The 115,343-nt window shown below is 45.5% G+C and carries 98 protein-coding genes and 1 pseudogene (2 of these 99 cut by a window edge); 37 read left to right on the top strand and 62 right to left on the bottom strand.

Features of this window, described 5'->3' with window-relative positions:
- Nucleotides 1-1,122, top strand: the 3' portion of a protein-coding gene (pgi, locus tag ACBP46_RS01315; RefSeq protein WP_371014931.1) for a glucose-6-phosphate isomerase. The gene continues 435 nt to the left of window position 1, outside the view; only the last 1,122 of its 1,557 coding nucleotides appear in the window; the start codon falls outside the window, past its left edge; its stop codon occupies nucleotides 1,120-1,122.
- A gap of 72 nt (nucleotides 1,123-1,194) precedes the next feature.
- Here pgi and acnA read toward each other — a convergent pair whose 3' ends face one another.
- The 10 genes from acnA to ACBP46_RS01265 form a co-directional block, all read right to left on the bottom strand.
- Nucleotides 1,195-3,951, bottom strand: a complete 2,757-nt coding sequence (gene acnA, locus ACBP46_RS01310) for an aconitate hydratase AcnA (protein WP_371014930.1) — start codon at nucleotides 3,949-3,951, stop codon at nucleotides 1,195-1,197.
- Nucleotides 3,952-4,121: 170 nt separating this feature from the next.
- Complete coding sequence (locus tag ACBP46_RS01305; protein ID WP_371014929.1) at nucleotides 4,122-5,030, bottom strand: ornithine cyclodeaminase family protein; 909 nt, start codon at nucleotides 5,028-5,030, stop codon at nucleotides 4,122-4,124.
- 47 nt (nucleotides 5,031-5,077) lie between these two features.
- A complete protein-coding gene (gene kdgD / locus ACBP46_RS01300; protein ID WP_371015403.1) occupies nucleotides 5,078-5,992 on the bottom strand; it encodes a 5-dehydro-4-deoxyglucarate dehydratase in 915 nt (304 codons plus the stop codon).
- Nucleotides 5,993-6,146: 154 nt separating this feature from the next.
- Nucleotides 6,147-7,805 (bottom strand): hydantoinase B/oxoprolinase family protein, encoded by a 1,659-nt coding sequence (locus ACBP46_RS01295; protein ID WP_371014928.1) that lies wholly within the window; start codon nucleotides 7,803-7,805, stop codon nucleotides 6,147-6,149.
- Nucleotides 7,806-7,814: 9 nt separating this feature from the next.
- Nucleotides 7,815-9,908, bottom strand: a complete 2,094-nt coding sequence (locus tag ACBP46_RS01290; RefSeq protein WP_371014927.1) for a hydantoinase/oxoprolinase family protein — start codon at nucleotides 9,906-9,908, stop codon at nucleotides 7,815-7,817.
- Between the two features lie 34 nt (nucleotides 9,909-9,942).
- A complete protein-coding gene (locus ACBP46_RS01285) occupies nucleotides 9,943-10,755 on the bottom strand; it encodes a 3-ketoacyl-ACP reductase (protein WP_371014926.1) in 813 nt (270 codons plus the stop codon).
- A gap of 14 nt (nucleotides 10,756-10,769) precedes the next feature.
- The gene (locus tag ACBP46_RS01280; RefSeq protein WP_371014925.1) at nucleotides 10,770-12,050 is read right to left on the bottom strand and encodes a TRAP transporter large permease; all 1,281 of its coding nucleotides are present in this window, start codon (nucleotides 12,048-12,050) and stop codon (nucleotides 10,770-10,772) included.
- On the bottom strand, nucleotides 12,038-12,577 hold the full coding sequence (locus ACBP46_RS01275; RefSeq protein WP_371014924.1) for a TRAP transporter small permease: 540 nt from the start codon (nucleotides 12,575-12,577) through the stop codon (nucleotides 12,038-12,040). Before ACBP46_RS01275 ends, ACBP46_RS01280 begins: the two co-directional genes overlap by 13 nt.
- A 60-nt stretch (nucleotides 12,578-12,637) precedes the next feature.
- Entirely contained in the window at nucleotides 12,638-13,654 is a 1,017-nt protein-coding gene (locus tag ACBP46_RS01270) for a TRAP transporter substrate-binding protein (protein WP_371014923.1), read from the bottom strand.
- Between the two features lie 53 nt (nucleotides 13,655-13,707).
- Nucleotides 13,708-15,138 (bottom strand): aldehyde dehydrogenase family protein, encoded by a 1,431-nt coding sequence (locus tag ACBP46_RS01265; protein WP_371014922.1) that lies wholly within the window; start codon nucleotides 15,136-15,138, stop codon nucleotides 13,708-13,710.
- 187 nt (nucleotides 15,139-15,325) lie between these two features.
- Here ACBP46_RS01265 and ACBP46_RS01260 point away from each other — a divergent pair, with 187 nt between their 5' ends.
- From ACBP46_RS01260 to ACBP46_RS01250, 3 genes are read left to right on the top strand one after another with little or no spacing between them, the layout of a single operon-like run.
- Nucleotides 15,326-17,053: an SMP-30/gluconolactonase/LRE family protein gene (locus ACBP46_RS01260; RefSeq protein WP_371014921.1), complete on the top strand. Its 1,728-nt coding sequence runs from the start codon at nucleotides 15,326-15,328 to the stop codon at nucleotides 17,051-17,053.
- Nucleotides 17,054-17,102: 49 nt separating this feature from the next.
- Nucleotides 17,103-17,999, top strand: coding sequence for an EamA family transporter (locus ACBP46_RS01255; RefSeq protein WP_371014920.1), 897 nt, complete (start codon nucleotides 17,103-17,105; stop codon nucleotides 17,997-17,999).
- Nucleotides 18,000-18,037: 38 nt separating this feature from the next.
- On the top strand, nucleotides 18,038-18,772 hold the full coding sequence (locus ACBP46_RS01250) for a FadR/GntR family transcriptional regulator (RefSeq protein WP_371014919.1): 735 nt from the start codon (nucleotides 18,038-18,040) through the stop codon (nucleotides 18,770-18,772).
- Between the two features lie 40 nt (nucleotides 18,773-18,812).
- Here ACBP46_RS01250 and ACBP46_RS01245 read toward each other — a convergent pair whose 3' ends face one another.
- From ACBP46_RS01245 to ACBP46_RS01210, 8 genes are read right to left on the bottom strand one after another with little or no spacing between them, the layout of a single operon-like run.
- Nucleotides 18,813-19,286: a MarR family winged helix-turn-helix transcriptional regulator gene (locus tag ACBP46_RS01245; protein ID WP_371014918.1), complete on the bottom strand. Its 474-nt coding sequence runs from the start codon at nucleotides 19,284-19,286 to the stop codon at nucleotides 18,813-18,815.
- 40 nt (nucleotides 19,287-19,326) lie between these two features.
- On the bottom strand, nucleotides 19,327-21,120 hold the full coding sequence (locus ACBP46_RS01240; protein WP_371014917.1) for an acyl-CoA dehydrogenase: 1,794 nt from the start codon (nucleotides 21,118-21,120) through the stop codon (nucleotides 19,327-19,329).
- Nucleotides 21,121-21,133: 13 nt separating this feature from the next.
- Nucleotides 21,134-22,276: an ABC transporter substrate-binding protein gene (locus tag ACBP46_RS01235; protein WP_371014916.1), complete on the bottom strand. Its 1,143-nt coding sequence runs from the start codon at nucleotides 22,274-22,276 to the stop codon at nucleotides 21,134-21,136.
- 37 nt (nucleotides 22,277-22,313) lie between these two features.
- Nucleotides 22,314-23,045, bottom strand: coding sequence for an ABC transporter ATP-binding protein (locus tag ACBP46_RS01230; RefSeq protein WP_371014915.1), 732 nt, complete (start codon nucleotides 23,043-23,045; stop codon nucleotides 22,314-22,316).
- Nucleotides 23,042-24,808: a branched-chain amino acid ABC transporter ATP-binding protein/permease gene (locus ACBP46_RS01225; protein WP_371014914.1), complete on the bottom strand. Its 1,767-nt coding sequence runs from the start codon at nucleotides 24,806-24,808 to the stop codon at nucleotides 23,042-23,044. The genes ACBP46_RS01230 and ACBP46_RS01225 overlap by 4 nt, the downstream gene beginning before the upstream one ends.
- A 4-nt stretch (nucleotides 24,809-24,812) precedes the next feature.
- A complete protein-coding gene (locus tag ACBP46_RS01220) occupies nucleotides 24,813-25,850 on the bottom strand; it encodes a branched-chain amino acid ABC transporter permease (RefSeq protein WP_371014913.1) in 1,038 nt (345 codons plus the stop codon).
- Nucleotides 25,847-27,739, bottom strand: coding sequence for a feruloyl-CoA synthase (locus ACBP46_RS01215; RefSeq protein WP_371014912.1), 1,893 nt, complete (start codon nucleotides 27,737-27,739; stop codon nucleotides 25,847-25,849). The genes ACBP46_RS01220 and ACBP46_RS01215 overlap by 4 nt, the downstream gene beginning before the upstream one ends.
- A 44-nt stretch (nucleotides 27,740-27,783) precedes the next feature.
- Nucleotides 27,784-28,617, bottom strand: coding sequence for a p-hydroxycinnamoyl CoA hydratase/lyase (locus ACBP46_RS01210; RefSeq protein WP_371014911.1), 834 nt, complete (start codon nucleotides 28,615-28,617; stop codon nucleotides 27,784-27,786).
- Nucleotides 28,618-28,822: 205 nt separating this feature from the next.
- Here ACBP46_RS01210 and ACBP46_RS01205 point away from each other — a divergent pair, with 205 nt between their 5' ends.
- Together ACBP46_RS01205 and ACBP46_RS01200 are read left to right on the top strand one after the other, a co-directional pair.
- Nucleotides 28,823-29,404, top strand: a complete 582-nt coding sequence (locus ACBP46_RS01205) for a TetR/AcrR family transcriptional regulator (RefSeq protein WP_371014910.1) — start codon at nucleotides 28,823-28,825, stop codon at nucleotides 29,402-29,404.
- Nucleotides 29,404-30,318 (top strand): DMT family transporter, encoded by a 915-nt coding sequence (locus ACBP46_RS01200; protein WP_371014909.1) that lies wholly within the window; start codon nucleotides 29,404-29,406, stop codon nucleotides 30,316-30,318. The genes ACBP46_RS01205 and ACBP46_RS01200 overlap by 1 nt, the downstream gene beginning before the upstream one ends.
- On the opposite strand, the gene ACBP46_RS01195 is transcribed toward ACBP46_RS01200, so the two are convergent.
- Nucleotides 30,315-30,776 (bottom strand): Rrf2 family transcriptional regulator, encoded by a 462-nt coding sequence (locus ACBP46_RS01195; protein WP_371014908.1) that lies wholly within the window; start codon nucleotides 30,774-30,776, stop codon nucleotides 30,315-30,317. The genes ACBP46_RS01200 and ACBP46_RS01195 overlap by 4 nt on opposite strands.
- Nucleotides 30,777-30,871: 95 nt before the next feature.
- Between ACBP46_RS01195 and hmpA the strand changes: the two genes are divergently transcribed.
- Together hmpA and ACBP46_RS01185 are read left to right on the top strand one after the other, a co-directional pair.
- The gene (hmpA, locus tag ACBP46_RS01190) at nucleotides 30,872-32,044 is read left to right on the top strand and encodes an NO-inducible flavohemoprotein (RefSeq protein ID WP_371014907.1); all 1,173 of its coding nucleotides are present in this window, start codon (nucleotides 30,872-30,874) and stop codon (nucleotides 32,042-32,044) included.
- A gap of 35 nt (nucleotides 32,045-32,079) precedes the next feature.
- Nucleotides 32,080-33,285, top strand: coding sequence for an NnrS family protein (locus tag ACBP46_RS01185; protein WP_371014906.1), 1,206 nt, complete (start codon nucleotides 32,080-32,082; stop codon nucleotides 33,283-33,285).
- Here ACBP46_RS01185 and ACBP46_RS01180 read toward each other — a convergent pair.
- A complete protein-coding gene (locus ACBP46_RS01180; protein ID WP_371014905.1) occupies nucleotides 33,229-34,851 on the bottom strand; it encodes a sensor domain-containing diguanylate cyclase in 1,623 nt (540 codons plus the stop codon). The two genes, ACBP46_RS01185 and ACBP46_RS01180, sit on opposite strands and share 57 nt — an antisense overlap.
- Nucleotides 34,852-35,150: 299 nt before the next feature.
- Here ACBP46_RS01180 and ubiM point away from each other — a divergent pair, with 299 nt between their 5' ends.
- Nucleotides 35,151-36,317, top strand: a complete 1,167-nt coding sequence (gene ubiM / locus ACBP46_RS01175; protein ID WP_371014904.1) for a 5-demethoxyubiquinol-8 5-hydroxylase UbiM — start codon at nucleotides 35,151-35,153, stop codon at nucleotides 36,315-36,317.
- Here ubiM and ACBP46_RS01170 read toward each other — a convergent pair.
- From ACBP46_RS01170 to cysG, 3 genes are all read right to left on the bottom strand, one after another.
- Nucleotides 36,314-38,659 (bottom strand): mechanosensitive ion channel domain-containing protein, encoded by a 2,346-nt coding sequence (locus ACBP46_RS01170; RefSeq protein WP_371014903.1) that lies wholly within the window; start codon nucleotides 38,657-38,659, stop codon nucleotides 36,314-36,316. The two genes, ubiM and ACBP46_RS01170, sit on opposite strands and share 4 nt — an antisense overlap.
- A 134-nt stretch (nucleotides 38,660-38,793) precedes the next feature.
- Complete coding sequence (locus ACBP46_RS01165) at nucleotides 38,794-39,114, bottom strand: BON domain-containing protein (protein WP_371014902.1); 321 nt, start codon at nucleotides 39,112-39,114, stop codon at nucleotides 38,794-38,796.
- A 143-nt stretch (nucleotides 39,115-39,257) separates the two neighbouring features.
- Nucleotides 39,258-40,631 carry a siroheme synthase CysG gene (gene cysG / locus ACBP46_RS01160; protein WP_371014901.1) on the bottom strand — a complete coding sequence of 458 codons (1,374 nt, stop codon included), beginning with the start codon at nucleotides 40,629-40,631 and terminating at the stop codon, nucleotides 39,258-39,260.
- A 230-nt stretch (nucleotides 40,632-40,861) separates the two neighbouring features.
- On the opposite strand from cysG, the gene ACBP46_RS01155 reads away from it, so the two are divergent.
- Genes ACBP46_RS01155 through cysI form a run of 5 tightly spaced genes read left to right on the top strand, consistent with a single transcriptional unit; the run spans nucleotide 40,862 to nucleotide 47,443 of the window.
- Nucleotides 40,862-41,602 (top strand): phosphoadenylyl-sulfate reductase, encoded by a 741-nt coding sequence (locus ACBP46_RS01155; RefSeq protein WP_371014900.1) that lies wholly within the window; start codon nucleotides 40,862-40,864, stop codon nucleotides 41,600-41,602.
- A gap of 43 nt (nucleotides 41,603-41,645) precedes the next feature.
- Nucleotides 41,646-42,563, top strand: coding sequence for a sulfate adenylyltransferase subunit CysD (gene cysD / locus ACBP46_RS01150; protein ID WP_371014899.1), 918 nt, complete (start codon nucleotides 41,646-41,648; stop codon nucleotides 42,561-42,563).
- A gap of 24 nt (nucleotides 42,564-42,587) precedes the next feature.
- Nucleotides 42,588-43,895 (top strand): sulfate adenylyltransferase subunit 1, encoded by a 1,308-nt coding sequence (locus ACBP46_RS01145; RefSeq protein ID WP_371014898.1) that lies wholly within the window; start codon nucleotides 42,588-42,590, stop codon nucleotides 43,893-43,895.
- The gene (locus tag ACBP46_RS01140; RefSeq protein ID WP_371014897.1) at nucleotides 43,892-45,691 is read left to right on the top strand and encodes an assimilatory sulfite reductase (NADPH) flavoprotein subunit; all 1,800 of its coding nucleotides are present in this window, start codon (nucleotides 43,892-43,894) and stop codon (nucleotides 45,689-45,691) included. Before ACBP46_RS01145 ends, ACBP46_RS01140 begins: the two co-directional genes overlap by 4 nt.
- Nucleotides 45,692-45,703: 12 nt before the next feature.
- Entirely contained in the window at nucleotides 45,704-47,443 is a 1,740-nt protein-coding gene (gene cysI / locus ACBP46_RS01135) for an assimilatory sulfite reductase (NADPH) hemoprotein subunit (RefSeq protein ID WP_371014896.1), read from the top strand.
- 40 nt (nucleotides 47,444-47,483) lie between these two features.
- Here the strand turns inward: cysI and ACBP46_RS01130 are convergent, their stop codons facing one another.
- Together ACBP46_RS01130 and ACBP46_RS01125 are read right to left on the bottom strand one after the other, a co-directional pair.
- The gene (locus ACBP46_RS01130) at nucleotides 47,484-47,702 is read right to left on the bottom strand and encodes a YgdI/YgdR family lipoprotein (protein WP_167661220.1); all 219 of its coding nucleotides are present in this window, start codon (nucleotides 47,700-47,702) and stop codon (nucleotides 47,484-47,486) included.
- A gap of 84 nt (nucleotides 47,703-47,786) precedes the next feature.
- Nucleotides 47,787-48,836: a mechanosensitive ion channel family protein gene (locus ACBP46_RS01125; protein ID WP_167661221.1), complete on the bottom strand. Its 1,050-nt coding sequence runs from the start codon at nucleotides 48,834-48,836 to the stop codon at nucleotides 47,787-47,789.
- A 185-nt stretch (nucleotides 48,837-49,021) separates the two neighbouring features.
- Between ACBP46_RS01125 and ACBP46_RS01120 the strand changes: the two genes are divergently transcribed.
- Nucleotides 49,022-51,481: a heavy metal translocating P-type ATPase gene (locus tag ACBP46_RS01120; protein ID WP_209279765.1), complete on the top strand. Its 2,460-nt coding sequence runs from the start codon at nucleotides 49,022-49,024 to the stop codon at nucleotides 51,479-51,481.
- On the opposite strand, the gene phnP is transcribed toward ACBP46_RS01120, so the two are convergent.
- Nucleotides 51,470-52,231: a phosphonate metabolism protein PhnP gene (phnP, locus tag ACBP46_RS01115; RefSeq protein WP_371014895.1), complete on the bottom strand. Its 762-nt coding sequence runs from the start codon at nucleotides 52,229-52,231 to the stop codon at nucleotides 51,470-51,472. The two genes, ACBP46_RS01120 and phnP, sit on opposite strands and share 12 nt — an antisense overlap.
- 312 nt (nucleotides 52,232-52,543) lie before the next feature.
- Here phnP and ACBP46_RS01110 point away from each other — a divergent pair, with 312 nt between their 5' ends.
- From ACBP46_RS01110 to hutG, 4 genes are read left to right on the top strand one after another with little or no spacing between them, the layout of a single operon-like run.
- The gene (locus ACBP46_RS01110) at nucleotides 52,544-53,137 is read left to right on the top strand and encodes a HutD/Ves family protein (protein ID WP_371014894.1); all 594 of its coding nucleotides are present in this window, start codon (nucleotides 52,544-52,546) and stop codon (nucleotides 53,135-53,137) included.
- A gap of 15 nt (nucleotides 53,138-53,152) precedes the next feature.
- Entirely contained in the window at nucleotides 53,153-54,376 is a 1,224-nt protein-coding gene (gene hutI, locus ACBP46_RS01105) for an imidazolonepropionase (RefSeq protein ID WP_371014893.1), read from the top strand.
- The gene (locus ACBP46_RS01100; RefSeq protein ID WP_371014892.1) at nucleotides 54,373-55,770 is read left to right on the top strand and encodes a formimidoylglutamate deiminase; all 1,398 of its coding nucleotides are present in this window, start codon (nucleotides 54,373-54,375) and stop codon (nucleotides 55,768-55,770) included. Before hutI ends, ACBP46_RS01100 begins: the two co-directional genes overlap by 4 nt.
- An 11-nt stretch (nucleotides 55,771-55,781) precedes the next feature.
- Nucleotides 55,782-56,591, top strand: a complete 810-nt coding sequence (hutG, locus tag ACBP46_RS01095; RefSeq protein WP_371014891.1) for an N-formylglutamate deformylase — start codon at nucleotides 55,782-55,784, stop codon at nucleotides 56,589-56,591.
- A 141-nt stretch (nucleotides 56,592-56,732) separates the two neighbouring features.
- Here hutG and tnpA read toward each other — a convergent pair whose 3' ends face one another.
- On the bottom strand, nucleotides 56,733-57,149 hold the full coding sequence (gene tnpA / locus ACBP46_RS01090; RefSeq protein WP_371014890.1) for an IS200/IS605 family transposase: 417 nt from the start codon (nucleotides 57,147-57,149) through the stop codon (nucleotides 56,733-56,735).
- 40 nt (nucleotides 57,150-57,189) lie between these two features.
- On the opposite strand from tnpA, the gene ACBP46_RS01085 reads away from it, so the two are divergent.
- A complete protein-coding gene (locus tag ACBP46_RS01085; protein ID WP_371015402.1) occupies nucleotides 57,190-57,549 on the top strand; it encodes a zinc ribbon domain-containing protein in 360 nt (119 codons plus the stop codon).
- 43 nt (nucleotides 57,550-57,592) lie between these two features.
- Here ACBP46_RS01085 and hutH read toward each other — a convergent pair whose 3' ends face one another.
- Together hutH and hutU are read right to left on the bottom strand one after the other, a co-directional pair.
- Nucleotides 57,593-59,131 (bottom strand): histidine ammonia-lyase, encoded by a 1,539-nt coding sequence (gene hutH / locus ACBP46_RS01080; RefSeq protein ID WP_371014889.1) that lies wholly within the window; start codon nucleotides 59,129-59,131, stop codon nucleotides 57,593-57,595.
- 12 nt (nucleotides 59,132-59,143) lie between these two features.
- Nucleotides 59,144-60,859 (bottom strand): urocanate hydratase, encoded by a 1,716-nt coding sequence (gene hutU, locus ACBP46_RS01075; RefSeq protein ID WP_371014888.1) that lies wholly within the window; start codon nucleotides 60,857-60,859, stop codon nucleotides 59,144-59,146.
- A 206-nt stretch (nucleotides 60,860-61,065) separates the two neighbouring features.
- Between hutU and hutC the strand changes: the two genes are divergently transcribed.
- Nucleotides 61,066-61,794 (top strand): histidine utilization repressor, encoded by a 729-nt coding sequence (gene hutC / locus ACBP46_RS01070; RefSeq protein ID WP_371014887.1) that lies wholly within the window; start codon nucleotides 61,066-61,068, stop codon nucleotides 61,792-61,794.
- A 68-nt stretch (nucleotides 61,795-61,862) separates the two neighbouring features.
- Here hutC and ACBP46_RS01065 read toward each other — a convergent pair whose 3' ends face one another.
- The 7 genes from ACBP46_RS01065 to ACBP46_RS01035 form a co-directional block, all read right to left on the bottom strand.
- A complete protein-coding gene (locus ACBP46_RS01065) occupies nucleotides 61,863-63,041 on the bottom strand; it encodes an FAD-binding oxidoreductase (RefSeq protein ID WP_371014886.1) in 1,179 nt (392 codons plus the stop codon).
- Nucleotides 63,042-63,053: 12 nt separating this feature from the next.
- Nucleotides 63,054-64,091, bottom strand: a complete 1,038-nt coding sequence (locus ACBP46_RS01060) for an aromatic ring-hydroxylating dioxygenase subunit alpha (RefSeq protein WP_371014885.1) — start codon at nucleotides 64,089-64,091, stop codon at nucleotides 63,054-63,056.
- Between the two features lie 308 nt (nucleotides 64,092-64,399).
- A complete protein-coding gene (locus ACBP46_RS01055; RefSeq protein ID WP_371014884.1) occupies nucleotides 64,400-65,608 on the bottom strand; it encodes an amino acid aminotransferase in 1,209 nt (402 codons plus the stop codon).
- A gap of 27 nt (nucleotides 65,609-65,635) precedes the next feature.
- Nucleotides 65,636-66,493 carry an amino acid ABC transporter ATP-binding protein gene (locus tag ACBP46_RS01050; protein ID WP_371014883.1) on the bottom strand — a complete coding sequence of 286 codons (858 nt, stop codon included), beginning with the start codon at nucleotides 66,491-66,493 and terminating at the stop codon, nucleotides 65,636-65,638.
- Nucleotides 66,494-66,519: 26 nt separating this feature from the next.
- A complete protein-coding gene (locus ACBP46_RS01045) occupies nucleotides 66,520-67,185 on the bottom strand; it encodes an amino acid ABC transporter permease (protein WP_371015401.1) in 666 nt (221 codons plus the stop codon).
- Complete coding sequence (locus ACBP46_RS01040) at nucleotides 67,182-67,835, bottom strand: amino acid ABC transporter permease (protein WP_371014882.1); 654 nt, start codon at nucleotides 67,833-67,835, stop codon at nucleotides 67,182-67,184. The genes ACBP46_RS01045 and ACBP46_RS01040 overlap by 4 nt, the downstream gene beginning before the upstream one ends.
- A 95-nt stretch (nucleotides 67,836-67,930) precedes the next feature.
- Complete coding sequence (locus tag ACBP46_RS01035) at nucleotides 67,931-68,758, bottom strand: transporter substrate-binding domain-containing protein (protein WP_371014881.1); 828 nt, start codon at nucleotides 68,756-68,758, stop codon at nucleotides 67,931-67,933.
- 48 nt (nucleotides 68,759-68,806) lie between these two features.
- On the opposite strand from ACBP46_RS01035, the gene ACBP46_RS01030 reads away from it, so the two are divergent.
- Nucleotides 68,807-68,941, top strand: a complete 135-nt coding sequence (locus ACBP46_RS01030; protein WP_371014880.1) for a hypothetical protein — start codon at nucleotides 68,807-68,809, stop codon at nucleotides 68,939-68,941.
- Nucleotides 68,942-69,162: 221 nt separating this feature from the next.
- On the opposite strand, the gene ACBP46_RS01025 is transcribed toward ACBP46_RS01030, so the two are convergent.
- Nucleotides 69,163-69,630 (bottom strand): SufE family protein, encoded by a 468-nt coding sequence (locus ACBP46_RS01025; RefSeq protein ID WP_371014879.1) that lies wholly within the window; start codon nucleotides 69,628-69,630, stop codon nucleotides 69,163-69,165.
- 218 nt (nucleotides 69,631-69,848) lie between these two features.
- On the opposite strand from ACBP46_RS01025, the gene ACBP46_RS01020 reads away from it, so the two are divergent.
- From ACBP46_RS01020 to ACBP46_RS01005, 4 genes are all read left to right on the top strand, one after another.
- Complete coding sequence (locus tag ACBP46_RS01020) at nucleotides 69,849-70,754, top strand: pirin family protein (RefSeq protein WP_371014878.1); 906 nt, start codon at nucleotides 69,849-69,851, stop codon at nucleotides 70,752-70,754.
- Between the two features lie 304 nt (nucleotides 70,755-71,058).
- Nucleotides 71,059-72,504: a hypothetical protein gene (locus ACBP46_RS01015; protein ID WP_371014877.1), complete on the top strand. Its 1,446-nt coding sequence runs from the start codon at nucleotides 71,059-71,061 to the stop codon at nucleotides 72,502-72,504.
- 276 nt (nucleotides 72,505-72,780) lie between these two features.
- Nucleotides 72,781-73,692, top strand: a complete 912-nt coding sequence (locus ACBP46_RS01010; protein WP_371014876.1) for an SPFH domain-containing protein — start codon at nucleotides 72,781-72,783, stop codon at nucleotides 73,690-73,692.
- A gap of 3 nt (nucleotides 73,693-73,695) precedes the next feature.
- The gene (locus tag ACBP46_RS01005) at nucleotides 73,696-74,172 is read left to right on the top strand and encodes an NfeD family protein (protein ID WP_371014875.1); all 477 of its coding nucleotides are present in this window, start codon (nucleotides 73,696-73,698) and stop codon (nucleotides 74,170-74,172) included.
- 34 nt (nucleotides 74,173-74,206) lie between these two features.
- Here ACBP46_RS01005 and ACBP46_RS01000 read toward each other — a convergent pair whose 3' ends face one another.
- The 6 genes from ACBP46_RS01000 to araD are packed head-to-tail and all read right to left on the bottom strand — an operon-like array spanning nucleotide 74,207 to nucleotide 81,065.
- Nucleotides 74,207-75,679, bottom strand: a complete 1,473-nt coding sequence (locus ACBP46_RS01000; protein WP_371014874.1) for a tripartite tricarboxylate transporter permease — start codon at nucleotides 75,677-75,679, stop codon at nucleotides 74,207-74,209.
- Between the two features lie 9 nt (nucleotides 75,680-75,688).
- The gene (locus tag ACBP46_RS00995; protein WP_371014873.1) at nucleotides 75,689-76,177 is read right to left on the bottom strand and encodes a tripartite tricarboxylate transporter TctB family protein; all 489 of its coding nucleotides are present in this window, start codon (nucleotides 76,175-76,177) and stop codon (nucleotides 75,689-75,691) included.
- 19 nt (nucleotides 76,178-76,196) lie between these two features.
- Complete coding sequence (locus ACBP46_RS00990; protein WP_371014872.1) at nucleotides 76,197-77,144, bottom strand: tripartite tricarboxylate transporter substrate binding protein; 948 nt, start codon at nucleotides 77,142-77,144, stop codon at nucleotides 76,197-76,199.
- 22 nt (nucleotides 77,145-77,166) lie between these two features.
- A complete protein-coding gene (locus tag ACBP46_RS00985) occupies nucleotides 77,167-78,603 on the bottom strand; it encodes an aldehyde dehydrogenase family protein (protein ID WP_371014871.1) in 1,437 nt (478 codons plus the stop codon).
- The gene (locus ACBP46_RS00980; RefSeq protein WP_371014870.1) at nucleotides 78,600-79,325 is read right to left on the bottom strand and encodes a ribonuclease activity regulator RraA; all 726 of its coding nucleotides are present in this window, start codon (nucleotides 79,323-79,325) and stop codon (nucleotides 78,600-78,602) included. Before ACBP46_RS00980 ends, ACBP46_RS00985 begins: the two co-directional genes overlap by 4 nt.
- 9 nt (nucleotides 79,326-79,334) lie before the next feature.
- On the bottom strand, nucleotides 79,335-81,065 hold the full coding sequence (gene araD / locus ACBP46_RS00975) for an L-arabinonate dehydratase (RefSeq protein ID WP_371014869.1): 1,731 nt from the start codon (nucleotides 81,063-81,065) through the stop codon (nucleotides 79,335-79,337).
- Nucleotides 81,066-81,179: 114 nt separating this feature from the next.
- On the opposite strand from araD, the gene ACBP46_RS00970 reads away from it, so the two are divergent.
- From ACBP46_RS00970 to ACBP46_RS00960, 3 genes are all read left to right on the top strand, one after another.
- Complete coding sequence (locus ACBP46_RS00970; protein ID WP_371014868.1) at nucleotides 81,180-81,893, top strand: GntR family transcriptional regulator; 714 nt, start codon at nucleotides 81,180-81,182, stop codon at nucleotides 81,891-81,893.
- A gap of 422 nt (nucleotides 81,894-82,315) precedes the next feature.
- Nucleotides 82,316-83,440, top strand: a complete 1,125-nt coding sequence (locus tag ACBP46_RS00965) for a cobalamin-independent methionine synthase II family protein (protein ID WP_371014867.1) — start codon at nucleotides 82,316-82,318, stop codon at nucleotides 83,438-83,440.
- Between the two features lie 107 nt (nucleotides 83,441-83,547).
- Entirely contained in the window at nucleotides 83,548-84,879 is a 1,332-nt protein-coding gene (locus ACBP46_RS00960) for an MFS transporter (protein ID WP_371014866.1), read from the top strand.
- Nucleotides 84,880-85,029: 150 nt separating this feature from the next.
- Here ACBP46_RS00960 and ACBP46_RS00955 read toward each other — a convergent pair whose 3' ends face one another.
- A complete protein-coding gene (locus tag ACBP46_RS00955; RefSeq protein ID WP_371014865.1) occupies nucleotides 85,030-85,344 on the bottom strand; it encodes a hypothetical protein in 315 nt (104 codons plus the stop codon).
- A gap of 362 nt (nucleotides 85,345-85,706) precedes the next feature.
- Here ACBP46_RS00955 and ACBP46_RS00950 point away from each other — a divergent pair.
- Nucleotides 85,707-86,618 (top strand): annotated as a pseudogene (locus ACBP46_RS00950) (dihydrodipicolinate synthase family protein).
- 28 nt (nucleotides 86,619-86,646) lie between these two features.
- On the opposite strand, the gene ACBP46_RS00945 reads toward ACBP46_RS00950, so the two are convergent.
- Both ACBP46_RS00945 and ACBP46_RS00940 read right to left on the bottom strand, forming a co-directional pair.
- The gene (locus ACBP46_RS00945) at nucleotides 86,647-87,069 is read right to left on the bottom strand and encodes an ACT domain-containing protein (protein WP_371014864.1); all 423 of its coding nucleotides are present in this window, start codon (nucleotides 87,067-87,069) and stop codon (nucleotides 86,647-86,649) included.
- Between the two features lie 138 nt (nucleotides 87,070-87,207).
- Nucleotides 87,208-88,143, bottom strand: coding sequence for an AraC family transcriptional regulator (locus tag ACBP46_RS00940; RefSeq protein ID WP_371014863.1), 936 nt, complete (start codon nucleotides 88,141-88,143; stop codon nucleotides 87,208-87,210).
- A gap of 263 nt (nucleotides 88,144-88,406) precedes the next feature.
- Here ACBP46_RS00940 and ACBP46_RS00935 point away from each other — a divergent pair, with 263 nt between their 5' ends.
- Genes ACBP46_RS00935 through ACBP46_RS00920 form a run of 4 tightly spaced genes read left to right on the top strand, consistent with a single transcriptional unit; the run spans nucleotide 88,407 to nucleotide 92,110 of the window.
- Nucleotides 88,407-89,669, top strand: coding sequence for an MFS transporter (locus ACBP46_RS00935; protein WP_371014862.1), 1,263 nt, complete (start codon nucleotides 88,407-88,409; stop codon nucleotides 89,667-89,669).
- 49 nt (nucleotides 89,670-89,718) lie between these two features.
- Nucleotides 89,719-90,267 carry a 2,4'-dihydroxyacetophenone dioxygenase family protein gene (locus tag ACBP46_RS00930; RefSeq protein ID WP_167661289.1) on the top strand — a complete coding sequence of 183 codons (549 nt, stop codon included), beginning with the start codon at nucleotides 89,719-89,721 and terminating at the stop codon, nucleotides 90,265-90,267.
- An 8-nt stretch (nucleotides 90,268-90,275) separates the two neighbouring features.
- On the top strand, nucleotides 90,276-91,100 hold the full coding sequence (locus ACBP46_RS00925) for an SDR family NAD(P)-dependent oxidoreductase (RefSeq protein WP_371014861.1): 825 nt from the start codon (nucleotides 90,276-90,278) through the stop codon (nucleotides 91,098-91,100).
- Nucleotides 91,097-92,110: a zinc-dependent alcohol dehydrogenase gene (locus ACBP46_RS00920; RefSeq protein ID WP_371014860.1), complete on the top strand. Its 1,014-nt coding sequence runs from the start codon at nucleotides 91,097-91,099 to the stop codon at nucleotides 92,108-92,110. Before ACBP46_RS00925 ends, ACBP46_RS00920 begins: the two co-directional genes overlap by 4 nt.
- A gap of 163 nt (nucleotides 92,111-92,273) precedes the next feature.
- Here the strand turns inward: ACBP46_RS00920 and ACBP46_RS00915 are convergent, their stop codons facing one another.
- The 4 genes from ACBP46_RS00915 to ACBP46_RS00900 all read right to left on the bottom strand — a co-directional run bounded on the left by ACBP46_RS00915 (nucleotide 92,274) and on the right by ACBP46_RS00900 (nucleotide 98,754).
- Nucleotides 92,274-94,712: a DUF2357 domain-containing protein gene (locus tag ACBP46_RS00915; RefSeq protein ID WP_371014859.1), complete on the bottom strand. Its 2,439-nt coding sequence runs from the start codon at nucleotides 94,710-94,712 to the stop codon at nucleotides 92,274-92,276.
- Between the two features lie 45 nt (nucleotides 94,713-94,757).
- Nucleotides 94,758-95,867 (bottom strand): hypothetical protein, encoded by a 1,110-nt coding sequence (locus ACBP46_RS00910; protein ID WP_371014858.1) that lies wholly within the window; start codon nucleotides 95,865-95,867, stop codon nucleotides 94,758-94,760.
- Nucleotides 95,868-96,493: 626 nt separating this feature from the next.
- On the bottom strand, nucleotides 96,494-97,693 hold the full coding sequence (locus ACBP46_RS00905; protein WP_371014857.1) for a DNA cytosine methyltransferase: 1,200 nt from the start codon (nucleotides 97,691-97,693) through the stop codon (nucleotides 96,494-96,496).
- 2 nt (nucleotides 97,694-97,695) lie between these two features.
- Entirely contained in the window at nucleotides 97,696-98,754 is a 1,059-nt protein-coding gene (locus ACBP46_RS00900) for a DNA cytosine methyltransferase (RefSeq protein ID WP_371014856.1), read from the bottom strand.
- Nucleotides 98,755-99,926: 1,172 nt separating this feature from the next.
- On the opposite strand from ACBP46_RS00900, the gene ACBP46_RS00895 reads away from it, so the two are divergent.
- Together ACBP46_RS00895 and ACBP46_RS00890 are read left to right on the top strand one after the other, a co-directional pair.
- Complete coding sequence (locus ACBP46_RS00895; RefSeq protein WP_268235111.1) at nucleotides 99,927-100,049, top strand: YdhR family protein; 123 nt, start codon at nucleotides 99,927-99,929, stop codon at nucleotides 100,047-100,049.
- Nucleotides 100,050-100,068: 19 nt separating this feature from the next.
- Nucleotides 100,069-100,200 carry a YdhR family protein gene (locus ACBP46_RS00890; protein ID WP_371014855.1) on the top strand — a complete coding sequence of 44 codons (132 nt, stop codon included), beginning with the start codon at nucleotides 100,069-100,071 and terminating at the stop codon, nucleotides 100,198-100,200.
- A 356-nt stretch (nucleotides 100,201-100,556) separates the two neighbouring features.
- Here ACBP46_RS00890 and ACBP46_RS00885 read toward each other — a convergent pair whose 3' ends face one another.
- The 5 genes from ACBP46_RS00885 to ACBP46_RS00865 form a co-directional block, all read right to left on the bottom strand.
- Nucleotides 100,557-100,868, bottom strand: coding sequence for an ArsR/SmtB family transcription factor (locus tag ACBP46_RS00885; protein ID WP_167661293.1), 312 nt, complete (start codon nucleotides 100,866-100,868; stop codon nucleotides 100,557-100,559).
- A gap of 52 nt (nucleotides 100,869-100,920) precedes the next feature.
- Nucleotides 100,921-101,655, bottom strand: a complete 735-nt coding sequence (gene arsH, locus ACBP46_RS00880; RefSeq protein WP_371014854.1) for an arsenical resistance protein ArsH — start codon at nucleotides 101,653-101,655, stop codon at nucleotides 100,921-100,923.
- Between the two features lie 23 nt (nucleotides 101,656-101,678).
- Nucleotides 101,679-102,968 (bottom strand): arsenic transporter, encoded by a 1,290-nt coding sequence (locus ACBP46_RS00875; RefSeq protein ID WP_371014853.1) that lies wholly within the window; start codon nucleotides 102,966-102,968, stop codon nucleotides 101,679-101,681.
- A gap of 60 nt (nucleotides 102,969-103,028) precedes the next feature.
- Nucleotides 103,029-103,538, bottom strand: coding sequence for an arsenate reductase ArsC (locus ACBP46_RS00870; RefSeq protein ID WP_371014852.1), 510 nt, complete (start codon nucleotides 103,536-103,538; stop codon nucleotides 103,029-103,031).
- A 127-nt stretch (nucleotides 103,539-103,665) separates the two neighbouring features.
- Entirely contained in the window at nucleotides 103,666-105,132 is a 1,467-nt protein-coding gene (locus ACBP46_RS00865) for a SulP family inorganic anion transporter (protein WP_371014851.1), read from the bottom strand.
- Here ACBP46_RS00865 and ACBP46_RS00860 point away from each other — a divergent pair.
- Complete coding sequence (locus ACBP46_RS00860) at nucleotides 105,131-105,253, top strand: hypothetical protein (RefSeq protein ID WP_371014850.1); 123 nt, start codon at nucleotides 105,131-105,133, stop codon at nucleotides 105,251-105,253. The two genes, ACBP46_RS00865 and ACBP46_RS00860, sit on opposite strands and share 2 nt — an antisense overlap.
- A gap of 43 nt (nucleotides 105,254-105,296) precedes the next feature.
- Here ACBP46_RS00860 and ACBP46_RS00855 read toward each other — a convergent pair whose 3' ends face one another.
- From ACBP46_RS00855 to ACBP46_RS00825, 7 genes are all read right to left on the bottom strand, one after another.
- Nucleotides 105,297-106,904, bottom strand: a complete 1,608-nt coding sequence (locus ACBP46_RS00855) for a Tn7-like element transposition protein TnsE (RefSeq protein ID WP_124787064.1) — start codon at nucleotides 106,902-106,904, stop codon at nucleotides 105,297-105,299.
- Entirely contained in the window at nucleotides 106,905-108,434 is a 1,530-nt protein-coding gene (locus ACBP46_RS00850) for a TnsD family Tn7-like transposition protein (RefSeq protein ID WP_434060785.1), read from the bottom strand.
- A complete protein-coding gene (locus ACBP46_RS00845; RefSeq protein WP_371014849.1) occupies nucleotides 108,434-110,101 on the bottom strand; it encodes an AAA family ATPase in 1,668 nt (555 codons plus the stop codon). Before ACBP46_RS00845 ends, ACBP46_RS00850 begins: the two co-directional genes overlap by 1 nt.
- Complete coding sequence (locus ACBP46_RS00840) at nucleotides 110,098-112,185, bottom strand: hypothetical protein (protein ID WP_442512685.1); 2,088 nt, start codon at nucleotides 112,183-112,185, stop codon at nucleotides 110,098-110,100. The genes ACBP46_RS00845 and ACBP46_RS00840 overlap by 4 nt, the downstream gene beginning before the upstream one ends.
- A 4-nt stretch (nucleotides 112,186-112,189) precedes the next feature.
- Nucleotides 112,190-113,014, bottom strand: coding sequence for a TnsA endonuclease N-terminal domain-containing protein (locus tag ACBP46_RS00835; RefSeq protein ID WP_371014847.1), 825 nt, complete (start codon nucleotides 113,012-113,014; stop codon nucleotides 112,190-112,192).
- Between the two features lie 158 nt (nucleotides 113,015-113,172).
- Nucleotides 113,173-114,996 carry a glutamine--fructose-6-phosphate transaminase (isomerizing) gene (gene glmS / locus ACBP46_RS00830; RefSeq protein ID WP_371014846.1) on the bottom strand — a complete coding sequence of 608 codons (1,824 nt, stop codon included), beginning with the start codon at nucleotides 114,994-114,996 and terminating at the stop codon, nucleotides 113,173-113,175.
- A 255-nt stretch (nucleotides 114,997-115,251) separates the two neighbouring features.
- On the bottom strand, nucleotides 115,252-115,343 hold the final stretch of the coding sequence (locus ACBP46_RS00825; protein ID WP_371014845.1) for a glycosyltransferase family 4 protein. 1,138 nt of this gene lie beyond the right edge of the window; 92 of the gene's 1,230 nt are visible here — the last part of the coding sequence; the start codon falls outside the window, past its right edge; it ends in the stop codon at nucleotides 115,252-115,254.

The raw sequence follows: 115,343 nt of genomic DNA, 5'->3' as shown, positions 1-115,343 counted from the left end.
TGGCGCTCAGTTCGTTTTATTGCCAATATTGATGGGCACGCTGTAAAAGCGGGTCTTGCCGATTTAAATCCGCACGACACCTTAATCGTGGTGGCCTCTAAATCCTTCACTACTGCAGAAACCCTAAAAAACGCCTCGCGCGCAATTGAATGGCTAACAGCAGCCAACGTACGCAACCCGCTAGAGCAAGTGGTAGCTATTACAGCGCGCCCAGAACAAGCCAAAAAATGGGGTATTCCAGATAAACAAATCTTTAAATTTTGGGATTGGGTTGGTGGACGCTTTTCCTTATGGTCCAGTGTTAGCTTAACCACCGCTTTAAGCGTCAGCTCTGATGTTGTCGCTGGCATGCTTTCAGGCGCTGCCGCCATGGATAAACACTTTGAAACGGCACCCATAGCCCATAATGCACCGGTACAAATGGCCTTGCACGGCCTAGTTAACCGTAGCGTACTAGGTATTAGCTCATTAAATTTAGCGCCTTACGATTCCCGTTTAATGCATTTAGTACCTTATTTGCAGCAACTCGAGATGGAGTCCCTAGGTAAATCGGTAGATGTCTGTGGCGAAGCCGTTCCCGTACCGACTGGGCCTGTTGTTTGGGGTATGCCTGGTACTGATGCACAACATACGTTTTTTCAGTGGCTGCACCAAAGCAGTGACGGCGCTGCGGTGGATTTTATTGTGTGTCAGGAAGCCGAGCACCAGTGGCCCAGCCATCATCAAAGCCTACTGGCTAATTGCTTAGCACAGCGTGAGGCCATGTTACGCGGAAAAACAGAGGCCCAAGCCTACGAGGAATGCCTAGCTCAAGGTCATGAGCCCGAGCAAGCCCGTTGGCTAGCCAAACACCGTATTCACCAAGGCGGTCGCGCTAATAGCCTAATTGTGCTGCCCCGCTTGTCGCCCTACCATTTGGGTGCTTTGATTGCACTTTACGAGCACAAAGTATTTGTCCAAGCAGTATTGTGGGGCATTAACCCTTTTGATCAGTGGGGTGTAGAGTACGGCAAAATTTTAGCCACTGACATCACTAACGAGTTGCAAAATCAACCCTGCGTCAAAACCCATGACCCTTCCACTACGTATTGGATTGAACAGTTTAAAACACGTGGTCTGTAACGAAGACACAGCCCCAAAAAATGCGGCCATTTAGGCCGCATTTTAAATTAACGCATCTAGTTTTAAAGTCGGTTACGCGTTTTTCAAACCCCGCAACACATACTGCATGATGCCACCATGGCGGTAGTAATCGGCTTCAGATGGCGTATCAATACGCACAATGGCCTCAAACTCAACATCGCCAGCTTTTACATGCACAGTCTTAGGGATTTGACCTTGATTCAATACGCTAACCCCGGTGATTTCAAATACCTCGTCCCCTAACAAGCCAAGACTTTGAGCTGTGCTCCCTTTGGGGAACTGCAGTGGTAGCACACCCATACCAAGCAAGTTAGAACGGTGAATACGTTCGTATGACTCGGCTATAACCGCTCGTACCCCTAACAGCACAGTACCTTTGGCAGCCCAGTCTCGGGATGAGCCGGAACCGTACTCTTTACCCGCTAAAATCACTAATGGGGTATTAGCCGCTAGGTAATGACGTGACGCATCGTAAATAGTAGCTATAGGAGCCTCGGGTTGAGTGAAATCACGTGTATAGCCCCCTTCAGTACCTGGGGCCAATTGGTTGCGTAAACGTACATTAGCAAACGTACCGCGAATCATCACCTCGTGGTTACCACGTCGTGAACCATATGAGTTAAAGTCTTTGGGTTCGATACCATGGTCTTTTAAATACATCGCCGCCGGTGTCATATCTACAATTGCCCCCGCTGGGCTGATGTGATCCGTGGTGACTGAGTCGCCTAATTTTGCTAAAACCCGTGCACCATGAATATCTGTTACTGGTGCAGGTTGCGCTGGCATGTTCTCAAAATAAGGCGGGTGGCGTACATAGGTGGACTGTGAGTCCCAAGCAAACTGCTGACTGCTTGGCGTAGATAAGGCCTGCCAGCGTGCATCGCCGGCAAATACGTCTTCGTAGCCTTTGCTGTACATGTCTTTGGCGATGACTTGATCCATAACCGCTTGAACCTCAGCAGCGCTAGGCCATAAATCCTTTAAGTACACATCTTGGCCGTTGGTGTCTTGGCCTAGTACAGCCTTTTGTAAATCAATATTCATGGTGCCCGCAATGGCATAGGCCACCACCAAAGGGGGAGACATTAAGTAGTTCATCTTCACCTGTGGGTGAATGCGCCCTTCGAAGTTGCGGTTACCTGACAACACCGACACCACCGTTAGATCGTTAGCATCCACGGCCTGAGCTACCTCGGGAATTAGGGGACCGGAATTACCAATACATGTGGTGCAACCGTATCCAACTAAGTTAAAGCCTAACGCATCTAAATAAGGAGTAAGACCAGCTCGCTCGTAATAATCGGTGACCACGCGTGAGCCTGGTGCCAAACTAGTTTTAACCCATGGCTTGCGAGTTAAGCCTTTTTCATGCGCTTTTTTAGCTACCAGTGCAGCCGCAATCATAACGCTAGGGTTTGACGTATTCGTGCATGATGTAATGGCCGCAATCACCACAGCCCCATCATTTAATTCATAATGGGTGCCATCACTTTGTGACACCACCACACAGCTCGCCGCTTTTTTAGGTTGCTCTAAAGAAGGCGCATCAGAGGCAGGGAAAGACTCCTTGGACGCCTCATCGACCTCGCTGCCATCCCTATTTCCCTTTAATACTGCTAATTCTTTTCTAAAGGCGGATTGAGCCGAAGTCAAAGGCACACGGTCTTGGGGACGCTTGGGCCCAGCAATGGAAGGCACAATAGTCGATAAATTAAGCTCTAGATACTCTGAATACACCGGCTCATGGGCAGGGTCGTGCCACAGCCCTTGAGCTTTAGCATAGGCCTCAACTAAAGCCACCTGTTGTTCGCTACGCCCAGTTAAATGCATGTAGCTTAACGTTTCCTCATCAATAGGAAACATCGAAACAGTAGAACCATATTCTGGGCTCATGTTGCCGATAGTGGCACGATTAGCCAATGGCACCGCGCTAACACCCGGCCCATAAAACTCAACAAACTTCCCTACTACGCCGTGCTTGCGCAACATTTCTGTAATAGTTAATACCAAATCGGTGGCCGTCACCCCATCAGGCAAGCTACCCGTTAACTTAAAGCCCACCACACGCGGAATCAACATAGATATGGGTTGACCTAACATAGCCGCCTCGGCTTCAATGCCACCCACCCCCCATGCCACTACGCCTAAACCATTCACCATCGGTGTATGTGAGTCTGTGCCTACACAGGTGTCTGGGTAAGCCTGTAACACGCCGTCTTTCTCATCGGTGAACACCACTCGGGATAAATGCTCTAAGTTAACCTGATGCACAATCCCTGTTCCGGGGGGGACCACTTTGAAATTATCAAAAGCATCTTGCCCCCAGCGTAAAAACTGATAACGCTCTACGTTACGCTGATATTCAATTTCTACGTTGCGTTGGAAGGATTGGTTATGAGCAAAATCATCCACGATGACAGAGTGGTCAATTACGAGCTCCACAGGCACCAAAGGATTAATGCGCTGCGGATCACCACCCAGACTTGCCATGGCTTCGCGCATAGCAGCCAAATCCACCACTGCCGGCACCCCAGTGAAATCCTGCAAGACCACACGAGCAGGACTAAATGCAATCTCGTAGTCGGGCTCAGCCTGAGGATCCCAGCTGGCTAAAAAGCGGATGTGATTTGCTGTGACGTTTACACCGTCCTCAGTACGAAGTAAGTTTTCTAAAAGGATTTTTAAACCGTACGGCAAACGCTGAACATCTAAGCCTTGGTCTTGGAGTGCAGAAAGCTGGAAAATTTGGTAGTTCTGAGTGCCTACCGATAACGATTGACGGGCTTTAAAGCTATTGGGATGTGACATTAGAAGCCTCCTTAAGCAAAAACAGACACTGGCCTCGGCCTACATGCCCACAACGCTAGCACTTGGAGAGGCTACAGCTAATTGAGTCGTTCTCTTTATCATACACGGATTAAAAAAAGCGACCACAACAGTGCATGACTTCCTATGTTTTTAACCACTGAATACAAAAGCTAAGATTTATACTGCTCATACACTAGACTTGCTGCTGCAATATCGGCAAGAGCAATACCTACAGCCTTATAGATCACTATGTTCCTTGAGTCATAAGCTGAGTCATTTTCTTGTAGTGTTTTTGTCATGGCCTCTATCTTATTTAGAAGAGCTTTTTGATCTGCATACAAATACAAGTCGCCTGTATCTTTTAAAGTCTGCTCGGGCCACTCAACCACAATTTTTTGCGCTCTATCTATCAGATGTGGATCTAGCTCTTGAGCATGAGCTAAACAAGATCCTATAGCAGCTACAAATGTGCCTTCTTGCACCCATGAGCTTTGTAAAACGGGAGTAGTGCTACGAGTAGCCGTCACTATAATTTGACTTGAACGTGCCAATTTTTCTGCATTTACCTGATGCACCTCTATGCCCTTTGCCGTTAACTCCGCATCTATATAGGCACTAGACACTTTAGGGTCACAAACCAAAACCTGGGAAATGGGAAAAACCTCTATAAACTGACGTATATGTTCTATACCTAATGGCCCTAATCCTATAACGCCTAGACAGTGCGAGTTTGGCTGAGCATAGCGACGAGCGACTAAAAGGCTACTCGCTGCAGTACGCATCGGCGTCAAAGCATCTGAGTCCAACAATGCCAAAGCCTGACCTGTACTAGTACTAAATAATAATATTTTAAAACACAGCTTATTTTTATAAGAGCTGTATATTTTACATCCTGCATAGCCAATGTCTTTAAGTACAGCTCCCATAGACACCAATCTAAAACCATCGACCTCCGTCCGAAATCGAGGCTGTATCGCTACTTTGTCAGGAAGCCAAGATAAGTACGCTTGCTTTAATACTTGCTCCAAACGGGGTATGCCTGTGACCCGACGCACATCATCATTAGTGATTACCAACATATGACACCTCAAAAAGCCCACCTAATTAGGTGGGCTTACATAGATTTTTATTGAGCACCTTGCTTTTGGATTAACTCAAGCAACATTTCCTCCTCCTCTCCTGTTAACTCACTAAGAGGAGGACGCACTGGCCCAGCACTGTGGCCTACCAAACGAGCGCCTGCTTTAACAATGCTTACTCCATAGCCTTCTCCACGATTACGAATTTTCACGTAAGGAAGAAAAAAGTCATCCAGCAGACGATTTTGTGTTGCTACATCTCCACTTGCAATGGCGTTATAAAACTCCATTGCTGTGCGCGGAACAAAGTTAAACGCGGCAGATGAATACACAGGCACCCCTAAAGCGCGATATGCGGCGGCATAAATCTCAGCCGTAGGAAGACCGCCTAAATAGGTAAGGCGGTCGCCCATTCGACGACGCACACTTGCCATTAACTCAATTTTCCCTATGCCATCTTTAAAACCAATTAAGTTAGGGTTACGCTCTGCCAAATACTCCATGTGATCAGCGTTTAGCTCACAAACATTACGGTTATAGACGACGACTCCAATTGAAAGTGCCTTACACACATGGTCTACATGATGCATAACACCCTCTTGACTGGCCTCAGTAAGGTAATGAGGCATTAACATAACGCCTGCCGCACCACACTCTTGCGCGATCTTACCCATCTGAATGGCTTGGCGTGTATTACCGCCAATTCCTGCCAAAATAGGTACCTTACCTTTACATGTTTCCACAGCTGTACGGACTACATCGGCATATTCATCTAAAGAAAGAGAAAAGCCCTCACCTGTACCCCCAGCAGCAAATAAAGCACTGGCACCATAGGGTGCTAACCACTCTAAACGCTGTATATAAGAGTTACGATTAAACTCTAGATTCTCATCAAAATCCGTAATGGGAAACGACAATAAGCCAGAAGATAAAACGGTTTTTAACTCTTGAGGACTCATAATTAACTCCTAAATATAAATAAAAGAAGCTGCGCATCAACTCATATGTCATCCTATGACTATAACTAAGGAGTTAGATAAAAATTCCTGTTATGAGTTGCTCTGCTAACTAATCAATCTGCTTGAAAGCCATTAAAATGACTTTCAAGTTCGAAACTTACACATCTACACCGTATATATCTTTAGCTGTAGCTGTGGAAATATATCCATTACGTACATCATCGCGAACTTTTTGTGGATCACGATCTTTAACAGAACCATAACCGCCACCACCAGGTAAAGTTAAAATCACACGCTGTCCTGTTGGTACGCATACTCGCGAACCTTTACCTTTAAGTGGCGTGCCATCGCTTAGCTGTACCCCCCCTGCTAGACCTGCTTGCCCTTCTTCACGTCCCAAGGCTGGATTCAAAATACGATCAAACATGGCATTAAACGACATCGAGTAACCATCAGCAGCCGCTATTTCAACTATTTGACCTAACCCTCCGCGACATTGACCTGCACCACCAGAGTCTGGACGTAGTTCTTTACGCCAAACAACGATAGGCCCTACCTGCTCAGTAGCCTCAACGGGCATAGTATGGATACCACTAGGAAACGCAGTCGCGTGCAAACCATCGTATTGAGGACGAGCACCACCGCCGCCACTATTAAACATCAGAATTTGTGTGGATTCTTTTTGGTCTAAGCCCTCTTGAGCGGCATCTACCCCTATTTGAATATTCCAAGTAGTGCCCGCACCTTCGGCGGGGATACGATCAGGTAAAAACTTATGTAAGGCCCCCAACACCACATCTGGGATGAAATGCCCGAGCACATGACGTACAGCGACTGGGCTAGGATGCTGAGCATTCAAAATGCAATTTTTTGGAGCAATCGCATCAAAAGGTGCTAAAGAAGCGGCATTATTGGGAATTTCAGGGGCAATGGCGCACTTTAGGCCATAGCATGAATACGCTTTGGTATAAATCATAGGCACATTAATGCCGTACTCACTAACACCTGTAGTGCCATCATAATCTGCTACTACCATGTCATCACTAATCGTTAATTTCACACGCATAGTGATTTCTTTTTCGTAACCATCAACTCGCATTTCATTGCTAAAGCTACCTTTAGGTAAAGCTGCAATTTTTGCCAGAGTTGCTATACGACTATTTTCTAAGATGTACTCACCTAAAGAGCTCAGATCATCTAGATGAAACTCATTCATCATCTCTTGAAGACGGCGATCTCCAATCTCATTACACGCAGCCAAAGCATAGATGTCTCCTACCACCTGATCCGCTTCACGCACATTATTGCGCACGATATTTACTAAGTCTCGATTGACTTCTCCACGTGTAGCAAAGCGCATAATTGGTATAAATAGCCCCTCTTCATACACTTCACGGCCATCAGGACCAAAACCACGACCGCCAATATCTACAACGTGTGCAGTGCAAGCAAAAAATCCGATTAAGGTTTTGTTGCGAAAAACGGGCGAAACCACGGTGATGTCATGTAAATGCCCTGTACCTTTCCACGGATCATTAGTGATATACACATCTCCTTCAGCCATCGTGTCCACACCTAAAGCACGCATAAAATGCCCTACCGCTTCAGACATAGCGTTTACATGCCCAGGTGTACCGGTTACGGCTTGCGCAAGCATACGTCCCTGCTCATCAAACACACCAGCTGACAGGTCGCCTGCCTCACGCACACTTGTACTAAAAGCAGTACGGATTAAAGTAAGAGCCTGTTCTTCAACCACCGAAATAAGGCGGTTCCACATAACTTGACTATGGATATGATTCATATTGACTGACATGGGCAACACCTATTTTGCTTGCTTATCGATTTCTACGAACAAGCACAAATCGGCTTGTACCGTGGCCACAAATTGAGATGGCACAATAGTTGCCGTCTCACGCTCTACAATGACTGCAGGCCCTATTACCTGATCACCAACATTAAGCAGGTCACGATTGTAAATGCCTGACTCAACGAACTTCTCTAATTTGGACTCAAAAACTAAACGTTGACTTTGCGGTTTAGCTACCTGAGTTTTCTTTACTTTATCGAGGCGCTCTACTGCTGCGGGTGAACTTGAGGCCCGTACAGACCAGCTAACAATTTCTACATCCAACCCGTCGATTGCTCGTCCAAAAAAGCGGATATACACTTTTTCAAACTCGTCTTTTAGGTATTGTTGATCAGCAGCCGTAAAATCACGTACCGGCACTGTTACAGGAATCTCCCAGCCCTGGCCGGCATAACGCATATATGCCACACGCTCTAAAACCGGATCTACATCTTTTAACCCTTGGCGAGCAAAAGTAGTGGCTTCTTCTTGCATGGAAACTAATAATTGGTTCACACGTTCGGCATCAAAGACATTGAGTTTCATAAAACCACTACGCGCTGACTCAAACCCAAAAGGTGCCCGTAAGAAACCCAAAGCAGAACCTACCCCCGCACCATACGGTACCAGAAAGCCATCAATTGCCATTTTTTCGCATAAGCGCGCAGCGTGTACAGGACCTGCCCCACCAAAAGTAATCATGGTAAAGCCCGCTAGGTCATAACCGCTTTCAACGGCATGGACACGGCCCGCATTCGCCATATTTTCGTCAACAACTTCCAAAATGCCATAAGCAGCATTCTCTGTCGTTAAATTAAGGGGTGTTGCGATATCGTTATGAATGGCAGCCTTAGCTAAGTCCATGCTGAGTTGCATAGCACCGCCTGCAAAATAGTCAGGATCAAGTTTACCTAGCACTAGATTTGCGTCTGTTACTGTCGGGCTTTCACCGCCTCTTTGGTAACACGCTGGACCCGGCTCTGATCCTGCACTGCGAGGACCGACTCGAATTTGGTTCATACCATCAACAGAAGCAATGGAACCACCACCCGCTCCGATTTCAACCATTTCAACCACAGGAATAGAAATAGGCATTCCACTCCCTTTTTTGAAACGATACGTACGAGCTACTTCAAAAATTTTTGCTGTTTTTGGTGTGTAGTTCTCAATCAAACATACTTTGGCTGTAGTACCGCCCATATCAAAAGATAATACAGAGTCTAGACCAAAGCGCTCGGCGATATGAGCAGCGAAAATTGCACCACCAGCTGGACCAGACTCAACTAGCCGTACTGGAAACTCAGCTGCTGTTTCCACTGAAATAATACCGCCTCCAGAATGCATCATAAAAACATCGCACAACGCACCTTGATTTTTTAACTCATCCACTAAACGCGCTAAATAGGACTTGATAAGCGGTTTAACATAAGCGTTAGCACATACGGTATTAAAACGCTCGTATTCTCGAATTTGTGGCGAAACCTCAGAAGAGATAGACACGCTTAGAGTAGGTAAACGTTTTAATAGCGCGTCGCGTACTTGTTTTTCATGCTTACCATTGGCGTAACTATGTAAAAAACCAATTGCTACGCTCTCGTATCCTTTTGCTTCAATCTCATCGATTAAGGCCTCAACTTGACCCATATCAGGCTCAACTAAAGTTCGGCCTTGAGCGTCCATGCGCTCAGAAATCACATACCGGTGCTCTCGCTCTATTAACGCAGGGGGCAAAACAATATTTAAATCGTATTGCTCAAAGCGATTCTCGGTACGCATTTCAATTACATCTCTAAAACCTTCAGTTGTAATTAAAGCGGTACTTACCCCACGACGCTCAATCAACGCATTCGTTGCTAACGTTGTGCCATGAATAATGACATCAATATCAGCAAAATCACATTTTGCCTGATCTAAAATTTGCCCTAATCCTTTCAATATAGCGCGCTCTGGCGCGGTGTAGTCAGTTAAGACCTTGGTAGTAAATAACTCTTTACCCACTTCTAATGCCACGTCAGTAAACGTGCCACCAATATCTACACCTACACGCACTGACTGATTATTTAAACTCATCTACTATCTCCACCATGTCAAAAAACAGCATTTTTTATAAGCTTGGTATGGTCAGACCGCCATCGGCCTGAATTACTGTTCCTGTTGCAAACGCAAAATTTCCGCTAGCCAAAGACAAAGCAATATTTGCCATGTCCTCACCCTCTCCCCATCTACCAATAGGCACTAGTCCTTCTGCTATCAACTTGTCATAACGTGCTTCGACTGGTTTTGTCATCCCGCTATGTGTAATGCCAGGACGTAGATCAAACGCTGGAATATTTGCTGCAGCTAAACGTAATGCCACTAATTTAGTCAGCATGCCTAAAGCCGACTTCGACATGCAGTACTCAACCCGCTCTACTGATGCAACGTCTACACTTATTGATGAAACGGTAATGATGGCCCTGGGATGGGAGACTTCTTGCTGCGTTAGCATATGAGCCATTACTTTTTGAGTAAGGAAAAAAGTGCCCTTTAAATTCACATTCATCACAACATCAAATGCTTCTGGAGTTAGCTCAAGCATATCTGCTCGACGTAACGCTCCCATGCCGGCGTTATTTATTAAGCAATGAATCGGACCCATTTCTTGTACGATTTTTTGTACCCACTCTGCATGACGTTCTGTGTTAGATAAGTCACCTTGAATACTTATTACGTGAGATGCGCCTTGGGCTTTTAACTCGGCTTCCAATGCCTGCAACTGGTTAAGCTCAACTTTATCCATTAAGGCAAGTTTCGCCCCTTGTTGTGCAAATCGACGTGCGATGGCACTCCCAATCGTCCCAGCCGCACCCGTTATAAATACAACTTGCCCTGAGTGAGGATTAAGGTTTTGAGGGATTTCTGTGTTGGTATGTTTCATAAATCATCCAATAATTAACGAAATAAGGCAGGCAGCCAGAGTGAGAACCACGGCACATAAGCGACTATTAACAAAACCACGGTGCTAGTCAGGTAATAAGGCCAAATGGTTTTTAATACCTCTCCTACTCCAATTTTCCCAATAGCGCACCCCACGAATAATAAAGTCCCCACCGGAGGCGTATATAACCCAATGCCAGCGGCTAAAATCATGACTATTCCAAAATGCACAGGATCAATACCAAAATTAATAGCCACTGGTAAAAAAATAGGGGTGCAAATAATCACCATTGGTGATAGATCCATGAAAGTGCCCAACAACAGTAAAGTAACCAAAATCAAAGCCATAACAACAATAGGGTTCTCTGAAATGGCACTCATGGCATTAATAACTGAGGTAGGGACTTGCAAAAATGCCATAAACCAACCAAATGCAGCAGCCGATGCAATAATAAATAACACCATTGCTGTAGTTCGACCTGCGGCACTTACAGCCTCCATCAAAATGCGAAAAGAAGACCCTTTATATGTCAGCAACATCACTACAAATACGTAAATTACTGCTATACATGAGCTTTCAGTCGGCGTAAAAATACCGAAGCGCACTCCGCCAAAAATTACTACTACTAAAATAATGGCAGGAATAGCAGCAATTAATGTTTTTAAAATCATGTAATACCCAGCAAAACGTTCTGCTGGATAACCTTTCCTAACGGCCTGAATATACGCAGTTATTAATAAAGCAAATGCCAGTAATAAACCTGGAAAAATACCTGCAGTAAATAAATCTGCAATGGATATCCCACCCCCTCCAGCAATAGCATAAAGAATTAAATTTGGTGAGGGCGGAATCATCAATGCGATGACGGCACTGCTAATTGTGACGTTTACCGAATAACTACGTGCGTACCCGCGTTGCACCATTTGTGGAATCATAATTCCACCAATCGCTGACGCATCAGCAATAGGGGAGCCGGAAATCCCGCTTAAAAATACTGAAGACATAATGTTGACCTGCCCCAGTCCTCCGCGTAGATGGCCCACCAAGCTGCCTGCAAAATTAATCATGCGGTCAGCCACGCCACCTCGCATCATCAGCTCTCCAGCAAAGATAAAAAGAGGAATGGCTATCATGGCAAAAGACCCAACCCCCTCGCTCATTTGCTGAAACACAATTAAAGGAGGCACTCCCATATACAACGCTGTGCTTAAAGCAGAAATAGCTAAAGAAAATGCTACTGGCACACCAATCGCCATTAATATAAGGAAGACACCAAATAAAACTATTTGCTCCATGTCGTCTCCCCAGCTTTGGTCTGCAAACTCTCCACTACGTTTTCTAAGCTAAAAAGAAAAATTAGCACCCCACTTACTGACAGCGGTACGTAATGCGCCCCCTGAGGCAAAAAACTACCTGGCATAATCACATTCCACGTGCCGCGAATTAAATCGAGACCAAAAACAAACATGCCTACACCAAATAGCGCAACTAATAGGTCTCCGCATAACACCACCCAACGCCTCACTGAAGCCGGCATTAGTAGTAATCCAACTGTAAAACCTAAGTGGTCTCGATATCGAACGGCAGCCCCTGCCCCAACTAAAACAAACCAACCCATTAAAGATATGGAGGTGGTCTCACTCCAACTTGGTGATGCATTTAGTACATATCGAGCAAAAACCTGCCAGCCAATAATAATAGTCATTATTAATAAGCATAGGCGTGAGATCCATTGAGCCAGATCACACAGCAACTGCAAAGCTAAGCGAATCCCGGAGGATTTTGCTTCTTCTCTTACGTTTTGATTAATTAACGTATCCATACTTAAAACCCCTTGAGGGACACTTATGTCTACTAAGACATAAGTGCATCGAACGTGTTATTACTCGACGGCCTGAATACGATCAAAAAGTGTTTTTAACCGTTCATTTTTTAAGTATTTTTCTTGCACAGGAGCCACTTTATCCATAAACAGCTGCTTATCAACCTCTGCAATAATGGCTCCTTTTTCCCGTACGATACGCTCTGATTCTTTTTCTCGGGCATCCCATAAGTCACGCATTTTGTACTTAGCATCTTGAGCCGCTAGATGAACTGCTTTTTTCTGCTCTTCTGTTAATTTGTCGTAGGTTATTTTCGACATTACTAGAGCCTCGGGTAACATTAAATGCTCGGTTAACGAGTAATACTTAGCCACCTCTACATGATTCGTAGACTCATAAGTAGGCCAACTTTGCTCAGTGCCATCAATTACGCCTGTTTGTAACCCTGAGTACATTTCATTAAATCCCATTGGGACTGCGTTGGCTCCCAGTGTATTAATCATGTCGAGGAAAATATCCGATGGCTGCACTCGAATCTTCAGACCGGCTAAATCATTTGGTGTTTTGACTTCATGTTTGCTGTTGTAAATATTGCGCGAGCCAGCATCAAAAAAGGCTAGACCAATTAAGCCATGAGGCTCTAGCGAAGCAAGCATCTCAGCTCCTATTTCGCTATCTACCACTTTGCGCATATGTTCTTTAGATCTAAAAACATAAGGCAAAGACAATACAATCGTATCTTCTACGAGATTATTAATTTCTCCTAAAGTAATACGATTCATATCGAGCACGCCGAAACGCGTTTGCTCTAGTGTTGCTTTCTCATTCCCTAACTGCCCAGAGCCAAAGACTTTAATATCTAAATCCCCGTTGGTCATTTCTTTGAGCCTTTCACTCATATAATTGACAGACTCAACGGTGGGGTAATTATTTGGGTGCACATCGGCAGAACGTAAAGTTTTTGCATTTACGGCTCCTTGAGTTACTGCTAAACCCGCTGCGATCACTAAAGCGCCACATACCTGTCGCACGCCTGAATAACCGCTTAACCCTTTGCTACGCTTTTTTAATTCCATTTTTGTCTCCTAGATTTTCATTTGCTTTTATAGTTACTACGTCGTACTAATTTTTATGCAACATATACTGTTTTTACAGAGGTATAAAACTCTTTTGCATAATTTGCCTGCTCACGAGGTCCATACGAGGAGGCTTTTCTACCCCCAAAAGGTACGTGATAATCAACACCTGCAGTAGGTAAATTAACCATAACCATCCCTACTTGAGCGTGCTGTTTAAAATGCTGGGCATACTTTAAAGACTGCGTAGCTATGCCAGCAGCTAAGCCAAACTGTGTGACATTAGCCATAGCCAAGGCCTCCTCATAGTCTTTAACCCTTAATAAGCTTGCCATTGGGCCAAAAATTTCCTCTGTGCAAACTCGCATATCAGGTGTGCATTCAACAAATAACCCCGGCCTTTGATAAAAACCTTTTTTTGCTAAATCTAAACGTTGACCACCATAAAGCTGAGCCCCTTCTTTAACTCCTATGTCGGCATAGTTCAAATTATTTTCCAGTTGTTGAGCTGAAACTACTGGGCCTATCTGAGTATTAGGGTCTAACGCATCCCCTACACGCAAAGAAATTAATTTTTCTAGTAATTTCTCTTTGAACGCTTCATAAATTTTATCCGTTACAATTAAGCGACTTGATGCTGTACAACGCTGCCCAGTAGAAAAATAAGCGCTTTGTATACTTAATTCCACTGCTTGCTCTAGGTCAGCGTCATCCAAAATCACCTGAGGATTCTTACCTCCCATTTCTAACTGCACTTTAGCCTGACGTTGTACACAACGCTCAGCAATTGAGCGCCCTACAGCTACAGAACCAGTAAAACTAACAGCATCAACTTGGGGTGACTCTACAATACAATTGCCTACGCTACGTCCAGCCCCCATCACTAAATTAAACACACCAGCCGGCAAACCTGCTCGTGAAATAATTTCCGTCAATACCCATGCGCAGCCGGGAGTTAGATCCGCTGGTTTAAAAACTACACAATTACCATAAGCTAAGGCAGGAGCTATTTTCCAAGCAGGTATAGCTATAGGAAAATTCCAAGGTGTAATTAACCCTATTACCCCAACAGGCTCACGAATGACCTCAACTTGAACACCAGGTCGTACAGAAGGTAAGGTGTCTCCGTTTAAGCGTAAACACTCTCCAGCAAAATACTTAAAAATATTGCCAGCTCGTGTTACTTCGCCGATAGCCTCAGGCAAAACCTTACCTTCTTCACGAGCTAGAAGTTCGCCTATTTCCCTGCTTCGTTTCAAAATTTCAGTGCCAATTTGGTCTAGGGCATCAGCACGCGCTTGAATAGAAGCTAATGACCATTGTTTAAAAGCAGACTGTGCTGCCTGAATTGCCTCGTTGACTTGGGAAATACTTGCCTGCGCATATTCACCAACCACATCACTCAAATCAGAAGGGTTGTAGTTTGCTGTGTATTCAGTGCTTGTAACCCATTCGCCATTAATAAAATTATCGAAGCGTGTCATTTTCGTCCTTTTTGATTTCTTGCTCTTAACAGGGTGAGCGGTTCACCACGCCAACTTAAATGTCATCATACAACATAATTTTTTTAAATCACCTAGGGTAATCACTAAAAGAAGCGTAATATCAACCGTGTACACTCTAAAAATCAGAATTTATGAATTTCAAATGTTCTAAATAGGTGGCAGTCATATGACGACTAATGAGACTTCAGCTCTGAGAGAGCTTCCCGTATCTACTTTATTGCTTACTGGTGCAGCTGGAGGTTTAGGTCAAGCACTAAGACCACGATTAGCCCCATTGTGTCACCGCTTACGAGTTAGCGATATTGTGCCAATTCATCAACTCTCTCCTAATGAAGAGTTTAGGTTTGCCGACCTGAGCCAAGCTGAAGAGGTTCATGCTCTATGCGAAAACGTCGATGTCATCGTTCATTTAGGCGGAATCTCTTTAGACGCGCCATTTGAAAGTATTCTTCAGGCAAATATTGTAGGTTCATATAATATCTACGAAGCAGCCAGACAACACTCTATTCAACGCATTATTTTTGCTAGCTCAAATCATGTCACTGGTTTTTATAAACAAGGTGAACAAATAAATGTTCAATCTCCCAAGCGTCCAGATAGTTACTACGGTATTTCCAAGTCGTTTACTGAGGACTTAGCCTCTTTTTATTATGACCGTTATGGTATTGAGACCTTGAGCATCCGTATTGGCTCTTCATTTCCAGAGCCTAAAGATCACCGCATGCTCTCCACTTGGCTCAGTTACGATGACCTAGCTCAATTAATTCAGTTAGGTTTAAAAACTCCAAATATCCAGCACCAAATTATTTACGGAGTATCCAATAATCCTGATACATGGTGGTCTTCGGCTCACACTGAAATTATCCCTTTTACTCCCCAAGACAGCAGCTCTACTTTTAGCTCTGTAATAGCGCAGCAACCTCGTCTTCCTGCAGAGCATGCTCAACGAAAATACCAAGGCGGACATTTTACGGAGTTAGGTCCTTACCCTCGTCCTGCTGCTCAACCTATTGAAGCTAAGATCACTGTTGAAAATAAAAACAGTTTGGGGGAAAGCCCATCTTGGGCACCGCGTTCAGGACAGCTTTATTGGGTTGATATTGATCTGGGTCGGCTGCATAGTTATCACCCCATCACTAAAGCACATCATTTTTGGGAGTCTGAAATAAAACTTACAGCTGTATTTGAAGACCCTCATCATTTAAATAAAGTCTGGTTGTGCACAGAAAATGGTATTGGTACAGCTCAGTTAGAGTGGGAAAAAAACACGCTTGCTGTGAAAACCATTGCTACTTTTTCTCCACCTGCTCTAAAAATGCGGCTTAACGACGCCATCATGGACACAAAAGGTCGGATCTGGGTCACTACTGTTTCTTCGCAACAACCACAAAAGGAAGATAACTCAGGCTTAGGTGGCTTGTATTGTTGGGATCCTGAAAAACCACAACAGCTAACACGTCATGACTCAAACCTCAAAATAGGAAATGGTTTAGCCATTAACCCAGAGCAAAATCGCCTTTACCTATCCGACTCTCACCCTAGTAAGTGTGAAATCTATATTTTTGATTATGATTTAGCTCAGGGGAAAATTAAAAACAAACGGCTTTTTGCTACGTTAAAACCTGGACAAGGACGCCCAGATGGTGCAGCAATCGATGCTTTAGGGGGGTACTGGATTTGTGGTATAGAAGCAGGCGTGATCCATCGTTTTTTACCCTCCGGCCAATTGGAGCGCTCTATTTACCTTCCTACCCTTAATCCAACTAAGGCTTGCTTCGGAGGAAAACAATTAAGCACGTTATACGTTACTCACAAAAGTGTAGATCAAACCGCTGTAGCCTTATATGAACTACACCCCGGAGTACGCGGTCTACGCTGGAGTATCTTTAACTAAAATGACTTCTCCATCACCTTTACCTCGTCACCTTGCCATCGCTATTATTTTGTGTTTAGGTAGCGGCTTTGCTGCAAATCATGTTTCTGCTCGAGTTGCTTTTGATGCTGGAACTGGTTTATTAGCCGCTATACTATTTAGGGCTGGGTTAAGCTTCATAACATTGCTCTGGTATTTAATATGGACTAAACACTCGTTACACTTACCAAAAAAACTCGCTAAATGGCAGCTCACTTTAGGTGTTCTCATCTGCTTACAAAGCTTATGCATTTTTTCTGCTGTAGCACGTATTCCTGTTGCCATAGCCTTGTTAGTAGCAAATACCTTCCCTATTCTTTTAGCTTTTTTAACTTGGGCTTTAGGCGGACCAAAACCCTCACGGCACTCTTTAATTATTATGGGTGTTATTTTTTTTGGTCTTATATGGGTGCTCGATTTACCAACATGGTGGATTCAAAGCACTACTTTAGATAAAAACTGGTATGCGGGCTTGAGTTTTGCTTTAGGTGCAGCGTGTTGCTTTAGTTTTGCCCTTTGGATTACTGAACATAAGCTTGGCTTAGTATCTGGTCCGGTACGAAGTCTTTATACTATAGCTATAGTTTTATTTATTATTGTCATACTTGCACTCAGTGGGACTGTAGAAAACAGCACTCAACTTCCTCATAATCAAAAAGGTTGGGTTGCTTTAATTCTGTTAGGTGTTCTTTATACCTTATCTTTTATTGGACTTTTTGTATTTGCTCCTAAACTTAATATGGCAACGAACTCTCCTGCCATGAATATTGAACCAGTGACCTCTTTATTTCTTGCATGGATAGTTTTAGATCAGACCTTTAGCCTTAATCAACTTTTTGGAGGGGCTATAGTTTTATTTGGAATCATAAGCTTAGCCTACCTTAATTCAACAGTAAAAAATAAGTCAATTAAACGTATAGATAGCTAAACAAATAATTTTTATACCACCATGACTCAAACAAAACCATGATTAATGAAAAGAAAAATAATCGCCGTCGATCCCAAAGCCTAACTCAAGAAGTAGCTCAAGAGTTGACGGAAATGATCCAGTCAGGAAGGCTGAAGCGTGGGGACAGGCTTCCTACTGAGTCCGAGTTAATCGAACAAATGCAAGTTAGCCGCACAGTAGTTCGAGAAGCCATTTCTCATTTACAAGCTCACGGCCTAATTGAAACTCGCCATGGGATAGGTTCATTTGTACTCGACACCCCTTCTAGCCTTAACTTTAGAATAGCACCCGAGTCACTGGATACACTCCACGACATCATCGATGTTTTGGAACTACGACAAAGCTTAGAGTCTGCTGCCGCCAGCATGGCCGCTCTAAGACGAACTGACCTCGACCTTGAAGCCATGAAACAAGCGCTAGAAAATTTTCAATTAGCTCTTTCAAAAAGAGAAAATACTGCCGATAGTGATTTTGAATTCCACCTAGCCATAGCAAAATCAACTAAAAACAAATACTTCACAAAATTTATGTCTTATTTAGGTCAGGCAGTCATCCCCAGAACAAGGATTAAAATTCAAAATAACAACCCTAAAATGATGATTGATTATCTTAATCGTGTCCACGATGAGCATTTAAATATTTATCAAGCAATACAGTCTCAGGATCCTGTATTAGCAAGTAGTGCCATGCAAATTCATTTAAACAACAGTATTCAACGTCTAAAAGCCACACTTTCTCAAAACGAAAATTAAAAAAAGCGACCACTCAGGTCGCTTAAAAGACGTCTCTTGTTCACTCTTTGTTTGCTTTCACATTTTCAAGAAATAAACGCAACGTCTGCCTCAAGACAATGAGGTGGTCACCGTTAAGCCCTTCAAGCATGGAAGCCTCAATGGCTCGGACACGCCCATCCCCTTCAGCAAGTAGCTGACGTCCGGCGTGGCTCAAGGCAATTTGCACAACACGATTATCCGCCGCGTCGGGCTCGCGTGTAATCCAGCCTTTTATTTCCATTGAAAGCACCATTTCGTGCGCGCTTTGGGGCGAAATCATGGCTAACTCAGCCAAACGAGCATTGCTCATGGACTGTTGATCAGCCAAAAAGGACAAGGCCGTATATTGGCTGACGGTTAGCCCTAAGTCTTTAAGTTGTTCACGCATCACGCGTTTAAACACATGGTCGACTCGACCAATTAAATAAGCAATACCAACGGGTTTGGTTTCGCGTTGCACCTGACTAGGTGTAGGTGTACTCAATGTGCTCATGCTTTTCCTAATGAGCTCTGTGAACCCATCGTTAATAGAGTTAAATTAATGCCCAGTCAAAACTGGCCTGCTCTACAGCAGTACCTCCTGACTGAACGACCTGTGCCAGCGCATGAACGGTGGGTAAGTGGTGTGTCGCAAAATACAGCCATAACTGTTGCACCCCTAAACAATACTCGCGCCCCTCTATGGCTTGTATGGCAGCCTCATCAGCAAAAACGGCCAATTGGGCTAACTGCCAAGCTGCACTTAACACACCCAGTAACTCAAGCAAAGGCACCGAAACAGCAAATAGACCGTATTGAGAGCTTGGTGACGTAGTCAGCGTGTGCACACTAATACGTCCAGCGTCTACCGCGCGCTGTAAAAGCTCTGCACTTGCGGCTAGGACGGGACTCTGTGCCAAAGGAGCTATGCTGCGCTCTATCTGTTGTAATAGCAGCTCTACGCTTTGACCTTGATCGCGAAGCAATTTACGCCCTAATAAGTCTTTTGCTTGAATACCAGTAGTGCCTTCAAAAATAGGCAAAATACGTGCATCACGCATAACCTGAGCAATACCGGTTTCTTCTACGTATCCCATGCCTCCGAATACTTGCACGGCTAATGCACTATTATAAGAGGCCTTTTCTGTACACCAACCTTTAGCGATAGGTAAAAGCACATCAACCAATTGTGTTAACCGTTCTTTTTGATTTGTGTCCGTCACATGTTCAAGTTGATCAGCATAAGCGCCCAAGCTATAACATAATGCCCGCATTGCAAACGTAGTTGCACGCAATTCCAATAACATGCGTTTTACATCGGGGTGATGCATGATAGGAAGTGCAGTGGTTGTTTTTTGCTCTACGACAGCTCCTTGAACCCGCTCCCCGGCAAATTGACGCGCCAACTGATAGGCTTTTTCTGATACACCTACGGCTTGCAAAGCCACAGCCTGCCGCGCTTCATTCATCATTACAAACATTTGCGCCAAACCATGATTGGGCTCGCCGACCAAATAAGCACTGGCACCGTGGTTATCCCCATACACCAATGTGCAGGTTGGACTACCACGAATCCCTAACTTGTCTTCAATAGAAACACAGACAATATCATTTTTTGCGCCAAGCTCACCGTGTTCATTAACGAGGTATTTAGGGGCTAAAAACAACGATAAACCTCGGTGTCCAGCGGGTGCATCAGGCAATCGAGCCAGTACCAGATGCACAATATTTTCTGCTAGTTCATGCTCACCGAACGAAATATAAATTTTTTGCCCAAACAAGCGGTATGAACCATCAGCTTGAGGCTCAGCTCGCATTGTGGTGGCAGCCAAATCTGAGCCAGCTTGGGGTTCGGTTAAGTCCATGGTCGCAGCCCATCGACCTGACACAATATGCTCTAGCCACGGTTGATGCCAGCGCGAATCAGCGGTTGCAATTAAGGCTTCTGCTTGGGCCACATTTAACTGAGGCAACATGGAAAAGGCCAAGTTTGTGCTGTACCACATCTCCCACACAGCACGCGCAAAGCTACGAGGTAAACCCTGCCCGCCATGCGCCTCAGGCAAAGCCAAACCAATCCACCCACTTTCTGCAAACTGCTGATAAAGCGCATGCCATTCAGGCGTAGTATGCACTACCCCCGCACGCAACTCCGCACCAAACTCATCGGCTGTGCGGTTACTAGGCTGCATCATACCTTGGGCGAAACGATCGGCTTCCACCACAATGGCCTGAAACAAGTCCAAATCGAACAACTCAGCCAAGGGCGCACAATGTTTAGTAATTTGCTGTTGAAGATAATGCGCGATAAAACGCATGTCGTGCAGAGGAGCTTGATAGGCAGGCATTACGTATTCATCCTTATTCAACTAATTCAAACGCACCGTTTTTAACTTGGACTAGATAGCGGGCTCGTTCATCATGTCCAAAATGATCGGTAGGACTCATGTTGTAAACACCGTGGACTCCTTTCACCTCAGTTGCTTTTTCTAATGCATCACGTAAAGCGACTCTAAAGGCTTCGGTGCCCGGTTCGCCTGCCGTCTTGGCTTGGGGCACAGCTTGTTCTAACAAAGCCCAGGCATCATACACATGGCCCGCAAAGGTAGAAATACTAGCAGGGCCAAACTCATTGCTATAGCTCTCTATAAAGGCCGTAGCTGTTGCTTTAGTGGCTGCATCCTCGGGTAGCAAATCATTAATCAATAAGGGGCCAATAACAAATACGCCACTTTCTACGGCTTTACCACCGGCTTTAAGAAACTCCGCACCGGCAGCACCGTGTGTTTGATAGATTTGGCCCTTAAAGCCGCGCTCGCTTAATGCGATATGAGGTAGAGCCGCGGGGGTTCCTGAGGCTAAAATCAGTACGGCATCAGGCCGCGAGGCAATCAGTTTAACTACCTGAGAATTCACTGAGGTGTCGCTGCGGTTGTATTTCTCAATGGTTGTCAGCGCTATGTTGTGCTGTTGTGCATTGTCTTGAACGGCTTTAAGCCAGTCGTCACCATAAGGATCTGCAAAACCAATAACCCCTAAACGCTTTACCCCATTTCCTACCATATGCTCGATCAGCGCGGCAGCCATCAAGGTATTGTCCTGAGCCACGGGAAATACCCACTGGGCTTTAGCCGTATCCGCTACTTTAGCGGGCGACATGCCAATTAAAGGCGTTTTAGACTCCACTGCTATTTCGGTAATAGCAAATGCATTCGAAACCGTGCTACCACCTAAAATCACATCGGCTTGGCTTTCAACTAGGTTACGTGCATTGCGGGACGCCACATTCGGGTCAGAAGCATCATCCAAAATAATGACTTTAACAGGCTCGCCAGCGATGGTGGTCGGCATGATACTTGCCGCATTGCGTTGCGGTGCACCCAGTGCTGCAGCGGGCCCAGTCGCTGATACGCTTACGCCCACCACTAGCTCAGCCGCAGCATTAAGGCTTAGGCTGAGTAAGCCACTTAAACCTAAGGTGATAAGTAGGTTTTTTAGTTTCATTGCTGTCTCCTTGTGGATCTTTTTTATGATTGAGTTTTTAGGCTTTGACGCCTAAGTAGCTATTAACGACTTGGGGATTATGCAAAAGGCTTTGCGCCTCTCCCTCTAATACCACTCGCCCGGTTTCCAACACATAGCCATAGTCAGAAATGCGTAATGCCGCTCGAGCATTTTGCTCTACTAATAAAATGGACACCCCCACATCGCGTAGCTTTTGCACAATCTCAAGTATTTCTACAACGATGAGGGGGGCCAAACCTAAACTGGGTTCATCCAACATCAGCACACTGGGCTTAGCCATCAAAGCACGTCCAATAGCTAACATTTGGCGCTCACCCCCTGATAAGGTGTGAGCGTATTGCTGACGACGCTCGTATAGGCGCGGAAACCACTCATAGACCTCGTCCAAAGATTGAGCTTGATCGCGATGACCCTGGGTATAACGGCTATACGCCCCTAACACCAAGTTGTCTTCTACTTTCATTTGACCAAATAACTCTCGGGTTTCTGGCACCAACACAACCCCATGGGCCACCAGCGTCTCGACACGCCACTTTCTTTTACTGGGAATGAGCGCACTTTGAATATGTCCTTGATAAGGCAGCAGCCCCATTAAGGTCGTCAATAAGGTGGATTTACCTGCCCCGTTTGATCCAATCACACTGACTATTTGCCCTTTACCCAGTCGCAAGCTGACTTGATGAAGCGCTTCAACCGAGCCATACGAGACACAGAGGTCTTGCACCATCAATAATTCATTGCTGCTCATAACTCGGCTCCTAGGTAGGCCTCTAGAACTTTGGGATTCGCTTGTATTTCAGCGGGAGTCCCTGCGGCAAGCCATTGCCCAAACTCCATGACCACCACTTGGTCCGCAATGCCCATCAAAAAGTCCATATCATGTTCCACAAGCAGCACCGCCACCCCATCGGCACGCAGTTGCGTTAATAGCTCGGCCAGTTGTTGTTTTTCATTGTGGCGCAAGCCAGCGGCAGGCTCATCTAGCATTAATAAAATGGGGTCTGCACACAGTGCGCGTGCGATTTCAATAATGCGCTGCTGGCCTAAAGCCACATCGCCAGCGCGCATGTGTTGATAAGGCGTCAGGCCGCAGCGTGCGATTTGATGTTGTGCTTCGGCCAGAATTTGTTGTTCCTCAGCTCGATCTAAGCGCCATGCGGACTGCACGAAATTTTTATGACCACGTAAATGCGCGCCTAGCGCCACATTTTCCAACACAGTCATTTCTAGATTTAAGCGCACGTGTTGAAAGGTACGACTTAACCCTAGTGCGGCAATTTCTCTTGGGCTCTTTTGCTGAATAGGCTGCCCCAAAAAGTCTATGCTCCCCTCTGTAGCGGCTGATACCCCAGAGATACAGTTAAACAGCGTACTTTTACCCGCGCCGTTAGGACCTATAAGCGCTGTGATTTGACCGGCTTTTAATGTAAGACTCATCTGGTTATTTGCGACCAGCCCACCAAAGCGTTTAGTCACATCTTGAACACGCAGTAGCTCGGAACCAGCAGGAGGCAAAGTACGTGTGGGTAACGCAGGAGCGTCTGCTTGCACCACAATGGGCTTGTCTACCCAGCGTTTGGGTAAAAATCGGGCTACAAAACTCCATAACCCAAAACGGGCTTTATGCAATAGCACCACCACAAGCACAGCAAAGACCACGCCCTCGATATTGCTCGTGCTTCCCATCAAAGAAGGCAGCCATTCCTGTAGCATTTGCTTTAAAGATAAAACAACACTGGCACCAAGCACAGCACCCCACACACTACCAATACCGCCCAGCACCGCCATAAATAAAAACTCAATACCTGCATTTAGTGAAAATGGCGTAGGGCTAATAAAACGCTGCATGTGGGCAAACAGCCACCCCGATACGCAGGCTAATTGAGCTGCTATCAAGAACAAAACAATACGGTAATACGAAGTTTTAATCCCCATGGCTGCACTCATACCAGGGTTCGCCAAACTACGCATGGCTCGACCTTCACGAGAGCGCAGCATATTTTGGCTGCACCAAATTGCCACCAACAATACAGCCCAAATCAGTGCTAAAAAAGAGCCTGGACTACGGATTTCCCATTCGAAAAATGGAATGCTTGGAATCCCTGCTATACCGCTGTGCGCACCGAGTTTTTCGCTACTGCCAAATAAAAAATAAATGCTAATACCCCATGCTAAGGTTCCCAACGGCAAGTATTGACTAGATAGGCTCATGGTGACCCAACCTAAAAACAACGCCAATGCACTAACTAGAACCAAAGCGACCACCAAGGTTAACCAAGGTGAGCTGCCATAGACGGTGGTCATATACGCTGTGGTGTAAGCTCCTAAACCCACAAACGCCGCCTGCCCAAACGAGGTCATGGCACCTACACCTGTCAGCAGCACCAACCCAACGGCTACTAACGCAGCTAAACCAATGTAGTTCAGCATCGTAATTTGAAAATTCGTTAACACGGTCTGTAATAGCAGCAAAGCTATAAAACCCAAACCATATGCCAATATGCTTCGCATGCTATTAATCCTCGTCAGAGTGGGTCGCTCCTATAGAGCGCACCAACAAAATAGGAATAATCAAGGTGAACACAATGACCTCTTTATAAGCACTGGCCCAAAAAGCCCCAAATGTTTCTAAGAAAGCAATGACCACTGCCCCAACCACAGCCAGAGGGAAACTCATTAAGCCACCAAAAATAGCCGCCACGAAGCCTTTTAAGCCGGCTAAAAAACCACTGTCGTAATAAATTAAGGTCAAAGGAGAGGCCAAAATACCGCATAGGGCTCCGATAAATGCAGCCACCCCAAATGCTAGCTTGCCCGCCATTTCGGTAGGGATGCCCACCAGACGAGCGCCTAAACGGTTCACAGCAGTAGCACGTAACGCTTTGCCATAAAAGCTCTTCTCAAAAAACACATACAATAAAAGCATCACCAACACGGTAACGCTAATAATCCATAAAGCTTGAAACGACACAAAAGTACCTAGCATTTCCACCATACCTTCTGTGAAGTTGGGGGTACGATTGGCATCGGCACCAAACATGTACAGGCCTAGGCTTAGGAAAGCAATATGCACTGCCATCGCTAAAATTAACAAAAACAAGTTGGATTGGTTTGCAACGGGTTGAAAGACCACTCGGTACAAATAAATACCCATTGGAAAGGTAATAAGCAACGCCAGCAGAATTTGCACGAACAAAGAAAGCTGATCGACTGCGGGAAACAGCCACAATACCGCTAGCACCAAGACAGGTGCACTAAAGGTCCAAGCTAAACGTTTCCAGAGCGTATCCATTTCATCATTGCGCCAACATGACTGTACGTCTGCACAAGCGCTCAAAATAGCCAGCCCCCATAACAACCACACCGTGTCTGGCGTATGACCAGCTTGTAGTCCCATCAAGGTTAAGGCCCCAAAGGCTACGAACTCTCCTTGGGGTAAAAAGATGACGCGGGTCACTGTAAACACCAACACCAACGCTAAGGCTAATAACGCATAAATTGCTGCATTGGTGAGTGCATCCACACTTAACATCATAAAGACGTCATAGTTCATGCCATTTCCCCCAAAGGCATGTTGCTCCACTCAATACGCTCTGCATCCTCTTTGGCATACAAACGAGCAATCAGATCAGCACGACGCGTCAAAATAGCACGTTGATTAAATGAACCTTTATCCGTGAGTTCGTGATGGTCTAAGGAAGGGGCTTCATCCATTAACCGTATAAAACTAACACGACGCGAACTACCGCCCACACCCTGATTCAAGCGCTGTAAAAACTCATAAAAATACGCTTTGACCTGCGGCTGTACACATAGCTGTGCCAAAGGCAAGACGGGCGCTGTTGCAGGCAACAGTTTTTGAGTCTCGTGTTCACGTAAAAACACTAACAAACCAATTTCGTCTTGGTTCAATCCGCATACAGCCACATCCCAAATGTAGGGTGCGCCTAGCAAAATGGCGCGACTGCGCAAAGGGCCTACACTGACAAAGGTTCCGGTACTGAGCTTGAAGTCTTCAGCCAAACGACCGTCAAACCGCAAACCTAACTCGGGCCGTTGTGGATCACAAAAAGCCACCGCGTCCCCAGTGCAGTAGTAACCCTCTTCGTCAAATACAGCAGTAGTGGCTTGTGAATCACGCCAGTAGCCCGGCATCACATGAGGCCCCTTGATGCGTATTTCTAACTTATCTTCATTAGGCACGAGCTTGATTTCACAACCTGGTGCAGGTAAGCCTATATACGCAGCACCCACCATAGGCCCCGTCGTAAACACACTGGAAGGCGAGGTCTCTGTCATACCTAAGCCCGACAGCATGCGAATCGCACGCCCGCAATGTTGCGTACTAAGGCGATCTAATTTTTCCCAAACCGCATCAGATAAACCTGCCCCGGCAAAATAAAAAAACTGCATATTTTTATAAAAACAATCACGCAGCTGCTCATCTTGCTCTAGTGCATCAGCCAACACATCCCAGCCTTTAGGTACAGTTAAATAAGTAGTAGGGGAAATTTCTTTTAAATTACGTAAGGTGCGGGCAAAGCCTGTTTCAGTGGGTACCCCATCATCCAAATACAAAGTCCCGCCATTTGACAGCACAATGCCCACATTGTGACTGCCTCCAAAGGTATGGCTCCATGGTAGCCAGTCCACTAAAACCGGAGGCGTTGACCCAAAGCAGGGAAAAGTTTGCAAAAGCATTTGTTGGTTAGCACACAACATTTGATGTGTAGTGGTCACCGCTTTGGGCGCACTAGTTGAGCCTGAGGTAAACAAAAACTTTGCGATGGTGTTGGGTTGAATGGCGTTGTAATGCTGCGCTACAGCCTCTGTTATGGTTGTGTTTAAGAGCTCATCAAAGGCATAAGTATGATTCGTGCGGTGAAACGTGCCTTGGCAAGCGATCAATGCCACATCATCGGCAACTACTGCTGCAATGGCCTTTCCATACGCTTGAGCATCCGACACAAAAACAGCTCCCGGCGTGATAATTTGCATAACATGAGCTAAGCGATCATAACCACGAGCCAACAGCGAATACGCAGTGGATACTGGAGCATACGGTACCCCCACATGCTGAGCAGCCAAAGCCAATTTCAAATGAGCAATATCATTGCCAGACAAAATGGCCAATGGACGCTCTGCAGTTAAACCCAAATTCAGTAGAGCTTGGCCCAAATGCTGCACTGCTGCATACATCTCCCCGTAACTGACACGAATCCACGCATCGGTTTCCGGGCATCGCTCAGCGACAAAAGTACGATCTGGGTAATGGGTAGCGCCGCGAACTAAGGCATCGGTAATACGTCGGTCATAGGATGCCAGCGCTTGCTTTAAATGCATACGCCATATTCCATCCTCTTCTTTGTGTACCACAGGCTCTGCTTGCAACATATCCACCTGCCGATAAAACGTAATGTCCAGCGGTTTGATCGTACTCATTGTCTTCCTCGTCTTTGATTTTTTATTTAGTGCTGTTATTTTTATTAGACGCGCTTATAGGCTTGTAAACCGGGTTTGATACTTTTCTCATCCAAAAACTGTTTTAGCCCCTCTTTACGACCTTGTTCTTGGTCGCGGTGGTTAGATTGGTCCGTTTTGGCATAGAGATAGTCTTCGCCCTGCTCCCAAGTCAATTCACGACAGCGCTTAAAACCATGTTTTGCAATACGAAGTACGGTGGGATTTTTTTCTAATAAGGACTGGGCTAAACGAATGACTTCGTCTTTTAGCTCTGTCAGCGGTACACTTTTATTCACTAAGCCCATCTGCTCTGCTTGTTTTCCGGTCCACGTTTCACCTGTCATGATGTAATACAGTGCATTGCGATGACCCATAGTATCGGCAACAGCTTTGCTGACTAGGTTTCCCGGAGGAATTCCCCAGTTCACTTCGGATAGTCCAAATACGGCCTCATCGGCAGCAATAGCTAAATCGCACGCCACTAGGGGGGAAAAGCCACCACCAAAACACCAGCCATTCACCATCGCAATAGTGGGTTTGTTATAAAAACGCAATTGGTGCCATTGCCAACGGGAACACTCACGACGGATGCGCTCCTGATACACGTCAGACTTGCCATCGGTTTCACGGAAATACTCTTTTAAATCCATGCCTGCCGTCCAGGCCTCGCCTGCGCCTGTTAATACCACCACCCCTACGTCGTCATCTAGCTCCAGCTCATCCAAAACCTCGGCCATTTCACGGTTTAAGGTAGGACTCATAGCATTGCGTTTTTCTGGACGGTTTAACGTAACCCAGCCAATTTTATTTTCCACTGCTACATGTACTGTAGACCAGCGATTTTCATAATTCGACATGCGTATCTCTCTTATATCAGGGAACCTGAGGAAAAAATAAGATACCCTATTAATCAGGTATCCTGATATAAGGGTTAATACCACGATGTAGTGCTCTCTATGTAAAACGCTTATTTTTACAACGCCACTCATTGCATTAATCGAAGCTTGTATTACACAAAATAAGTAAGTAGACTGGGCTACCTACTATTAGCCGAGGTACATCGTGTCAACCAAATCCATCCCTCTTTCTAGTGCTCGCCATAAATTACTTCATGCTGCCGCCGAGTTGTTTTATAACGATGGGCTAGGCGCGAGTGGCATTGATGCTATTGTCAAAAAAGCAGGGGTTGCTAAAAAAAGCCTCTATAACAACTTTGATTCAAAAAACGCCTTGATTTTGGCGTATTTAGAACAGCGTCACACCGAATGGTTAGCCTTATATGAGCAGCGTTTAATCACTGCAACCACCCCTAGCGAGCGCGTGCTAGCCATCTTTGATGCTTACATTGATCATGCAGAATGGGGATACGAAAAAGGATTTAGGGGCTGTGGCGCATTAAACGCTGCTGCCGAATTAAGTACACAACACGTGGGTCGAGATACCGTGCGAAGCCAAAAAGAAACCATCCAAAATTTACTGCATGAACACCTAACGGCTTGTTTTCCCGCCAAAACCGAACAGGTCACTCGTCTTGCTCAGCACCTTTCTTTCGTGCTTGAGGGTGCCGTAGTACGAGCAGGGCTAGAAGGCCAAAGTCGCTGCCTTCACGAGGCTAAACACATAGCTGCCGAGTTGATCCGCTAATGCGCTCCGTCTCTTTTACGCCCAAAACACTTGGCATACTCAGCATTATTTTCGCTTCTTTTCTCTGGGGAACCACGGGGGTATCTGCCACATTTGCTCCAGATGTAAATGCCCTAGCTATAGGTGCTGCTGCCATGGGCATTGGGGGTTTATTGCAAGCGGGCTTGGCAGTGGGGTCTATACGACAGCACTACTCTCAACTGCAGGCTCAGCGCCGTTATTACCTATTAGGAGCACTAACCGTAGCTATTTACCCATTAGCTTTTTATAGCTCTATGCGCTTGGCGGGGGTCACCATTGGTACGGTGATTTCTATTGGCGCAGCACCTATTTTGTCTTTTTTAATTGAAATGGTGATGGAGCAAGCACGTCTCACTCGACGTTGGTTAGGGGCCACCGCATTAGGGCTAACAGGCATTATTTTCTTATGCTTAGCCGATAACTCTACACTGCCTATCAATCCTGCGCAGACACAATTGACGCTAGGTATTATGTTGGGGCTACTTGCCGCCTTAACCTATGCTATGTACTCGTGGGCAGCCCGTCGCTTGATGCAACAAGGAGTCCCCAGTCGCGCTGCAATGGGCACTATTTTTGGGCTGGGGGGTATGCTGTTAATGCCTGTGTTATTTTTTACCGGTGCCGCGTTCTTAGACTCGTGGCAAAACTTAACCGTAGGCCTGTATATGGCGCTCATTCCCATGTTTTTGGGCTATGTCTGTTTTGGCTATGGCTTAGCCCATGTTCAAAGCAGCACAGCGATTACCATTAGCTTAATAGAACCCATGATTGCCGCTCTCTTGGCGGTGGTTATTGTGGGCGAACGCTTAACGTCTTTAGGTTGGATAGGCATCACATTAATTATTTTTTGCTTAGTGTGTATTACCTGGCCTAACCGCGCCGATAAATCTTAAAGTGCTTGATTTAGCTTAGTTGAATAAAAGGTTAAAGGGTGCTCTACCCCAACGGGCAAAGGGGTAGGTAACTGAATATCTGCCAAGGTATAGCCTTTTAATGTGGTAATAAAAGCCACTTTGGCCTCGTGCAATACATGCTTTAGCTGACAACTGACTGTAATAGCACAGGTATTTTTATTACCAAAACACTCCACTATTTCTAACGGTTCTAATTTTTCTATTAATTCGCCTAAGTTAATGTGTTGTGGCGCTTTGCTTAGGCGTAAACCACCGTTTTTACCTCGAATCCCTTGCAAATAGCCTGCTTGAGTTAAACCTGCCACGACTTTGGCTAAATGAGTGCGTGAAATCGAATAATAATCGGCTATTTCGCTAATGTTCACTAGACGGTCAGCATAAGCAGCCGCATAGAGCAACGTGCGTATAGAGTAATCCGTGTACTGGGTGAGTTGCATAACCGTCCAAAAAAGAAATTTATACCATTAAATATAACATTACTTTTATAGTCATGTTATAACATGACTATTATATTCACCTTTAAGGATATCTTATGCTAACCGAGCAGCAACGCGATTTGATCAAAGCCACTGTACCTGTACTAGAAAGCCAAGGCGAAGCCTTAACACAGCATTTCTACCACATAATGCTTACAGAATACCCCCAAGTACGCCCTCTGTTTAATCAGGCAGCACAAGCTTCTGGGCGGCAACCACGCGCTTTAGCCAATAGTCTATTAATGTATGCCAAGCATATTGATGAGCTAGAACAACTACAGGACTTGATAACCTTAGTCACTCACAAACATGCGTCGTTGCAAATTCAGCCTGACCAATACGCTATTGTTGGCACCTGCCTGCTGCGTGCTATTCAAGAAGTACTAGGACCAGACTTAGCCACTGCCGAAGTGGTCGCAGCATGGGAGTCGGCTTATGTGTCTTTGGCTAATTTATTAAGCCAAACAGAAGAAAGTCTCTATCAACGCACCGAACAAACCGATGGTGGTTGGCGTGGAGAGCGTTTGTTTTATGTTGCCGACAAAGTCCAAGAAAGCAGCATTATTACCTCTTTCTACCTTAAACCCGTAGATGGTAAACCGGTACTGCGCCACCAAGCTGGGCAATATTTAGGCTTTAGATTTATTTTCCCCCAAGGCGAGCAACGCCGTAACTACTCGTTGTCGGCCCCAGCAAATGGGCAGTCTTATCGTATTAGTGTGAAGCGCGAGCCGGGTGGCTTGGTTTCAAACTATTTGCATGATACGGTTCAAGTGGGTGACGAGTTACGCGTCTTTCCACCGTTTGGGCATTTCACGTTGCAAAACACGCAACGTCCAATTGTGTTGTTATCCGCCGGTGTAGGCATCACGCCAATGATCCCGCTCTTAGAAGAGGCTCTTGGTACAGGCCAAGACGTCGTATTTGTACATGCTGCGCAAAATCATGACGTTGACCCTTTTTATAATTGGTTATACGAACAAGCCGAACAGCACCCTCAGCTCACTATTTTCAAATGTTATGAAAACAATGACTCAGGCAAAGCGCATCACGAAGGGATGCTAAATGAAGCCTTATTAGGCTCGTTATTACCACATACCAATGTTGACGTGTATTACCTAGGCCCGACCCCTTTTATGGCTTTTATTCGACGTAGCCTAGAAAACCTAGGAGTTCCAGCCACTCAGTGCTATTACGAGTTTTTTGGTCCCGCAGAAGCCCTCGACTAATTTTGTTGTGTGCTTTATATCTATAAAGGATTTGTATGGAATCCCCCTCTAAGCAGGTGCTTTTAGACCTTTCTCCTTTTAAAACGGGCTTAGCATTCCGGCCTTTTTTCTGGCTGGGGTCGGTGTATTTGATCTTGGCCTTATTAGTGTGGCTATCCTTTTGGCGTGGCAATGCTCCTTTGCAGCCACTAGGAGGCATGGTCTGGTGGCATCAACACGAAATGCTTTTTGGCTTTGTTTGCGCAATTGTGGCTGGTTTTCTACTTACAGCCGTGCAAACTTGGACAGGCTTAGCCAGCCTAAAAGGACCTGCTTTAGGTGGGGTGGTTGTTCTGTGGTTGGCAGCGCGGATTGTACTTGCCTTTCCTATGGGGTTGGATCCAGTTTGGCCGATGATACTTGATGTAGCTTTTTTACCTGTGGTGGCATTGGTTTTAGCTAATCTAGTCGTGCGCGCTAAAAAATGGCGTAATTTAGTCTTTGTGCCAGTGCTCTTGGTTTTAACGGGCGCAAATTTCGCTATGCATTGGGGCCAAATGCATGCCATCCCTCAGCTAGTACAAGCCAGTGCGCACTTAACTATTTGGTTAATTGTTAGCTTAATTGTGCTGTTAGGGGGACGGGTCATTCCCTTTTTTACCTCACGCGCTCTCAACCTAAACCTGGCTCCTGTGCCAAACTACTATGAAAAGCCAGCCATAATCAGTACGTTATTGCTTAGCGTGCTTATGCTTGTGCAAGTACTAGGCGGCTCTAGTCCTACTTGGCTTCTTAGTCTACTACTGTGTGGCCTTATTATTAGCAACACAGCCAGACTTGTCTCATGGCAGCCATTACGCTGTTGGCGTCATCCTTTATTGTGGGGCCTGCATCTAAGCTATGGGTTTATTATTGTAGGTGCCGTGTTGTGGTTATTACATATATGGCAAATAGTGGCTTTGGATTTCGCCGTCCATGCTTTAACCATAGGAAGCATGCTAGCCATTATTCTTGCCATGATGGCACGTGTCAGCCTAGGTCATACAGGGCGTCCCATGAAAGCGTTACCAGGTCTGAGTGCAGCCTTATTATGCGTGTTCGTTGCTGCGGTAATACGCAGTCTATTGCCTATTTGGTGGCCCCAATGGAGCCTAAATGCGTATCAGCTTAGCTTAGCCCTGTGTTTATTAGCATTTAGCTGGTTTTTAATTCATTACACTGTGCCGCTCTGGAGCGCCCGCGTCGACCAGCGCCCCGGCTGATAGACTATAGACCTCAACCCGATTGCGACCCTTGTGTTTGGCTTTATAAAGCATTTCATCAGCAAATTTTAAAACTGCTGGAATATCGTTTGAATCACGCGGCCACGAGGCCACACCCAACGAAATAGTAATCCCTCCTACTGGAGGGATGACGGTGGCCTCGACTTTGACACGTAGACGTTCAGCAATTTGCGCAGCACCTTTGGCCTCTACCGCAGGCAATACAAGTAAAAATTCCTCGCCTCCCACCCGACAAGGTAAATCTGTCTCGCGCGATACCTCGTGCATAATTTGAGCCAAACGCTGCAGCACCACATCGCCCACATCATGACCAAACGTATCATTGACTCGTTTAAAATGGTCAATATCCACAGAGATCACAGAAAAGAACTCTTTTTTAGACTCAAGATACAGCAAAGTGTGCTCAAGGCTGCGCCGATTATGTAACCCAGTTAAAGGGTCTGTATTTACGTCTTTATTCAGTTTATCGATATTACTTTTAAATAAACTCATGCTTAAAAGCATGGCATTTTTTAATTCTAGCGACTCAAAATACCACGATTTTACTTTTTGAGTTTTCTCTTCCGTTTCTGGCATATGCATACTGCGTGCATTTTCGGCTAATAAGCGTAACGGAGCTGAAATTTGACGGGCACACCACCACACAATTAATAGAACCAATACTGCCACGGGAATGGTTTTATAGATAACGCGCTGCATTAAATTATCTAGAGGTGCAATAGCTGCTGCAAGCGGACGTTGCGCCACCACACCCCATCCAGCGCTAGGAATATAGGCGTAGCCCGCTAGCATTTCTACCCCCTTGCTATTTACCACGGCTAAGCGCCCAGACTCACCCTGTGTTACGGCATTAACAACGGGATTAACCGTCACAATATCGCCGATGCGATTTGACTCGGGGTGATAAATGAGCTGCTTGTCTTGGGTAACCACATATAAATAAGACCCATCGCGGTAATGGTGAGTACCGAGTAATCGATTCAAAATACTCGGTTGGCGCAAATACAAGCTACCCCCTACTAGGCCTAAATACTTACCTTCATTATTAAACATTGGCTGTGAAATAAAAATAATGAAGTTACCCACAGCAGATAGATAAGGCTTGCTAATTAAAGGTTTGTGGTCTTTTAAAGCCTGTTGTACACCCGGTGTTTGAATGCGATCGCCCACAATTTGCAAAGTTCCAGGTGAAGCCGCCAATACCTTTGCCTCGGCATTAATAATTACCACCGAGTTAAAGCTTTCGGTTTGCGTATGCAATCGCTCAGCTTCTTTTCCTAGCAAGGTGGAGTCGTTATAAATGGAAGCGATTCGCTCAGCGCTGACTTTGAGTTGTTGTTGTGCTGCCTGTAGATAGTCTTCAGTACTAGAGGCTAGCTTTTTCGCATAGTTGTAATTGCTTTCTAAGCTGGCATCCACTAGCTGAGCGCGTTGCACCTGATAGCTAGCATAAAAAACGTTTAGAAAAGTTAACACGCCAGTGGCCATTGTCACCACTAAAACCAAACGTAATAAATCTATGTTTTTTTGTACTTTGGTTTTCATATGTGTAGCCTTTGTTTTTCCTACTTGTAGCGCCTATGTATTTATATAGACCATATGAAATAGCGATAAGGCTGTGACCTGTTTTATATCACTTGGCCTAAAAATACATTTTTTACTATTTTTAGATACATTATCACACAACTTTCCAGCATGAATCACTTGGCTTCAGCGCCTTTTTAATTTTTGGCAATTCTAACCTTTCTTAACATTAGCTCTTCTATTTGTGGAAAATCAATACGTTACTTGATAGTGCTCATTAAACTAAGAGCTTTAACTCTTCACCATTCAGATTACGCCTCATGCATGCAGATGTCATTATCATTGGTGCTGGCCCTACTGGCTTATGCTTAGCAAATACATTAGCCCAAGCAGGCTTACACAGCATTGTGTTAGAGCGTCAGGCGCTGACGGCTATCAGCAAACCCGCCTTTGATGGCAGGGAAATCGCATTAACCCATGCCTCGCGCCATTTTCTACAGCAATGGGGGCTATGGGATCGAATTGACCCCTCTGCTATAGCAGACCTGCGCCATGCGCAAGTCCTTGATGGTCCCGCATTAAGCGGCATGACCATCCACGCTGAGCTAGGCAGGAAAAAACAATTAGGTTGGCTGGTGTCCAACTACTTACTGCGTCAAGCAGCCTATGACTGCATTGCACTTCAGAACCGAGTGCAACTCATCACAGATGTAAATATAGAAAGCACTCTCGTTCACACAAATCACATTGAGCTACGTTTAAACAATGGCGCATTGCTTCGAGCCCCATTAGTCGTGGCGGCAGATAGTCGGTTTTCAGAAACACGGCGTGCTATGGGCATCCAAGCCCATGTGCGTGACTTTGGCAAAAGCATGATGGTGTGTAGAGTGAAGCTTGCCCAACCTCATCATCAAATTGCGTGGGAGTGGTTTGGTTATGGTCAAACTCGGGCTTTATTGCCATTGAATGACCAATGCGCATCAGTGGTGCTGACGCTCAATCACAACGCCATGCAACAGTTGCTCGCTTTACCCGAGAATGAGTTTGATGCTGCCATTAGTGACCACTACGAGTTTAAATTAGGTGCCATGCGGCGCATCAGCGAACGGTTCGTATACCCCTTGGTTGGGGTATACGCCGCACAATTTCACGCACCACGTTTTGCCTTAATTGGTGATGCTGCAGTAGGAATGCATCCTGTAACCGCTCATGGGTTTAACCTAGGTCTAAGCAGCGTAGCCAGCCTAGCCCACTATCTTATTCGTGCGCATCGGGCTGGTCAGGATCTGGCCGACCCTAAACATCTAGCGGCTTATACACGCCAACACCACCAACGCTGCTTTCCTTTGTTTGCTGCTACCAATTTGGTGGTGTCCTTGTATACCAATGACCTGCCCCCCGCCCGAATGATGCGCCAAGCTATCTTAAAAGCAGCCGATACATTGACGCCATTTAAACGCTTTATTGCTACGCGCTTAACGGGTTAAAGCTCTGGTTTAGGTTGAGCACTTTCAGCGGCGCGTTGGCTTTGAGCAAGCGCATCCACCATGTGGATATTTGCAGGAGCTGAATTACCGTCTTTATCGCGCCCAAAATGCACTACAGTTTGTGGGTAGGGGATTTCAATACCGGCCGCATCAAAATGCTGCTTCAACAAGCGGTTAAAGCTGCGTTGTACGGCCCATTGCATACCTGGTGCAGTTTTAATTAATACGCGAATGGTAGCGCCAGCACTGCCTAAAGTAGTAACACCTGGAATACTGATGTCTTCTAAGATGTAATCCGCCACCTCTGGGTCGCGTTTTAAATCAGCAAAAGCCGCATGCATATGCTCCATCACATCATCCACCGACTCGCGTAAACTGATCAAGTATTCCCCATGATGGTAACCATAATCCCGCGTATGATTTGCCACGCAGTCAATGCTTGAGAACGGCACCAAATGGTAACCGCCGTCTAGTGTACGAATCACCACCGACCGTATGGTCAATTTCTCAACCACGCCAAATAACCCTGCAACCTCCACCACATCGTTTTGGTTCATGCCATTTTCAAGCTGAATAAACACACCTGTAATCACATCCTGAACCAGTTTCTGGGCTCCAAAACCAATGGCTAAACCCACCACCCCTGCGCCAGCAATAAGAGGGCCAATATCAATGCCAACCTGTGAAAGCACAATTAACACCGTTAAGGTCACAATCACAATCGCCAGCGCGTTTCTAAACAGCATTAATAAGGTTTTTTCACGTTCCGTAGGCATCTTAGCGCCTGCCGCACACGCTAACCGATGCTCAATCATGCTAGCTAATAACGTCCAACTTAGGGCGGCCATACTGAGCACCACCACAACGCGGATAAATGTGTTCAAAACCGCTTGGCCGTGCGCAGAGAGCAACCACCCCTTTAAATTAAAGAGTTTCCACGCATCAAATACACACAACAACATGCCGATCACTATGACTAATCGCATTACGCGCAGCAAAGCGGGCACGTAGGAGTTCAGACGCTCTTCCAATAAAGGAAAGTTGCTTTGCCAGTAAGCAGGTAAATGCAAACGGTGGTTGGCTAGGATGCTCAACACTAAGGACAAAATACCGCCTATTAAAAACACCAATAAGGTCTGGGCACTGGCTTGAGCCATAAACACCAACGCATTGTCATGTGTGATCTGAGTCACCACCAGCAGCGCTGTGAAATAGAGCATTGCCACCCACACCCAGAGACGCCCCATAATGCGTAATAGCGTTCCCATCACAGCATTTTCTGTTTGTGCCGCCTGATCTAAAAAAGTAGCCGTTACGGAATGACGTTTGGCCCACAACACACGAATGGCATACATATAAACACCAATAGCCAATACTGTGCCCACCACATTAGCCACTGCAGTGGATAATATGACGCCCAGTAAAGGCACTAAGACTCGCAGCCCGTATCCCCCTAGATTAACAACCACACTGAACCAACGGTTCCAAAATTGTGCACTGGTAGACCCAATGGGCAGCAAACGTAACTGTTCATAACGTGTAGAAAATACCGCTCGGCTTAAAGATTTCAAGCCTTCTACCAAAACAAATGCCGTCAAAAACTGCATGCTTAAAAAAGCACGTGAAGAGCTAGGGTCTGCACTGATTAAGCCAACCACTCCGATATAACCAACAAAGGTAGCCCCCGCAATAGTAGCCCAGTCCACAGATAACGCTGCGGCCACAGCCAGCAGCTTTCTAAAACGTAACGAACGTGCTAATACCCAATGACCCCGGACTGGAGACCGATGAGCCCAATCATTAAGTCGAGCAAATAAAGGCGTTACTACGCGTCGAGCTACGCCATACACCACAAAACTTAGCGCAATGACGATGAAAAGACTCAGCACAGGTGCACGCCAACGTTTAATTTGCTCTATTTTTTGTGGGTTCTGAGTAATCACATCTTTTAGGACTGCCCACGACGCTTTTACATCCACGTGCAATTGATACGCAAAATATTGCAACGCCGTCATCCATTGGCCCGAGGTATTGCTTGTTATTTCTGGCTCTGGATCATGTACAGCTACAGGTTCAGCAGGTGATGGTGCTACCGTAGTGGTTGCAGGCTCTTCTTGTGCTAAACCACGTAATTCTTGTATTAGCTGATCTCGCAGCGCATCGTTTTCTAGCACCTCAGCTAAGCCTTCATAGCTTAACCTTGATTCAGCTTGCCTAGGCTCTGCGTTCTGAGACCAAGCTGTTGTACTTGTTAATAAGGTAGCGCCAACCAATAAAAAAACGAGCATAAATGCTCGTAATAAAAACAGTTTGCCGCATCGTAAAGTAGCGTTATCTGTCATAAAAAACACCAAATTAGATTAAACATTTATCAATGCAAAGCTCATTAACAGAGTAGCACTGATAAAATAAAAAGCCCACCTCCAACAAAAAAGGCCATTGAGAACTCAATGACCTTTTGGGCGTAATAAAATGGTTAACGTCTAACGACCAAATCGTTAATAACGCGGCTTACGCCTTTAGTAGAGCGAGCCACTTCGCCTGCCCGTGTTTTTTCACGCTCAGATTTTGCAAAACCAGAAAGCTGAACAACACCACCATCAATGGTTTTTACATTGATGTTCGCTGCAGAGGTGTCAGGATCATTCGCTAAACGTGCTTTGACTTCGGCCGTAACCGCAGCCCCGTCCACATATTCACCTACTGTTTCTTGATTACGCACAACGGAACAACCTGCTGTTAAAGCTATTGATGAGCCTAACAATAAAGCCAGCGCGATTTTTTTAGTTGCGTTCATAGCAGTGTCCTTTTAATGATGAAAGAAATGGCTAACTACGCGTAAAACTACACACGACTACAGATGTAACCTCATCTTAAAGGAAACAAGCAAAGGCTGTCTGTAACCAAAAACAGCAAAACCCAACTAAAAAACAAAAAACTTTACTGAGGCGTAGTCGCTAGATCTAACTGAGCTACTTCCCCAATCACAATTAAAGCGGGGCGTTGAGCAGCTTGGGCCAACTGAGGTAATTCGCTTAGTTGACCCCGTGCTACGGTTTGGGTAGCTAAGGTTCCTTGGCTAATAATAGCAATAGGTGTACTGCCGGCTCTGCCATGCGCCATCAGCTTGGCACTGATTTCAGTGGCTTTGATTGTGCCCATATAGATCACTACAGTTTGACGTTCTTGTGCTAAACAGGCCCAGTTCACTTCGTGCCCATCCGGACGACAATGCCCTGTTACCATCACCACCGACTGAGCATAAGACCGATGCGTTAAAGGAATGCCTGCAGCAGCGGTAGCACCCAAAGCAGCTGTCACACCAGGAATGACTTGGTAATCCACCCCAGCTTTCTGCAATACCTCTACCTCCTCGGCACCGCGCCCAAACACAAATGGATCGCCGCCTTTTAAGCGCACCACTCGTAAACCTTGTTGCGCATAATGCAGCAACAAGCGATTGGTTTCCTCTTGGGGCACACTAGGGTGATGCGCTCGCTTGCCCACGGCAATACGTTGCGCATCACGTCGTATTAAGTCCAATACCCCTGGCCCAACCAACGCATCGTACAACACCACATCCGCAGCCTGTAGGGCCTGATAGCCTTTTAAACTCAGTAAACCAGCATCACCTGGGCCCGCCCCTACCAAGCTCACTAGCCCTTGGGGCGTCTGCAAAGAGGCTTGGTCCAGCTCGCTCAAGAGATGAGCCGACGCTGCGTCCCATTGCGCCTGAGCCACCAGATGCGAAAACTTAGGTTGATTAAATAGACGCTCCCAAAACAAACGGCGTGCCAATAAGGTAGTAAGCTGTGTTTTTACCTTTGACCGAAAACGCTGAGCAAGCTGTGCCATCGCACCCAAATGCTGTGGTAGCTCTTGTTCGAGTTTTTGACGAATTTGGCGTGCCAACACTGGAGCTGCGCCCCCCGTAGAAATAGCAATTTGCACGGGTGAACGATCCACAATAGCCGGCACAATAAACTGACATAACGTTGGGTCATCCACCACATTGACTAAACGTAAATAGGTCTCTCCGGCCAAGGCGACTTGTTGGTTTAGGTCGGCGTTGTTCGTGGCAGCAATGGTCAATACCGCTTGGTTTACATCATTATCCTGAAACTCTTTTTTCCACCAACTAGCCTTACCCTCATCTACCAACGCTTGCACCTCTACCCCTAGGTGCTGCGCAATAATTTTTATCTGTGCCCCTGCTTGGCATAATAATTCTATTTTTCTATATGCCACCTCTCCAGCCCCAACCACTAATACCGGTCGATTTTTTAATGAGGCAAAAATAGGAAAGTAATTCATGCTAGACCTACGTGAAATGAGAAACAAGTCATTCAGTGTAGGACGTAGTTTCTATAACTCTTATATTAAATATTTTTATCTATTTTATGTTCTTAGTTATATATAAATGGGTAATGGTATTTATTAAGTTATTTTTAAATCGCAATATAAATAGAACCAGATAATCGATAAGTTGCCTGTCATGTCTACCTACAATGAGTTTCTATTGATTCATTTATTGATGTATGACCATGACTTCACTGGCCCCTGTTCGTTTCTGGCAAATTCCACAAAGCACCGCAGCTGACTTTGCGCGGCTACCCGCCTTGGTTGCCACCTTAGAGCGCGACTTAACCCAATGGTCGCAGCGTTTTCGTCGCATCACCTTAGCCAATAGCCTAGCCATTGAAGACATCATCATTATTGATACGTGTGTGCGCTTAGGTTTGGCTATTGATGTTTTTATCTTAAACACAGGCAAACTGCATGCAGAATCACAGCATTACTTAGCCACATTACGCACTCATTACGCAGGGCTTTCCTTTGTGGAATATGAGCCCGATTTGAATCAGTTGGATCGCTTTGCACATCAGCACGACTTTTCCGACATCTACCTTCATCTTGAAGCCCGTAAAGCCTGTTGCTATGCACGAAAAATAGAACCTTTACAACGCGCCTTACAGTCTTACGATGCATGGATTACCGGTCAACGACGCGAACAAGCAAGCACGCGCACGCAATTGCTTAAAGAAGAATGGGACGCGGCGCATCAGCTAGCAAAACTCAATCCCCTAGCAGCGTGGGCCCAGCATGATATCTGGGCTTATGCCTCGCACTATCAGCTCCCCCATCATCCACTGTATGCCCAAGGCATTCCCAGTATTGGCTGTGAGCCGTGTACTAAACCCATACGTCAGGGTGAAGACTTACGTGCTGGCCGCTGGTGGTGGGAAAACCAAAACAGTAAAGAATGCGGTCTGCACGCGAATTAATTGCTATTTATCTCCATATTTTTGTATTCATAAGAGCTGATTCATGTCGCTACTTCATAACCATCATTTGAACTGGCTAGAAGCCGAGTCCATTTATATTATTCGTGAAACCATTGCAGAAGCACGCCGCCCTGCTTTGCTTTTCTCTGGAGGCAAAGACTCGGTGGTGCTACTCGCTCTGGCATGTAAAGCCTTTGAAATCTCAGGACACCCTTTGCACCTGCCGTTTAGCTTGCTCCATGTAGATACCGGCCACAACTATCCTGAAGTCATTCGTTTTAGAGATGAAATAGTGGCTCGCACCGGAGCCCATTTGATCGTGGCCCATGTCGAAGACTCCATTCAACGAGGCTCTGTGGTGCTACGTCATGCCAATGACTCTCGCAATGCAGCACAAGCCGTCACGTTGTTAGAAGCCATTGAAACGCATCAGTTCGATGCCTTAATGGGCGGTGCCCGACGCGATGAAGAAAAAGCACGTGCCAAAGAGCGCATCTTTTCTTTCCGCGACGAGTTCGGACAATGGGATCCAAAAAACCAACGCCCAGAGCTGTGGTCGCTCTATAACACACGCCTACATCCCAACCAAAATATGCGCGTGTTTCCCATTTCGAATTGGACTGAGCTTGATGTGTGGCAATACATAGAGCGTGAGCAGCTTGACCTACCAAGCATTTACTTTGCTCACGAACGCGAAGTGGTTGAACGCAATGGTTTGTTAGTTCCTATTACGCCACTTACCCCTATGCAAAAAGGGGAACAAAGCCAAGTACGGTCCGTACGCTTTAGAACAGTAGGCGATATTAGCTGCACTTGCCCGGTCGCCAGCACGGCCCGTTCCGCTTACGACATTATTTTAGAAACCGCTCAAAGCACGCTCTCTGAACGCAGTGCCACACGCATGGACGATAGGGTTTCCGAATCCGCCATGGAAGAACGCAAGCGTGCCGGTTACTTTTAACTTTACTTCTACTCAGGATCAACCATGACTGTAGAACAAAATCCCGTACTGCGTTTGATCACCGCGGGCAACGTCGATGACGGTAAGTCCACCTTAATCGGGCGCTTACTCTATGACAGCCAGACCCTGTTGAGTGATCAAATCGATCAGCTTCACCATCACCAAAGCCCCACGGAGCTTCCTGATTTTGCTGCATTGACCGATGGGCTATCGGCAGAGCGTGAACAAGGTATCACCATTGATGTGGCTTACCGTTACTTCAATACATCCAAAAGAAAATTTATCTTGGCTGATGCACCAGGTCATGAGCAGTACACCCGCAATATGGTGACGGCCGCCTCTACCGCAGACGCAGCCATAGTACTGATTGATGCAAGCCGCCTCGATCTGACTCAACAACCCTTACGTTTATTACCGCAAACTTTACGTCATAGTGTGCTGCTTAAACGATTGAATTGCCCACAGATCGTGGTGGCCGTCAACAAGCTCGATTTAGTGCAGTATGACCAAGCTGTGTATGAGGCTATTGTCTCGGCCTATACTCAACTCGCCAAACGTTTGCACATCACGCATGTGCATTTTGTGCCCATTTCTGCCTTGCAAGGCGACAACATTGTGCACCAAAGCCAGCGTATGCCTTGGTATACCGGCCCAAGCTTATTAGATTTATTGGCAACACTACCTAGCCAACAATCGCAAATGTCCTCTCGCTCTTATGAGCCTGGCTTATTCCCAGTACAACGAGTAGCGCGTCAAGACGGTAGCCAGCAAAACGATTTTAGAGGCTATCAGGGCCGCTTAGAGCAAGGCCGACTTGAGGTAGGCCAACGCATTCGTGTCTTACCTAGCCAACAAAGCAGTACCATTCGAGCGTTGTATGGAGTACGTGGCGCTCAATCAAGCGCTGAAGTCGGGGATGTATTAACCATTACGCTAGCTGATGAGCTGGATATTTCACGTGGTTCTAGCATTGTCGCCTTTGACCATCCTATTCAAGCCAGCCAATACCTTGAGGCCACCGTATGTTGGTTTGACGACATAGCCCTTAACCCCAGCCGTAAATACTGGTTAAAGCACAGCACTCAAACCGTTTATGCCAAGGTAACACAGCTGCATGGGCTCTTGGATTTGTCTGACTTAGAAGAAAAGCCAACGCAAGCCCCACTAAAAATGAATGATATTGCACGTGTCAGCTTACGCCTACAACAACCTATTGCTGCTCATCGCTACGTGGACCATCAGGCATCAGGAGCTTTTATATTGATTGATGAAGCAACCCACCAAACTGTAGCGGCAGGCATGATTGAACACAGTGATGGAGCTCCCGCATGATTGCCTCCGATGATTTATTAAAGCACGTACATGCTCTAACCGACCCTGAGCTAGCCTGGCTTTCCGGTTACTGTTGGGCACGCCTGCAAAAAGAACCGCTTTTAGACTCTGTAGCTCAGACTCAAATCGCGCCGCCCCCTCATGCCGTAAGCGAGGCCGCAGTTGTACCACGTCAAGTTTTAATCCTGTCTGGCTCTCAAACAGGCAATGCGCGTCGTGTCGCCGAGCAGTTACATGAGCAACTGCAAGGCCTACACGCTACGCTTCGTTTAGAAAACCTAGGGGATTACAAGGCCCGTCAATTAACCGAAGAAGACATTGTATTAGTGGTCTGTTCTACCCAAGGCGAAGGCGACTACCCCGAAGAAGCCATTTCGTTTGCTAAGTTTTTATTTGGTAAACGGACACCTGAATTAAGCCAGCTAAGCTTTGCTGTCTTGGCCTTGGGCGATAGCTCTTACCCTTTGTTTTGTGAAGCGGGCAAACAGTTAGATGAACGTTTAGCTGCATTGGGAGCCACTCGGTTATTTGACCGTGTGGATTGCGATCTCAGCTATGAAGCTGCAGCCACACAATGGCGTCAAGATATTCGCGGGGTGCTACACGAACAACTAACGTTACGTCATACACCTGCAGTACCAGACGCCTCAAATGAAGTGGCTACGCTTTCTGCGCAATACACTAAAGACAAACCGTTCCACGCTACGTTACTAAGCAAACAAAAAATCACCGCGCGCTCAGCTAATAAAAACGTGCAACATCTGGAAATTGACTTGGGCGACTCTGGCATACAGTATCAGCCCGGCGATGCACTGGGTGTCTATGTGCGCAATACACCTGATCTAGTGCAATCGTTTTTAGACGCGCTTCCTTTCACAGGTGAGGAAACGGTACAGTTGGGCACTGGACTAGAGTTAACACTTCAAGACGCCCTAAGTCAGCATCTTGAGCTCACGCAAAACTCTGCGGTAATGGTAAAAAAATGGGCTGAGCTCAGCCAAAACTCTGAGTTATTACAATGCATTACTGAACCAACGGCATTGGACACATTGGCTCGGCATACGCCATTGCTTGCACTCATACAGCGTTATCCTGCTGCAGCGCTTAGCGCTCAAGCATGGGTGGACTTTTTACGCCCTCTTACTCCGCGTATGTATTCCATTGCCTCATCCCAAGCCGAAGTGGGCCCAGAAGTCCATCTCACCCTCGGTCTGGTGCAATACACACATGAAAATCAGCCCTATGCAGGGGCGGCCTCAGCGTATTTAGGCTTGCAGTTAGAAGAAGGCGATGAACTTGAAGTCTTTGTAGAGCCTAACCCTCGTTTTAGGCTACCACCCGACCCAAGCACTCCCATCATTATGATTGGTTCTGGCACAGGTATTGCACCCTTTCGTGCTTTTATGCAGCAACGCGAAGCGGACGAAGCCAGTGGTGGCGCTTGGCTTATTTTTGGCAATCAGCGCTTTACTGACGATTTTCTTTATCAAAGTGAATGGCAACGCTGGCACAAACTAGGACTGCTACAACACACCCATTTTGCTTGGTCACGCCAAAATCCCAATGTTAAGACCTACGTCCAACATCGTGTTCAAGAGCAAGGCGCTACCCTCTGGCAATGGCTACAACAAGGCGCGCACGTGTATGTGTGTGGCGATGCAAACCACATGGCTAAAGACGTTGAAGCTGCCCTGATTGCTCTTATCCAAACGCATGGCGCACTGGATTCAGGAGACGCTGAAGCCTATCTCGATCAGCTGCGTGACGAGCGCCGTTATCAACGTGATGTTTATTAATAAGTGATGATTATGAGTAACTCGACTTCTTCCACCGATCCTCGTGCTCGCCTTCCCGATGCACCGTTGTCAGATAACGAACGTCTAAAACAGCAAAGCCAACATTTGCGGGGCAGCATTCGTCAGGACTTAAGCGATGAGTTAACCGGCGGTTTTACTGGCGATAACTTCCAACTCATCCGCTTTCATGGCATGTACGAACAAGATGACAGAGACGTGCGTACTGAACGGTTAGAGCAAAAGTTAGAGCCACTGAAAAACGTCATGCTACGGTGCCGATTACCGGGCGGCATTATTAGCCCCAAACAATGGCTAGGCATAGACCAATTTGCTAGCGAACATACCTTGTACGGCAGTATTCGTTTAACCAACCGTCAAACCTTTCAATTTCACGGCGTATTAAAAAACAACATCAAACCCATGCACCAATGGTTACACCATTTAGGCTTGGACTCTATCGCCACAGCTGGCGATGTGAATCGTAATGTGCTGTGTACCTCTAACCCCATCGAGTCCTCATTACACCAAGAGGCCTATGAATGGGCAAAAAAGATTTCTGAACATCTACTGCCTCGCACTCGGGCTTATGCAGAAATTTGGCTTGATGGTGAAAAGCTACATAGTAGTGAAGACGAAGCCGAACCTATTTTGGGTGATACTTATTTACCTAGAAAGTTTAAAACTGCTGTCGCTATCCCCCCTCAAAACGATGTGGATATACACGCCAACGACCTTGTTTTTATTGCTATAGCGGAGAACGAGCAACTGGTTGGTTTTAACGTGTTAGTCGGCGGTGGCTTATCTATGGAACATGGCAATGAAGCCACCTACCCTAACACCGCTAAAGAACTCGGTTTTGTGAGTCTAGAACATACGCTAGCAGTAGCGGAAGCTGTGGTTACGACCCAACGAGATTGGGGGAATCGCAGTAACCGTAAAGCCTCTAAAACGCGTTATACCTTAGAGCGAGTGGGTGTAGATGTGTTTAAAGCCGAAGTCGAACAACGCATGGGTTGCCGCTTTGAGCCTATTCGGGCCTACGCGTTTACAGAACGCGGTGATCGTATTGGCTGGCAACAAGACAGTAACGGTTTGTGGCACTTAACACTTTTTATCGAGAGCGGACGCCTATTGGATTTTCCAGAGCGCCCTCTTAAGTCGGGTGTAGCCGCTATTGCCCGTATTCATCAAGGCGATTTTCGGTTAACCGCCAATCAAAATCTTATCGTGGCTCATGTTGCACCAGAACATAAAGCTCAAATAGAACAGCTTGCGATAGAGCATGGTCTGATGGACGCCCACCTACGTTCACAACGCCATGCTTCGATGGCTTGTGTATCACTTCCCACCTGCCCCCTTGCTATGGCTGAAGCAGAACGCGTTTTGCCCTCGTTTACTGATCAAATCGAAGCGCTATTAACCAAACATAAACTTGATAACGAAGCCATTGTTTTCCGTATTACGGGCTGTCCCAATGGCTGTGGGCGAGCAATGCTAGCAGAGATTGGGCTAGTTGGTAAAGCAATTGGCCGTTACAACCTACACCTTGGTGGCAACCGAATTGGCACACGTATCCCTCGTCTCTACAAAGAAAACATCAGCACAGAAGAAATACTGCAGCACTTGGATGAGCTGATCGGGCGCTGGTCGCGCGAACGGGTCGATGCCGAATGTTTTGGCGACTTTGTGGTTCGTGTTGGGGTAGTGGCTGCCGTGATCGACCCACCCCGGGACTTTTACTCTTCGCACTAACTCAGCTACAGGCCACACACCATCGTGCGTGGCCTTTTTACTATTTTACTTCTTCCATTTTTTGTACTTCGTTTTTATTAATGTGGACTTCTTTGCCGTCTTTTTTATAGCGAATAAAGTCGTCCTTGCTATTGACCTTGGGTTTGTCAGGGGCGACCACCGTACGGCCATCTGTAGTGGTAATTTCTGTTGGGGTGGAACAACCCGCTAGAACTAAAGCGCCTGTACAAACTAAGCCAATCCAGTATTTATTTCGCATACGATCTCTCCTTTTCAGACAGTGACCCTAATAGCTTAACCAGATGTAGTCTTTAACGTCTGTAAGCATACGCCTCGATTTATTTCACGGGGCTGAGTGGGCTGTCATGGGATCCGCAGAGGGCGGTGCAACGGTATACAAGGTTTGTGTGGGGAAAGCAAAGTCAGCCCCATGTTGATGAACGAGGGCAATAATTTTTAAATACACCTCTTGCTGTACCTCAAGCCACTCAGCCCATTCTGTGGTTTTAGTAAAGCAGTACACCATGATATTTAACGAGGAATCCGCAAAGGCATTGAAATAAACCAATGTGGTTTGAGTATGATCAAGCTGATCGTTTTGCGCTAACATGGTACGTATCGCTTGCACAATGGCCTCGATTTTATCAGCATCGTCATAACGCAAACCGATCGTAGCCGTAATGCGTCGATTCGTCATACGCCCCGGATTTTGTACACTGATCGAGGAAAATAAGGAATTAGGAACATACAAAGGGCGCTGATCAAAGGTTTGGATTTTCGTAATACGCCAACCAATTTCCTGTACCGTGCCCTCGATTTCTCGATCCGGCGAGCTGATCCAATCGCCAATATTAAACTGTCGATCATAAAACAGCATTACCCCCGAAAAGAAGTTGCTGAGCACATCTTTACTGGCCAAACCTAATGCAATACCACCAATGCCTCCGAACGCCATCAGGCCCGATAAACTAAGCCCAAAATGCTCGCCCAAGCTTAAAGCCATAATAAAAAACAGAATGATTTTTAGAATTCGAGAAATCAATCGAGCGGTGGTGGGATCATTGCCTTTGCTAATTTGATTTTTTTCCATCAAATTAATAAGTAAGAAAGCTAAGCGCAATACGGCAGTAGCGATCAGGATTAACGTGGCCCAATTAATAGGGTTCAATAGACTTTGATGAAGGTGGTAATCACTGACTGCATCTTGAACCAGCTTGCGGCCCGATAAGATAAGCAACACCAAAAAAGTGGTCTGCAAAGCATGCAGCGTTATTTTTCTGGTCATGCTTAGGTGCCGTTTATGCAAGCGCAGTCGTAGTACAGCCAGCGCAGCCAAACACAACAATGCTGCTATAACGGCAACAGCATATTTAAAAAGGAGATCTTCAGTCATAGGGGATGTTTTTATTATCGAATAATGCGGTCGAGTTAAGCATACGTTTGTGGAGAATAACACGCCCTTTTGAAGCTCACGCTTGACCTTAACCTTAGGTTAAGCTTTAGCCTATATAGAGAGTTATTGTACTGGTCTAAAAAAGCGTCGCTTTGCCCATGGACCGCGTCTGTCAGGAACCGATTATGTCTACTACCCCACACACTACCCTGCATTCCCATACATTACCCATCGAAGGCATGAGCTGCGCTTCGTGTGTAGGTCGAGTCGACAAAGCGTTACGTGGGGTCGCCGGTGTTCATGAGGTAACCGTAAACCTAGTCACTGAACAAGCGGTGGTGCAAACCACGCCTGACACCACCACCGCCGCCTTAATAGACGCCGTCACAGCAGCTGGCTATCCAGTCAAACCACAGCGTATCGAGCTTGCTATTGCCGATATGAGCTGTGCCTCGTGTGTGGGTCGGGTGGAACGGGCTTTAGCGGCGGTGCCCGGAGTGCTTGAGGTGAATGTGAACCTAGCCACTGAGCGGGCCACGATTCAGGGTGTAGCCTCTGCTGAAGCCCTAATTGCCGCAGCAGACAAAGCCGGTTATCCCGCGACGGCGATTACGGACACCACAACCGACGCGACTCAACATAAAAAAGAACAAGAAGCCCTTACCTTAAAGCGGCATTTGTTGATTGCTGCTGTGTTTACTTTGCCTGTGTTTTTCATTGAAATGGGGGCGCATGCTATTCCAGCCATCCATACATGGCTCAACCAACATCTAGGTCAACAGCTAAATTGGTATGTGCAGTTCGCTTTCACCACGGTGGTGTTGTTTTATCCCGGTCGCTCTTTTTATCAGTTGGGCCTACCAGCACTCAAACGCCTGACCCCCGATATGAATTCACTCGTCGCAGTGGGCACACTGGCAGCCTACGGCTACTCGGTGATTGCCACCTTTGTGCCTGCGCTCCTGCCCGCGCAAACTGTGCATGTGTACTACGAGGCAGCGGCCGTTATTGTGACCCTTATTTTGCTAGGACGCTACTTAGAAGCGCGTGCTAAAGGGCGTACCTCGGCGGCCATTCAACGCTTAGCCGGTCTTCAGGCCAAAACCGCTCGGGTATATCGCGATGGGCAAAGTCACGAAATAGCTATTGCAGAGGTACGCGTAGGCGATGTGATTGAGGTACGACCTGGTGAGCGTATTCCGGTAGACGGCGTTTTGACCGACGGCCATAGTTATGTGGATGAATCCATGATCTCTGGTGAACCGATTCCGGTCGAGAAAACCCAAGGCGCTGAGCTCATTGGTGGCACGGTCAACCAAACTGGCTCGTTCCAATTTACCGCACAGGCCGTAGGCAGTGCTACCGTTTTAGCCCAAATTATTCGCTTAGTGGAAGACGCTCAAAGCGCCAAATTGCCTATTCAAACCTTGGTCAACAAAGTGACCTTATGGTTTGTACCCGCCGTGATTACCTTGGCTTTGATCACCTTTGGCCTTTGGTGGTGGCTAGGGCCGACCCCTTCATTAACCTTTGCGCTAGTTAATGCTGTGGCTGTGTTAATTGTAGCTTGTCCGTGTGCGATGGGTCTGGCTACGCCCACGTCTATTATGGTGGGCACAGGGCGTGGTGCCGAAATGGGGATTCTCTTTCGTAAAGGCGATGCCTTACAACGTCTCCAAGAGGCGCGTATTGTCGCCGTCGATAAAACAGGAACACTAACTGCTGGACGCCCCGTCCTAACCGATTTCGAGCTACAACGGGGCTATGAACGGGCAGAGGTCTTAAGCTGGGTAGCGTCCATCGAAGCCCGCTCTGAACACCCCATTGCCAACGCCATCGTGGACGCGGCAACCCAGGAAGGGCTAAGTCTATTGCCGGTCGAGCACTTTGAGTCATTAACAGGGTTTGGGGTACGTGCTACCGTAGCACAGCGTCAATTAGAGATTGGGGCAGACCGTCTCATGCACCAATTAGGGCTAAATGTGATTGCGTTCGAGGCCACGGCAGAGCGCCTAGGGCGTGAGGGCAAATCCCCCATGTACGTGGCGGTTGATGGTCAGCTCGCCGCTATTTTAGCCGTCGCCGATCCGATTAAAGACAGCACACCTGCTGCCATCCAAGCGCTGCACCAACAGGGGCTAAAAGTCGCTATGATCACCGGCGATAACCGCCATACTGCACAGGCTATTGCCCAGCAGCTTGGCATTGACGAGGTGATGGCAGAAGTCTTGCCAGAGGGTAAGGTCCAAGCAATTGAAACCTTACGCCAACGTTATGGCACCTTGGCGTTTGTGGGTGATGGCATCAATGATGCGCCCGCCTTAGCCCATGCGGATGTTGGCATCGCTATCGGCACAGGCACCGATGTGGCCATGGAGGCTGCTGAAGTCGTGCTCATGTCGGGCGACTTGATGGGAGTACCTAAAGCCATCGCACTATCACAACGCACCTTACAAAACATCAAACAAAACTTATTTTGGGCCTTCGCCTATAACACCGCACTTATTCCCATTGCAGCGGGTGCTCTCTACCCCAGCTTTGGGCTGTTAATGTCACCTATTTTTGCTGCGGCAGCCATGGCGTTGTCGAGCGTATTTGTATTGGGCAACGCACTGCGTTTACGCCATACAACCTTAACAAAATAAAAACATGCCGTCGCGAGCTACCTGCACATGAGACGGTAGCTCGTCGGCATGGGTCTCTAGCCACTGATCCATTTCATGAGAAATATGAGTCAAATACACTTGCTCTATATCGAGCTCAGCACACATGGCTAGGGCCGAAGGCACATCATTGTGATTGCGGGGTGGGGTGGCTTGAGGCGGGTGCGTACAATCCACAATACAATAACGTAATGGCCGCTGCGCTAACCACGCCTGCGTTTCTGGCGCCAAACCCACTGTATCGGTTAAATACGCCACACGCCCTTTAGCACTTTCAAACACATAACCCATACACGGCCTAGAATGTTGCAAAGGGACCGCTGTAACGCTGACATGGGCGATACGCCGCGACTCAAAAGGCTGCCAGGGTTGGGAAAAATCCAAAATACCCGAATGCTTGTATAAATCAGCAAAACCCACTTCATCCACCGGCCCCCATACAGGCAGTCGTATGTTGACGCCCCAACGCAAATGCAGCAACCCTTGAGCATGATCTGGATGATAATGCGTTTGTAGAATACCAGTCAGCATGGGGGCAGGAAAGAGCTCAGCCAAATCCATACGCCCCCCATCAATCAGCCACTGCTGCCCCGCAATACGCACTACAGCACTGCATGGTCTGCGTCTAAATCGACTGTCCGTGCGGGCCCGTCTGCAAGCCACACACAAACAGTTGTACACAGGCACTTGCGCCGAATCACCGGTACCCAAAAACTCTAAACTTAAACCCATATGCGTTCTCGCCTTGTTGTGTGAATGGTGACTTTATGCAGATTTTTCAGTAGATACTGCAAAGTCTGTGCTTACTACGCTTCGCTTCTCTGTTTAATTAAAACACTGAATGAGTGAAATGATATACACCGTGAAAATAGCAAAGGGGGTCACCATACTACTACCACCCTCGTGGTAGCTATTTTTTCTAATGCCACCTGCGCAATAATCTCCGTATTTTCCCTAGGGCTCGCAATAAACCACACAATGAAATTGTGAGGTAGTATTGAACCAAGCCTATTTGTATATACATTGAAGAGCAAACAACGCGCTATGGAAACTACCTTGCACTACATTCCTGCCTCGGACTTATGCGCCACCCCTTGGAAAAATGGGGGCGGTAGTACCAAAGAAGTGTTCAGCTACCCGCCTCAGAGTCATTTTGAGAACTTCAGTTGGCGCATCAGTATTGCCGCAGTCGAACAAGCAGGCGCTTTTTCGCAATTTGCTGGCATTGACCGCCATATTGTGTTGATTGAGGGGCAAAGCATGGTTTTACATCTGCGCAACTCTAAGCGCACCCAGACTTTAATGCCGTTTCAGCCTTTTGCTTTTGCAGGAGAGGAGCAAATTAACTGTGAATTGCCTACTGGACCAACCTTTGACTTCAACCTAATGGTACGGCGCTCGGAAGCTCAAGGCGAGGTGGTCTGTTGGCACCAGCCTCATCAAGAAAAATTGCGCACAGGTCATTATGTTTTTCACAGTGCTCAAGGAACCCACACCTTGCAAATTAACCAACAACACGTCGCGCTCAAAGCTGGCGACAGCCTCTATCTACCCGTACCTCATACGCCCCCTACTTTGCATTCTGCACCTCAAAATGCAAACAGTGTTTTAGTGGTAGCCCATATACAACCTCTTTAGTCATAAAGGCCAGTTATGTCTGTTAGTCTTTGGAAAAACTGCACCCTAGCGCCAACCGCGCAGCCGGATGAACTCATCACACAAGCCTGCATAGTGGTCAAAGATGACCAAATCCAATGGTTAGGTCCGCTTGATCAACTACCAGTGTCCTATCAGACTCCACACCAAACCCACGACTTACAAGGGCGTTTGGTCACACCTGGGTTAGTGGATTGCCATACGCACTTGGTGTTTGGGGGGCATCGAGCCCGAGAGTTTGCGCTACGTTTAGCGGGAGCCTCTTACACAGAAATCGCCCAACAAGGCGGTGGCATTGTCTCTACAGTAAATGCCACGCGCAGTCTAAGTGAAGACGCCCTTTACCACCAAGCTTTACGCCGTTTACACGCTCTTATGCACGAAGGCGTTACTGCGGTTGAAATTAAATCAGGCTATGGTTTAGATCTAGAAAGTGAAGCCAAAGCGCTACGTGTTGCTCGTCGATTGGCTCAAAACTGCCCTGTAACAATCAGCACAACCTTTTTAGGTGCCCATGCCCTACCGCCTGAGTACACAGGACGTGCCAATGAATACATAGACCTAGTTTGTGATGTCATGATGCCGCAGCTAGCGGCCGAAGGTTTAATTGATGCCGTAGATGTATTTTGTGAACACATCGCCTTCAACCTAGCACAATCAGAACGAGTTTTTAAAACAGCACAATCGCTAGGCTTGCCCGTGAAGATGCATGCCGAACAACTGTCAAATATGGGGGGCTCGGTATTGGCTTCTAAATACCAAGCCCTCTCTACCGATCACTTAGAGTTTTTAGACGAGGCCGGCATTCTTGCCATGAAACAAGCTGGCACGGTAGCCGTACTTTTACCGGGGGCGTTTTACTTTTTACGTGAAACCCAATTACCACCTATAGAGCTTCTACGTCGCCATCAGGTGCCGATGGCGATTTCCACCGACAGTAACCCAGGCACCTCACCTTGCACTTCACTGCTGTTAACAATGAATATGGCCAGTACGCTTTTCAGACTATCCGTACCCGAAGTGTTAGCTGGAGTTACCCAACACGCCGCCCGTGCACTGGGTCATCCAGACGTAACAGGTCAACTAGCAATAGGCCACAAGGCCGATTTTGTGGCATGGGATATCGATGATTTGGCTGAACTGGTGTACTGGATGGGTTTAGAGCGCTGTGCACTGGTGGTGCGCCACGGTGCGATCAGCGTGGATCGGAGATCTGTATGAGCCATCGTGTTATTGCTCCTTGGGCTCGAATTAACCACCATTGGCATCCCCATGTGCTCTTAGCGTGGGATCACAACGGCACGTTAACAGAGGTTAATCTCAACCCCGATACTCCGACTCGCACCACCCTGCCTCATTTAGCAGGCCCAGTCATTACGGGTATGCCTAATCTGCACTCACATGCATTTCAAAGCGCCATGGCAGGATTAACGGAATACCGCGGTCAGGCCCAAGACAGTTTTTGGAGTTGGCGCGACCTTATGTATCGTTTTGCCGCACAACTGCAACCCGAGCACATCGCCGCCATTGCCAAATGGCTTTATATTCAAATGCTCAAAGCCGGTTATACCTCTGTGTGTGAGTTTCATTATGTGCACCATCAAAGCGATGGCACACCATACGCCTCCTCTAGCACCTTAGCGCATGCGGTACTGCAAGCAGCTCAACAAAGCGGCATTGGCATCACTATGTTGCCAGTGCTGTATCAATACAGTGGTTTTGGTGCCCAAACGCCGCGTGCCGATCAACGACGTTTTTTAAACCATCCTGAGCAACTGTTAGACATTCTTCTTGAGCTGCAAAAAGACCTTCCTGCGAACGCACACCGTGCCTATGGCGTTGCACCGCACTCGTTACGTGCTGTGTCGCCAGAAAGCTTGCAACAAATGGTGCAGTTAATGGATGCTCATTTCCCGAACAGCCCAATTCATATTCACATTGCCGAGCAAATGGCTGAGGTCGAAGCCTGCGTGGCACAACATCAGCAACGTCCTGTGGAATGGCTATTGAACCAGTTTGATGTGAATCAGCGGTGGTGTTTGGTACACGCTACTCATTTAGATAGCTCGGAAACCCGCCGTAGCGCCGCCAGTGGTGCCGTCGCAGGCTTATGTTTAACCACTGAGGCCAACCTTGGCGACGGAATTTTCCCTGCTCAAGCGTATTTGGCTGCTCAGGGTCGCATTGGTGTGGGCTCTGACAGTCACATTGCGGTGGACTGGCGCGCGGAGTTGCGCTTGCTGGAATACGGTCAACGGTTAAGGCATCAGCAACGCAATGTGCTTTGTTCCGAACAGCAGCCTTCGGTCGCTGATTATCTATTTGATGCCTGCATCAGCGGCGGTGCTCAGGCTTCTGGTCGAGCCATTCGAGGCTTGCACGTGGGACAACAAGCGGATTTTCTTGTACTAAATACGGACGATGTGATTTTAGCAGAGCACACCCCTGAAACATGGCTTGCTGCGCTGGTATTTAATGAGCGCACCGGTAGCCAAGCCATTCGGGATGTGTATGTAGCAGGCCACCCTGTCATCCAACAAGGTCGCCATGCTCACGAGGACGAAGCTTGGCACAACTACCGCAACAGCTTAGGTCATTTACTGCAAAACTACTAAGGCTAACGACTATGGAACATGCTCCTTTACTGCACCAAGGCCACTCCCCCTTGTTAATTTCTATTCCTCATTTAGGTACCCATATCCCAGATGAGCTACTGGCAACCATGACCCCTGTAGCACAACGCCTAGACGATACCGATTGGCATTTGGACCAGTTATATGGTTTTGCAGAGGAATTAAATGCCTCCGTTTTAAAGCCTGTTTATTCTCGGTATGTAATTGATTTAAACCGCCCGCCTACTGATCAGAACCTCTATCCTGGTCAAAACACCACTGGTCTATTGCCCGTTGACACCTTTAGTGAAGAAGCGCTTTACCTAGAGGATCACCTGCCTAACGACACAGAAAAAGAGCGCCGACGCCAAGCCTATTGGGAACCCTATCATCGGGCCTTACACGATGAAATCGCACGGATTAAACGCCAGCATGGCTATGTGTTGCTGTGGGAGGCTCACTCAATTCGGGCTTATATTCCTCGTCTATTCGAGGGCCGCCTGCCTGATTTTAATTTTGGAACCGCTAATGATCACAGCGCTTTGCCCGGCTTGGCTGAAGAGCTCGCTCAACTAGCAGGCAAAGGCCCCTACAATGCCGTAGCCAACGGTCGTTTTAAAGGCGGCTACATCACTCGTCATTATGGTCAGCCTGATCAAAACGTGCATGCGGTACAGCTAGAGTTGACTCAACTCAACTATATGGACGAGACCCCGCCTTATGCCTATGATACGGCTCGTGCTGCTCAGCTTGCCCCAGTTATTAAAGCGTGTTTAACGCATGCCCTAAGCCGCTTGGCTGATCACTACCGATCGGTTACCTAAACAATTAAAGGCAGCGCAAGCTGCCTTTAATTTTGAGGACGGGCATGCCTACATAGTTTGTAGGTTTTTTTATCAAATCGCGCGGAAAACCCCGCCGTTCAGGGCGGAGAGGAATAGCGCGGACGCGCTAGCGTCTTCGTATCAGCTTGGCGTCTGTTGTTGCTCAATGTATTGTCGGACGATCTCGATAGGCGCACCGCCACAGCTTGCGGCAAAGTAGCTAGGCGACCAGAGGGCACCACCCCATAGTTTGTTGTGAATGCTCGGATACTGCTTTTTGCGAATCATCCGGCTTGATACGCCTTTCAAACTATTTACCAGTGCCGACACGGCGACCTTGGGGGGATAGTTGACCAACAAGTGAACATGGTCGTCCCCACCGTCGAACTCTACCAATTCTGCCTCAAAGTCCGAACAGACGCCCGCAAAGAGGTCACGCAAGTCATCAAGAATTTCTTTGGTGAACACACCACGGCGGTACTTTGTCAAAAAGACCAAGTGAACGTGCATGTTAAAAACACAGTGTCTACCGCGTCTAATGTCGTTGTTTTTCTTCATAGGCCAAGTATAATTCTTAGTATGAAACGATGGCAAGCCTATCGATACGAACTCAAATACGACTAAGTTCAGTTATACCATTCTGGCTAATTTCCTGCCCGCTTGCCGTCAGCTAGACTACAAACTGGCGTGGGTAGGAGGTTGGCTCGTTGTCGCACCCCCGCACTACACCAGTCAGACCTGCCCTGAATGTGGGCATTGCAGCAAAGAAAATCGCCCTACGCAAGCGCAGTTCCGATGTGTTGAGTGTGGTGTAGAGGAAAACGCCGATGTGGTCGGCGCGATCAATGTATTAAGGGCGGGGCACGTCCGGTTCGCCTGTGAAGTGAGCGGTGCAGTAATGCCGCCAGCAGCAGGAACCCACCGAAGCGACTCTGGGACGGCTCAATGCCGCCCTTGAGCGCTGTAGGAATCCCCGGCCTTTAAGCGGGGGAGGATGTCAATTACGCAAAAACGTCAGCCACCGCATCGACCAACTGATTAGAAACCACAAGCTGGTGCAACGCATTAATATCTAAGGCTAAGTAACGGTCTTCGTCATAAAAAGGCACAGACTGACGAATCAGACCATGCACAGCAGTCAGCAATGGTGAGCTTTGTAAAGGTGCGTGGAAATCCACCCCTTGAGCTGCACACAGCAGTTCAATTGCCACAATTTGTGCGGTATTTTCTGCCATGTCCTCGAGGCGACGCCCAGCAAACGTTGCCATACTCACATGGTCTTCTTGGTTAGCCGATGTGGGTAAGCTGTCCACACTGGCTGGATGAGCAAAGGTTTTGTTTTCTGAAGCCAACGCTGCAGCGGTGACGTGCGCAATCATAAAACCTGAATTCAATCCTGCAGAAGGCACCAGGAACGGAGGCAAACCCGAAATGCTGGCATCAATCAGCAATGCCACACGGCGCTCGGACAAAGCACCTATTTCTGCAATAGCCAAGGCCAAGATATCCGCTGCAAAAGCGACTGGCTCAGCGTGGAAATTGCCCCCAGAAATGACCTGATCCGACTCACCGTCTTGCCCCTGAAAAACCAAGGGGTTATCTGTAACTGCATTGGCCTCAATCAATAAGGTAGTGCTGGCTTGTTGAATCAAATCATAAATAGCGCCCATTACCTGAGGCTGACAACGCAAACTGTAGGGATCTTGGACTTTTTCATCATTTTCCACATGGGATTGACGAATAGCACTGTTTGCTAATAGTTCACGATACAGTTTTGCCGCATATATTTGACCGGGCTGCCCGCGAATTGCATGCACGCGCTCATCAAATGGCAAATCACTGCCTTTGGCAGCGTCTACACTAAGTGCTCCAGCCAGAACCGCGTTGTTAAATAAGCGCTCGGCTTTAAATAATCCATGCAATGCCAATGCCGTCGATACTTGGGTCCCGTTAATTAACGCTAAGCCTTCTTTTGCTGCCAGCACAATAGGAGTGATACCTGCTTTAGCCATCGCATCGGTCGAGCTCATTAACTCGCCTTGGTAAAAAGCCTGCCCTTCACCAATTAGCGTTAAAGTCATATGAGATAGGGGTGCCAAGTCCCCCGACGCCCCTACAGAGCCTTTTGCCGGAATATGCGGGATCACGCCTGCATTCACCATATCCAATAAGGTCTGCACTACGTGAGGACGAATACCGGAGTAGCCGCGTGCTAAGCTTCCCACTTTTAGCACCATAATCAAACGCACCACAGCTTCATTCATGGGTTCTCCCACGCCCACCGAATGCGATAAGATAAGGTTTTTTTGCAGCTGCTCTAAATCCTCGTCAGGAATACGTTTTTGGGCTAGTTTGCCAAAACCCGTATTAATCCCATAGGCTGGGTCGCCTTTGGCAATAATTTTTTGCACAATGGCCGACGAAGCCTCCATGGCCGTTACGGCACTTTGGGGCAACACCAAATAGGGGGCATTGTGCCAAACGTGACGAATTTCATCCAAAGTCATTTGACCAGGTTGAATAACTAGCTTTTGTTTCATAATTGTTGCTCGCTATTTAATCATTGGTAGTTTTAGACCAAACTCTTTTGCAGTCTTAATAGCTAACTCATAACCAGCATCCGCATGGCGCATCACACCTGTACCACAATCGTTAACTAATACCCGAGCCAAACGAGCATCTGCCTCGTTTGAGCCATCGGCCACAATAACTAAGCCAGAATGCTGACTATAGCCCATGCCTACACCACCACCATGGTGTAAAGACACCCAGCTGGCCCCAGAAGCCGTATTTAATAAAGCATTTAATAAAGGCCAGTCAGACACGGCATCCGTGCCATCACGCATAGACTCTGTTTCACGGTTCGGGCTTGCTACTGAACCCGTATCAAGGTGATCACGGCCAATCACAATCGGCGCTTTAAGCTCACCGTTACGTACCATTTCATTAAAGGCCAAACCCGCTAAGTGGCGCTCGCCTAGCCCTAACCAACAAATACGTGCAGGTAAACCTTGAAAAGCAATGCGATCTTTAGCCATATCTAACCAACGATGCACATGATGATTCTCGGGGAACAGCTCTTTAATTTTTTGATCTGTTTTGTAGATGTCCTCGGGATCACCAGATAGTGCTACCCAACGGAAGGGACCTTTGCCCTCGCAGAACAAAGGACGTATATACGCTGGTACAAAACCTGGAAAATCAAAAGCATTTTTCACACCATGCTCATAAGCCACTTGGCGAATATTATTGCCGTAGTCGACCACAGGTATACCCATTTCCTTGAAATCCAACATGGCTTGAACGTGCTGTACACAAGACTGTGCCGCATCGTGCTGCAAGCGTGCGTGTTGGCTAGGATCGGCTTGAGCTGCGCGCCATTGCGCTACCGTCCAACCGATTGGCAAGTACCCATTCACTAAATCGTGCGCCGACGTCTGATCAGTAACCAAATCAGGACACAAACCACCGGCCTTGGCGCGACGCACTAACTCGGGAAACACCTCTGCAGCATTACCTAATAAACCAATAGAAACAGCTTCCTTGCGCTCGGTGTGCTCACGAATTAACTCTAGGGCATGATCCAAGTCACGCGCTTGTTTATCTAAATAGCGTGTACGTAAACGAAAATCAATACTGCTTTGCTGACACTCCACATTTAGCGATACAGCCCCCGCAAAACTAGCTGCTAAAGGCTGAGCGCCCCCCATACCACCTAAACCAGCAGTTAAAATCCAACGCCCTTCGAGGGTATCGTTATAGTGCTGACGCCCCGCTTCCGCAAACGTCTCAAACGTCCCTTGCACAATGCCCTGCGTACCAATGTAAATCCAGCTTCCTGCTGTCATTTGACCATACATAAAAAGGCCAGCACGATCTAACTCGTGGAAATGCTCCCAGTTGGCCCACTTAGGGACCAAATTTGAGTTGGCTAACAACACACGTGGAGCATCAGCGTGGGTACGAAATACACCTACCGGTTTACCAGACTGAATCAACAACGTCTCATCATTTTCTAAGTCACGTAACGACTGCAAAATTTGGTCATAGCATTCCCAATTACGTGCTGCACGACCTATACCGCCATAAACCACAAGATGCTTTGGGTTTTCTGCCACATCTGGATCCAGATTATTCTGAATCATTCTATAAGCGGCTTCGGCAATCCAGTTTTTACAATTAAGCGTGGCACCCGTTGGGGCATGGATCTCACGACTCTGGTCATAACGCGGATCCTGACTAGGTACAATATCTGTTTGTTGCAACATGGCGCTCTCCTCCATAGGGCATTTCTTAGATGGCTTAAAGGTTAAAAAAAGCGCATCGGGCAGAGACCTAACGCATCAAATAACCGACAAAGGTAAAAATTTCTTGTAAGCTCATGGTTAATGTATAGGCATTTACATAAATTGTCTATACATATCATGGAAAGCCCTGACACCAGTACTCTTACCACAAGGAAAATACTACAGTCATGAACGTCGATCCCTCCCGTTCTACCTTTAACGAAGCTCAGCCGGCTTATCTGCAAATCAAGAACTTCGTTTTAAATAAAATACAAAGTGGTGAGTGGCAAGAAGGTCACTTAATTCCCACGGAACTAGCCCTTTGTGAGAAATTTTCGGTTTCTAGAATGACAGTGAACCGCGCTTTGCGTGAGCTCAGTAATGATGGTTTATTGGTGCGAATTAAAGGTTCAGGCACCTATGTGGCACAGCCTAAATATCAGTCCACCTTGATTGAAATTCGCAGTATTGCTCAAGATATTCGTGAGCGTGGTCATACTCATCGTAGCCAAGTCCTCAGTATGAACAGCTTAAAAGCCACAGCCAAACAAGCTAAAACCTACGAAATTCCTACGGGCACACCTCTCTTTCACTCGGTCATTGTGCACTTGGAAAACGAGACCCCCATTCAGTATGAGGATCGCTTGGTGGATGCCACCATGGCACCAGATTACTTAGAGCAAGACTGGTCTCACACCACACCCAACGAATACTTAACGCGGGTTGCCCCATTACCTAAAGGCTTCTACACCATTGAAGTACAAATACCTAGTGCAGAAATTGCCCGCGCGCTGCAAATGAAAGCCAATGAACCTTGCTTAGTGTTAAATCGCACCACCTATTCCGGCGGTCACTTCACTTCGTTTGCACGCATGTGGCATCCTGGTGATCGTTATAAATTTGCAGGGCGTACGTAAAATCCACGTGACAAAAAAAACCGACTTGATCATTCAAGTCGGCAAAAAACTCACCACTACAGCAAAACCTACGATTCAATCTCAATAACTACTGCTCCTTTAGGCTTGGCACAGCAAAGTAAAACCTTACCAGCGGGCACATCGTCTAAAGGCGCTTCAAAATAATCCACTTCGCCTTCAACTAAGGTGCACATGCAGCTATTGCAAATTCCCGATCTGCAATTGAAATTGGGCTGTAAACCCGCCTCCTCGGCCGCCACAAGCAGTGACTCGTAATCGTCCTGCCACTGCGCTTGCCGACCATCGGGCAAAAACGTCAGTGTATTGGCAGCAGCTAAAGTCGTATCCGTAGTTGGAATAGGTTGAGACAAAGCCAGTGGTGCAGCCGCCGCTGTCAGAGCAGTAGCCGTTTGCGCCTCTGCCTGCGCATCCGTTATTGTTTGTTCTAACACCGTTGCCGGTCCAAAAAACTCATAATGTATACGCTCGGCGACTACACCTAGTTGGCGTAGCAACGTATAGTTAGCCTGCATGAACCCACTGGGACCACATAGGTAAAACTCATAATCATCCAAAGGCAAATAGCTTTGTAATTGCTCTTTAGTTAATAAGCCCTCGGTAAATGACCATGCTCTTTTACTATCATGCTCTAAAGCAGCACGATACCAAAATAACGCTTGCACCTTGGGGCGTCGCGCCACTAAATCCATCACCTCAGCGCCAAACGCATGCACGTCTCCATTTTCACAGGCATGCATAAAATGCACCTTGCGCTCTGAGTCGTTCACCAAACGGTGCAGCATCGAAAGCATAGGCGTTAAACCTACGCCCCCGCTTAAAAGCACGACGGGCCGCTCAGTGCTTTCATCCAAGTAAAAATCCCCTAAAGGCCCTGCTGCTTGCAACACATCACCGACTTGGACCTGATGATGCAAATAGCTAGAGCCTACGCCATCGGGTACATCTAAACCTGCAGGAGCTACTTCATGTTTTACAGAAATGCGCAACAACCCTAACTGATCTGGGTCCCCCGACACACTGTAATTACGCAATACCGACTGACCATCGATATGAAAACGAAACACCAAATATTGACCTGGTTTGTAAGGCAAAAGAGGGTTTCCATCGGTAGGAGCTAAAAGAAAAGACGTAATGACCTGACTTTCTGCTTGTTTGGCTACCACCTTATACTCTCTAAAGTGTCGTGCCTGACTGGCTGCAGTTGGACTCTCTATGCTCTCGATCATGAAACTCACCTTTTATACTGTAACGGCATTATCTGCTTGCTCACTTTCTATGAGCTGAGCAATTTTACGACGAAAACGCATAGGGCCTGAATCAAGAGGTAAATCTAATGCCGCCGGTTTATGTTTTAGGTTTTTATGGATTTGTTCCAACACCTCTTTATCCTCTAAAAAAGCCGAGCGTACGTCATGGTTAAATATCTCTGACACCGTCTGGTCATTAGGACTGAAATTGCGCAGCTGAAACCAGAAGTAGCGCGTGGTGTTTTCATCTATGGGCGTTAAAAAGTTGTACGAGTCCATTAAAAACACATCATCCGGATACTGACTCGGGTCATCCGTTTGGGTTCCTGTAGGCAAAAATACCGCTTTAATCACCGCCACCGAGGGATAACGCACCTCGTAATGCTGTTTGCGATCACACATCCCACTAAAGCTCACAAACTTCTTATAAAAAGGTGCTACCTCGACCTGAGTTGACCAACGCGACACGGTTACGCCTTGCTCCCCCACCTCAACTTTTAAAGGCAAACCAATAATGTCCGCATTCCCAAAAGACGTTTGATGCACCCACGATACATGTGAGGGATCAAGTAAGTTATCGGTGACATATAAGTAATGGCAATTCAGCTCCATAGCGTCACCCCGATTCACGCCCCAATCAGGGTTATCCCACTCATTAATATGAATCAACTGGGACAGATCTGCCTTGTCAGCATCACCCATCCAAACCCACACCATGCCATAACGCTCAATACAGGCGTAGCTACGCACTAGAGCGCTAGTTGGTATGTGTTTTAAACCCGGTGCTTTAGTACAGACACCGCTGCAATCAAAAGTCAGCCCATGATAACCACACTCAACCTGATCTCCGAGTAAACGGCCTTTAGATAAAGGCAAACGGCGATGTGGACAGGAATCCTCTAAAGCAGCCACCTCGCCATTTTTCTTGCGATACAACACAATGGCTTCATTTAATAAGCGCGTCGCAAACAAGCTGTGCTGAATGTCTTGACTTAACGCTGCCACATACCAAGCATTGCGTACAAACATGGGCTTTCTCCTTTGATAAACGGTCTCCACGCCACTGCCTTCGATGAGACAGTGATCTTTTATAGTTAAACCATTCTAAGCTTAATTTAAGTCAGCAAAATTTGATTTTTGATTAGAAAAACTAAACTGTTTGGGCGGTTATACATAATAAAAAACGCGTCCTTTAAAGACGCGTCTTTATTTAGAAAGCCTACTGAGCAATTAATTAAATGCTATACATGAAATACCCCCTTGCGGCGGGCTTCCTTTAAAACGACAAGCTGACACAGTAGTTCTTCATTTAGCGCTAGCAGTGCCATACATTATCCTTACTGCAAAGAAGGATCTGTAATGACCGCCGTCAGTGACTGCACAAAGTACTCAAGATTGTCCTCATTCAAACCTGGCAAACTGATGCGTCCCGAATCAATGATGTAGACACCATGCTCACTGCGTAAAGCCTGCAATTGTTTTTTGTTTAAGCCGGTATAACAAAACATACCGCGCTGCTTAATAAAGTAGGAGCTATCATAATCTGGGGCTAAAATTTGTAATCGTTCGTAGACTTTTTGACGTAATCCAACAATGCGTTCACGCATTTGATCAACTTGATGGCACCAGGCCTGATAAAGAGCCGGATTTGCCAAAATCGAGGCAATGGCTTGCCCCCCATGAGAAGGGGGATTGGAATAGATACGCCGTGCTACTGCTTTAAGCTGCCCCAGTACACGACTGGCTTCGTCAGCACTTTGACACACCACAGATAGCCCCCCACAACGCTCCGAATAATATGAAAAATTCTTAGAAAATGAGTTGGCGACCAAAAAGGTTAAGCCTGCTTGGTCCATGGCTCGGATAGCAAAAGCATCCTTATCTAAACTGCGCCCAAACCCTTGATAAGCCATATCCACAAAAGGGATCAACTCTAGCTCACGTAAGAGCTCAATAACAGTTAGCCACTGCTCATCGTCTAAATCTACCCCTGTAGGGTTATGACAGCACGGATGCAACAGCACAATACTATGCTTAGGCAGTTGGGCTAGGGCTTTTATCATGCCTTCAAAATCAAGGCCTCGCGTTACGCTATCATAATAACGATATGTATGTGTAGGGATGCCCGCACCATTAAAAATAGCATGGTGGTTGTCCCACGCGGGATCACTGATCCACATCTCACTTTCAGGATAAGCCGCATGAAGAAAGTCACCTCCGACCTTTAAGGCACCTGTCCCACCCAGAGTTTGTATAGTCGCCACACGGTTTTCTGCTAAAGCTGCACTGTGCTCTCCAAAGACCAGTTTTTGCACTTGAGTCCGGTAATCAGCTAACCCCTCAATAGGTAAATAGGCACGCGGTAACGCTTGGTCAGCCCATTGTTGCTCGGCCTGACGCACTACATCCAATAAGGGAAGCCGACCTTGTTCGTCATAATACAAACCCACCGTTAGATTGACTTTTAAGCCACGGGGGTCCGCATGAAACGCCTCGCCTAAACTAAAAATAGGGTCCCCATCAAACGCACGTAAATGTCCAAACATAATGATTCCCTGTGATGACTATATGGTTTACACCACTGCTGTTGCACGCTCGGTATTTTGGGTACAGTTGCGTTCCCAAAAAGCATTGCGTTCAAAATAATTTTCTAAAAACTGAGCTAAACGTGGCTGAGAGCTTTGGGAGAAGACTTCCTGAGGCGAGCCAGTTACCGCAATTTCCCCTTTATCAATAAAGACCACCGTATCAGCGACTTGAGCCGCAAAACCCATTTCATGGGTAACAACTACCATCGTCATCCCTTCCCGAGCTAAGTCTTTCATTACCTGCAAGACCTCACCCACGAGCTCGGGATCTAAAGCGGATGTAGGCTCATCAAACAGCATGATTTTTGGTTCCATCGCCAAAGCACGGGCAATGGCAACACGCTGCTGTTGCCCCCCTGACAAATTAACTGGAAAAGAGTTCACTTTATCGCCTAGACCAACCTTGGCTAGCATTGAACGCGCTTTTTCTTCGGCTTCGTCTTTGGGCATACCTTTTACACGTAACAAGGCCTCTTGGACATTACCCAACGCCGTCATATGCGGCCACAAATTAAATTGCTGAAACACCATACCCACATGGCGGCGCGCATGATTCAACTCGTTGCGACTAGCCTTAACGCGTCGTCCATCAGGTTTGTCTACATAACCTAACAGCACTCCCTCTATTAAGACCTCACCTTGATCGTATTCTTCTAAAAAAGCCAACGAACGTAATAAAGTACTTTTTCCTGACCCAGAAGGGCCAATAATACAGGTCACCTCGGAACGACGTATTTCTAATGAAATGTCTTTTAAGACTTGCACTGAACCATAATTTTTATAAAGGTTTTGAACCTGGACTAGGCTGGGCTCGGTGTAGACTCCATTCACTTTTGCTTCCATCTCTGTCTCCTTTTAGGTTGGGCTGCTTAGCGCGCTAAAAAATGATTGCTGCGTGCCTCTGCCCAACGACCCACTCGTTCTGTTACGGCAACCAAAATTAAGTAAGCAACACATAACAATAAAGTGGTTTCTAGATGCGCAAATTGCTCATTACCAATTTGAACCATCACTGAAGTCAATTCAGGTACTGTCACAATAGATAAAATAGCGGTTTCTTTGCTTAATATAATAATTAAGTTCACTAGTGCAGGGGTAATAATCACCAACATTTGCGGCAGTTTCACACGCCAAATTACATTGAATCTGGACAAGCCTAGAAACTCAGCGGCTTCAATCTGGCCTTTAGGTACGGCGGCAAACCCACCACGAAAAATTTCGGAAAAATAAACACTACCGTAAATCGTTAAGCTCAGAATACCAGCCTGGGTAGCAGATAGATCTAAGCCAATGCTGGGGCCTCCGTAATACAAAACAAATAACTGCACTAAAAACGGCGTGGTACGAATGGCTTCGATGTACACACGAATCACAGCGCGTAACACAGGGCCACCATGCCACTGCAACACCGCTACAACAAAGCCCAAAATCATGCCAAGCACTACAGCGACTAACCACGTATAGATGGTCATTAAAAAGCCCATGCCTATGGCTGGCCAGTATGAATTAAGTACACTGAAATCCACAGCCATTATGCCATCCTCCCGTAGTGACGCTCAGCCCAATAACCTATGACCGATAACACTCCATTAATTAAGAAATACACAAATGCAGCGCCTAAATAGGCTTCCATCGGCGCAAATGTGCTTGCTGCAATATTTTGCGCCATGCGCGTTAGTTCGGTTACCCCAACAATAGAAATCAGCGACGAGGCTTTTACCAACATAATCATTTCGTTGATTAAAGCTGGCATAGTTAAGCGCAGCGCTTGGGGTACTTGGATTCGAACCACCGTGGTGAAACGTGACATGCCTAATAACTGAGTTGCCTCGAGTTGACCTTTAGGAATACCCATAAACCCACCGCGCAATATTTCACCGATATAGGCACCCTCACACAATGAAATCGCTACAATAGCAGCGACCAACGGCGGCACATTAATCCCAATAACGGGTAAAAAATAAAATACCACCATCAACTGCACTAATAACGGAATACCTCTAAAGACAAACACATACCAGCTTGTAATACGTCGCAGTAGGGGTGAGGACGACAGGCTAGCCGAAGCCACCATAACGGCTATCACAAACCCAACTACTAAACCTACCACCGAGACAAACAACGTCATTTTGGCAGCACTCAGTAATAAGGGAGTAGACTCCAGCGCTACATGAAAATCAAACATGCTTTTTACCTCTAGGCTCGCGTCTGGACAATAAGCCCGGCACGAGCATGACAGTCAACTGAGCCACGAACTATAGCCCGTGGCTCTTCAAAGACTTAAACCGCAGGCTCAAAATCTTCCGATGGCACTTCCATTTCCATACCGAACCACTTAGCTTGTAAGGCAGCTAAAGATCCATCAGCATGCATAGCTTGCAAGGCTTCATCGAAAGCATTGAGTAAAGAGCGACTGTCTTCGTCTTTACGCATGAAATAGGCAAAATACACTTTTTTGCCAAAAGGCGGCTGTACCACCTCAAATACATTAGGACGTTGTTTAGCTACGTAAGCAATATTAGTAATGGAGTTAGCCACGGCCACTAAGCGGCCCGATACAATGTCCGCATAGGCTTGATTGTTATCAATATACTCACGCACATCGACAGGCTTATCTAAGGTCGCCACAAAGTCTTTCAACTGTTCCAGCTGAGCTGAGCCTTTACCTCCACCTACCGCAAAGCCTGCGATATCTTCTGATTTTTGTAGGTCTTTATTTTTTGCACTTTTTAATAATGCGACCGAACCATCTGCCACAGGCAAGGTGAAGGCATATCTTTCCTTACGAGCTTTTGTTACCAAGATAGGGCCACCACCCATATCAAATTTTTTAGCATCTAAACCAGGCAACACACTCGGCCACGGCAGGTCTATGAAACGAATTTTGACGCCTAACCGCTTACCTACCACTTCAAATAAGTCTTTGTTAAAACCAGTTTGTTTACCATTTTCATGAAAGTCAAACGGAGCAAACTGCATCTCCGTCCCGACCACTAGTTCGCCCGATTTTTTCACTCTTTCTAATAAGTCTTCCGCATAAACAGGAGCGGACAACACGCCTAGGGTGAGTAAAGCTGCACATGCTTTGCTTAACTGTTTGATCCACATTTTTGTCTCCTTTACAGGCACACATCAGGCTCTGACGCAGCAAGCTAAATGTCTACCATTTATGTTGTTTTAAATGAGCACGCGGTAGTGGTCACCCTCCTTTGGTTTCCACTACCGCTTTTTGAAGAGTTTGCGAACTACGTCAAACCAACAATTAGTGCTTTTCCTTTTATGGATTTTTAAGAAAATTCATCATACTGCTATCAAAAAGTATATACATACCAAAGGAGCTGTCAATTGGGAATCGAGAGCTTAATGGTTTGTTTTAGGGAAAACACTCAGAGAGATCATTCAATTACTAGTTCACCAAGAAGATCGATTACCTCCATCAATACCGACTATTTTTCGATCAACCCAATGAGCCATCGCAGCGTAACGGTTTTTTTAAGCAGAAGTAGAACGCTCTATAAAGCGGCGTGCGCTAAGGCATAAATACGCTGTATCATTTGCGCTAGTCCAGTAGCTCTGCCTTGAGTTAACTGCTGTGCTAAACCCAAGTGCTGAATAAAATCAGGGGATGAAGCCACGATGTCCTTTGCCCGCTGACCTGAATACACCTTAACAAGCAGCGCTACCAAGCCCAAAACCAAATCCGAATCGCTAGTTGCTTTAAAAAATACACGTTCGTCTTTTGTTATAGCCGTTAACCAAACCTTTGCCTGACAGCCAAAAAGCTGTGTAGCCCCACTTTTTAAAGCCGGCTCTAAGGGGGGCAAAGCTCGACCTAGCTCAATTAAATAACGATAGCGTTCAGTCCAATCTGCTAACAGTTCAAAATCTTGAATCAATGCGTGCTGTTTTTGTTGAATGGTCTCATCGTATTGACCCAAAGCGTTTTGTGAGCTGGGTTTAGACGAAGGCTCTGTTAACATGAATTTCTAATCCTCTGTATTGGGTGAAATAGGCTTGTTTTAAGCATTATCTATCCTCTTTTGAAGCCACATAAACGATATGTTATAACATAACAATTTTAGCTTACTCAATGATGGGACGCAAACAAGCTAAGCACGGTACAGCGCTGTCATAGAACCTCGTGCTAGGATGGATTAAATACGGCAAACGGCGGAATTTTACTTTTAAGGAAAAGCCTATGAGTGAACTACCCACTACTCCATCATCCGATGCCAACCCTTTACGTCAGATGTTGCTTGCACGCGAAGCCACCCTAGGCGAAAACATGCTGATCCGGCGTTTATTACCCCATCGCCAACGGCGCATGATCGGCGCGTGGTGTTTTTTTGATCACGCCGGACCAGCCGATGTCAGCCAAGGGCCTGGCGTACGGGTCGGCCCTCATCCTCATACTGGCTTGCAGACTTTTAGCTGGATGGTCGATGGCGAAATTCTGCACCGCGACAGCTTAGGTTATGAACAACTGCTTCAAAAAGGCCAAGTGAATCTCATGACTGCAGGACGAGGGATTGCGCACTCCGAAGAATCCCCTGCTCAACGTTCAGATGTACTACAGCTTGCCCAATTTTGGATTGCTCTACCCCAAGATAAGCGGTTTATTGAGCCAGCATTTGAGCATTATCCTGAGCTACCACGCCTAACGCATCAAAACGCCTTACTCACAGTTTTAGTCGGTGAGTTCATGGCCCAACGCTCTCCTGTCGTGGTGTATTCAGATTTAGTCGGTGTCGACATCACGACTACTCAGCCCACACAACTTGATTTGCCATTAAATCCGAGATTCGAATATGGTCTTGCCGTATTAACAGGTCACGCCCAAGCAGATGGTCAAGACTTAACTCCAGGCTCTCTACTTTATTTCTCGCCTGGGCAATCCCACCTTACACTTAACATCACCGAAGCCAGTCAAATTATTCTTATTGGCGGTGCACCTTTTAATGAAAACATATTCCTCTATTGGAATTTTGTTGAGCGCAATAAAGCCGAGGTTTTAGAGTCAATCCGGCTGTGGCATGAAACCGATCATTTTGGCGTCGTAAAAAACTACGATGGTCCGCCCCTTGCTGCTCCTAAACTCACTTAACCAACGTTCACCCCTGATCTTCTCCCTAAACACGGCTGAACCAACTCTTATAAAGCTCATAAAACCTCAAAATGGTCTCCTTTTTAAGAGAGACCATTTATTTTTGCTGTGTTTGTTTCTATTTAAAATGCTTCGTTACAGTACAAAATCCGCATATCTTCTTTTAAGGGTTATTCCTTGTTTGGCTAGCTAACACAAGGGTGCTACTCTTTACCCAGTCAAACTGTATACAATATTTTATATGTAGTTTGAGCATAACTATAACTAAAGCACATTATCTAATTGCTATAGGAGATTGGTACCAATGGAGCAAATAGAGTTAGTTCAGCTGGGTATTTCACACTGGTTGTACGTTTTTACTGTAGTCACAATTATTATTTCCATCATTTTTCGCCGTGATGTGATTATTCCATCGCTAATTGGGTTATTTCTTATTGGTTTTTTTACAGAAACCCCGCATGTAGGCTTAGTCAACAACATAATTTTCTCAGTTCAAGTCATCTTTGATGGCTTACTTAATGCAGGAAAACAGCTGTTTAATATTATGTTGGTCATTGCCATTATGGTGGCTCTGCTTAGTGCATTACGCCAACAAGGGGCAGATAGACTCATGGTAGAACCCATGAAAAAGCTAATGATTGGGCCTTGGTCCGCATTTTTTGTGCTAGGTATTTCCATGTACATAGCGGCTATATTTTTCTGGCCGACTCCATCTATTGCCTTAGTTGGTACCGTGCTTTTACCGGTAGCTGTACAGATGGGTTTACCCGCCATGGCAGCTGCTGTTTCAGTCAATCTTTTTGGTCACGGCATGGCCTTATCGGCCGACCCTGTTATCCAAGGGGCCAATCGACTTACGGCAACCGCAGCTGGTATTGGTACCGAAGAAGTGCTGCCCTATGCATTTTTATTTTCTACAGTAACTGGCGTCGTTGCTATAGCCATTGCGCTATACACATTAAAGCGCGATATGAAAAACGGTAAATTGCCTGCCCCGGCTCCTACCGCATTAAGCAGCACAGATACCAACACAGCAACTCGTCCTGTAGCACTACGTGGTGCTCGATGTTTTGCTCTATTGGTTCCTTTAGTTTTGTTATGTATTGTGGTGCTGATGATTTATCGCGCACTTTTTGCGCCAGAAAGCGCCATACGAGGAGGTGCTGCCACTGCTTTGCTGGGGGGATCTGCCGCTTTATTGCTCATCTTGACCTGTATGGTTTCACAAGGGAAGCAGTGCTTAGAAAATATTACTCTGCATATTCGTGAGGGTTTCATGTTTGCAGTAAAAATCTTTGCCCCGGTTATTCCTATCGCTGGTTTTTTCTTTTTAGGTCACCCTAAACAGGCCGAAGCGGTCATTGGTGCAGGTGCATCAGGGTATTTATTTGATATTGGCAATAACATTGGTTATTTTATTGACGGTAGTAAATTCCTTTTAACCTCAGGTATTGCGTTTATTGGTATCTTGTCTGGCTTAGATGGTTCAGGTTTTTCAGGTTTGCCGTTAGTTGGATCACTGTCTGCCGCCCTAACCTCGGGTACAGAGCTAAACCCGGGGGTATTAGCCGCAGTAGGGCAAGTTGCAGCCGTCTTCGCCGGTGGCGGAACCCTAACGGCGTGGGCCTTTGGCATGGCCGCTGACGCCGGTATTGCAGGCGTTAACCCAGCTGAACTAGCTCGTAGGAATTTTGTTCCGGTGATTGCTGGTTTACTGGTCTCTTCGCTACTAGCCGTGTACTTAATCTAAAAACAGCGACTCAAACTGTATACAATTTGAGATTAAACGGATTCCATCTTGCCTTGACGCCTCTACTTACTAGTAGGGGCGTTGTGCATTTAGCTTAGCTAACCCACGGTTTTTGTTAACTCATCAATCTAGAACTTCCAGTTTAATACGGCTCCGCCCATTCTCTTGATAAAGTTTAGCAAGCAGCGCTATCCACTTGTATAGTAGCTATAACAGACTTATTAAATAAAGAGCACCACTCCCAGTTCAACGGATTACTTTTATTTGGAAAATATCATGATGTCTGAACTTGTGATTCTTTTAGTTGTTGTCGTTGCTGCCGCTATTGTCTTTGGGGGAGTAAAAACCGTACCACAAGGACAAAACTGGACCGTAGAACGTTTTGGTCGGTACACGCGCACCTTGGAGTCAGGTCTACATTTTATTGTGCCCATTGCTGACCGCATCGGTAAAAAACTAGTTGTGATGGAAACCGTTTTAGATATTCCCCCACAAAATGTTATCTCAAAAGACAACGTAGCCATCATCGCGGATTGCGTCACCTTTTATCAAATCATTGAACCCGCAAAAGCCGCCTATCAAGTCAACAATTTAGAAGTAGGTATAGAAAACCTCACCATCACTAATCTACGCTCAGTACTAGGTGCCATGGATCTGGACTACATGCTAAGCAATCGCCAAGACATCAACACCAAACTACTAGAGGCGGTAGATGAGGCCACTCAGCCTTGGGGGGTAAAAGTCACCCGTATTGAAATACGTGACCTCAGCATGTCAGCAGAACTTCAAGACGCCATGAACCTACAAATGACGGCTGAACGCAAACGTCGTGCTTTAGTGACCGAAGCCGAGGGCAACCGTAAAGCTCAGGTCTTGCAAGCAGAAGGTGCTAAAGAAGCAGCAGTACTGCGTGCCCAAGGCGAAAGAGACGCCGCTTTTCTGGAGGCAGAGGCTCGTGAGCGCACTGCTGAAGCTGAAGCCAAATCCACCACCTTAGTGTCTCAAGCCATCAAAGACGGTGATATTGCTGCCATTCAATACTTTCTAGGCACGGAATACATCAAAGCCTTAGGCACTATAGGCTCGGCAGAGAACTCAAAACTAGTGCTAATGCCCCTAGAAGCAAGTGGCGTTGCTAGCAGCATTGCAGGGATCGCCCAAGTACTACAACAAACCACCAAGGAATAAACCATGACTGTGTTTGGTGTTGACCTCAACTCCCCCTTAGTCTGGCTCGCATTAGGCTTGGTATTAGTGTTTCTTGAACTACTCGTGCCTGGAGTGTATTTACTTTGGATAGGGCTAGCTGCTTTATTAGTAGCTCTGCCCGCTAGCTTCATGAGCACACCCGCCCCCTATTTACTCCTGCTTTTTTTTGTTGTTTTTATGGGCATTAGCATCTGGATTGGCTTGCGCTTCCAAGCCCGCAAAAGCGCAGCAGCCTCCAAGCTAAATCAAGGCCCCCACGCCTATCTGGGTCAAACAGTCACCGTGCTTAGCGGTAATACCTCGTCCTATCAGCCTATCCGTGTCCAGCTCGCCGGCACCAGCTACAACGCTTATTGTGATCAAACGGTCAAAGCCGGCGATAAAGTTCAAATCACTCAAGTCGAAGATGGGCGCATTAGTGTGAGTAAAATTGCGCCACGCTCAGAACCAAGTGAGTAGAAGATAAAAAGAGAGACTTGCTCTCTTTTTAGTCTTATCTAGATCTTAGATATTTAAATATTGGTAATATAAAAATCCCTAAAGACAACAAAATGAAAACCATTGATACTGGACTATATAAAAATACTAAATAGTCGCCATCAGACATCATTAAAGCTCTTCTAAATGAGGTTTCAACTATAGGTCCTAGAACAAAGCCCAAAACAAAGGGAGCCAAAGGCAGACTAAACTTTGCCATCAATAAAGCAAAGAGTCCTATAAATATCATCACCCAAACGTCAAAAGTATTAAAATCCGTAGCATATGCACCTAAAACGGAAAATACAACAATAATGGGCATCAAGTAATGAGAAGGTATACCTAAAACTTTAGGAAAAACTCGTAAAGTAGCAAATTGAAAAAACAAAACAAATACAGCTATTAATAAAAAAGCAGCATATATAGAGCTAATAATTTGCGGATTCTCAACATACAGTAGTGGGCCTGGTTGTAGCCCATGAATCATAAATGCCCCAATCAAAATAGCGGTAACCCCATCCCCTGGTATCCCTAAAGTAATTAATGGAAGTAAGGCACCACCTATGCTGGCATTATTAGCACTTTCTGATGCCCAAAGCCCTTCAGTAGTTCCTTTACCAAAACTATCTGGTTGCTTAGAAGATTGCTGAGCTACACCATAAGCAATCATATTAGAAGCTGTTCCACCTACACCAGGCAGAATACCAATACCTGTTCCTATTAAAGACGAACGAATAATATTCCAACCATTACTGAACACATCTTTAATCGAAACACCAACACCTTTGACGGCTAAGTTTATTTTTAATGGAGGGCTATCATTATAAATTTCTCTTAAAACCTGAGAAAGTGCGAATAAGCCTATCATTACAGGAACAACAGAAAAACCTGCCATTAAAGAGACGGAACCAAAAGTAAATCTAGCCGCACCATCCAGAGGAGCAAAACCAACCGTGCCAATTAATAATCCTAACAAGGCAGAAAGATAACCATTGATTGCTGCACCCCTAGCTAAAACAGCAACCAAGGCTAACGCCATAAAAGAAATTGAAAAATAATCAGCAGGTGTCAATCTAATAGCAAATTTTGAAATTAAAGGAGCAAAAGCGATTAATATGCCAAGACTAAGTATCCCGCCAAAGAAGGAGGCTAAGGCGCAGGTACCCAAAGCTTTAACAGCCTCACCCCGCATAGCCATTGGATACCCTTCGAATGTCGTAGCCACAGAAGATGGTGTACCTGGCATATTTAAAAGTACCGCTGTGACCATTCCACCTGAAATCCCAGCAATATAGACTGCTACCAACACAGCAAGTCCCACTTCTGGACTCATTCCATATGTCAGAGGCAAAATAATTGCTACTGCCATCGCCGCATTAAGACCAGGTAAAGTGCCTACAATTAAACCTATAACTCCTGAGCCCAAAATTAATAACAACGAATAGGGCTCTAAAAGCTCTACTAAGCTTCCTAAGAATATGTCTAACATTCCCTACTCCTAAATAAACAAACCGGCTGGTAAGGGAATAGAAAAAACTTCCTCAAAAACCAAATAAATAGCCGCTGTAAAACCAAGAGCCCACACCACACTATATAAAAGTTTATTTTTGGTACTTTTATTTAAAAAGAAGAAGCTAATCAACAAAAACAAAGCTGTTGCACTATAGGCCCCCAACCACTCAAAAGCCAAAGCTAACACCATAATTAACAGCAAAAATACATAACAACGTGTCAGCTTTGGTGACCACAGCCCCAAAGCTTTAGACTTGGTGGGAGACTTAGCTTTTGTTTGAGAGGGTTGGCTTTTTATGCTTATCAAAAACTGCAATATAGCTAGTCCTCCCATTACTATTGCTATTGCTCGGGGAAATACACGGGGCCCAGGGTCTCCGCCCTCGCCCAGTGGAAAAGTACCTGCATACATATAAACAGCAACTGCTAGAGCAATAAAAGCCAAAGCGAGTACTTGCCTTTTCTCTCTTATCATTTAGCTTCTCCTCTAGGTATTACTTAGTCAATAGAGAGCGAGTTTTTTCATCTTCGGCAGTTAAATACTCATGAGCTTTAGATGAGTCAACATAATCAATAACAGCCGAAATCTGTTGCATCCCTTCTTTAAATGTCTCTGTCTCAACTAATCGAGAATGAGTCTGATCCAATACCTCCGTTATCTTTGCATTGCTTTTAGTAGGTATAAGAATATTCAGTACCAACGGTAGATCAATATCTACGTTCGCACTTGCTGTGGTAGGCCAATCGGGTGCAGCTGGATCCGATTTATCACTCGCCACTGCAAGTACCTTTACGTCACCACTTCTTTGATATTGCAAGCCATTCACTACTCCAAACGTAGTCATAGCAATCTGTTCGCTAAGAATCATGGGTATACGTTGTCCCTCACTCCCTGAGTCCACAATACGCAATCTACCGTCTACCACTTTATTTAATGCTTCTGCTTTTAGCTGTGACCCGCCCCCCATTTGAATCCCCATCGTCAGAGGCTCGCTAGAGTTTTTGGCGTATTCGACAAACTCGGCGAGTGTATTGTAAGGAGCATTACGTGGCACTACATAGGCTTCATTTAACTTCGCTAAAACAGCAGAGGCCTTGTAGTCTTGGATTGAGTATGGCGAACGGCCTGTCACATGAGCAATATGCAGACCACTGTTCCCAAACAGCAATACAGAGCCATCTGGGCGTCCTTGTGCTACAGACTGAAACGCTGAAACACCTCCTCCGCCTGCCTGATTAATTACAGCTACTTTAGCGGTACTTATTTCCTCAAAGGCCCGAGCATATACTCGCGCAGCCATATCAGTGGGTCCACCTGGCGCGGCTGGTACGAATAGTCGTATTGACTTAACTGGATAACTAATCTTATTTTGTGCTTGGACTGTAGACACGCTCAAAGCTAGAGCCATTACTGACAAACCCACTCGTAATAAATTTTTCATGTTTTGTCTCCTCCAGATGATATTAAAGTGCTTTGATATAAGCGGTTTTTACTGTTGTATAAAACTCTGCAGCATAACGGCCTTGTTCTCTTGGGCCATAACTAGAGCCTTTACGTCCACCAAACGGAACGTGATAATCGACCCCAGCAGTTGGCACATTCACCATGACCATGCCCACTTCACTTCGTCGTTTAAACTCCTGCGCATAATAAAGACTGCTTGTACATATACCAGCAGCCAAGCCAAAATCAGTTGCATTCGCCAGTGTTAAAGCCTCTTCAAAATCAGCCACTTTATGTAACGTTGCAAACGGTCCAAATACTTCTTCTTGAGCGATACGCATAGAAGACGTTACATTTTCGAATAAGATTGGACGGATAAAATACCCCTGTAGCTCCTCACTTAAATCCTCGCCCCCTTGAACCAAATGAGCGCCCTCCTTTTGCCCTAAAGCTAGATACTCTTTAGTTTTATTAAGCTGTGCTTTATTAGCCAAAGGTCCAACATGAGTATGGCTGTCTCTTGCATCACCTATTACAAGCGCTCTCATTCGCTCGGTAAGCTTAGACAAAAACAAATCGTAAATTCCTTCTGTCACAATCAAGCGTGACGAAGCAGTACAACGCTGTCCAGTCGAATAAAACGCGCCGTTAATTGCACACTCCACGGCATTATCCACATCCGCATCATCCAACACGATTAATGGGTTTTTCCCACCCATCTCCAGTTGAAACTTCTTCCCTAGCTCAACACACTGCTCTCCTATGCGCTGTCCTATAGCTCGTGACCCTGTAAAGCTAATCGCCTGGATATGTCTACTCTCAACCAGTGCTTGCCCTACCTCACTGCCTGTACCCATCACTAGATTAACCACCCCAGCTGGTAACCCTGCCTGTTCTAAAATACGGACGAGTTGGTAGGCCAAGGCAGGTACTTCTTCAGAAGGTTTAAAGACCACACAGTTTCCATAAGCCAAAGCGGGTGCTATTTTCCATGCAGGAATAGCAATAGGAAAATTCCACGGGGTAATTAAACCCACTACACCTATTGGTTCTCTAGTTATCTCAACGGTTAGATCGGAACGAGTTGATGGCAAAATTTCCCCGTTTAGACGCAAGCACTCTCCAGCAAAAAAATGGAAAATCTGGGCAGCCCTAGTGACCTCTCCTATCCCTTCTGCTTTCGTTTTACCCTCTTCTCGGGCTAACAAGTCTCCAAGCTCATTAACCTTTTCTAGGATAAGATCGCCCACTTTTTTCAATATGTCATGACGAGCCTGCACCCCTGTTCGTGACCACAGTAAAAATGCTTTGGCAGCAGCCGCTCCAGCTTGCTCTACATCATTCCGTGTTGCTAAAGAAAACTCTCCAACACAATCATTCCAATTGGAGGGATTTATACTTTTAATCGTCTCTGTACCTGCTACCCAGGCACCATCTATATAGTTCGTTGCTGTCATTGCGTACCCTTTCTTGTTGCTTTCCATGCTTCATATTTACGTTGTGACTCAGGGTTAGTGGGTGGATACAAGCCAATCACCGCAGCACCCTTTTTGACCTCTTCCATTACAAAATCTTCAAAGGAAGTCATTTCTATACACTCTTGAGCGATCTCTGCCACTAAAGCTGAAGGAATAACAACCACTCCTTCGGCATCGCCCACTAAAATATCACCGGGAAAGACGGCTACATCACCACATGCGATAGGCACATTCAAATCAATGGCCTCGTTAAAACCTAAATTGGTCGGAGCTGAAGGGCGTGAATGATAAGCGGGTATAGTAAAATTAGCTATTTCAGGTGAGTCTCGAAACCCTCCATCAGTCACCACTCCCACAACCCCTCTCTGAGCTAAACGCTGGATTAAGATTGACCCTGCCGAAGCAACTCGGGCATCTTTACGACTATCCATAACAAGCACAGCTCCTACTGGGCACTCCTCAACAGCGACCCGTTGCGGGTGATCAGGTCGTTTAAATACCTCTAACCCATTACGATCTTCACGCGCTGGTATATATCGCAGGGTATACGCAGGGCCTACCATGTTAGGTAAATCAGAGTTGAGTGGATACACATTTTGTATGTACTGATTACGTAGACCCCGCTTAAATAAAGCAGTACATAATGTAGCTGTACTAACTTGCATCAACTTGGCTTTTATTTCCTCAGTAAACTCGCTCATAACTTCCCCTCAAAAAATATCTGGCTCAGCCACTGCCGCACCAAAATCTGGTTTTAGAAAATCAAAATCACAACCTAAATGTGCTTGTTCAATATGTTTCAAATACACCCAGCCATAACCTCGCTCATATTTTGGCGTAGGCTGTTGCCAGTGACTCTTGCGTTCGAGAAGCTCTTGCTCACTTACATGTAAATGAATAGAACGATTAGCTACATCCACCGAAATAACATCGCCTGTTTTGACGAAAGCTAAAGGTCCGCCTATATGCGACTCGGGAGAAACATGCAAAATGCAACTGCCATAACTAGTCCCACTCATCCGTGCATCAGACAAGCGCAACATATCGCGTATGCCTTCTTTTAATAATTTTTTAGGAATAGGCAACATGCCCCATTCGGGCATACCCGGCCCACCTTGTGGACCGGCATTTCTTAATATCAAAATGTGGTCTGCAGTAACATCTAGATCCTCATTCTCAACGGCAGCCAACAATGTGGGGTAATCATCAAAAACAAGGGCAGGACCTGTATGCTTATGTAGTCTAGATTCAGCTGCGCTCGGTTTGATCACACACCCATTAGGCGCTAGGTTTCCACGCAGTACAGCTAAAGCTCCTTCATGATATAAAGGCTTATTCAATGGCCTGATCACATCATCGTTATACACTTCGGCTTCTGCTGTTACGGTACCCAAATCCTTACCTTCTACATTTTTTGCAGCTAAAAATAGCTTCTCATGTAAGCGTTTAATTAATGCAGGTAATCCACCGGCATAATAAAAATCTTCCATTAAATAGGTGGTGCCACTGGGCCTAATATTTGCAATAACAGGAATCTCCCGACTTGCTTGGTCAAAATCACTTAAATCCAGCGGTATGCTGCAACGATGTGCCATCGCTAATAAATGCACTACTGCATTTGTTGAGCAACCCAATGCCATCGCTACCTTTACAGCATTCTGAAAGGACTCAGCCGAGAGTATGTCACTTGGTTTTAAATCCTCTTTCACCATCTCGACAATTCTGCGGCCACTAGCCGCGGCCATCCGGGGGTGATTAGCATCAGGAGCAGGAATGGATGAGGCTCCTGACAAACACATGCCTAAAACTTCCGCAATCGAAGTCATTGTGCTTGCGGTACCCATCGTCATACACGTACCATGACTACGCGCAATTCCCGTCTCAACTTCCAACCACTGTGTTTGGCTGAGGTGACCAGCTTGACGCTCATCCCACAAACGCCAAGCATCCGAGCCTGAGCCTAAGGTCTGACCTTTCCAGTTTCCTCTTAACATCGGACCAGCTGGAATAAAAATAGAAGGTATGTCAGCGCTAATAGCCCCCATTAATAGACCTGGAGTCGTTTTATCGCACCCCCCCATTAACACCGCCCCATCTATCGGATGACTTCGGATTAACTCTTCGGTTTCCATAGCAAGAAAGTTTCTATACAACATAGTGGTCGGCTTTACGAAAGATTCGGACACCGAAATGGCCGGTAGTTCCACCGGAAACCCTCCCGCTTGTAAAACCCCTCGTTTCACATCCTCAACGCGTTGCTTAAAGTGTGCATGGCAAGGATTGAGATCCGACCAAGTATTGATAATGGCAATAATGGGCCTTCCACTCCAATCTACGGGGTCATACCCCATTTGCATCATGCGCGAACGATGTCCAAAGGAACGCAAATCATCTTTCCCCATCCATCTTTCACTACGTAAAGGACGTCGCTCTTCCGTCATTTCTTACTCCTATTGTGATATCTGGCCGAACTGAAACACTAATATATTACTATATTAAAAAATATAAAATGAGGGTAAACTACTAAGAAATGATTAATAGCGATTGGAAGTAAAATGAGCCAAACTCAATTTATATTGTCACCCGTAGAGCTAGATCGATCTCGCCACGCTGCTCCTCAGATTAGTGAAATTCTCAGAAATCACATTTTAAATTTGCAGCTTGTTCCACAGACTGTACTCTCTAGAGCTGAACTATCAGAGTGTTTTGGAGTAAGCTTAACGCCTATTCGAGATGCTTTACTTAGCCTAAGTGCTGAAGGTCTGGTCGATATTTACCCTCAACATGCCACTACAGTAAGTAAAATTGACATTAGAAAAGCTAAGCAAGCCCATTTTCTACGCCGTTCTATAGAGCTAGAGGTAGTAAGAACATTAGCTCAACAACACACAGAACAACAAATTTATGAACTCGAAGATAGTATTGCTTTGCAGAAAAAAGCTTTAGAGCGAAATGACTGGGATACCCTGAGCAAAACTGACAAACTGTTCCACCAGCAAATGCACCGTGCGGTTAATGTAGAAGAGTTATGGCAATTACAACAAAGCTCTAATGGTCATCTCGATAGATTACGACGCCTACATTTACCGGAAACAGGAAAAGGAGAACGAATCATTAAAGAGCATGAAGCTATCGTTCAAGCAATAAAAAACAATGATATTCCACAAGCAGAACAAGCGTTAAGACACCATCTCTCTGAAACACTGTCTCACATAACTAATATTTGTAAGCTTTATCCCGATTACATCCGTTTAGACACTATCACTTAACAAATCAATCACTACTTCACTTTCCCCTGCTTAGTCTCTACATCCTGCAAAATCCATTCTAATCGCACCACGCCATAGAAGAATGAGAACCTCTAACTATGAGGGTAATGACTAAGATCCGGTCAGACTTACTAAGTGCTTTATCTACTCATCTTAGCTAAATGTGATAAGGATGCATTTTTAAACACCATCCTCTCTAGCTGTGGGTCAAATCCTACGCTTTAAGGCAAGCTCCTTTACCCATCACAAAACACTTCTAAAATAAAGCAAAGCGCGGTCAAGTGTAAAAAACATTTAACATGAATTAAATTCATATTAAATTGAAAAACTATCGTTATCATTTAGCGCTTAAAAAGCCTATTATTCATCTATTGATTTTTTCACTCATGCTGAAGCATGAGGACGTTTTTTAGAGGTATTACATGTCTTTATTCCGATCCTTGCCCCCTTTCCGTGCCGATGTGGTGGGCAGCTATTTACGTCCAGCCGCTTTAAAGCAAGCACGTCAAGCCTTTGAAAAAGGCGAGCTATCTGCCAGTGGGTTACGTGAAGAAGAAGACAAGGCCATTCGTCACAGCGTACATAATCAGTGCAGTTGCGGCCTACACGTTGTTACCGATGGCGAGTTCCGTCGCACTTGGTGGCACTTTGACTTTTTTGATGGACTCGAGGGCGTAGAGCGTTACGATACCGAAGAAGGCATTCAATTCTCTGGCGTACAAACCAAATCACACAACGTGCGTGTAATAGGTAAAGTTAAATTTGGTGATCACCCCATGCTCAAAGACTTCGAGTTCTTAAAGTCACTCGAGTCCGGAGCCACACCTAAAATGACTATCCCTAGTCCCAGCGTTTTGCATTTCCGTGGTGGCCGCAATGTAGTTAGCCCCGACGTTTACCCCGATTTAAACGAGTTTTTCGACGATTTAGTTCAAACTTATCGTGATGCTCTGGCTGCTTTCTATAAGGCAGGTTGCCGCTATCTACAGTTGGATGACACCGTATGGGCCTACCTCTGCTCCGAAGAACAAAAACAAATTGTGCGTGATCGCGGCGATGATCCCGATGTGCTCGCTAAAACCTACGCCAATGTCTTAAACCGCATTCTCGAAGGCAAGCCTGATGACCTCGTTATCGGCCTACATGTATGTCGTGGCAATTTCCGCTCCACTTGGATTTCTTCTGGTGGTTACGAGCCTGTTGCCGAATTGCTATTTGGCACAGTAAATGTAGATGCTTTCTTCTTAGAGTATGACAACGATCGCTCTGGCGACTTCCGTCCTTTGCGTTTTATAAAACCAGGTCATCAACAAGTTGTATTGGGTTTAGTCACCACTAAAACCGGTGAACTCGAAGACAAAGACTTAATTAAAGCCCGTATTCAGGAAGCCTCACAATACGTACCCCTAGAGCAAATTTGTCTCAGCCCACAGTGTGGCTTCTCTTCTACCGAAGAAGGCAACAACATCACTGAAGACGAGCAAGACGCCAAGCTACGTTTTGTTGTAGAAATCGCTAACGAGGTTTGGGGCGCACCCAACAACTAAATCTCTACGATTTACACCTGTTAGCTACACCAGAGAGCTCTTAGGAGCTCTTTTTTTACCCTTTTTCAACGCCAGATCGTTTTATACGGCATTAGCCGTGCTTTGTCATGAGCTCTTCGACCACCCCTTCTCCTTTAACTTTACGTCAGCATTTAGATGCTGCCTCCATGGGCGCTTTGCAATGGCGCGCCATTGTTTTATGTTTTTTAATTAATGCCATCGATGGCATTGATGTATTGGTAATGGCGTTCACCGCCTCTGCCGTTACCAAAGACTGGGGCCTAAATAACGTAGTACTCGGCTGGCTGCTGTCAGCAGGTATTATTGGTATGACCGTGGGTTCTGTGTTTTTAGCCCCATTATCTGACCGATGGGGTCGTCGCCCTATGGTATTAGCAAGTCTGGCAGCAGCCGGGGCGTTTATGGTGGCTACTGAGTGGATTAATGACCCATGGACACTGGGCGTATTACGCTTTTTAACTGGGATAGGAATTGGCTGTAGCATTGTGAACGCCAACGTACTCACCAGCGAATACGCCAATGCCAAATGGCGCGCACTGGCTATTGGTTTGCAATCCGTTGGTTTTGCACTAGGTGCCACCTTAGGCGGCATGATGGCAGCCTACTTATTAAAAAATAATGCTTGGCAAGACGTATTTGTCTGGGGCGGCATCTTAACGTGGATCACTGCACTTTTGATTGCAATTGGCCTACCTGAATCCCTTGATCAACTGCTACAAGGACGCCATCACAACGATAAACAGCGCGCCCAACTTCTACTCAAGCGCCTAGGGCACGGCCACTTATCCATTTCTGCAAACCCTGCTCCCAGCGCTAAGCCCAACGCTTTACAAGCTCTTCAGCTATTGTGGGCCCCCGGCGCTTTACGCACGTGGCTACTGGGCGGTAGTTTTTTTGCGTTGATGTTTAGCTTTTACTTTGTGACCAGTTGGACACCCAAACTGCTTGAACAAGCAGGTCTTTCTGCCGATAAAGGTGTAGCCGGTGGCGTACTGCTGCATGTGGGCGGTATGCTGGGCGCTTTGGCTTTAGGCTTATTAGCTAGTCGCTGGCATTTGCAACGCGTGGCCCAATCGTTGATGATATTAGGCGTCTTTGCCTTGTGTGCCGTCATTCCAGCCACCGGTTGGTCACTGCCTGCAGCCATTGCGTTAGGGATTGCCATTGGTTTTTTAATTAATGGTTCCATTGCCGGACTTTATGCCACTACCCCACAAAGCTTTGAAGCAGCTACCCGCAGCTCTGGTGTAGGCATGGTGCTTGCTTTTGCACGCTTAGGCGGCATGGCCTCCCCTGTCGTAGCAGGACATTTATTGGAGGCCAACTGGTCCGTTAGCCATTTGTATTGGTTGTATGCGGGAGCCTTATTATTGGCTGCAACTTTTTTACAGCTATTTTTAAAAACTCAGCACCGTTAGGTCTAGGTCTTAAAACACAAAAAGCCCAGTGATATGAACTGGGCTTTTTAATAAGAAAAAACGTACATAGCATCTAGTTTTTTAAAGAAGCACATACTATTTAATAAATAAGGCTATTTCTCAATTTTCCATATTTAAATAGTAATTAAACTAATCCGTTTTATTATTGTTTTGCTTTTCTATTCTTTCTTTTACGTAGTTATCTTCATCCTCACAAGCACTGCATTGCATCTTGCCCCCAAGCAAATCAAACAGTGCTAAATTATCTTCAACGGACGCTTTGGTCTGGCTAGGTCTACTTTCCAAATGGCCCTGACCGATGTACTTTTGTACTTGGGTTTGCTGCTCGACCGATAACATCTCATAGCCAAAACCAATGGCTTTTTCTACGATATCTATATCTTTTTTATCTATTTTCCCATTAGCAAGCAAGTCTTTTAAAAACGCAGTCTGTGTGTTATTCATAGTTGGCTCCCATCCTTGATAGCCAAGTAAATAAATGAACGGTGTACTACTAAAGCTTTTTCCTTATAAAAGCCACAGCACAACCGTTGGCTTCGCAGAGTATTTCATCTTTATTTTACTCCATCTGCTTTTTTCTGATGATTCTTTGGTAGCTATTACTAAGAAAACAACTCAAGCTCATCTGCTGTTTTTACAGCACTTTCAAGCAAGGAATTAATCATTAATGCTTTCTTTAAGATGTTTAGCGAAAAGAACGGCTTGCTCTTTTTCTAATTTAGAAATGCTAATACGTATGGCTTCTCTATTTTTTCAACTTGAAACGCTTGCCCCGACCTAACTAGTCGGCCATGCTCAGCTAATGAATGAATAAACTCGGCAAAAAACTTCTAAAACTAGATCTAATATGGAGTCTACAAATGCTAACAGGATTAAGTGTGTTTCCCTTAACACCAATGAATAAAGTGCAGATAGATGAGGTCGCTTATAAGACATTAATCCAACGGTTAGCAGCCAACGCCGTAAACTCTATTTGTACCTTAGGCTCTACAGGGAATTATATGTACCTCAGCCGGGCAGAACGAGCCAAAGTTACCGCATGGACCATAGAAAAAGCAGAAACCATACCTGTGATAGTAGGAATAGGCTCATTACGTGTTAAAGACGTTTTACTATTCGCCGAAGACGCACAACGGGCCGGGGCAAGCGCTGTACTTTTAGCCCCCGTTTCTTATCAAGAGCTCACTAAGTCAGAGGTTTTTAATTTGTACAAGTTGGTTAATGCCGAGCTATCCATACCCTTATGTGTTTATGACAACCCTAGAACGACGCATTTTTCTTTTACCGATGAACTGCTAGGGAAAATTGCCTAGCTATCTCAGGTAAGCTCCATTAAAATTCCTCCTGTACCCACCGATCTAACAGCAGCCAAACATCGCATTGCAGCACTACGCTCTAAAATTCCTGCTCATGTCAGTCTAGGAATTAGCGGTGATCCATTTGCAGCAACAGCATTGCATGCAGGGTGTGATACGTGGTACTCCGTTACAGTAGGGCTATTTCCCCAAACAGCTTTGACCATTACGCGGGCTGCACAAACAGGAAACACCGCATTAACAGTACAACTATCCCAACAACTAGATGGTTTATGGTCTTTTTTTACGCAGTATGGTAGCTTGCGGACCATTGCTACTGCAGCAGAAATCTTAGGGTTTACAACATCACCTAGCCCTCCTCTGCCTTTAAAAACCCTAGAAAAAACGCAAGAGAAAAATTAAAACAACTACTGGACCAGCTAGCATTGAACTAATCGCCTAGGAAATGCAGAGAAAATGAGGCATTGCTTAATGTGCTTATTATTTGCATTGCCTCATCAGCTTTATTCATAGGCACAAACACATGATCATGGTGATACGCTGCAATAACATTTGCACTAATACCTTCTTTGGCTAACGCCCCAGCTACTACAGCCGTTAACCCAACCGCCTCTAAACTTGAATAAACAGATAATGTAATTCGTTTAAACGTAGACTCAGTGCAAGCGCCTAGGCTTTGTGCCTGAGGCTTAGCTAAAATCAGGGTCAAGCCTTCCTCCTCGACAAAGATCGCCAAAGGCTCAAGGCTAAGATAATTATTTAAATCGCCATTCACCGTACAAAAAACATACTCCTTGGGGTCTAAGACCGGCTGTAAATTTTCTAATAACGTTGCTAAATCAAGAATGGCCATTTTATTTTTCCAAATACTGATCAATTAACGGCGCAATGTGTGCCGCATGAGTAAACCCCAAGTCATTCTTTGCTTCTTTAAACACGTGTAAAAGCGCAGTAGGCTTAGTTAGCTGAGCAACCTAGCCAAAGCTCATACTCACTTACGCCAATCCCGCGGCGCTAAACCAAACTGACGACGAAAGCATCGACTAAAATAAGCACTATCCTGAAAGCCCATTTCATAAGCAATTTGGGTCACGCTCGACGTAGGCTCGGTTTTTAATCGGTCAGCAGCTCGACTTAAACGACTTTCTAAAATATAGGCAGAGGGCGTCGTCGACTCTAAAGAAAAAAGATGTTGAACTGTTCTTACAGAAACATGTAAATACTCTGCAATGCTTTGTGTATTCAGCGAAGGGTCAGTAAAGTTATTTGCCACAAATGTCTTTGCACGACGTAAGCTTAGTCGCTGTGTGTTCTGGGATAGCGTTGCAGCAGCGCCATCAGAATAACGCATAGCCATAGCTAACAGGTCAAAAAACACTTCTGTCACTTCCTCTGCCCAACCCGGTAAATTTTCTGCATACTCACCGTGCCGCCACATAGACAAGAGAAACTCTTGCAATATTTTTGCACTCATTGCACTAGGAATTGGTTTTTCTAATGCCTCATCAAGATCCGCAAGGCGATGCCGTAACGGTTCTAAAGGCATTTCCACCACCAATAGCTCATGATCTTGGGATAATGATAAGTCATAGCCTATATAGGGCGAGCTTATAACAAAGTTACCCGTATTTAACATGGCCTCGCTCCCCTTATGCTTAATCCCCCCCATACCTCGATTTAAAAAATGCAAAATTAATCGCTGTGATGATTGAGCACAGTTTTGTTTACGTTGGACTCGCGAGGCATCTGAGCGCGGTCTAAGCAACACCAAAGGTCCTACATTCCAACGAAGCATTTCTGCCCTAAATCCTGCTGAAGCACTATCAATTCGAGTTCCCGATAACGTGCTATCACACAGAGAGTTCCAAAAAGCTAGGCGTTTTTGGGGTTGAATTTGAAATGTAGAGAACTGCTCAATTTGCTGCATCAAGGTCTCCTTGTAATTCCCCTATTTTTCTAGTCGTTTATGAACAGGGTCATGGGGTTCTGCCTGTTTATGCTTAGGGCCGCCTCCCTAAAACACCTACTCATTGATACTTAAAATAGCTTACTCAAGGAACGCTTTCCGCACACTCCGTCAAGACCCTATATGTTTTGCGCTCCTATACCTATAGGCCTCGTTTTTATCCAAGAACCAAATAACAGCACTTAATAAAATCGAGGTAATAATCAAAAAAGTAGGAGACATGTATGACAACCGTATCGGATACAGCAGCAACACTAGTTGATACCGAACCTCATCGGTTCGGACGCTATCAGTACACCCTCATTGCCTTACTTAGCTTAAATTTCGGTATTGTTTTCTTCGACCGAAATGCCGTTAGCTTTTTAATGCCATTCATCCAACCTGAATTGGGAATTAGCCATACTCAGGTCGGGATCTTAGTCAGCGCACTCTCCTTTAGCTGGGCTATCTCAGCCCTAGTCGTAGGCAAGCTTTCTGACAGTCTAGGCAAAAGAAAACTGCTACTCGTTCTTTCGACCATTGCTTTTTCGTTATGCTCATTTCTCAGCGGTTTAGCCAGCTCTTTTGCCTTTCTGTTAGCAACACGACTACTCATGGGTGTCGCGGAGGGTGGCGTTCTACCAATTAGTCATGCCATGGTGGCTTCTGAAGTACCAGCAGAACGTCGAGGCTTAGCCCAAGGCATTACACAAAACTTTGGCTCAAACCTACTGGGATCTTTTGTCGCTCCTGTACTACTCGTCTCTTTTGCTAGCTACTTTGGTTGGCGTGAAGCCTTTTTTCTTGCTGGTATCCCAGGCCTAGTGTGTGCCGCACTCATGTGGTTTTACTTGGACGAGCCAGCCTCTTTAGAAAAATCACAAAAAGAAACCGCTTCTGTTAGCGTATTTAGCGTTTTAAAAGACCGTAACGTACAAATATGCGTTGCTCTTAGCATCTTGCTTGTGTCCTACCTCGTCGTTTGCTGGGTGTTTATGCCTCTCTACCTAACCCAAGTAAAAGGGGTGTCTCCAACCAGCATGGGGTGGTTAATGGGCACTCTAGGGGTCTCTGCCACATTGGGTAGTTTTATCATCACAGGCCTATCAGATCGCTTTGGACGACGCCCTCTTTTAATTCTCATGCCCTTAATTGGAGTGATCTTGCCACTCGGGGCTCTCTACTTTACTGGTTCTGTTTGGGTATTAGCCATTATTTTCTTCTTTGGCTGGGGCTTTAACGGCACATTGCCACTCTTTATGGCCACCGTTCCCTCTGAAAGTGTAGACCCTCGATTAGTAGCAACCGCCTTAGGACTGAGTATGGGGGCAGGTGAGCTAATAGGTGGCGTGCTCTCACCCTTTTTAACGGGCATGTTAGCCGACCAATTTGGTTTGCAATCCGCGCTTTGGCTAATGTTTGCCTTAGCTCTTCTCGCTAGCCTCTGTGCATGTGGTCTACGGGAAACCGCACCATCTCGCCTCAAGACCCTCACGCAAACTGCTTAAACACAGACTTACTTTTAACTACACAACAATGACTAAACTGGAGCAAATCATGAGTAAAGCTGCTACTGCAACAACCAAAAAAGACAAAGATAATGACTACCGTATCGTGCAAGTCCCCGAGTCCTTACCACACCGTATCGCTGAATGGGGCGTAGAAGGCAGTTACATCAACCGATCAGAAGAAGAAAGCCCTTGGATTCCTTTTGGCGACAATGCTGCCATCCGCCACTTGGCCTTTGATGTACGCAACAACGTGTACTGTAATATCTTGTGGATTAAGTCCCCTGGCATGATTGGTACCCATAAGCACCGTGGAATGGTTTGGGCGATTGGGCTAGAGGGTAGCTTCCGCTACCTAGAGTACGACTGGGTCTGTGAACCAGGCGACTTCATCACGGAATTACCCGGTACTGCTCATACTTTAGTTACTGACCACCCTGACGGTATGAAAGCCTTATTTTGGATGCAGGGTGCCAATGAATTTTATGACTCTGAAGGTAATTTTTTAGAAACACTGGATGTGTTTTGGTTCATTGATCACTACCAAAGTTATTGCGAAAAACACGGCCTTCCTATCAATAAAAAACTATGGATTTAAGCACTCCTATGTCTTTTCTAGATATGTTTTCTATTAAAGGTCGTACAGCACTTGTGACCGGTGCAGCCTCGGGGCTGGGGCTGGCCTATGCGGAAGCACTCGCTGAGGCAGGTGCTAGCGTAACCTTAACTGACATTAACGAAGCAGCGTTGGTCCAAGAAAGCCAAAGGCTCTTACAAAACGGTTGGCAAGTGCGCTGGGCAGTACTCGATATCACTGATCGCCATCAAACACAGCAAGTTTTTGATGACCATCTACACCGCTATGGCGGACTAGATATTGTGTTTGCTAATGCTGGAATTGATACCGGACAGGGTTTCTGGAACCCCGAAGGCTATAGGAACGAGCAAGGACAAGTCGACACCTACGACCCAGAAACCTGGGATAAAAGCATTCAGGTCAACTTAACTGGCCCCTATAACACCATACGCCAGGCCGTTTGCTGCATGAAAAGCACGGGTAAAGGTGGCTCGATTATAGTGACCTCATCGAATGCAGCCGTAATGTGTGGGCCCATCGTCGGTCTACCCTATATGCCAGCCAAAGCTGGCCTCGCTCATATGGTACGTCAATTGGCCCTAGAGCTTGCCGAGTTCAATATTCGGGTCAATGCTATTGCCCCTGGTCCTTTTGTCACAAACATTGGGGGCGGTTGGCTTAAGAGCAATCCCCAAGCCCGCGAAGCCTGGGACTCTAAGGTCCCCTTAGGTCGTGTGGCAGAGCCTAAGCAAATTAAACCACTTGCGCTGTATCTTGCCTCTGATGCCTCTGATTACATGACAGGGGCTCACTTGGTCATTGATGGCGGCATGTCTTTGGGGAGTATTCTATGATGCAAGCAGCTATTTTTGAAGGCTTCGGCAAGCCATTGCGGATAGAGAAAATCCCTGCCCCCACTCCTGCTAGCGATGAAGTCATTCTAGCCGTCAAACGCTGCGGTATCTGTGGCTCGGATTTACACATGACCGAAGACCCCACCTTTAACCTGCAGCCCGGTAGCGTATTAGGCCACGAGTTTGCAGGAGAGATCATCGCTCTAGGTAAAGACGTCACCCATCTAAAAATAGGGCAACAGGTGGCGGTTATGCCTTATCACAGTTGCGGCCACTGTGCTCAATGCCTGGCCCGTAATCCCGCCTGGTGCTCGGAAATGGCGCTAATGGGCGGCGGTTATGGCGAATTTGCCGCCGTCGCAGCCCGCCTTTGCATCCCCTTGCCCGCTGAGACCGACTTTGAGACGGGAGCTTTGGTAGAACCTCTGGCTATTGCTTTGCACGGCGTTAGAAAATCAGGCCTTCAGCCGGGGCAAGACATTATTGTCTACGGTGCTGGGCCAATCGGTTTAGCCGTCGTATTTTGGGCTCGCCGCTTTGGTGCCAGAAAAATCATCGTAGAAGACATCAAACCAGAGCGCGCAAACCAAGCGTTGGAACTAGGCGCCAACCATTTCGTTTGTGCCCCGCAATTGCCTACAGAAACCACTGCTGCCAAGCTTGGCAACCAAGGGGCTGATATTGTGTTTGACTGCGCTGGCGTCCCCGGCCTCATTGCACAAGCCATCCCCCTATTACGCCCCCAAGGCACCTTGCTTATTCTAGGCCTATGCACAAAACCTGACAGCTTTATCCCTTTTGAGGCCCTATCCAAAGAACTGCGCATTCAAACCGCCGTCTTTTTTAACCAGCAAGAATATGAATCAACATTAGATATGCTAACCGCTATGCCCGTTTTAATAGACATTTTTATTAATAAACGCACCTCTTTACACACCTTGCCCGCATTATTTGAAACACTTAAATCGAACTCCCCCTACTGCAAAGTCATGATTTGTCATGAGCATTAAATGGGGTGGGAGCGCCCCATAGGGGTGCTCCTACATCAGGAGCCCTTTTTCTGATCTTAATTACAAAATAATTCTTAAAGATGGTGACTACACACCGGTCTAGATTTATTTGTAGAAGAAGACCAAGCCTTCGACAATCCTTTGCCGCGAGCATCGCTCAACCCTACAAGGAAGCATAATCTGCTCCTATATATACCGTCTCTACCTTGCTAAAGCAGCTCACATTTTCTATCCTAGACAATGTCGTTAGAATCATAGAGCTCGTCATTGGGCTCACAGTAACATTACAAATAGGCTGTGATAAAGCTAGCGGCTTACCTAATTTAAACAGATAATAAAGCTCATCGTGAGTAGACTCTTTTCCTGACTGCAGTACGCTAATTTCATGACGAGCGACCAACTTAACCTGTTTAACAGGCCAAACTTTTGTGATTTGCTTATCATCTGAATTTTTATTCTCTGCAAATGCCAAGCCTAAATAACGAATCTCAGTCACTACGCCATGCTTGAATCTGTCATTAAACGTCTTCTTGGGCATGTGATACCATTGTGCTAGCCCTTGTCTAAACTTATCGAAATAAGCGGGATCACGATCCTCTTCTTTCCCTAAAGCTGCCATCATAAGCAAATCAGGATATAAACTTTGCTTCATGCCATAGGCAGGAATACGAGCGGCTTCCTGCACGTAAATGCGCTCAGCAATTTCCGGTGACTCATACAACCCCCCATCCTTCTTCCTGCCCATCTGCTCATCTAAAAACCGTGCTAGCCATAATCGACCCGTGTGTTTATCGCTTCCCGCTTCATTTTTTTGCAAACTGGGCAATAACGCAAAAGCACCTATACCTACCTCGGCAATATCAGCTTGATAAGGATTCTCACTAGCCTCTTGATCAAAAAATCCTGGGTACAAAACAAAAGCTCCAAAGATAGGACGGCTTTTTTGCTTGCTCTTCTCGGTTTCCAAGTGTATTAAAGCATCTCGATAGCGATGCATTTGATTCAAAGCATCTTCGGGAGCCAAATCTACTTTTGAGCTATTAGGGCTCTTTCGTCCTTCCTCCATCCTATATTTGGCATCAAACAACCAAATAAACTGTTTGGCCTCCTGTAAACCAGTAGGTGGCAAAGTGACCTCTAAAACAATATCAGGTTTTTGATTCACCAAATAACTGCGAATCGGCTTACTCTGTTTACTAAAAACTGGCTCATGCACTAGCCTAGCCTTCACGCCATCAGCGCGCTCAAACTCAAAGGCACCCGCAAACCCATCTTCAAGCTGATACTCAAACAAACTATTTAACGACAGCTTCGCCATTTGACTGAGAATTATGCTAAAGCCTAGCTCGTATTCTAAAAGCTGCTTAATTTCTAAAAAACACCAAATTTCATAAATTTCGGCTACCGATTTCATCGAAATAGTCGACAGACCACCTAACGCATCCAAATAAAACTTCAGCTCCTGCCAAACTCTATAGACCGCGCTATAACCTGTTTTTTGCTGCAGCACCAAGGACTCTCGATTTGACCCTGTATAGGACCCTACCTCTGTTAAAAAGCTTTGACGTAGTAATTTTTGCAAAGGTTGCTGCCAAGCATGCAGCTCACTCAAAAATGCTTGTGAAAAACGTTGATTTTGGGGTGCCTCGTTATGACTGCGCAATTTTGCTTCAAATTTAGCAAGTTGATTTTTACTTTGTGTCACCACCATCTTAATAAAACGGTTTTCTGGTGTATTCACACTTAGACGTTTTTGCTCTACCGCATAGTGGCGTTCATGTAGCCCATTGGCCAAGTCCAATAAAACCCGCTCACTGAGCTTAGGCGATAAACGTCCTTTAAGCCTTGCCGCCTTAGTAGAAGTTGTAAAAGACACTAAGCGATTGTGTGGCGCAACACAAATCACCTTTAAGCCCTGCTCAAAACGTTGACGTAATGCAGTGAAATTAGCTAGCCACATTAAGGGAAAAGAGCCTTGCCGTCGACCTCGCTGTGCCTCTTGCGCTGTTTTTTGTATGAGACTAAAACGCCACAAAGGAAAGCTCTGATCAATAGTTTCATACATCGCCGGTAAATCTTGATGCAGTGCCATCTTAATAGGCAAAACCTCAAAAGCTAAGCTCTGGGTTTGAGCTTGACCCTTCAGCTCATAACATAAAGGTAAACTGAGCCAACCTACGTCATTTGCTGTCTGAATGGTCCCCATTAAACGTGCCGGTGTGTCACCACGTTTAGGAACAAACCTAAACGCCTCGTTAATCGCCCGGCTACGATGCGTTAAATAGGCATGGCTAACTGGTTGCAAAAACACCCATTCAAACTGATATAAGGTATTTTCAAAAAAAAGAGGCTGTGTCAGTAAAACATGAGAAGCCTCCTTCAAAGTCACCTTTTCCGCATCTCCCTTTTCTAGTGATAAAGGAGGAGTGCTTACCCAAAAAACCCCCTCCGCCAAAGGTGGATTAAATCGCAATACATGCTGGGGCGCCTCTATACCTCGCTTATTTAGTGTGGATTGATAACCTTCTGTTTGTTTAGTAATGTCATTAGCCCACACCGACAACTCAAAATCAGGTGTGTGTAACCGCAACAGCTCTGGCATCGTACCTCCTTGTTTGCTTTAAGCTCTCACAATTAATGGGCAAAGCTAGGGCCAAAAACTCGTAAATCCAGAGCTCTCTAGGCGCTTGCGCATCCACCCTAGCTTAGCTCGAGTACGACATGCTATGAGCACTTCAGACGAGGTCATCACAGAATCAGAGTCTGTGACTTTATATTCACGATATAAATCAGGACGTGTTGCTGACTCAGTAGAAGGACTCCATATGGAGTCTAGCTCTACAGGGAGCACCTCTTCTAGTTGTTCTAATAAGGAATGAGCGCCACCGAGCTTATCTATATCCCCTTCCAGACGAGGCAAGACTTTGCACATTAAAAAATCATCCCACACTGCTTGCAATGTGGCCTCATCCTTGGGTTGAGCACTCATCACAGCCAAAAGCAATTCATTGAGGGCTCTATATGCCAACTCAAATGGCGTCCCTTTTAGTACCTCATTCACTTTGCCTAAAAACTGAATACTAAGAGCGCCATCACTGTCTATGGTTGTACTTAAAGTAGAACGGTCGGCGTGCGATTGAGTCGGATACGTTAAAATTTTATTGAAAACAGCAGGTTCAAAAAACTGCTCAAAATTATTAGGAAAAAAATCGCCAAAATCAAAACTTAATGCTCGATCAATGACCTTACGGGAGAACCCATGCGTGGTCTCATCCATATTCACCGTACCTGCTACGATAAGATTAAATGGAATACCAATGCCCTCTTGCAAGAACAAATCCCATATATCCTTATCCAAAGGCAGCTCAAGATTTAAGCCTAAATCTTGAGCCAACAAATCAGAAGGCTTCAAGTCGTCATCAGTCATACCTACATCCAATGAACTGAAGACCGAACCTTTAATTAAAGGATCACAACTATAGCTATATGATGTGGCCTCAGACGGCTCAGCATAGGTCCAACTCCGTGTTTCCAATACAGATAAATAATCAGCAAAATACTGCTCTACCGGAGCCAGGTTCATTTCGTCTAAACACAACCAAAAAGGCCGAATCTGATCTAGATCTCGGCCTAGCCAACGCACTGGCCGTCCTTGATCATCTCGCTTCACAGACTCAATCACCTCTTGCCAAGCCCGCACCATAAAACGCAACACATCGGTAGCCACATACTGCGGTCGTTGGCCTAACCTAGACACGTACCCCATTAAATCGCTAGGTTCATGCCAATCAGGTCTCACTGACACCAGACAATAAGTTTCTAAACTAGCGTCCCATGCTTTAGCTTGTTCCCGGACAAAACGACTTTTACCTGTGCCAGAGATACCGGCTAGGAGGAGGAAGGGTTTAGGTAAGGCAAATTTGCTAGCTTTGCTAATCCCTTCCTCTTCAGCATTACTAAGTACAATTTCCGTAACAATATTATTGTTATTATTTTTTCTTAATTCTTCTAAAAGGTATCCCCATGGCCCACCCTCATCTTCTAGCAAAAAATGAATACGATTCTCTTTTCTAAAAAAAACACCTAGTCTGCCAGGTCTAATTAAAGATCCAGAATCCTCATCACCTATCATTGTTCTTAACTTAGATAATGACAGTCTATGTTCAGTTTTCGATAAAGGAATAGTATAACTCAGATCAAAAGATTTACCCAAAGAGTCCAAATATACTTTTACTTCAGCCTGGTCTTTATCTATTTTAAATATTTCTCTTGCTTTTACTGGAACTAAACAAAATGCCCCAGCCCCTCTAAGACCTAGCTCATTCCCATTAAATCGATGAATCCAAACCAATTGTGTCAATTTATTCTCCTGAAGCTAATTAATTATAAAATCCCTCCTAAAGACAAGGCTATCTTTTCAGCAAAAACAGGAGGTACAGCGTTACCTATCATTTTATACTGTGACCCTCTCGATCCTAAAAACTCAAAATCATCATCAAATGTTTGCAATCGAGCAGCCTCTCGCACAGTGATACTTCTAGCCTGACTTGGATCCGGATGTATATGTCTTAGACCATCTTTATATAAATGCGCTGGTATTGTATTACTTGGTTTGTCTGATCTTAAAACATGATATTTATGAACAGAAGATTTTCTTCCTGTTTTTTTCGTGTATAACTCTTTTAGAGCATCAGAACTCGCATACTGAAAACCTCCAGACTGAATATCCTCAGCCAACAACTTAAAGATAGAAATATCCCTTTCATTATGATATCTAGGCTCATGTGCTGTAATTTCAAACTCCCCTGCTTTATCAATAAAATGAGAAGATCTTGGCATAGGGCTCTCTAACGGAAAAATAGCAGGAAGACCTCCTAGAGCCTCAGATACCGTTACAACTTTTTCCGATTTATATCTATTAAGATTAGAATAGAAAAGATTTACTCTTTCTTTAAAATCAGCATATCTTTTCATATCAATTGCAACAATAATCACCCTTACTCTTTTTTGAGGAACCAAGAATTCAGATGTATCAAAAACCGCCTCTGCTTTTAAATCATCCGTTATATAGTAACCAATATCAAAAAAAGATTTTCTAACCCTATCTGTTATAGAAATACCCCCCGGTTTTGCACTTAACATGCCTAAAACATTCTCAAAAATGCAAGCCCTTGGGCGATATCGATCCACAATTTTTATATATGATTCAAATAAAAAATTCCTATAATCATCATGCATCCCTTTTTCATCTCTTATCCTTCCTGCTATAGAATAAGATTGGCAAGGAGGCCCCCCTATCACGACATCGACACTTTCATCTTTTACTAGCTTATCAAACCCTTCTGAGCTTCCATACAGCTCATCATCATAACCTGACACTAGATCATTGGTACGCTGTATATCAAAATGTAATATTCTCTTTTCCGCATCCTTGTAAAACCATTTTTTACTCAATCGATTACGCAAAGTAAATAGAGCATCCTTATCCCACTCAACTCCTGCCACTATTTCAAAAATTTTAGATCTTTTAAATCCTTCCGTAAGGCCACCACACCCTGCAAATAAATCTATCGTTTTAAACATGGCTATAACCCCATATCCATAATCTTCTTACCTAAAGCTAATCCTAGTAGTGGTGGAACAGCATTACCAATTTGTTTATACTGCTGCGTTTTTGTTCCTAAAAAGCGAAAACGGTCTGGAAAAGACTGTAGCCTTGCATTCTCTCTAGCGGTAGGCACTCGATCCCATTTATAATGAAAGTGATTTCTATGTCCAGTATCTATTGTTTTTGATGGTTTTTTACTGTGATATCTTGTCCAGGCTTCATTAAATCTCCTAGAGTCCCCTACTCCAGGGGGTAAATCCCTATGATTACCCCCTTCCGGTACCTGTCGAATAACAGAAATCACATGTTCAGTATGTCTAGTTCCTACATGATTGAATAATAAACTTGATCCTTCTCTCATCATGACCTGATAGTCACTTTCAGGTGCTGAGCTATATTTAGATACCTCTTTCCCCACCTCCTTTTGAAGAGGAGGTAAGTCACTAATAGCTTGCTCGCAAGTCACATACTCATCAGGAGAAAAAATAGGCTCAGGGAAAACAAACGTCTCTCTATTTAATACTCCCACAAAAAACATTCTTTTTCTTATTTGAGGAACCCCATAATCAGGAGCAAAAATTAATTTTTCAGATAGTGTATAACCAAGTCTTTTAAACTCGCTCAATATAGCTAGTCTAGCCCTCCCTCCATACAAATTAGCTATACCCGGAACGTTCTCTATAACAATAAAATTTGGCTTAATTATTTCAGACAACTCAAAAACAGAATAAAAAAGCTTATTCCTTTTATCATTTTCATTCCTTGTTCCTGTTAATGAAAACCCCTGACAAGGTGGTCCAGCAACAATCAAATCTATTTTTTTATTACCTAGCTTATTAACTATCTCATCAATGCTTTCTTTTTCAGACAAGTCTAATTTTAAGGTTTCAGCATGTGGGTGATTATAAGCAAAAGTTTTTAAAGCAGGCTCATCAAAATCAACACCTAAAACACACTCAAAACCAGCTAATTCAAACCCATACGATAGTCCTCCACAACCAGAGAACAAATCAATCAAATATCTATTTTTTTTCATTTCTTAATTATTTAAATAAAATTAAAAAAATGATTAACTTATAAAACCTTAAAATATACAATAAATTTTTTATATTGCTCTTTGCAGATTCAAAACTAACCACTTAACTCAAATTAATAATTTTCTTAAATCCAAACCCCATAAAAAACTCCGTGTAACACGAGTAAAAGCGGATATCCTAGATGCTTTAATAATTACATATTCCATCTTAAGCAAAACCTAGCTCACAACCTTTATTAGAATAAGTGGCTCACGTTATAATTACAGTTCGCAACGGACTGCTTCTTGAAACCTCAACCTTTAGTCATACAACAAGGTTTTAAATAAACGCTCTCCCACCCAAGAGTTCATCCTCTTTGAGAGCTAATATAAAAATAAAAAGTGGGGTTCACATAAATGCTGATCGTCTATCGATAGCTCGGATAGCTTTTAAGCAGTAGGAGGTCTTACTAGCACACAGCCCCCCTATGATCCTAGCTATATCTGTTTGATCACCTATGAACTATTTTCTCGTCTGTGCATAGCTCCCTTTTGATACAGCCTCTTTAAGGCCATCTCCTTCTTTAAGAAGCTTCAACCTAGCATAGTATCTATGTCTAACAAGATCATAAAGCGCTCATCCCTCCAGGCGATCAGCACAAAACCAAAACCCCATCAATCATTATTTCATATTTTAGACTAGTAGTGAATCTGCGCTAGATAAGCATAATACCCAAGCCTAAAATTAACGATAAGGACCATTGCCGTATGTAACAGTTCAACGTTAAATATGCAGGTTTAATAATCACCCACCCCCAAAAACACAGTGGTTTTTCGAATAAGTACGACCCCATCGCTTTACGACTATCATATGAACATAAATAATGAACCTTCGCTCTACAAGAGCTAAGCTATGCATAAATATTCACTCTCTTTAATTTAGGTATCAACCCACAGCTAAGCGTTGGCAACAGAATTACTGGAAATGCTTTTTGCCGATAGCGCGTAAAAACACATTTTATCTACTCCTAGCTTTACACTCACCACTTTGAAAAAGGCCCCAGAAGAAATCGATATGCTACGTGCAGAAACCGTCCATCTACAAGACAGATACCTGAACCTTGAGCAACGGCCATGCACTCAACCCAAAGAACCCATAATAAAATTACCTATACATCCACAAGGAGCACACTGTGAGCTATATTCTTTACGTCGATTTTCCCTACTCAGACCATTGGGGCGATGCAATGACGCCTGCTATGCAAGAACTCGCTCAGTCTATTAGCCACGAACCATGTCTAATTTGGAAGATTTGAACAGAAAATTCAGAGGTAAATGAAGCGGGAAGCGTACTTGTTCATGCATAGTGCTCGTCTTAAACAATTTGGCCTCCCCCATGTCAACGTCAAACTCTTAGCTACTCAGGCACCACTCTCTCGTATTAACCACGGGCCTGTAGACAACTAAAACCCTAAAGCATTTTCCCTCTAGAAAGGTTGGGTGAATCCGCCACACCTTCTTTTGTCACTGGAGGGCTCAATTAACGGTGTAATTTATGCGACATGGATACAATATATGACTCCGCATGTACACAAATGACTAGCTGTGCACCTGCGGCAAGATCAGCCAGGGACGGAGGCATTCTTGGGTGAGCGGCTCAGCACGCAGCGTAACGAAGTGAAGCGAGCACTGCCTAGCGAGCCCATGAATGGTGCCGCCTCTAAAAGCAGACTGCGAACCATCCCTTGTAGACGGACAAAATAGTTCGGAACTCTATTTTTTTCTATTATCGACTAGTTAATTAGCTAGTCTATTTTCAATAACTAACATAATTCGGTTTTTGGTTTAGTTTGCTTGTCGCAGCACTTCTCCATTAAATATCCCACTAAACTCATCAATGCCGAAGTATTAGCACGATAGCGCTGAAACCGCCCTTCTTGCTCTACATAGACAAGACCAGCGTGTGTCAGAGTTTTTAGGTGAAAAGATAGATTAGTCGGAGGAATAGCCAACTGTAGGCTGATTTCTCCGGCCACTAAACCATCGTCACCAAACTGCACCAATAGCTTCACAATATCAAGTCTCAGCTCGGAAGCTAAGGCATCAAATTTACTGACCGCCTCTTTTTGATTCATACCTACCTAATCCATTCAATTTCAGGAAAAACGCTCTCGAAGCGAATAGAAGCTAAATACTACGCTGATTCACCCGCTTGGACAGCTCCTCGGCGCTTTCCTTTCTTTCACTATAGCGATCAACTAAATAGTCAGAGCATTCACGAGTCAGTAACGTAAATTTCATAAGCTCTTCCATCACATCCACAATGCGATCATAGTACGAGGACGGTTTCATCCGGCCATCTTCTTCAAACTCCAAATACGCTTTAGCCACAGAGGACTGATTAGGAATGGTAATCATCCGCATCCAACGTCCTAAAACCCGCATTTGGTTGACGGCGTTAAAGGACTGTGAGCCACCCGACACTTGCATCACCGCTAAAGTTTTACCTTGAGTAGGCCGTACAGCGCCTATTGACAAAGGAATCCAGTCAATTTGTGCCTTTAAAATACTCGTCATCGCCCCGTGGCGCTCTGGGGAAGTCCACACCATTCCCTCTGCCCAAAGCACTAAATCTCGTAACTCTTTCACCTTGGGGTGATCTTCCGTCGCCCCATCGGGCTGCGGTAAACCTCGAGGATCAAAAACTCGAGTCTCAGCGCCTAGCTTATTTAATATCTTAGCAGCTTCTTCCGTTACAAAACGGCTGTATGAACGCTCTCGAACAGACCCGTAAAGCAACACAATACGAGGTGAATGTAATGTGTGTTTTTTGGGAAATAGCCGATTTAAATCAGGGGCTTCTAATTGCTTTACATCAATATTCGGTAATTCATCTTTTAACAATTTTGCATCCTCTTTCATAAATGTCTAAGCGATTTTTTGCTTCAAGAAAAAGCACCTAAACGTAGAGCTAGTGCCACCAAAGTAATTAATAAGACAGGTGTGGTCAAAACCACCCCCACTCTAAAGTAATACCCCCAACTAATTGTGGTTCCTTTTTTTGCTAGCACATGCAACCACAACAAAGTAGCCAGACTGCCAATAGGGGTAAATTTCGGCCCTAGATCACTGCCAATCACATTCGCATACACCATGGCCTCTTTCACTGCACCGGTCGCCGTGGAAGCCTCTATAGATAACGCGGTAGTTAGAACAGTGGGCATATTATTCATAACGGACGACAACAAAGCAGACAGCACACCTGTACCGATAGCTGCTCCCCATATACCGCCTTCTGCAAATCTATTTAATAACAACGCAATGTGATCCGTTAAGCCGGCATTGCGTAAGCCATACACAACCAAGTACATACCTAGTGAAAAAACAACAATGTGCCAGGGTGCGCCTTGCAAGACTTTATTTATGCTAATCACCTTTCCACGGGCAGCGACCGCCAGTAACAATGCCGCTGCCATCGCTGCCACGGCACTAACAGGTACACCTAAAGGCTCTAATCCAAAAAAACCGATAAGTAATAAAATCAAAACGACCCAACCCGCCTTAAACGTCACTGGATCTTTAATCGCTTTCAGCGGTTCTGATAAATGGGTCAAACTATACGCAGCAGGAATATCTCGCTTGAAAAACATAACCAGCACACACAGGCTAGCTACGACAGACACCAAATTAACCGGCATCATAATTGCCGCATAGTCCGTAAAGCCAATAGAAAAGTAGTCCGCAGAGACAATATTGACCAAATTAGACACCACCAATGGCAAACTAGCCGTATCTGCAATAAAACCTGCGGCCATGACAAAAGCCAATGTTGCTGCCGCAGAAAAACCCATTGCCATTAACATCGCCATCACAATAGGCGTCAAAATTAACGCGGCTCCATCATTAGCAAATAAAGCAGCAACCGCAGCACCTAACAAAATAATTAACGCAAACAACCTAATGCCACTACCCCCACCCCAGCGAGCGACATGAAGTGCTGCCCATTCAAAAAAACCGGCCTCATCCAAGAGCAAACTAATGATAATAACAGCGATAAACGTGGCGGTGGCGTTCCAAACAATTCCCCAAACCACGGGAATATCCGTCCACTGCACCACCCCAAAAGTAAGAGCCACCGCTGCCCCGATTAACGCGCTCCAGCCAATACCCAAACCACGGGGCTGCCAGATCACTAGGGTCAAGGTCAAAACAAAAATCAAAATAGCAACTAACACAACACATTCCTAGGGCATAGACTTTTAGGGGGAAAACACCATGGACAGAAAAAGAGCCAACTATAGCTCTGACAGTTCTCTTGCACTTTGCTGTAAATACGTATGCTCTAGCTTTTCCTTAGGAAGGCTGGTGAGCAGCTCTAACCGACGTCGGATCATCAGCATCGTTTGGTTAAACGCCGCTAACTTTTCCTCTTCTGAGTCACCGAGGTTAGAAGGGTCGGAATAGCCCCAATGCGCTGTAGCGGGATGACCCGGCCAAATAGGGCACACCTCACCGGCTGCGTTATCGCACACGGTAATAATCAAATCCATTGTTGGCGCCCCTGGACCAGAGAATGCATCCCAACTTTTACTGTATAGCCCCTCGGTAGACACCCCAGCATGCTGCAATACACGTAACGCAAAGGGATTCGGTTGTTGGTTTTCGCTAGGATTACTGCCAGCCGAGTAGGCTTTGAAACGCCCACGTCCAATATCATTAAGCAAGGCTTCGGCCAAAATACTGCGGGCAGAATTGTGTGTGCATAAAAACAAAACAGTCAAAGGGGATAGCAGGGGCTCATTCATAAGAACTCCGTTAGTCAGTGTTTAACGATACCAATTATTTTAATAGTACAAATATAGTTGAAATAATGTCAATGGGCACAAAAAAGCCTGATCTATAAAATCAGGCTCTTTCTTTAAAAGAAGTAATTTAACGAGATGCCGCTAATATTTTTTTAGGTTCATTTGCCAGTTGTAAAATAATACGACGGGACGGCTTATTCAGGCCAATGAAGTGAATCTTCACCCCTTTATGACTAAACTTAGTGTGCACCCTCTCTAAAGCCTCAACTGCTGTTAAATCCCAAATATGCGCCTCAGACAAATCAATGTGTACTGACTTGATAGGCTCATTTAAATCCAGGCTGTCAACAAACTGCCCTGCTGACGCAAAAAACAGCTGCCCTTTAGCTTTATAAATACGACACGTCCCATCCTCGGAAAGATAGTTATGCACACGCAAAATATCTACCACTTTATGAGCAAAAAAGATTGCTGATAACAACACGCCCACTAGTACGCCTTTTGCTAGATCATGCGTCCAAACAGTCACCACTACCGTAGCGATCATTACTACACTAGAACTTCTGGGGTGCACCACCAAATTTTTAACCGATTGCCAATCAAACGTACTAATCGAAACCATAATCATCACTGCAACCAATGCAGCCATAGGAATCTGGCTAACCCAATCTCCTAAAAACACAATCAAAATCAGCAGAAAAACACCTGCACATAAGCTAGATAAACGACCTCGACCACCCGCTTTCACATTAATCACCGACTGCCCAATCATGGCACAGCCTGCCATCCCTCCCAAAAAACCTGTAGCCACGTTTGCTACACCTTGCCCCATACTTTCGCGGTTTTTATTACTAGGAGTATCGGTCATGTCATCTACGATAGAAGCCGTCATCAACGACTCCAATAAACCCACTACCGCTAAGGTCAAGGAGTAAGGAAAAATGATCCGTAAGGTTTCTAAATTAAAAGGGATATCGGGAATGAGAAAAATAGGTAGCGTATCTGGTAACTCCCCCATATCTCCCACTGTGCGCACGTCAATGCCAAACCACATCGTTATAGCCGTTAACACCACAATCGTAACTAAAGGAGAAGGAAGCACAGTTGTGATGCGCGGCAATAGATAAATAATAGCCAAACCGGACGCGGTCAATGCATACACATGCCAAGTCACATTCGTTAACTCAGGCAGCTGGGCTAAGAAGATAAGAATAGCCAACGCATTGACAAAACCCGTGACCACTGACTTAGACACAAAGCGCATCAAGCCACCCAGTTTAATCATACCTGCTACGATTTGAATTAAGCCTGCCAAAATGGTAGCCGCTAACAGATACTGGAGACCATGGTCTTTAACTAAAGACACAATTAGCAAAGCCATGGCTCCAGTCGCACCCGAAATCATGCCTGGGCGGCCACCTACAAACGCAATAATGGTGGCGATACTAAATGAGGCATACAAGCCCACTTTAGGATCTACACCAGCAATAATAGAAAAAGCAATGGCCTCAGGAATGAGTGCCAAGGCAACTAAGAGCCCCGAGACCACGTCTCGACGCGCATTAAAAAACCATGTGGAATATAAATTAGACATGCAGAAATCCAATTCTGCACAGCAGGCAGCCAGAGCCAACAACAAGGAAAAAAGAGACGCCATGAGCTACCCACTGTGCTTTATTAAACAACAGAAAAACAAAGCAAAGAAAATGGGGTAGCGAAAAGTTACATGGGTATAAAGAGAAAAGTATTTAAGAGTAATTAGGCCAAACTATAACATCTTTCAGCCCACCCCTCCATACCCTCTCTCGGCACTTCCAGTTCACCTAACCCCTTAGGATGATTCACTCCTCTATGCCCCTCTTTTCCATATAGCTTATCCAATAACCCATTCGGCCAGTTCAATGAGCTCTTTACTACCCCACGCCGTATTCTCTCAAAATCACTCCGCCATGTTTCCCTATCAACACCAGTCAAGACTTTGGTAGAAAGCATTTTTACTCCATCCGATGCATCGACCTCTAGCAATACAAATTCGCCACCATTTCGTCGTAACCCAACTGCTTTAATCACCCTTGGCGAGCCATCTTTGCATAAATGCAGTCGACTACGTCCAACTTTTGGCAAAACCAATGTTTCTTCAAAAATCACACGACATCCAAATTTGGTTTTTAAAATTGAAACTAACCCATTAAAGGCCGCAAAACGATTAGCAAAAACATGGTTGTAATTTGTTGCATCTTGTTTTCCGCCTACATCTGCCGCTGCTAGTACACCGCCTAAGTGTGGTTCATCAGTACTAACCAAATGACTATTTCCACCTGTAGTGGCTTCTTCTTTTTCTAAGATGGTTTGGCTACTTTTTCGTGTCCTGCGTGATTTTTCAATCTGACTAGGTCTACTAAAACTCACCCATGTCGGATCAGCCTCTATGACTCGGATGCCTGTCTCAACATTGGCTGTTTCCTCGTCATCTAACTGTAGATCCTCATCGTCAACGACCGACTCTGTTGGAATTGCTATGTGCTTCGTACCACCGTCACTTTCCTCATTTTCCTGAAAAGAGACATGACTAATACGTGTTGTCCTAGGAAGTCTGGCATTGATTTCTAAACCAACGATTTCCTCAACTAAATAATCCCTACCTTCATTAGAAAAACGTCCTTTTACATGTAGTTTCCACCCCTGCATGGGCGGAGGGACAAAGCTAAAGCACCACTGCTCACCATTTTTCGTCATTTTTCTGTTTTGTTGATAGTGCCTAAAAATGCTTTCATACGAAGCCATGACCTCCTGGTCTGAGAACAACCAGACTAGAAGTTGCACGACACCCGACTGCTCTAACGCCCCTTTAGGAAACGAAGAACTAGGCAAAATTCGTATCTCTAAATGATCTCGTTCAACCTCATAGTGAACATCAAACTCCTGCTGTAAAGCGGTACTGCTCAAACAACTACGACAGAAATAAGAATTAATTAAAAATAAAGACCGAGCTAGTTCTAACTGTGGGATGTGATAGCGAATCTTGCTATATGGCGTTTCATCCTCGTAGATAAAGGAGTTCTGTACGCCATCCTTATTGCGTATGGAGGCAAAAGAAGAAAGGTTAGGAAAATCGATTAATTTAGCTCGTTGAAGATCCGATGCTCCAAACTCAATCACACGATTTGCTGTATTATTTTTCTTAGTTGTACGATTAAGAATTTTTCCTCTGCTTAATAAAGGCAAATGAGTGAATCGAGCCCATTTCTGTTCTTGCTTTGGATTAAACCAAACAAAAATACGCCACTCTTTATTCTCTGAATTACGGAATAAGTGGCCAATATGTACTACCTGTACATTGTCATCAAAACTAGCTAGCTTAACCACTCAATCCTCCTCACAGACCATTTCCAAAAAATTTTTCGCTTCTTTTGTTATCCGCTCTTTAGACAAGGTCGCACGCCTTAATAATCGCCAACGCCTGAGCTCAACTCCTTCTTGCTTAAACTTAATAAAAGCTTGGCTAACCCGTCTGATTTGATAGTCCTCTACACCTTCTGAGTAACGCTTTAAGCAGAGAGTCATCAAAGGCAATTTCTGTAGGTTTTTTGCAAGTGAAGTTCCGTTAGGAATTTGCTTTAACAGCCAACTCGATGTCATCCTTGGATGCTCAAGGCTGCTATCTAGACGCTTTATGATTCTTAGCAGTTGTCGTACAGCGATTCGATCTCTTTGTCCCCAGTCAACTCTAGGGGCGGGTGCCAGACGCTCTTGTTGATGCTGTTGATTCCAGTGAACTAGCCTATCCCTGTCATGTCGGTAAAGCCAAGCGTATAGCGCCCCACCCTCTACAGACTGTCTTGCCGCCTTAATTCCTTGGTATTGATGTACTAGTTGCTGCCAGTCTTTATGCTTAACAGATAAATCTTCATAGCTAGGTTGCGCAGACTTGCTGACATGTCTTGTCGCTATAGAGTGCTCAGCCATATCACTTGCCTGCTGTAGCACCTCTATGACCGTTAGTTTTGGCAATAAAGCTCGCCACACAATGCTGTGCTGCAAATAATTAAAGGTTTTTCTATGCTTGCGAAATAAGTTTTTCAGCCAGCAGGTTTCCTTATTCTCTTCCAGTGTTAAATGCAGTTTTTCCAACATATCATCACTAAAGCTACGCCTCACTCTCTCTGCCACCAAGTCATGACGAACGTGCTTGCCTCTAGTGAGACCTAAATCCTGTGCTAAGCGCTGATAAAAAAGCGTCCATTGCTCAAAGCTTGGGGAAAGCTCTTGTACTTGTGGAGCGTATAAAAGAGGGGCTATATAAGCTGCCAGTGCCGTTAATTGAGATAGGGAGTCTTTGGAATAGCCTGAAAGCAACTCAGTATGACTCAAAGCCCAAAATTGATGTCGGTGGTCATCTACTGCTCTATCAAAGAAAACTAAAGCACCGTGTTTTGGACAATATGGCAAAGCAGGCAAATACCAATCTCGTTGCCAAAAGACTTCCCCATTCTTGTTTAGCTGAGTAGCAATGCAATCAGGACAGTATCTAAAACGGTTATCACTCTTAACCCTAGAGGCAGCGACTCCTAGCATTAAATGCACTGCACCTTGCGCTTGGTACTCCATTAACCGAATCGCTTCGTCTCGGCGCTCTTTACCCACAAATGGGGCATACAACGGGAATAAGGTATGCTCATAAATGAGCTGCTGAACAGAGTAACGCCCTGTTTGATGTAAATGTCTTGCTATAACACCTAAATGGGAGGGTAGATCTAAGGTTGCAATAACCTTACGGTTGCCATACACCTCATCTAATAGCTGCTTAGAACTAACAATCCCTTGATAAACGCCTGCCCGTGCAATAGTGCTATAAATTAGCTCATTCGAGTACGGGACAGGAAAGTTTCTCATCATTAGCCTGCTTGCTTGAATAAGCTCGCCATATCCACTATCACTCCTTTCTCTTTTAACCGTTCATGCATGGTTTGTTCAGGTGGACGTTGTGAATAGATATAGCGTAAGTCCGTATCAGGCAAACTATCCCAAGCATTAGGTTTTATTACGGTTGTAGCCGGTGCTTTTTTACTCTTGGAAGACTTTTCTGTTACTGACTCTAATGCTTCACCCTCAGTTAACCACTGCAAAATAATCGGCAATAACTTCTGCCTTGTCATAGTGGGATTTTGTTTAAAGGCTTTTTGGATTGTGGGAACAAGCAAATCAGAGTCGTAATCCTCTTTTAGCATTAAGTAAAAATGACGCTGATCTTCCGTATCTAGCTCCTGAAGCGCCTTTTCTTCTGGTGTTTGTTCTTGTATTGCTGCGATATCTAGCTGAAGTTGGATTAACCGTTTGTCAATCTCGGGAACAACTAGATCAGAATAACGAGCAATGCGTTCTGGGATACCCGAGCGTAGGGCCTCTAGCATGGGATGAACGGGTTTCAATTCATCTTGATACACTTGCCGCAATAAACCAGGGGTAATACGTTCATTGCCTAAAGCTAGCGCACGGAGTTGTGCGAGTACAAAAAGCTTTACTACAATGTCCATCACTCCTTGGCTTAGCTCATACCACACATCACGGACCTCATCCGATAACAGCGCATCTTTGCGTTGTAAAAGCTGTAATTGCCAAAGGTTATCTGTAAAGGCGATCCACTCTTGATTGGGCTTTCCACGTTGTGTTTGTTGTATAGGATCCCAGAATATAGCTCCAAACCCTGCCCCTCTACGTGCAGACCGCAAATCAGCCTCAAAAATCTCTCGTGCTTTAGGGGTACCAATCAACATCACTGGTACGCCAATAATATTCACCATCGTCACAAAGAAGTTCAGCATCTCTTGAGATCCACCCGAACGAGAGCGGCTTAAATGCTGAATTTCATCAATAACCAACAACCCTAAAGCATGAGCATTGGCTATTTGCGACATCAAAGCCAACATGGTTTCTATACCATGACGTTTTAAGCCATAACGACGCTCATAGTTCGAGCCTAAGGCTCGATCCAACGCTCTGAAAAAATTCAAGCAGATTTCTTTTAGCGAACCATTATGCGAGCAGTCTATTTTCAAATACACCACCTGCTCTATATTGAGCTCAGGATGGTAAATAACCTGAGGATAGGTGGCTAAAATACGATGTAGCGAAGTGGTTTTACCGCTACCTGAACAACCAATTAACAATAAACTTTGTGCCGTGGACCGAGCCTCTTCAAAGCGGAATGCCTCTAACTCTCCTTTCTGGACGCGCTCATAGCCATTTTGTAAGTGCTTTTGCAAATCTCCTGTTTTAGGATTTCTGCCTACGTAGCCACCTCGAATCATGACCGAAATACGCTCACTTAGTAGCAAATGCGTACCTAATGGCTGAAAATAGTCATCTGGAATACGACAAATGGTATGAGCTCTGATAACACGGGGCTTTTGCAAGTCAGAGGAGGTAAGCTGTAAAGAGGATTTCAGTGATGCAGCACTATTCACTGACTCTTGCAATGGAGGTAAAGCTTCAATAAAAGGATTACCACGATAAGCCTCTACTCCCGTATCGCGATAAACCGCTTGAATCTGAGTAGCACTCATGACTCATCCTCCTCTGATGGGTCCTGGAATAATTCTGGTATGTATGTTGGGAGGCTGTAATCCTCTTGCTCATCTACTTTCGCTGTGCTGAAAGGAATAACCTTAGCCTCCTTGCCTGAGGAACTCGGCTTCAAAAGCTCTGCACGTCCTTTCCGCTCCGTAGTCACGGCCTCTTTTTTATTGGTTTTAATTTGCTTAATGCGCTTGGATTTTGGTTCTGTTGTTTTAGGTGTCAGCTTGTTGGCTTTCTGAATAGTTTGCTCAATAAATGCCTCAAGCTCCCTGCGTTTAGCTAGCTCATCTTGCTTTGCATTAGCTTTATTATGTTTTTCTTGTGCTTGTATGTCCCAAATCTCCCAAAATGAGAGACCTTTAAACTGCCGACTCCGATCCGTTAGACTACATCGCCAAAATACGCGGCTACCAGCCTGTGGAAAAAGATAAATAATATCGGCTAAAACAGGGTCATAAGCCGCTTCTAAATTTTGAGGTCTGGCTATCTCAGTACTTCGTTGCAACCAACCCTCACGCAAAATCTCCGATCCCGAATAATACAAACCCCACAAATTGACACCAAATGAGGAAATCGAAACCTTTCGACGCGGTAAGAGCGCTACACGCAACTGTTCTTTCTCAACTGTTCTCAAACTGCCTGTACGGTGCTGCATACCCCATTGCCATAACTGAATAGGAATAGATGGTAAGTCCGTAGGAAAATCAGTACCTCGATCGTATTTATCCATCACTAAATGGTTATTTCGGAATAAGATCGTGCGTAAAATAATTTGTGTAAACTCGAATGCTGATAAAGATGCTTCTAACCTGTAATCTATTTCACCGTGACTTTTGATCCGATTACCCTCCACAATACCCGGCGCAAAGGATTTAAACTCGGCTTGAAGTGTTCTAAACGTACTTTCCACAATGCCTTTAGCATCACCACGCCTAGGTGGAGCACTTTCTACACGCACATTAAAGCTTGAAACCAAGGCTTCGACCTGATGACTCATCAATTCGCCTCGATCCGCTAGCAACACGTCTGGTAAACCTACGCACGGCCAGTCTGAACCACTAATCTCAATATCATGCTGAGCACAAATCGCCGTTTTGTCAGAACAAGCATTTACAAAAGCCTGCATCGCCACCACATACGACGGATTTTCAAAGCCGATATAAAAGCCCGTGATCATCCGACTAAACACATCAATCACAATATAAAGCGTCGGTCTTCCTATGATTTTTTGGCGATCATGATGATCCACTAGATAAATATCAGCAATCGTGGCATCAATCTCATAACGACTGCCCGGACCTAACGCCTGAGAAGTGGCTGTACTACTTAATGGGCGTACGTCTTTTTTATATACCCCTGCTTTAACTCTGGACTTTAAGCGCTGAGCTTTAGGATATTCTCGATCATAAAAATAACGAAACTGACGTAGCGTTGGATAATCCTCTTGGGAAATGCGAGGAAAATACTGAGCAAACAAGTCCACAAGTCGTCTATAGGCAACGGTTGTCTTTGTGCCTTTTTGATTCAACAGGTGCTTTTCTATGGTCAGCCTAAAAAGCCGTTCAATCTCGGGCGTTACCTTAGTTCCTTCACCTTTACCATATTCTCTGGCTCGACCAATTTTTGCTGTTCCTGTCGCTGAACGTCTTTCCCCTGGTGCTCCACTGTTTTTATAGTCTGGGATTAAAGCATTAGGAGTTTGGCCCCGCTGCCAGTAACGGCGCAAAATTTTATAAATGTTTGGTTTAGAGGCTTGGTGCTTATTAGCGATTTGCTCGATAAGAATGCCCCTACCTCTAGAGTCAAAGCGGACTGGGCTATTAATGATAGGAAGGATTCGTTGATAAGTCTCCTCTCGCTTCACAAACTCAACGGAGCCAAAGACTGGCTCCTTTAAATCTATATCAGCAAAAGGGTCTTCTGCTCTCGAAAGCCTACCCTCCTCAAGATATTGAGCTAGCATTAGCTCTGGAAGTGTTTGGGGCACACCTTTTTCTTGTTCAATTTGAATCCACACCACTGAACCGTTATCTACAGATAAGATGCGATGCAATACACCATCAAAGCGCACAACCTCATTGATTTGCCACATAGAATGCCTCTTCCAGATTTACGGCCTGAGTAATATAAAACTCTGAACAAATACTCAATCTAAACGGCTTATAAATATTGAACTTAATAAAACCATTTGCGGCTAATGCTCTCATCTCACTCAATGTTTTACCTAGCTCCAAACCATAAGCAATATCAACCTGCTTACAGACATTGATAATATTTTCATCTCCTTTTTCTTGCAGGATATGAGCCAATGTTGGCAGTTGTGCTAAAAGCTCCGCAGAAACCCCTTCTGTTTTCACTGAATAAAGCCATTCAATATTTTCTTTTACAACAGGATTTATTTCTTTATCAGTAAAAATGAACCAAGGAATTTGTTTTTGCTGCCAATAACGACGCTCTAGTTCTAATTTTTCTAGGGTGCGCTCGTCTTGTAAGGCTGCTGCAGATTTGACTTGAATAGCAAACTGCTCAAAAGGACCATCTTTGCAGTCCACTAAAAAATCAGTAGACATAACCTGATCTGCACCACGAATAGCAGGATGCTTAATGCCACTATCTATTGCAATCTGCTTGGTGTCACTAGGTAATAAGGGAAATTGCTCACGTATATCCAACACGCTGCTCTCCCATTCAAGACTGAGAAAAACAGCAAGCTCTAAATCAGAGAGCAAATGATGAACTCGTCCGGTTTTATGAGAATAAATACGGTGGGATCGACCTGAGGAAGGGACTTCTTGTACTGTTAGCCATGGAATATAGTTCTTACCATGCCCTTGGCCACGCCCCTCTTTAAAACGACGGGCAATTTGTACTTCAGAGAATGAAGAGTTTGCTTTAGCCATAACAAAAGTCCAGTATGCTTTTTCACAGCATAACTGGACCTCTAAAAGTTCTCAACTATTTTGTTAAGTTCTCATCTTTCGTGTCATAGTTCTCAACTATTTTGTCTGTTTCTCAACTTAATTGTCCGCCCACACCAGCAGCAAAAGCCCCCAAACCCCTACTCCACCGTCACACTCTTTGCCAAGTTGCGGGGTTTGTCTACGTCGGTGCCGCGTGCTAGTGCCGTGTGATAAGACAGCAATTGCAAGGTAATGGTGTGCAAAATGGGAGATAGCGCCCCATAGTGTTCAGGCATGCGGATGACATGGATGTGGTCTTCAGAGCGGATCAATGTGTCGGCATCGGCGAATACATACAGCTCGCCACCACGGGCGTGAACCTCTTGGATATTGGATTTTAGTTTTTCTAATAGGTCGTCTTTGGGGGCAATGGTAACCACAGGCATGTGTTCGGTAACCAAAGCCAAGGGGCCGTGTTTTAGTTCGCCGGCTGGGTAGCCTTCGGCGTGAATATAACTGATCTCTTTTAGCTTTAGCGCGCCCTCAAGAGCGATGGGGTAATGCATGCCACGGCCCAAAAATAAGGCATTTTCTTTACGAGCAAAGTGATCGGCCCAGTCCATAATCTGGGGTTCTAGGGCTAGCACAGCACCAATGGCTACAGGTAAATGGCGTAATTTATTTAAATAATGACTTTCTTGGTCGGAGTCCAACAACCCTTTAACTTTGGCTAAGCTTAATGCTAATAAAAACAAAGCCGTTAATTGTGTAGTAAAGGCTTTGGTGGAAGCCACACCTATTTCCACACCGGCACGAGTAATAAAATGCAGAGCGCATTCGCGTACCATGGCGCTGGTAGCCACATTACATACGCTTAGGGTGTAAGGCATACCCAAGGCTTTAGCGTGTTTTAGGGCGGCAAGCGTGTCGGCGGTTTCGCCGGATTGGGAAATGGTAACCACCAGCGTGCTTTCAAAAGGCACGCTATCGCGATAGCGGTATTCGCTGGCGATTTCTACAGCAACAGGCATCTGCGCTATCGCTTCAATCCAATACTTAGCGGTTAAGCCCGCATAAAAGCTGGTACCACAGGCCAAAATCAACACACGATCAATACGCTGAAAAATCGCTGCTGCGTCCGCACCAAATAATTCGGGGCCAATGGATTCAATGTCTTGTAAGGTATCGGCAACGGCGCGTGGTTGCTCGAAAATTTCTTTTTGCATGTAATGACGGTATGGGCCTAAATCGGCAGCCGCCATATGGGCTTGGACAGTGTGAACCTCGCGATGTACGGCTGTGCCGCTTTTATTCACAATGTGCAGGTGGTCACAACCCAAATCCACCAAGTCCCCGTCTTCGAGGTAGATGATTTGATCTGTTACCCCAGCAATAGCTAATGCATCGGAGGCCAAGAAATTTTCATGTTGCCCTACCCCTACCACCAAGGGCGAGCCAGAGCGGGCACCAACTAAACGTGTAGGTTCAGCTGTACACATTACCGCTAGCGCATAGGCACCTTGCAAGCGCTGACAAACCTGCTGCAGCGTTGAAAAAATATCGCCGTCATACATATGATCTAGCAAATGAGCAATGGCTTCGGTATCGGTTTGGCTCTCGAACACATAACCGGCTTCGATTAGCTCTGCGCGTAATGGCTCGTAGTTTTCAATAATCCCATTGTGAACCACCGCAATACGAGCGGGTTGGCCCGAGAAGTGTGGGTGGGCATTCTGTGTGGCTGGTGCGCCATGCGTAGCCCAGCGCGTATGAGAAATGCCTAGCTGGCCCGTTAAACCATCTTGTTCAACGGCGACGGCTAGCTCAGCCACACGCTGCGTGCTGCGCGCCCGTACTAGCTGGTGTTCTTTAAACACAGCCAAACCGCAGGAATCATAACCGCGATACTCTAAACGCTTGAGACCTTCAAGCAAGACAGGAACTATATTTCTTTGCGCTACCGCACCCACAATGCCGCACATAGCTTTAACCTTTATAAAAGAAAGTTAGTTTTCTATTTTGCAAAAAAAACCGCAAAAGAAAAAGTTAATTTTCGTATTGCAGTATCACGTCCACCACAGCAACCTTTTGGTATCCATGTTAATCGTTAAGCACAACACACCCAATGAATATTGGGTGGTACGGCTTAACATCTTCCCCGCCTAAAGCCGGAGGATTTCTACGGCGTCCGCGCTATCCTTCCCCGCCCTCAAGGTCGAGCTTTGCCGCGCACTAGATCAAGTGCTTTTAGAAGCGTTATCTTCCAATTCACTTACTGTAAAAACAGGTTCAGGCTTTTCCGCAGACTCTGAGACGGGTTCAACCACAG

Origin of the sequence: Paenalcaligenes hominis, from assembly GCF_041359055.1 — a bacterium.
Taxonomy (GTDB): Bacteria; Pseudomonadota; Gammaproteobacteria; order Burkholderiales; family Burkholderiaceae_B; genus Paenalcaligenes; species Paenalcaligenes hominis_A.
The sequence above is the reverse complement of the archived record's forward strand: the minus strand, read 5'-3'. Positions and strand labels throughout refer to the sequence as shown.

Bases quoted from the DNA above. Each gene is read 5' to 3' on its own strand.
- ACBP46_RS01030 (WP_371014880.1), top strand. From the start codon at position 68,807: ATGTCTACCATTTATGTTGTTTTAAATGAGCACGCGGTAGTGGTCACC.
- ACBP46_RS00980 (WP_371014870.1), bottom strand. From the start codon at position 79,325: ATGAGCGAGTTTACTGAGGAAATAAAAGCCAAGTTGATGCAAGTTAGT.
- ACBP46_RS01130 (WP_167661220.1), bottom strand. From the start codon at position 47,702: ATGCGAAATAAATACTGGATTGGCTTAGTTTGTACAGGCGCTTTAGTT.
- ACBP46_RS00835 (WP_371014847.1), bottom strand. From the start codon at position 113,014: ATGGCTAAAGCAAACTCTTCATTCTCTGAAGTACAAATTGCCCGTCGT.
- ACBP46_RS00930 (WP_167661289.1), top strand. From the start codon at position 89,719: ATGAGTAAAGCTGCTACTGCAACAACCAAAAAAGACAAAGATAATGAC.
- arsH (WP_371014854.1), bottom strand. From the start codon at position 101,655: ATGAAAGAGGATGCAAAATTGTTAAAAGATGAATTACCGAATATTGAT.
- ACBP46_RS01305 (WP_371014929.1), bottom strand. From the start codon at position 5,030: ATGTTGGTAATCACTAATGATGATGTGCGTCGGGTCACAGGCATACCC.
- ACBP46_RS01275 (WP_371014924.1), bottom strand. From the start codon at position 12,577: ATGGATACGTTAATTAATCAAAACGTAAGAGAAGAAGCAAAATCCTCC.
- ACBP46_RS00985 (WP_371014871.1), bottom strand. From the start codon at position 78,603: ATGACAGCAACGAACTATATAGATGGTGCCTGGGTAGCAGGTACAGAG.
- cysD (WP_371014899.1), top strand. From the start codon at position 41,646: ATGTCGCTACTTCATAACCATCATTTGAACTGGCTAGAAGCCGAGTCC.
- ACBP46_RS01185 (WP_371014906.1), top strand. From the start codon at position 32,080: ATGGAATCCCCCTCTAAGCAGGTGCTTTTAGACCTTTCTCCTTTTAAA.
- ACBP46_RS01020 (WP_371014878.1), top strand. From the start codon at position 69,849: ATGAGTGAACTACCCACTACTCCATCATCCGATGCCAACCCTTTACGT.
- phnP (WP_371014895.1), bottom strand. From the start codon at position 52,231: ATGGGTTTAAGTTTAGAGTTTTTGGGTACCGGTGATTCGGCGCAAGTG.
- ACBP46_RS01230 (WP_371014915.1), bottom strand. From the start codon at position 23,045: ATGAGCAGCAATGAATTATTGATGGTGCAAGACCTCTGTGTCTCGTAT.
- ACBP46_RS01100 (WP_371014892.1), top strand. From the start codon at position 54,373: ATGAGCCATCGTGTTATTGCTCCTTGGGCTCGAATTAACCACCATTGG.
- ACBP46_RS01025 (WP_371014879.1), bottom strand. From the start codon at position 69,630: ATGTTAACAGAGCCTTCGTCTAAACCCAGCTCACAAAACGCTTTGGGT.
- ACBP46_RS01040 (WP_371014882.1), bottom strand. From the start codon at position 67,835: ATGTTTGATTTTCATGTAGCGCTGGAGTCTACTCCCTTATTACTGAGT.
- ACBP46_RS01145 (WP_371014898.1), top strand. From the start codon at position 42,588: ATGACTGTAGAACAAAATCCCGTACTGCGTTTGATCACCGCGGGCAAC.
- ACBP46_RS00965 (WP_371014867.1), top strand. From the start codon at position 82,316: ATGTCTTTATTCCGATCCTTGCCCCCTTTCCGTGCCGATGTGGTGGGC.
- ACBP46_RS01000 (WP_371014874.1), bottom strand. From the start codon at position 75,679: ATGTTAGACATATTCTTAGGAAGCTTAGTAGAGCTTTTAGAGCCCTAT.
- cysI (WP_371014896.1), top strand. From the start codon at position 45,704: ATGAGTAACTCGACTTCTTCCACCGATCCTCGTGCTCGCCTTCCCGAT.
- hmpA (WP_371014907.1), top strand. From the start codon at position 30,872: ATGCTAACCGAGCAGCAACGCGATTTGATCAAAGCCACTGTACCTGTA.
- ACBP46_RS01180 (WP_371014905.1), bottom strand. From the start codon at position 34,851: ATGAAAACCAAAGTACAAAAAAACATAGATTTATTACGTTTGGTTTTA.
- araD (WP_371014869.1), bottom strand. From the start codon at position 81,065: ATGACGGAAGAGCGACGTCCTTTACGTAGTGAAAGATGGATGGGGAAA.
- ACBP46_RS00940 (WP_371014863.1), bottom strand. From the start codon at position 88,143: ATGCAGCAAATTGAGCAGTTCTCTACATTTCAAATTCAACCCCAAAAA.
- ACBP46_RS01125 (WP_167661221.1), bottom strand. From the start codon at position 48,836: ATGACTGAAGATCTCCTTTTTAAATATGCTGTTGCCGTTATAGCAGCA.
- ACBP46_RS00905 (WP_371014857.1), bottom strand. From the start codon at position 97,693: ATGTTTAAAACGATAGATTTATTTGCAGGGTGTGGTGGCCTTACGGAA.
- ACBP46_RS01065 (WP_371014886.1), bottom strand. From the start codon at position 63,041: ATGATCGAGAGCATAGAGAGTCCAACTGCAGCCAGTCAGGCACGACAC.
- ACBP46_RS00850 (WP_434060785.1), bottom strand. From the start codon at position 108,434: ATGATGAGAAACTTTCCTGTCCCGTACTCGAATGAGCTAATTTATAGC.
- cysG (WP_371014901.1), bottom strand. From the start codon at position 40,631: ATGAATTACTTTCCTATTTTTGCCTCATTAAAAAATCGACCGGTATTA.
- ACBP46_RS00970 (WP_371014868.1), top strand. From the start codon at position 81,180: ATGAGCCAAACTCAATTTATATTGTCACCCGTAGAGCTAGATCGATCT.
- ACBP46_RS01200 (WP_371014909.1), top strand. From the start codon at position 29,404: ATGCGCTCCGTCTCTTTTACGCCCAAAACACTTGGCATACTCAGCATT.
- ACBP46_RS01170 (WP_371014903.1), bottom strand. From the start codon at position 38,659: ATGACAGATAACGCTACTTTACGATGCGGCAAACTGTTTTTATTACGA.
- hutH (WP_371014889.1), bottom strand. From the start codon at position 59,131: ATGAAACAAAAGCTAGTTATTCAACCTGGTCAAATGACTTTGGATGAA.
- ACBP46_RS01290 (WP_371014927.1), bottom strand. From the start codon at position 9,908: ATGAGTTTAAATAATCAGTCAGTGCGTGTAGGTGTAGATATTGGTGGC.
- hutC (WP_371014887.1), top strand. From the start codon at position 61,066: ATGAACGTCGATCCCTCCCGTTCTACCTTTAACGAAGCTCAGCCGGCT.
- ACBP46_RS01010 (WP_371014876.1), top strand. From the start codon at position 72,781: ATGATGTCTGAACTTGTGATTCTTTTAGTTGTTGTCGTTGCTGCCGCT.
- ACBP46_RS00870 (WP_371014852.1), bottom strand. From the start codon at position 103,538: ATGAATGAGCCCCTGCTATCCCCTTTGACTGTTTTGTTTTTATGCACA.
- ACBP46_RS00925 (WP_371014861.1), top strand. From the start codon at position 90,276: ATGTCTTTTCTAGATATGTTTTCTATTAAAGGTCGTACAGCACTTGTG.
- ACBP46_RS00955 (WP_371014865.1), bottom strand. From the start codon at position 85,344: ATGAATAACACACAGACTGCGTTTTTAAAAGACTTGCTTGCTAATGGG.
- ACBP46_RS00995 (WP_371014873.1), bottom strand. From the start codon at position 76,177: ATGATAAGAGAGAAAAGGCAAGTACTCGCTTTGGCTTTTATTGCTCTA.
- glmS (WP_371014846.1), bottom strand. From the start codon at position 114,996: ATGTGCGGCATTGTGGGTGCGGTAGCGCAAAGAAATATAGTTCCTGTC.
- ACBP46_RS01270 (WP_371014923.1), bottom strand. From the start codon at position 13,654: ATGGAATTAAAAAAGCGTAGCAAAGGGTTAAGCGGTTATTCAGGCGTG.
- ACBP46_RS00915 (WP_371014859.1), bottom strand. From the start codon at position 94,712: ATGCCAGAGCTGTTGCGGTTACACACACCTGATTTTGAGTTGTCGGTG.
- ACBP46_RS01140 (WP_371014897.1), top strand. From the start codon at position 43,892: ATGATTGCCTCCGATGATTTATTAAAGCACGTACATGCTCTAACCGAC.
- ACBP46_RS01165 (WP_371014902.1), bottom strand. From the start codon at position 39,114: ATGAACGCAACTAAAAAAATCGCGCTGGCTTTATTGTTAGGCTCATCA.
- ACBP46_RS00900 (WP_371014856.1), bottom strand. From the start codon at position 98,754: ATGAAAAAAAATAGATATTTGATTGATTTGTTCTCTGGTTGTGGAGGA.
- ACBP46_RS00885 (WP_167661293.1), bottom strand. From the start codon at position 100,868: ATGAATCAAAAAGAGGCGGTCAGTAAATTTGATGCCTTAGCTTCCGAG.
- ACBP46_RS01005 (WP_371014875.1), top strand. From the start codon at position 73,696: ATGACTGTGTTTGGTGTTGACCTCAACTCCCCCTTAGTCTGGCTCGCA.
- ACBP46_RS01110 (WP_371014894.1), top strand. From the start codon at position 52,544: ATGGAAACTACCTTGCACTACATTCCTGCCTCGGACTTATGCGCCACC.
- hutG (WP_371014891.1), top strand. From the start codon at position 55,782: ATGGAACATGCTCCTTTACTGCACCAAGGCCACTCCCCCTTGTTAATT.
- acnA (WP_371014930.1), bottom strand. From the start codon at position 3,951: ATGTCACATCCCAATAGCTTTAAAGCCCGTCAATCGTTATCGGTAGGC.
- ACBP46_RS01225 (WP_371014914.1), bottom strand. From the start codon at position 24,808: ATGCGAAGCATATTGGCATATGGTTTGGGTTTTATAGCTTTGCTGCTA.
- hutU (WP_371014888.1), bottom strand. From the start codon at position 60,859: ATGTTGCAACAAACAGATATTGTACCTAGTCAGGATCCGCGTTATGAC.
- ACBP46_RS00865 (WP_371014851.1), bottom strand. From the start codon at position 105,132: ATGTCTAATTTATATTCCACATGGTTTTTTAATGCGCGTCGAGACGTG.
- ACBP46_RS00960 (WP_371014866.1), top strand. From the start codon at position 83,548: ATGAGCTCTTCGACCACCCCTTCTCCTTTAACTTTACGTCAGCATTTA.
- ACBP46_RS01215 (WP_371014912.1), bottom strand. From the start codon at position 27,739: ATGAGTACGATCAAACCGCTGGACATTACGTTTTATCGGCAGGTGGAT.
- ACBP46_RS01295 (WP_371014928.1), bottom strand. From the start codon at position 7,805: ATGTCAGTCAATATGAATCATATCCATAGTCAAGTTATGTGGAACCGC.
- ACBP46_RS01280 (WP_371014925.1), bottom strand. From the start codon at position 12,050: ATGGAGCAAATAGTTTTATTTGGTGTCTTCCTTATATTAATGGCGATT.
- ACBP46_RS01210 (WP_371014911.1), bottom strand. From the start codon at position 28,617: ATGTCGAATTATGAAAATCGCTGGTCTACAGTACATGTAGCAGTGGAA.
- tnpA (WP_371014890.1), bottom strand. From the start codon at position 57,149: ATGAAGAAAAACAACGACATTAGACGCGGTAGACACTGTGTTTTTAAC.
- ACBP46_RS00920 (WP_371014860.1), top strand. From the start codon at position 91,097: ATGATGCAAGCAGCTATTTTTGAAGGCTTCGGCAAGCCATTGCGGATA.
- ACBP46_RS01055 (WP_371014884.1), bottom strand. From the start codon at position 65,608: ATGTTTGGACATTTACGTGCGTTTGATGGGGACCCTATTTTTAGTTTA.
- ACBP46_RS01250 (WP_371014919.1), top strand. From the start codon at position 18,038: ATGATTAATGAAAAGAAAAATAATCGCCGTCGATCCCAAAGCCTAACT.
- ACBP46_RS00860 (WP_371014850.1), top strand. From the start codon at position 105,131: ATGCAGAAATCCAATTCTGCACAGCAGGCAGCCAGAGCCAACAACAAG.
- ACBP46_RS01050 (WP_371014883.1), bottom strand. From the start codon at position 66,493: ATGGAAGCAAAAGTGAATGGAGTCTACACCGAGCCCAGCCTAGTCCAG.
- hutI (WP_371014893.1), top strand. From the start codon at position 53,153: ATGTCTGTTAGTCTTTGGAAAAACTGCACCCTAGCGCCAACCGCGCAG.
- ubiM (WP_371014904.1), top strand. From the start codon at position 35,151: ATGCATGCAGATGTCATTATCATTGGTGCTGGCCCTACTGGCTTATGC.
- ACBP46_RS00945 (WP_371014864.1), bottom strand. From the start codon at position 87,069: ATGGCCATTCTTGATTTAGCAACGTTATTAGAAAATTTACAGCCGGTC.
- ACBP46_RS00990 (WP_371014872.1), bottom strand. From the start codon at position 77,144: ATGAAAAATTTATTACGAGTGGGTTTGTCAGTAATGGCTCTAGCTTTG.
- ACBP46_RS01035 (WP_371014881.1), bottom strand. From the start codon at position 68,758: ATGTGGATCAAACAGTTAAGCAAAGCATGTGCAGCTTTACTCACCCTA.
- ACBP46_RS01195 (WP_371014908.1), bottom strand. From the start codon at position 30,776: ATGCAACTCACCCAGTACACGGATTACTCTATACGCACGTTGCTCTAT.
- ACBP46_RS01235 (WP_371014916.1), bottom strand. From the start codon at position 22,276: ATGAAACTAAAAAACCTACTTATCACCTTAGGTTTAAGTGGCTTACTC.
- ACBP46_RS00845 (WP_371014849.1), bottom strand. From the start codon at position 110,101: ATGAGTGCTACTCAGATTCAAGCGGTTTATCGCGATACGGGAGTAGAG.
- ACBP46_RS01245 (WP_371014918.1), bottom strand. From the start codon at position 19,286: ATGAGCACATTGAGTACACCTACACCTAGTCAGGTGCAACGCGAAACC.
- ACBP46_RS01120 (WP_209279765.1), top strand. From the start codon at position 49,022: ATGTCTACTACCCCACACACTACCCTGCATTCCCATACATTACCCATC.
- ACBP46_RS01060 (WP_371014885.1), bottom strand. From the start codon at position 64,091: ATGTTTGTACGCAATGCTTGGTATGTGGCAGCGTTAAGTCAAGACATT.
- ACBP46_RS01240 (WP_371014917.1), bottom strand. From the start codon at position 21,120: ATGCCTGCCTATCAAGCTCCTCTGCACGACATGCGTTTTATCGCGCAT.
- ACBP46_RS01220 (WP_371014913.1), bottom strand. From the start codon at position 25,850: ATGAACTATGACGTCTTTATGATGTTAAGTGTGGATGCACTCACCAAT.
- ACBP46_RS01155 (WP_371014900.1), top strand. From the start codon at position 40,862: ATGACTTCACTGGCCCCTGTTCGTTTCTGGCAAATTCCACAAAGCACC.
- ACBP46_RS01260 (WP_371014921.1), top strand. From the start codon at position 15,326: ATGACGACTAATGAGACTTCAGCTCTGAGAGAGCTTCCCGTATCTACT.
- ACBP46_RS00890 (WP_371014855.1), top strand. From the start codon at position 100,069: ATGAAGCGGGAAGCGTACTTGTTCATGCATAGTGCTCGTCTTAAACAA.
- ACBP46_RS00935 (WP_371014862.1), top strand. From the start codon at position 88,407: ATGACAACCGTATCGGATACAGCAGCAACACTAGTTGATACCGAACCT.
- ACBP46_RS01015 (WP_371014877.1), top strand. From the start codon at position 71,059: ATGGAGCAAATAGAGTTAGTTCAGCTGGGTATTTCACACTGGTTGTAC.
- ACBP46_RS01285 (WP_371014926.1), bottom strand. From the start codon at position 10,755: ATGAAACATACCAACACAGAAATCCCTCAAAACCTTAATCCTCACTCA.
- ACBP46_RS01265 (WP_371014922.1), bottom strand. From the start codon at position 15,138: ATGACACGCTTCGATAATTTTATTAATGGCGAATGGGTTACAAGCACT.